We start from the raw sequence: 86940 nt of genomic DNA on the forward strand, positions 1-86940 counted from the left end.
TTAAAACAGCAAAGCTTATTTGGCTTTACGTTCTTTATTGATCAGATAGTCAACAACTTGCGTCACTTTACCATCTTCACCTTGAACCACATATTTACCATTTACCACAACAGCAGGCACCCCTGAAAGCTGGTACTGTTGTGCCAATTGATTTGATTCAGCAATTTTTGCAGTGATCGCAAAAGAACTATACATACTGTTAAATTTCGCCTCAGGCACACCGTACTGAGTAAAGAATTTAGCAAAAGCATCTTTTTGTAGAACTTGCTGATTACCTGCATGATTGGTATGGAATAAAGGCAAATGCGTACGTTTACGTACACCCAATGCTTCACTCACATAATATGCACGAGCACCTTGTTCCCATAATGGATTCATTGCTGCAGGTGTACGGATAAAGTTAACATCTTTAGGGATCTTCTTTAACCACGCTTGCATATGCGGTTCTAATGTAAAGCAGTGAGGGCATCCATACCAAAAAAACTCACGTACTTCAATTTTACCCGGAAGTGAAACTTTTCCTGGGTTTTGCACCACGGTATAATCTTTACCTGCAACAAAATCGGCAGCCATGGCATTTACAGAAAACGCCATCACCATGGCAGTCATGCCACCTAAAATAAATTTTTTCATTGACTTTATTGTCCTCGTTGTCATCTCGTATAGCTTATGCATTCACTATAAAACAAATATGGGAAAATCGTTTTCCTTCTGTGAAGTTTTTTACACGATTCATCGCTTTTTTTGGATTTATGGTTACACTAGGGTCTGTTGATATTTCATAAATAGACGAAGTGTTAACAAAGACTAGCATAACTGAACTTAATTTTTGATTAAAACAATTTACTTAGAGGTGCCCGGCATGTCGCAACTTAATGTTGATCCACAGGAAATTGCTAAATTTGAAGCACTTGCTGCTTTATGGTGGGATCAACACTCTGAGTTCAGACCTTTACATCAAATCAATCCACTGCGTTTAAACTGGGTTGATGAACATGCCAATGGTCTTACAGGCAAAAAGATTCTTGATGTGGGCTGTGGTGGCGGGATTTTGGCTGAAAGTATGGCGCGTCGTGGTGCCGATGTTTTAGGTATCGACATGGGTGCAGCACCATTGAATGTGGCTCGCTTACACGCTGAACAAGAAAATGTTCAAAATATTGAATATCGCCAGGTTCCTGTGGAACAACTCGCAGAAGAACAAGCAGGACAATACGATATTGTTACATGTATGGAAATGCTAGAACATGTTCCTGACCCAGCATCCATCATCCAAGCGTGTCAAAAGTTAGTTAAACCAAATGGTCATGTGTTTTTCTCAACAATTAACCGTAATCCTAAGTCTTATTTATTCGCAATTATTGGTGCGGAATATGTATTACGTTTATTGAAAAAAGGCACCCATGATTATCATAAATTTATTAAACCGTCTGAACTTGCAGATGACATTCGTAACTCAGGTTTAAAACTTAAAGATATGACTGGCTTACACTACAACCCACTCACAAAGCATTACTGGCTTGCGCCCAATGTTGATGTGAATTACATGGTTTATACTGTGAATGAAGGTGTTTGATGCAAGCGGTTCTTTTTGATTTAGACGGAACACTGATTGATACGGCTGCGGATTTTATCCGTATTATTCAAAATATGTGTCGAGAAGAAGGCCGCGCAGTGGTTGATGCGGATTTGATCCGCACTCAGGTTTCTGAGGGCGCACGTGCAATGGTAAAACTGGTTTATCCTGAACTTGAAGTGGATGATCCAGTCTTTTTAGCGCATCGCCAACGCTTTTTAGATCAGTATGGTGATGACATTGCTGTAGACACAGATCTGTTTGCGGGTATGTATCCACTTTTGGCAGAGTTAGAAAGCCAACAGATCCCTTGGGGTATTGTGACCAATAAACCACGTTGGTTAAGTGAATCACTATTGAACGCATTGAACCTCACACAACGTTGCGCTGTTCTGGTCTGCCCTGAAGATGTCGCTCAGACCAAACCAGATCCTGAGCCAATGTATCTGGCGGCAAAGCAAATTGAGATTGCACCTGAACAATGTATTTATGTGGGTGATCATCCGCGCGATATTGATGCAGGACGTAATGCGCAAATGTATACAATCCTCGCAGCATATGGTTATTTACCATTACAGTACAAAGATGATTTAAATGCTTGGCAAGCCGACTGTATCGTAGAGAATGTCGATGAATTACATCAAGTTATTCGAAAACTTGTGAATAATTAAAGTTCAAGAAAATCATTCAATTTACCCAACAACATGATAAATAACACTGAAACATCTTGAATATGATGTTTCAATGTTTTTATATAGAAGATAGCGCTGTTGGCACTTCGGCTCGCTTTACGAGAAGCAGTTCTTTTCCAACAGTGCAAAGTAAGACATATAAAATTTAATCATTCTAAATGATGAGAAACATTGTTTGATTGGGTAACGACATTGCGTCCAAAGCCTAAATGACATCATAACAACTATAGGAGGTCTCCCATGAAGTATTCAGAATATCAACCTCGCCCAGATTTATTGAAGGATAAAATTATCCTTATTACGGGTGCGGGAGACGGTATTGGACGTGCAGCTGCGCTCAGCTACGCCTTACACGGCGCAACAGTCGTGTTACATGGTCGCACGCTCAATAAACTTGAAGTCATTTATGATGAAATTGAATCACTTGGTGCCCCGCAACCTGCCATTCTTCCTTTGCAGCTTTCTACTGCCTCTTCACGTGACTATGAACTGCTTGTCGATACTCTAGAGCAACAATTTGGCCGCTTAGATGGTATTTTGCATAATGCCGGAATCTTAGGAGAGCGTGTTGAGTTGGCACATTATCCAGAAGAGGTTTGGGATGATGTGATGGCGGTGAATTTACGTGCACCCTTTGTGCTCACCCAAGAATTACTGCCTTTACTGGAAAAATCAGAAAATGCATCAGTCGTTTTCGCCAGCTCTGGTGTAGGACGTGAAGCACGTGCGCAATGGGGTGCTTACTCGGTTTCAAAGATTGCGATTGAAGCGGTCAGTAAAATATTTGCTAAAGAAAATACTTATCCAAATATTCGATATAATTGTATCAACCCAGGTGGGACCCGTACCGCTATGCGTGCCAAAGCTTATCCTGATGAAGATCCAAAGGTTTTACCATCACCTGAAGCCATCATGCCTGCTTATCTCTACCTCATGGGAGATGATAGCCTTGCGTTGAATGGTGAGAGTATCGACGCACAAGATTAGGGTCTGTTTCTCCGCGCTTTTCGAAGCGTGGAGAAAATCATAAGAGATACTGTCATTTAAAATATTGATCACAGAGTCAAAATAAAAATTTAATAAAAGCCCACATCAAAATCGCTTTACCCAATAAAAACTATAACTTTATTCAGTTTCTTAAATAATAACGCTTCCTCTATAGTGTTACTCAAGTTAAGCAGATCAATTTGAGGCGTTTTTTTATGAAAGATTTAAAACATAAAGTAGAGATGATTCGTTCTATCGAACAATTACAGCTTCCAAATCAGTTTATTCAGGCCTTAGATGATGCCCATCAAGCTAAAGAGATGATCAAAGCGATCAATTGTTTAAAGCAGATGAATCAGCAGTGGTATTAATCATTCAGGCTCAATTTATAGCGGGGTCATCTCTCTAAGCCTGCATACAAGTTTATTTTCATAAATATTTACATTTTTTAGTCACATATTCCGCTAAAAAAAATTTGCTGCGATGCATTACAGCTCAAAGCTTTGCAATAACCCTTTTCACTTTTACATAAATATGTTTTTATTATGTCTGTCATTTTAAATGAAAAACTGAACTTTCTTCACAGTTTCTCTGCAATTTAGCAGTACAGTAGTGAGGTCAAAATAAACATATTGAATAAGCGAGGACGATTATGAAAAAGATTTTAGCGATCATCGCCATCTCTTTATCAACGCTGTTGACGGCTCAGATCAGCAGTGCAGGTCCTCACTTTGACGATGACAATGGTTTTGATCGTGGCAAAAGTGACCGTGGAGATCGTGGACGCAATCATCGTGATCGTGGTAATGACGATGACAACATTCAAGAACAACGTCGTGAACGTGAAGAACGTGGTGTAAAACGTTTGCAACAGCACAAATGGCAAATGGGTTATGTAATGCCACAGCATTATCGTGGTAATAGTTATAAAGTTGATTATAAAGAAGAAAATCTTCCAAAACCTTCACGTAATCAACAGTGGTATAAGATTAACAATGACTATATCTTGGTCGACTCAGACAATAATAATATTGTGAATATCCGAGGGATGTAGTTTTTTAAATATTGTGGTTTCATAGGCTCAAACACCTTTTTGTTTGAGCTTTTTTTTGTCTAAATTTCAGCTTTTACAATCTGTTTTTAAAAAACGCTAGAAACCTCCATAAAATTGACAATTAGATGATATTTCTCCATTTTTTATCTTAACTTAAATTGTAATTTGAATGATCGGATAAAGCATCCGTTTTAAAAGGTCGATTCAAATGAGAAAAGTTTTAAGCGCCATCACACTATCACTCAGTGCCTTAGTTGCTACTTCAGCAATGGCTGACTGGGATCATGGTCAAAATCATCGCCCTGTTGCATCACATGAAAAATTTGAATGGCGAGAAGGTGTCATTTTACCTGATCATTATCATGACAATCGCTATTATGTGAATGATTATCGTGCATACAAAAACCTGCATCAACCGGCTAAATTTGAACGCTGGTATAAAGTAGATGGGCGTTATGTACTGGTTAATGAACGCAACCACCATATTATCCGTGTGATTCGATAATATCCAAACTACGATATTTACAGCCCAAATTCTTTTTTGGGCTTTTTTATTTGTAAAAAGAAAACCCCAATGGGTCTCTTCATCAAGTCTTCATACATTTCACAATTCACCTAAATCTTGCTCACCGTTTATCTCAAATTATTGAGTAATTTGATTAGATCAAAGGACAAAAGTTCAATTCAGGTGAATCAAATGAAAAATATCTTAACGACACTGACTTTATCGATGAGTGCGCTGATTGCAACATCTGCAATGGCTGCACCGCATGATTATCATCGCAATGATCACAACCGCTATCAACAAAGCCATTGGGATCATAAATATGACAATCGTTGGAATAACAACAACCATTATGACAACCGAGTAAATTCGAAACAGCGCTGGCGCTCAGGACAGTACTTCCCGACTCAATTCAATTCTTCGCGTTATCATGTCAATTATAAAAACTACCGTCAGTTACCTAAACCTGGAAGATATCAGCAATGGTATAAAGTAAATGGTGATTATGTGCTGGTAAATGAGCGAAATAATCGTATTATTCGTGTGATTGGTTAATGTCGATATTTTAACTTTTAAACCCAACTCAGCTTGGGTTTTTTCACATTTTGAGAATATGATTAAAATCTAATTGATTGGGCAAATAAATAAACTACATACTTTCATTTATATCTCCATAGTTTCTCTATATTTTACGATTAGATTTAATCTGAACTGGTTAATTATTGAATTAGCTAAAAAGGCAAATATCCTCAGTAAATTGTTCAAAATGAAAAGATTAGATTATGTCATTTCAATGAACAGTAATCCTTAAAATATTTGGTTTTTAACTCAATAATCCAATCTGAATCGCAACACTCATATGACCCTTTTGCACTCGTCCTCCCACGTTCGAGTGCTTTTTTTATTGATTAGGGTCTGTTGACATTTCATAAATGGCTTGCGTTGTAGAATAAAATTGAGCAGGCAAGGCAGGAAACGAAGGGAATAGCGAGACTATTTTCGAGTTTCATAACGCAGACTGAGATAATTTTAGCTACAACCTTTCAGGACTAGCGTGTTTTTTTGCCGCTACTTCGTTACCTTGCGAAACGATGTTTCTCATCATTTAGAATGACTAAATTTCGTATTTCGTGCCTCGTATCACCTAAAAAACCGCATAGTCGCAAACATAGACGAATTGTCAGCAGACCCTATTATTCTTGCACTATTTTTGTTTAGAATCGCTGTATCGCAATCATCAATACTGAGATAGGCATGCAAACCGACAGTTTAGAAACAATACAAAGCACAACGCAAGAATACGTGCATTGGTTTCGTCACTCTGCACCCTATATCAATGCCCATCGTGGTAAAACTTTTGTATTGATGTTTGGTGGTGAAGCTGTTGAACATGAAAATTTTCAGCATATTATTCATGATATTGCGCTACTGCATTCATTGGGCATACGACTCATTTTAGTCCACGGCGCTCGCCCGCAAATTACTGCCAACTTGCTTCACAATAAAATTCAAAGCCCAATCCATATCAACCGTCGTGTCACCACACGTGAATCGCTGCCTTGTGTTATGAGTGCCGTTGGTTCGATTCGTCTACAAATCGAAGCATTATTGTCTATGGGGCTAGCCAATTCACCCATGTTTGGCGCACGCATTGATGTGGTCTCAGGTAATTTTGTCACAGCAAAGCCCTATGGCATTCGTGATGGTGTCGATTTCCAACTCACTGGCGAAGTTCGCACGATTGATACTGAAGCCATTCAAGGCCATTTAGGCAATCAAAATATTGTATTACTTGGTCCTACTGGGTATTCCACCACGGGTGAAGTATTTAACTTACTTGCAGAAGAAGTTGCGACAAAAACGGCCATTCATATCAAAGCCGATAAATTAATTTTTTTAGGCAATCAACAGGGCTTAATGGATGAATATGGGCAATTGAGACGTGAAATTACCCCGCAACAACTCGATAAGCATATTGAAAAATACCAAGATTCAAATTTTGAAATCGCTTTGCATTTGCACAATGCAAAAGAAGCCTCACTAAAAGGCGTAAATCGCGTTCATCTGCTTTCCTATAGCGATGATGGTGCATTGATTAAAGAGCTCTTCACCCGTGATGGACATGGCACCATGATCACCGATGCCCATTATGAAGAAGTTCGTATGGCAAATATTGGTGATGTTGGCGGTTTGATTAATCTATTACGCCCTTTGGAAGATGAAGGTATTTTAGTCTATCGCTCACGCGAACGTTTAGAAAATGAAATCGAAAAGTTTGCCGTCATTGAGCGAGATGGAACAATTCTCGCCTGTGCAGCGCTCTACCCGATTCCATCAACAGACAATGAAGTGCAATCGGCCGAAATTGCTTGTGTAGCCGTACACCCAAGCTATCGCAAATCTAATCGTGGTAGCCAAATTTTGCATTTCCTAGAAGAAAATGCACGTCAATTGGGTATTCAACAACTGTTTGTATTAACCACGCGAACCGCACACTGGTTCTTAGAGCATGGATTTGAACTGGCCAATGTTGATGATTTACCCGAAGCCCGACAAGCGCTGTATAACTATCAACGTAATTCGATGGTCTTTAAAAAATCAATTGCTTAAAATTGATGATTTTTTTATTCTCAATCAATTATCACATTTGCTGCTAAGCTTATCGCTATAGATTCCATCAAGCAGAATATTTTCTTATTCTTGAGGGTGGAATCTATATATGGCGATTGGATAATACAAATAACATCATAATTTTCAAATTCTTATAACATTATATTTTTATAGAATATCCACTTTATATTTCTCATTTATAGCTAAGCTTAGCAGTTAATTATTTATCTGTTTTTTTCATTAGCAATCACTAAAAACTTATTTTTTTGAAAATACAAAGCCTTTTAAGCTGATGCTCATGCCTTTTTCTGACTTTATAGGAGCATCGTGACTCATGGCGAGCTTATTTCAACCTTCGTGGAAAAAAATCACCCTTATAAGTGCTAGCCTTGCCACCATCATGATGCTTACTGGATGCTCAAAACCACAAGAAACCACAACCTTAAATATCGGTTTTCAAAAATATGGGGTCTTGCCCATTATCAAAGCACGTGGCGACTTAGATAAAGCCTTAAAGGAAAAAGGGGTAAATGTGAAATGGGTTGAATTCCCTGCTGGTCCTCAACTGCTAGAAGGTTTAAATGTCGGTAGTGTCGCCTTTGGTGAATCTGGGGAAGCACCGCCTATTTTCGCCCAAGCTGCAAACTCAAATCTGGTCTATGTTGCCAATCAACCTGCTGCACCTTTGGCTGAAGCCTTAATTGTGCCGAAAGATTCAGCCATTCAATCAGTCCAAGATTTAAAAGGTAAGCGTGTAGTTTTGAATAAAGGTTCAAATGTACATTATCTTTTACTCAAAGTTTTAGAAGCAAATCATTTAAAACTTGATGATATTCAAGTGGTCTACCTACCTCCAGCTGATGCACGTGCTGCCTTTGAAAAAGGTGCTGTAGATGCTTGGGTCATTTGGGATCCGTTCTTTGCTGCTGCAGAAAAACAACTCAATGCCAAAGTCATTGCGACAGGTCAAAACTTGGTCAACAACCATCAATTCTATTTGGCTGATCGTAAGTTTGCTGAACAACATCCTGATGTTTTAAAAATTGTGGTCAATGAACTGAATACGACAACGCAGTGGGTGTCTCAACATCAAACCGATGCGGCAAAACTCTTAGAAAAACCGACAGGCTTACCACTTGATATTTTGAATACCTCAATTTCTCGTATGGGTTTTGGTGTGACTCCAATTTCTAACGATGTGGTAAAGAAACAGCAAGCTGTCGCAGATGCTTTTTATCAACAAAAACTTATTCCCAATAAAATCAACATTCAAGCAGCTGTTTTAGCGAACTAATTTCGCCAACAGCGCCGTTAAAGAGGACATCAATATGACCCAGCAAATCGCACAACAAAACACAGCATCATGGTTTAATGCAACGACTCATGCCATGACCACGATGTTGATCTGTAGCGCAATGCTGGGTTCAGCCTCTGTGTGGGCAATCGATCCAACGGTAAAAGAATTACGTATAGGCTTTCAAAAAAGTTCTATTAATTTTGCAATCGCCAAACAACAAAAGTTGTATGAGAAAGAATTCCCAAATGCCAAAATCACTTGGAATGAATTCCCTGCGGGTCCTCAAATTTTAGAAGCCCTTGCTGTAGGTTCTCTGGATGTTGGTGTCACTGGCGATACCCCACCAGTATATGCCCAAGCCGCGAATAAACCGCTGTACTACATTGCCTATGAAGCAGCCAAACCGTTGGCTTCGGCAATTTTAGTGCCTAAAGATTCAAAAATCACCAAACTGAATGAGTTGAAAGGTAAACGTATTGCGTTACAGAAAGGCTCAAGTGCGCATTATTTATTGGTACAAGCTGTCCGTAAAGCTGGTTTGCAATGGTCAGACATTCAACCGATTTGGTTAACCCCTGCTGATGCCCGTGCTGCATTTCAAAAAGGTGCTGTCGACGCTTGGGCGATTTGGGACCCATTCTTTGCTTCTGCTCAAGTCGAAGATCAGGCGCGTATCCTCGCTTCAGGGCAAGGTTTAAGTCCGAATTATACCTTCTATTTGGCATCTCCAGATTTTGTAAAGAAATATCCTCAAGCAGTTAAAGGCATTATCCAGCAAATTAATACTGCGGATAAATGGGTACAAGCCAATCGTGTCGCAACAGCGCAAGCCATCGGGCAAAGTACTGGTTTAAAACCGAAAGTTAGTCAAACTTTTATTGAACGACGCCCAAGACCTTCGGGTGCAGCACCGCTTTCAGCAAAAGTAATTGCAGATCAACAACAGCTGGCCAATCGTTTTAGCGAACTCAAAATTATTCCAAACAGCATTGATATCAAACAAGCCGTTTGGACAGCGAAATAATATTTTTCTAAGGATGAATGAAATGAAAATCTTCTGGTTTATTCCTACTCACGGTGACAGTCGTTATTTAGGTACAAGCAAAGGCGCTCGCCAAGTGGACCATGCTTATATGAAACAAATTGCTGTAGCTGTGGATAATTTGGGCTATGAAGGTGTACTCATTCCCACGGGACGTTCGTGTGAAGATCCATGGATTACTGCTGCGAGCCTGATTGATGCGACTAAAAATTTAAAATTCTTGGTTGCGTTACGTCCAGGTGTAACAACACCTGCACTCGCGGCACGTATGGCTGCAACTTTTGATCGTCTATCCAATGGACGGGTTTTGCTCAACCTCGTTACAGGTGGTGATGAGCAAGAATTGAAAGGTGATGGCGTATACGAAGACCACGCTTCACGTTATAAAACAGCAGCTGAATACACCACGATTTGGCGTGAAATTTTAAAACGTTCACATACAGGTGAATCATTTACCTTCCATGGCGAACGTTTAAGTGTAGATGATGCCAAGCTGCTTTATCCACCGATTCAAGCGCCTTACCCGCCACTCTGGTTTGGGGGCTCTTCTGAAGATGCGATTGAATTGGCTGCTGAGCAAGTTGATACCTATTTGACTTGGGGCGAACCACCTGCTGCAGTCAAAGAAAAAATTGCAGTAGTGAAAGCGAAAGCCGATGCCAAAGGTCGTCAACTTAATTATGGTATTCGTTTACATGTCATTGTTCGTGAGACCAATGAACAAGCATGGCAAGCTGCCAATGAACTGATCCAATATGTAGATGATGCGACGATCGCCGCTGCACAGAAAAAATTTAAACAAATGGATTCCGTCGGTCAGCGCCGTATGGCTGAGCTACATAATGGTGATCGTAGTAAGCTTGAAGTATCACCAAATCTTTGGGCAGGAGTTGGACTCGTTCGTGGTGGTGCAGGTACGGCTTTGGTCGGTGATCCACAGACTGTTGCAGATCGTATTCAAGAATATGCAGATTTAGGCATCAATACCTTTATTTTCTCAGGCTACCCACATTTAGAAGAATCCATTCGCTTTGCTGAACTGGTATTCCCATTACTGCCGTTGGAAACACGCAAGAAACTCACGCAACCTAATTTGACTGGACCATTTGGCGAAATCGTCGCCAATAACTACACCCCTGAAGAAAATAAAAAACCATTACAGGAGCCTGCATGAATGCCTTAATTAACAATGCTGCTCCAGCCAAAAGCACTGCCGTTTCACGTGGAACGAAACAAATTGGGCAGCGTTTGCTGCCTTGGATTGTGCCGATTTTACTTATTGTCATTTGGCAAATTGCGTCTAAAACAGGATTACTTGAAAGCCGTGTTTTACCTGCGCCGACAGCGGTAGTCTCTGCATTTTGGACACTTTTAGTCAGCGGTGAGCTTTGGCAGCACGTCAAAGTCAGTGCTGGTCGTGCGCTACTTGGCCTCTTAGTTGGTGGTGGACTTGGCTTATTTTTGGGACTACTCAATGGTTCATCAAAAGTTGCATCCAACTTATTGGATACCACCTTGCAAATGATCCGAAATATTCCAGCATTGGCGCTGATTCCATTGGTTATTTTATGGTTTGGAATTGATGAGTCTGCAAAACTCTTTTTAGTGGCTGTCGGTGTGTTTTTCCCGATCTATATCAATAGCTATCATGGGATTCGTTCAGTTGATCCTCAATTGATTGAAATGGGAAAAAGCTATGGGTTAAGCAGATGGCAATTGTATAAAGACATTATTTTACCGGGCGCAATGCCTTCAATTTTAGTGGGTTTACGCTTTTCACTGGGGTTGGTTTGGGTACTGCTGATTGTGGCAGAAACAATTTCCGCACAATCTGGAATTGGTTATATGACCATGAATGCGCGTGAATTTTTACAAACAGATATCGTGCTAGTGGGTATCTTGCTGTATGCCCTTTTAGGCAAACTTGCCGATGTATTTGCACAATTTTTAGAAAAATACCTATTGCGTTGGCACGCAGGTTATCAAAAATAGGAGTCTGATATGACCGATTTAAGTATTAGCCAATATGCCAATGACTTGGTGGCACCAACTGAGATTGTTGAAGAACAACAAGCAAAAATTGGTGCAGAAATTTCGATCGAACAACTGCATAAATATTATGGCGAAGTTAAAGTTCTTGAGGACTTAGATTTAAACATTGAAGCTGGTGAATTCGTTGCAATTGTGGGACGCAGCGGTTGTGGTAAAAGTACCCTACTGCGTTTAATTGCCGATTTAGAACAACCCAGTTATGGTGAAATCAAATTTAAATCTTTATTAAATTTCCGTGAAGGGATCATTGCAGATGATATTCGGGTGATGTTCCAAGATCCACGCTTATTGCCATGGAAAAGTATTCTAAAAAATGTGCAATTGGGTCTAGCCAAAAACCAATTTTCTAAAGCTGAGCAATTATTAGAAAAGGTTGGATTAAAGGAGAAATCTGGACTTTGGCCATCACAGCTTTCTGGTGGACAACGCCAACGAACGGCGCTTGCTCGTGCTTTGTCACATACACCACGAGTCTTATTACTGGATGAACCTTTAGGTGCTTTAGATGCATTGACGCGACTAGAAATGCAGAATTTAATTGAAAAGTTATGGTTAGAACAAGGCTTTACCACCATTCTGGTTACCCATGATGTTAGTGAAGCAGTTCAACTCGCAGATCGTATTATTCTTTTGGATAAAGGACATATTGCGCAACAGTTTCAAGTCGATTTACCACGTCCACGTCAAAAAGGTGTAGCATTTGCCGAACTTGAACAACAGGTACTCAGTGCTGTGCTTGCGACATGAACAGCAACAAAATACGCTTTTGTTGGTAACGCAAGGTATTGTCGGGCAGAATATTTTTGTCTTTACATATTAGGGTTTGCTGACAATTCGTCTATGTTTGCGACTACGTGTATTTTTTAGGCGATACTAGGCGCGAAATACGAAATTTAGTCATTCTAAATGAGTAGTTCGTAACAACGTAGCGGCAAAAAAAACACAAGTCCCCCGCTGCGCCTTGCGCTGCAAACAAAGCAGTGCTTTGTTCTTGCTCAGGGTTGTGGCTAAAATTATCTCAGTCTTCGTTATGAAACTCGAAAATAGTCTCGCTATTCTCTTCGTTTCATGCCTTGCCTGCTCAATTTTAACCTACAACGCAAACCATTTATGAAATGCCAACAAACCCCAACCTTGCGGAACCATGTTGCTGATCTTGAATAATTAAATCGAATATTTAGTCGTTTTGATCGGATAGAAAATGTTCGCTGTCACAAATATGTTTAAGTTTTCAACTGTTTCTATTGATTAAAAATGAGTTGGGTATTTTAAAGCAAGTCAGTTTTCTTAAATGAAAATTAAATCATGCTATTTAAGATTATCTAATTTTTAAATTAACTCAAAAATTAACCTTATACTAAAAAATGTCACAAAATTTAAATATTAAGTCATAACTGACAGAATTTTAAAATAAGATTTGCTCCAGTTTAGTGCAAAATTAGATAATAGGGATCTACGATCGACTTAATAATAAAACTTCATCATTATTTATCAGAAATATACCAAAATAATGCTGCTTTCTGTGCACAAATCAAACATTTTACCGTACAATTTAATAATCAGTTTTTCGATTAAAGATGCGATGGAACAAAAAAAGAGTGCTCAAAAACGCCAGCAGCTGCTCAATGCTGCACTTGACGTATTTTCTGTCTATGGTTTCAACGGCGCAAGTCTAGATGAAATCGCTCAATTAGCAGATATGCATAAATCCAATATTTTCTACTACTATGAAAATAAAGAAGCCTTATATGTTGAAGTGCTAACGACAGTTATGCAGAAATGGTTAGCACCGTTGCAGTCGCTTGAGTCAGAATTGGAACCGACAGAAGCTTTGTCACATTACATCATGACCAAAATTGAAATCTCTAGAACTCAGCCTAAAGCTTCAAAACTTTTTGCATTAGAAGTGATTCAAGGCGCACCACATATTTTACCGATCCTCAAAGGCCCGCTTAAAAAGCTCTTTAAACGCAAAGCCAAAGTGATTTTAAACTGGCAGGCGCAAGGTAAAATATCAGATCAAATCGATGCTGAATTGCTGATTATTAATATTTGGGCATTGACTCAAAATTATGCAGACTTTAGTACTCAAATCGAAATGGTGACTGGTAAAACTTTGCGTAATAAAAGTATGTGTCAACGCGCAATTGAACATACAATCCATATGACTTTATATGGTGTGCTACCGCGCAATTAATCATCCAATATACTTATTGGTTATTTTGGCAAACGGCCATAGAGTTCTATGGTCGCCAAGACTCAATTTTAAACTTTATATAATACGCAAATAAACTAAGTCTTTAATAAATAGACTGATATAGTTTTAACAACTTTTGCGCACCCAATAATAAATTATCTTCCCAATCTAAATGTGCGGTGTCATTTGCACCATCTGTAATGTATTTAATCGAAACGAAACGCACATCTAATTTTTTACAGACTTTAGCCAGTGCATAGCCTTCCATATCGACCAAGTTACAGCTCACTTTGGGTTGTCCTGTTTCAAAACTATCCCCTGTACCACAAACACCCTGCGCTAAATGTGGAAAATACGATTCTAAATGAATTTCGCCTGGAAAATGCTCATCCATTGGCGTAACGCCCACATCAAAACCGAGTGGGGAAACATCCATATCACGTTGCACAAAGGTTTTTACCTCAATCAACTCATGGGCATCAAAGAAAGAACTTCCTGCACTACCTAAATTCAGTATGGTTTTACAACCGGTTTTTTGAATAACATCGAATGCCGTATAGGCTGCATTAATCTTGCCAATCCCGCTATAGTGGACGGTGATACCTACTTGTTCAAATAGGCCTTTAGATTCATTGGGTAAAGCCATAATCAGTGCAATGTCGTCTTTCATATCGATTCAAAATTAAAATTTTCCTTATTAGAATGGAAATTCAAATCCTGATCAATCTTATTGTTAACTCAAAATTTTAAAATCATATACAAATCACTACTGTACCTATGACCTTGATTGCGCATAATGTTTTCATAGAAAAATAGAGATGAAAATAAATGAATATCCAAATCATCGTGGGCAGTATTCGAGAAGGTCGTGTTGCCATTAAAGTCGCAGAATGGTTACTTAAAGAAATCCAAAAACTCGACTTCAGTACCCTCAATGTTGAAATTGTAGATTTAAAAGAATGGGATTTACCTTTCTTTGCCGGAAAAAACTCACCCGCCTCAGGAATCTATGATCAGCCTAAACAGCAAGAATGGGCGAAAAAAGTTGCTTCTGGAGATGCGTTTATTTTCATTACCCCAGAATACAATCACGGCTATAGTCCTGTACTGAAAAATGCCATCGACTTCGTTTATAAAGAATGGCAGAGCAAACCTTCGGCTTTTGTCAGTTATGGCGGTACCAACGGTTCACGTTCAATCGATCAAATTAAACAAGTCTGTGCTTTTATTGGCATGATTGACTCTAATGCTGTCATTGAACTGCGAGATATTGGACAACGTGGTAAGAGTGAAACCTTTGAGGGAAATGAGTTTGATAATAAAGCAGTCAAGTCTGTGGTAAACAAACTCATCCAATATGCCAATGTCTAAAATCACATTGTACGCTTTAGCTTACATCACTTGCATGCATTGACGGCTAGGGAAGTTTAAGCAAATACCCTATTCTATAGTCATAGGGAACAAGAAGTTTCCCAGACATAAAACAATAATAATCGGTCTGTACATCAGGAAGTGAGGTAGAACAGGAGTTTACCTAGCGAACCAATACGAAAAAGCCCCGTCAGGATGATGGGGCTTTTTTTATAACTTGGGCTTTTTAATTTTGCCCGACGGTTAATGACTGATCACCAATACATTTACATCCGCAAGATAAAGGTGAATTATGCTGCGCAGCGGGCTTTCCCATCACCAACATATGATTATCACCAGCAACAATGCTGGCGACACATTTATGCTTGGGACAAGTCGCCTTATCGCCTACACATGCAATCGCTTTACCATCAATCAGAAAAGAAGACTGTGCAGAAATAATTTTTCCACCACCTGTCGTGGGTGACCCTAACGTGATATATGGAAGTGCCATAGTGCCTACCTGTTATTGTTTTGTTATGGAATAAAAATTTATAAAACATCGAACTCAATACGACGGTTCTTTTTACGCCCATCTTCAGTTGCATTATCAGCAACCGGTTTGGTTGAACCTAGACCAGCTGTGCTTAAACGAGTCTGTGCAATGCCTTTCGTAGTTAAGTATTGCTTCACCGCTTCAGCACGTTGCAAACTCAAATCCTGATTCTTCTGTGGATTACCTTGGCTGTCAGTATGTCCCACAATTTTAACATTTTTACCTTGGACTTTATTTAATGCAACCACCATCTCGTCTAAGATTTGTGTACCTGTTGCGGTAAGTACAGCTTTGCCAGATTCAAACTCAATAATTCGATTTTTTAGGGCATTATCAATCACAGATTGCTCAGCAGCATTCACTGAAATTTGAGAATTAAATCGATAAGGTGGCTGAACTAAGGATTGGAATAAACTGGTGGTTGGCTGAATATCAGTTTGCACACCCATTTTCCCAACCAATTCAACTTGCGTGCCTCGTACAGAGAGCTTACCTTGGCTAATCTTCTTTAAATCTGGGGTAATCACACGTGTAACCGAATCACTCCAGCCATTCGGTGCTGATACGGCTCGAATTTGGATTTTATCAACAACTTGATCATCACCATAAACCGCTTTTAATTTCGCCAAGATTGCTTGTTTGGTCATGTCATTCGGCACAGCACCTTCAACCACAATCGGCGCAGCAAACACATTGAATGAACAAAATAAGCTAGAAATAAGCGCAAATTTTTTCAATATTTTGACTTGTTTATTTTTCATATCATTATTCATCTATAAATGTTTGTCTAAAAATTTTCATGCCTTGAACCAGACTCAATTGACGTTCGCATAAAGACTGTTCAAGTGCTGCTAGACCTGCATTCTGTTCCAAATAGGCATCAATCCATAACGGTTTGACCAAAGATACCCAATGATCATTTTGCATATTTTGAGTGAAAATATTACTCAAAGCCGTGATATCTGCCCCTTGGAATCCAAATAATAAAATTGGAGACTCTTGGTGAAGAATACCAATCAAGATCTCTGTATTACTTTTTTCTAAAAAGCGTCCGATTAAGTTGACCCAAAATGCGGCAATTTCATAGCAATAATTATGATTATTAATCGGTAAAATAAGCACCTTAGATAACTTACTGGTACCGTGTTTAAGCACAGGCTGTAGTAATAAGCCCAAACCCAGCATACTTTGCGCCAATTCATACGGCGTGATCTTCATCATTTGTGCAAATGAATGCATGGTATGATTTTCAAAAAAGTCCTGCGTTTTTAATTCAGGCAAGACCTGTATTTCATGATCAATTTCACCCAGCTTATTGATCAATACTTCAGGATCACGAATGGTTCGGATGCTTCGATTTTTTTGAAATAAATCAATCAATACCGGTTTATATTTAAACGGCGCATAGAGTAAGTTTTGAAAAGGGTGGTCAACTTCTAATAACTGGCTTAAAACCATTGGAAATTGACGACCAGAACTGTCTTCACTGGTCACCATATTTGCCGCAAGAAACATTCTTTCCTTAGGGTTTGCGATAAAGAAGTCTAAAGGTGCTAATGATTCATAAGCTTGATTAAAATTTTCTTCTCGCATTGCAAGCTCTAAAGCTTCCGTAATCCATTGATCAATCACTTGAATCAATGAATATTGCCCTTTTGTTTTCAGAAAATCACCACGTGCGGGACATTTTCCATAATACAACGGTGTAGACTTTATCGTTTGCATACTTTAATCCCTCGCGTCAAATCGTTCCCTTTAATCATTGAGCTACTCCTTTTCCAGCAGCATTTGCCGCATTGCCAGCAGGCGCTACAGTTGAGCTTGCTGGTGCGGTTGTCTGAGGCTTAGGTGCAGCTGCTGCTGTCGGTGCAGTAGCACCGCCAAATGGTGAAGCCGCTGGTGAGTTTGCACTTACGGTAACAGGCGCTGCCTGTGCTGCAACAACCAATGGTGCTTTAGGACTTGTGACTCGATCAACCAGTTTTAATCCAACATAGCCACGATTAGAACCAATTGGATTTGAAGCATTACCGCTAATTAAACGGAATTGAAGTTTCACAAACAAATCACTGTTTTGTTTGCTTGCCCATGTCATTTCAAAGCTTCCATTCAATGACTTACGTTGTGCACTATCAATTAGTTTATTGATGCCGTATTCACCCGGCTCATCAAATATAGTATGGGTTTGCCCATCTAAATCGATTGCCGTAATCCGTGCTCCCGGTATTGCACCAGGATTTGGCCACATGAAGTTGACCCATTGTTGGATGCCATTTTCATAAACCAAACGCTGCCCATCAATATCAATGGTATAGGACAATAATTTATTGTTAGGGATCGGATAGAATTGGAAATTTGACTGATTGGCTGCAACTGGAGCACCACCTGCTGCTCCCGCAGAAGCACCATTAATTGGGGTGGTATATTGCTCAAAATTCATCACGAATTCAGGATTTAAACCAATACCCATGTTTTTCCAAGTCTTCGATGACAATGTATAACCACGACGAATAACAAATGGATCAAGGGTTTCTTTTACAAATTTAGAAATGCTGCCGTTATCACCAAAAATTTGACTAATTTCACTACTGGTCGCTTGAATCGTTCCAGATGAGTTAAATGGCACTTTTTGCGAAAGTGTTTGGCTAAACGGTTGGAAAGCCTGCAAGGTCCAAAGTTTATTAATTTCGTCCTGTGCTGGGGTCAACAAACTGTCAAAAGATTGCGTTAATGGACTCACCAACAATTTTTGAACCATTTGCTGATCCAACTCACCCAAACCAACCGTCAATTTTTCATCGACGACTTTTTGAGTGGTGTTGAAAACTGAACTTTGATCATTAATGGTCAGTTTCGCTAAGGCCAAAGCACTTGGACCAAAGTCACCTGCACTGCGTAGATCATTCAACTTACTTCTGACTTGCGCCATATTCTGTAAATAATCATCCAGCAGTGATTTGTTCTGTAAATCATCACGTTTACGGACCAATTGGTAGAATACTTGGAATTGTTGAGAAATCTGCCCTTGTGCTTGATTAGATGCACGTTGGATATCATCCGTTTTACCTTGACCTAAAACTTTACGCTTAAACCAAGCAATAAAGCCAGTTTGTGGTGCGGCAAGCTCAGCTTGAACGACTGGATTATCCCAACTGGTTTCTTTTGCAACACGGTCAATATAGGTACGGATTGGAGAGTTTTGTGGCTCACCCAACACATCCATGACCTTGGCTTGCTGAACAAAATCAGCACCTTTCGCATAATGGGTAGCATTAATAAACTTCTTCCATTCAGCTATATATTCTTGCTTATACAACTGGGTTAACTGTTTACGAATTTGGTCAGGGCTACCACTAAAAGTTAAATCATCGGACTGGGTACTATTCAACACCCAATCTTTGGTATCTGTTGGCTTATTCGCAGCTTCTTCAATCGCTTTATCGACATATTCATCCCATGCTTTTTGGGTAAATATACCAGGCAATGCATAACCACCGAGCATGACATTACGATTGGTTTCACCAACAATTTGTGCCACCGTCACCGCAGGGAATCGAACAGCCGCACGCATTTTAATTTCATTATAAACGCGATCACGTGCTGGCATTCCACGTACCACAGAGAGCAACACTTGACGGGTTTGATCGACCAATTGCGCATCAGACTCTAACACTGGAAACTTTTTATCATTGGCTAAAGTCATTGAGTAGCTCAATATTTTTTCAGCTTTTTGAATCATTTCGCCACGTGGCATTTGCCCACGATTGGTGTCTAACCATGAACGCCAGAAACGAGTGACTTGGTCACTCAAATGACTCGCATCCATATATTGTGGATTGCTCATCATCAAATAGGCTTTTAACGCATTGTAGGCATCTTGAGGATTGGTATCAGAAGGTTCTGATGCAATCTGTGTCGAAGATGCTTGTTTAATTTCTACATTGACATGATTTTGTTTAAGCGTCTGCTCATTGCCTTTTACCCGTTGTAAATATTGTGCAATGTTTTGCTGACTCGGCGCTAAAACAATCTGTTTCACCCCTTTTAAATATTCAGCTTTTAATTTTTCTTTTAAGTCATTGCCTTGATATAGACCAAACGAAAACTTCAACGGGCGATGCTGATCAAAATCATCTAATTGCTCTAAACGTTGTTGCAAAATCAGCAAAGCATCGATTTGGGTTGAAAGCTCTTGACCCGAAGTTTGCTCCATTTGCACAACTTTATTTAAATCGGCCTGAACATCTGCGATCAATTGTTGGTTATTACGATAAGACCATACCCATAGACCTAAAATGATGGAAACACCCAATAATGATGCAATAAACGCCAAATAACGTTTACGCTTTGTGGTCGGGTTAATATGTTGTTTAACTAAGTTTTTATCTTTGAGAATGACTTCTGAGAATAGCCCTTTTAAGAAATAGCCATGATTCTGAGAAATTGAATTTTGTGGAATACCATGTTCGCTATTGGGGATTTTAATCAGCTGAAAATCATCAACAATCTGTTCCGTCATCGGGCTTTCTATCACGCCCTCTTGTAAAGCGCTGGTAAAGTAAAAACCACGGAAGACAGGTTTAAACTGATACGGATTTTCTTCAAATAAAGTACCAATAAACGTTTTTAATACAGGTTTTAAAGTCTTAAATTCAAGAGGGAAAGTCATCACACTTGGCGAAATATTTTGCGCATGACGACGACTTAAATGGGTAGTACTGACCCCTTTTAATCCATCATATAAAATATTGTAGTGCTTCTCGAAATGTTCTACAGCATTCTGTGATGATTCAGAGTCATAAGGTAAGGTCGCGCCCCACACTTGATCAAACTCAGCAGATTCATAACATTCAAAAAATTCGGTGAATCCTGCAATCAAATCCATTTTAGAAAAGACCAAATAAACAGGTGCAAAAATTTCTAAACGTTCAGTTAAGTCTTGAATACGCGCTCTTAAACTTTTCGCCAATTTGATCGATTTTTCAGGGCTTTGACTGACCAACTCAGCCACACTAACAATCACAATTAAGCCATTGATTGGCGCTTTAGAGCGGTTCTTTTTCAGAATATTTAAAAAGCCTAACCATTCTGAATGGTCTTCAGAATACACAGAGTATCGACCAGCTGTATCCAGCAATACCCCTTCTGTTGAGAAAAACCAATCGCAGTTTCGGGTACCACTGAGTCCTGAAGACACCACTTTTTGGTGGGTCTCTTCAAAGGGAAATTTTAATCCAGAATGGTAAATTGCCGAGCTTTTCCCCGCAGCAGGGTTACCAATCACCATATACCAAGGCAACTCATAGAGTGCTGCGTTACCACTTTTATCACCCAATTTAGACTTACGAATCAATTGGATCGAATCTTTCATCTGCTGATTGATCAGATTTAATTCTTCTTTATCTTTTTGTTTTCCATATTCAGCAGTGGTGTCTTGTTGAATCGCTTCAGCCAATGCTTCACCTTGTTCTGCATGTTTACGGCGCTGGATCAACCAGTAGATGCCGTAAATCACCAATCCAAGAATGTAAGCTGCAACCATCATAAAGAAGTACTGACGCGGCACTACACTATATGAAGAAACGAGCGCCACCAGAATCGAAAGCGCAATCACCAGTTTCGGGTTTGTGATGTACTGCCATGCATAGCTTAAAATTGTTTGTATCATTTTCTCTATTTCTTTCTAAATTTATCTGTAAGTTCTATGCAAACTCAGTCCCAACAAGCACTTGGGTTTGCTGATGTTCAGCACTATAAACATAACCGTACAACTCATCTTTAAAGTGCAAACTCAACATAAAACCAAAAACTTTGGCTAAGGGTTGGGTATGGCCTAGGCTATTTTTACTATAAAGATAATGATGCGCTTCAATCGCTGTTTCGGCAAAGTTTTGTTCAAGTTTCTTTAACAGCTTGATCTCTGCTGGGTCGTCTAAGACCAAGACAAAGGGCTGTTCTTGATCAAACTGTTCTGCTTGGTCTAAATTCAACTCTTTTAATGTTTTAGATGCCTGATCAGAATTTAAAGCAATTCGAATATACTTTATTGCTTGTAAATTTTGCAATTCGACCTGAGTATTTGTCATACAACAGGTACTGATATACTCAGATGGAATATATTTTTCAGTCATCCACGTCCGATCATCTATGGTTTCTTGATCAATTTCTGAATCTACTGCAATAAACAGTGATGCCTCAGAATCCAGAAGTTGGGTTCTTTTCAGCAACTTAATCCAGTCTTTATACGCAGTTGTTTCACCCCAATAATGATATTCAGTGCCAAATTGCTGATCGAGAATGCCCAGTTCAGTAAGATAATGATGAACCAATTCTGAAGCTGAACTTTCATCCCAGCTATGGAATAAATTTTCTGGCAAAATAATATGAATATTCAAACGATTAAGTCGAGGTACTGCTTCTGCAACCTGTTGTTCTATCGGCTCATCCTCATAGTCACGATGAGGGTCAATCCAAGCAGGATGCATACGATATTCATGTGCAAGTTTCGCATCATAAAAGAGTGCTGAGTTTTTTAGGTGCTCTGCAATTTGATATAAAGTTTCAGTATTCTGTTCTAATTGCTGCTGAATTAATGCACTTATACGCTTTTGACGACTGGAAAGACTAGATGCCTCATCCTCTAACGGTTCTTCAATCTCTTGAACACGGAATGAAAGAATCGGTAAGCCATAACCATTGACCAATTGCGAATCAAGTTCAGGACTTGCCACATCTTGAAGCTGATCAAGCTGTGCTTCATTTTCGCCTAAGGCACTTAAACTTGTCGCTGAATAAACTTTCAAGTCTACCCATTCAATTTTTTCTTCAACTTTAGCTTCAGTGGTTTGTTGTTGTTCTGAATATTGTTCTGCCTCAATTCTTTGTTGTTCTTTCTTCTCTTGGCGGCTTTGATAAATCTTTTTGATCAACATTGGGCTTAGAATTAACAAAGTAATCGCTACTGGAATCACCCCAAAGAAAATCAGAAAATCTTGCCCATTTGGGTCATATTTAATATCACGCCAATAAAACACCACGATTACCGAAACCAGTAATATTGTGCTGACTAAAGTTCCTAAAATTATTTTGATCACTTATGACACTCCAATCAGTGCATAACAGGTTTCATCATTGTCACTTTGAGTTTTTGGCATCACAAAAGCACCTTGTGCCAAACCGATTTGTGTTGTTGAACTCAGTTGTAAAGGCTGGACTTCCTCTTTTGCCAAGACTAAACGTAGATCGACAAGTAAGGTGGGACTACACCAACTTTGCAGAATTTTCTTTAACTTCTTACTCAATTTTTTCTTGGGTAAAAATTCTAAATACTGTGCATGGCTCAATGGTCCAATTTGAATCTCAATTTTTCCATCAATTTGTCGGATCGTTTCTCCACAAAAAGTATTTACACCTAACAAAAAAGGCTGCTTGCCTCCCAAAGTGGTTTTCTGATCATCGCCGAGTTTAAACTTTTCGGTAATATATTCTTTGACTTCAACCTGTTGATTGAACACACAGGTCAGCATTGTCTTGAGTGCATGGGCGGTATTGTTTTGCCCCTGCATCAGCCCAGAAAATTCAGCAAAATAATCGTCTAAATCACTCTGTTGATGCTGTGTCCGAATATAACCATTTAAAGCATGCAGGATTTCTAAGTAATTATTTTCTTTTTCAACTTCATAACGTACAGGCAGGTTATAACTTAAACTGGCTTCAACAAATTGAGCTGTAAGCTTATGATTAAATAAGCCTAAAAACTTTTGAACTTCAACACGCTGTTTACGCGGTGCTTGTTTCACTTTATTGGTATAGGTATACGGCATTGCGCCTTGCATACCAGTTAAACCGACAATCAAATTGGTAAGATGAATTTTTTCATCTTGTTGTTCGAGTAATTCAATTTCATGTTTTGGGAAGTTCAAATTTAATGAACTTTCAAAAAGAAAATCGTCAGACCAATTCTTTAAAACAGCAGTATTGGGCGCATGTCTAAATAATCGTGTGGATTGGATAAATTCAAAAGCTGTAGGGGTTTTAAAAAGCTCATCAATTACAGAAGCTTCTTGCCACCAACGTTCTGTACGCATTGGTATAACTCCTGTTTTGTATTTAAATCTCGAACAAAAACGTCAACAAAACTGTTCATCTGTACTTTTAAGTTAAAGATATGACTGATCAATTCGCTGAAAATATATAAGCTATGCCCTCTAAAGACTTGGACATCTACATCCATTAAAACCTTCACCCCACGTACAAACATTGGAAAGGGTTTGGCTTCAACCAGTTTATTGGTGATTTCAAACTCAATTTTTTTAATTGCATCAATAATTAAATGATTTTCTTTAGATTTTGGTAGGTTATAAAGCTCTAATAATTCTTTAATATGGCTGACAGCATCACCTTTCATTAACGCTAAAGTATTTAATGAAAGATGCGAAATAATACGCCATTGTTCATTCTTATTTTTTTCAAATTGGAACGGTGCAGTAGGTCTTTTTAACACCAATGCACGACGAGCAACGGTACTGTCATTCAAATTCAAGACATTATTTGACTGACCCAAAGCTTCGTGCGGTAATTCACGATTGGAACATAACAATTTACAACTGACAAAATCAGACTTAATACTGTGCGGTTCTAATTGTTTAGAAATAATCGAATAGCCCGTTTCTACATATTGATTTTGTAAAACGGTTGGATTTAATGCATAAAAAAACTGAATATCATCACCGTGATAATGACTCATGGCAAAGAAAGGTAAAATCGGATAAACCACTTGATCTTGGTTGCTTTTTTCACGGATCAAATTCATTTCAACGATTGAATACACTTGATAGAACTCAGGATGATGTGCATCCGTCATCAAAGGATATTCTAAGTTTTTATGATTGATTTTTTGTGGCTCAGCTTGTTTCTCAAACAAATTGACGACTGGGCTGGTAAATAACTTAAAATTTGCCACATTCAATTCTGAATAATTGCGAATAATGGCTTGGTCATTTAAATTCAGTTTTAAATGGATCTGCACTTCAAAACTTAGATTTTCTTCTTTTAATAATTTTAAAAAATCTAAATTCAAATTTAAATAACTAAACTTTTCAGGAAAGCAGAAATATTCGATTAATAATCGGTAAGCATGATGGGTATGTTGATCAACCGGCAATAAACTTTCATTTTCATCAAAACCCATCACTTCAAACGGATTTTTTATCGCCACAACTTTATGATTGATACGAAGACTAAAACTGGTCTCTTTATGAAAGATATGATCTAGAACTTGCAAAGGAAAGTTTGAAATCGCATCCAAATAAATGGGGAGCTTTTCATTTTTCAACCAATTTTTAGCAGGGTTTAATAACTCAAATTTTAAATTTAATGTCGCATTTTGGTTTAAATGAATATGTGCGCTAGGATTGGTTTGGAAACTCAGGCTTTCCAGTTGGATCGGCAGTAATTTAACTTCAGCACTGGTATTAAACTCACATTGGACACCTTTGAAACTTCTCGATTTTAAAGTGGTCCCTTTGGGAATAATATGAACATCTGTCAATTGTTTTTGCTTGTTTAAGTCTTCAAAACTCACAACTGAACACGCCGGAAAATGGCGTAAATATTGAGGAAACATCACCTCAAATAAAGAACGTGTAAAGATGTCGTAACTATCAGCTAACTTTTTATCAATACGTGCGGCAATTAAAGAAAATGCCTGTATCAGGCGTTCAATATGTGGATCATCAATTTGTTCTTGATTTAAAGATAATCGTTGTGCAATTTTTGGGTATTTATCTGCAAAGGCACGCGACTGCTGTCCAAATTCTTGTAATTGCTTTTCATAATACGGTAAAAGTTCTTCTATCACGACATACCTACTTTATTTTAAGATCTGGCAGAAATCACATATTGCTGTGTTGTTGGCTTAAGTAAGGCATCAAAAATTACAGGTTCATAAAGTGGGTGGATATTTAAATAAGCTTGAATGCTTAGGCATAACGAACCAACATTTTGGTCATCTAACTGCATTTCTACTTTAATTTGTTTTAAGCGTGGTTCATGTGCAGCAATCGATTGTTCTATAGACTGGCAGATGGTATCTCGATCGGTTGGATTCGCTGTTGAAAGCCCAACAAAATCAATAATGCCAAATTGTACAATAGACTTTTTCACTAAAGGAAAATCATCGATTTCCAGATCTAGCTTGGCAATTCGTGTATTTAATAAATCTTCTAAATCATGAGCAACAGACTCTCTTAACTCATGAATCGAAAGCCCTTTAATATAATCATCTTCAACAATTAAACGATCAAATAGTGTAGATCGAAATCCATATGGGTATAGTTGATCTAAATTCATAATGTATATTCTAATAATATGAAACAGATAGGGACCCGAGTCCCTATCTGTTCCAACAAACAATTAAGCAGCGTAAGATGCTGTATTGTTAGAAAGAGACCATTTCTTAGTAACGGCACCTTTAGCAGAACCGTTAATATCTTGTTGATTATAAGTCCACTCAACCGCAGCATATTTAAGACCAAATGCTTCAGTTGGAACACCTTCTTCATTTACCGTAGGCGTTACACTTGAAACAAGTACATGCTTAAGTTTGATTTGAAGGTACTTAATACGTTTGTCACCATTTGCACGGTAGAAGTCAATTTGAACTTCATCAAATGTATAACCCGCAGAACAAGCTTCCCAAAGTTTTGGACTAGTTGCATCCAAATCTTTAACAAAAAGCATATCTGAGTGTTCTACACGTTCAGCAGTATGACCACCAACGCTTGAAGAAGTCGCAGATTTCGGCTGACGAATATTATGAGACCAAGAATTAACTTCTAGCCAATTTTTGTGCTCAGAATCACGTGACTCGCCATCAACCTTATACTTACCTTGGAATTGAACGTATATATCTTTCATTGGATTACCCTTATTTTTTAAAGTTATTATTTAGCCACGCTCTATTTTAATTCGAGGACTGAGGTAACTCAGTGACAAGTCGCAAAGAAACCGACAACTCATCTAGCTGGAAATGCGGTCTTAAGAAGACCACAGACTTGTAGTGCCCTGGCTCTGCAGGATTCTCTACAACTTTTACAGAAGCTTCACGCAATGGATACTGCGCTTTAGCTTCTTGTGAAGCACCATCATCAAGCAATACGTATTGTGATAGCCATTCATTTAAAAATGCTTCTACATTACCCGCTGAAGCAAAGCTTCCGACTTTATCTCGCATCATTGCTTTTAAATAATGTGCAATTCGTGAAACTGCCATGATGTATTGGATCTGGCTAGATAATGATGAGTTCGCATTTGCCGTATCACTGTCATACTTCTTCGGTTTTTGCGTAGACTGTGCACCAAAAAATGCTGCGTAATCTGTATTTTTACAATGAACAAGTGGAATAAAACCTAAGTCACTCAACTCTTTCTCACGACGGTCAGTGATCGCAATTTCAGTTGGGCACTTAAATACAACTTCACCATCATTGGTTTTGAAAGTATGTACTGGTAAGCCTTCGACCATACCACCACCTTCAACTCCGCGAATCGCAGCACACCAACCATGGAGGTCAAATGCATTGGTCAAACGAGTACCAAACGCATAAGCTGCATTCATCCACAAATATTCATCATGGTTTTGCCCTGAAACTTCTTCCACAAAGTTAAAGCCTTCAGTCGCCCAACCTTCTTTTGGATCATAAGGCAAACGGCCTAAAACGCGTGGCATTGTCAACGCAACATAACGAGCGTCGTCGCTTTCACGGAAAGAACGCCACTGTACATATTCTGCTGTTTCAAATACTTTTGAAACGTCACGAGGACGATCAATATCTGTAAATGATTCAAGGCCTAACATATTACTGCTTGCTGCCGAAATAAACGGAGCATGTGCCGCTGCTGCAACATGTGAAATCTGTTCTAACAGATACATGTCTGAAGGAGTACGGTCAAACTCAAAGTCACCGATCAATGTTGCATAAGGTGCACCACCGAATGAACCGTATTCTTCTTCATAAACTTTTTTAAACAAAGTACTTTGATCGAAATCTGTCGCACCTTGGAAATCTTTGACCAATTCTTTTTTCGTTGTGTTTAACATACGAATTTTGATCAATGGATTTGAAGGTGACTCCTGACAGAAGTAATACAAACCACGCCAAGTCGATTCAATTTTCTGAAACTGCTCATTGTGCATGATTTTACTGAGCTGCTTTGAAATCAACGCATCTATTTCAGCAATACGCTTATCAATCGATAAAGACATATTTTCTGAAACAGTGATTGTTCCTGCCATCACTTCTTTGGCCAATTCACCAATCAAGCTTTTCGCACGGTCATGCTCTTCGTCATTACGTGCAATTCGGCTACGCTCCACGATAGAATCAAGTAAACTTACTTCTTCTACGGCTGCATCTTGCACAGTATTGGTTTGTAAATTACTCATTTTCAGGACCCGCCTCAGCGCTTAATTTACGAATCTGATCAGTATTTTGTAAGACTTCATCAAGTAAATCTTCCAAACGCTCACTATTTGAAATCTTATTTCTCAAATCCGTTAAGCGTTCACGAGCTTCAACTAATTTTCTCAATGGTTCTACTTGTTGTACTACTTGTTCTGGTCTGAAATCTTCCATCGATTTAAAGGTTAAGTCGACCGACATACGCCCACCCTCTTCAGTCAGCGTATTTTCAACTTGATATGCGGCACGTGGAGACAACGACTCCATCACTTCATCAATGTTTTCTAAGTCGACATTGATGAATTTTTTATCTTTTAATTTGGTTTTTTCTAACTCAGAAGCAGCAGAAAAGTCACCTAAAACACCTACAACAAAAGGTAACTCTTTAATTTCTTTACCATCACCGACTTCAACATCATAAGTCAGTTGAACACGTGGTGGTCGGATTCGCTGTAATTTCTTCTGTACACTTTCACGTTTTGACATTTTTGTTATCCATTAATTTGGGCAATAAATTATGTTGGGAAGTTCGGTCTTGGTGCTGATGACGTAGACTTCGGTTTCGCTGGCGTCGCAGTAGGCTTTGTAGCTGGTTTTGCAGCAGGCGTTGAGCGTGTTGGTGTAGCACGGTTCTTCTGAGGGCGACTTACCTTCTGTGGACGAGCACGCTCTACAACTGGGGCACTTTCCTGATTTTTTTCAACCAAAACTGCTGCTGGCATTGCTTGTCTAACTGCGTCAGTAAAACTTTTCGCAACAGGATAGGTTTTATCCTCAGTCAAATATCTCATTTCACGTGTGCGCATTTTATTCAATGCATCAGAAGCTAAGCCAATTCCTGCAAGGAATTTGACATCCGTTAATTCATTGCTTTGGATGTTTTGCGTTTCTAAATAATTGACAATTTGGATGGCTTTATCATTTTTTCCAATTTGCTGAAACTTCTCTGCCGCTGAGACCAACAGTTTGTTTTTATTGTCTTTATTTTTCTTATCACACAATTGTGAATAGACCGCCAACAACTCAGGATTGGTTTCTCCCTCGACCATTGGGTAATCTTTTATACAGGATCTTTTTAGTTTGATTTCATCATCCGCGTAGACAAATGTAGTCGCCAATGATGCGCCAAGAACTAAAATATATGGAATAAAATTCTTCAAAATCCAACCTCAATATTTACTTGATTCAGTTATTCAATAGATTTACTTTTGATGTTTTATAAATATGTATAATTAAGCAATTTCGTTAAAGACTTAAAAATAAGACTAAAAAAACGTACCCTCGTCAAGTTAAATTTCGTATCAATATTTTAACCGTTTGATAAAAATGACTTTTTTAATTGGTTGCATAATATACATAATATCCTGTCTTCACAAAAGTTTTTTTTTATGTAAAATATTTCCAGTGATTTTTAAAAAATTATTAAATATTTGATTTCAATATACTAATTTTAATGCCAAATTTATAGGCTAGAAAATTTAGAATTTATTTGCCTAGAAATAAAGTTTTTTGAGAGAGACAGAAAATGACAGATCTAAAAGTTTTGATTAAAAAGTTATCAGCATCTTCACGTACATCTTTAGAACAATCCGCCAACTTATGTGTAAACCATCAAAATTTTGAAATCGAAATCGAACATTTTTTTGTCAAATTATTAGAACAACAATCCAATGATCTTGAACTTCTACTTAATAAATACAAAATTTCAAAAGATGCACTTTTAACGGATTTATTAGAGTGTATTTCTCAACTTCCTAAAGGAAATACCCGTACACCTATTTTTTCCAAATCAATTGTTAGACTTCTTGAACAAGCTTGGTTACTTGCTTCGGCTGAACCAGACCCAGTGATCCGAAGCGGTCATTTATTGATTGCACTTTTAACAGCATCTGATCTTTACCAAATTGCTATTCGAGCATCGAGCTTATTTGATCTGTTTCCAATCGATACGATGAAGCATAAATTTTTGGAAATTTGTGTAAACAGCGCCGAAAATATTCCAACAAATTCTCAAGAACAAGAAGCTGAACTTAAGAATCAGCCAACAGACAATTCCGCTTCGTGCAAAAAGACACCTGCATTAGATCAGTTCACCATTAATTTGACTGAAAAAGCCCAAAAAGGTGGGATTGATCCAGTCATTGGTCGTGAATATGAAATCCGTTTAATGCTTGATATCTTGATGCGTCGTCGTCAAAACAACCCTATTTTAACGGGTGAACCTGGTGTGGGAAAAACGGCTGTTGTAGAAGGTCTGGCATTAAAAATTTCACAGAACCAAGTGCCCGATGCGTTAAAAAATGTCCAATTACACTCTTTGGATATGGGCCTGTTACAAGCGGGTGCAAGTGTTAAAGGTGAGTTTGAAAACCGCTTAAAACAAGTGATTCAAGAAGTACAACAGTCTTCTCATCCAATTATTTTGTTTATTGATGAAGCTCACACCATGATTGGTGCGGGCGGCCAAGCTGGGCAAAATGATGCTGCGAACTTATTAAAACCTGCACTTGCGCGCGGTGAATTACGCACAATTGCAGCAACAACTTGGGCTGAATACAAACAATATTTTGAAAAAGATGCTGCTTTAAGTCGTCGTTTCCAAGTGGTCAAAGTAGAAGAACCGACTGAAGAAGTCGCGATCGATATGCTACGTGCCATGATTCCAGTGATGGCCAATCACTTTAATTTACGCATTGATGATGAAGCGATTATCACCGCTGTTCATTCTTCACATCGTTATATTAGTGGCCGCCAACTCCCAGATAAAGCCATTAGTGTGCTTGACACCGCTGCGGCTCGTGTTGCGCTAACCCAAAATGCTCAACCGGTCAAACTCGATCAACTTAAAGCACAACAACATAATTTAAATCTTGAATTCAATATTATTGAAAATGAACACCGTCACCAGCCAATTCATGAAGAACGTTTAGCTCAATTAACATCATCATTGGAATTGCTTGATCAAGAAATTCAGCAAACAGAACAACAATGGCAAGCTGAATTGGCACTGATTCAAAAAATCCAAGCATTAGAAACTGCTGAACAGGCTGATTCCAACAAAGATGAGATTCTCAGTACACGTACGCAGCTATCTGAGCTACAAGGTCAGCAACCACTGGTCTTTGAACGTGTAAATGCCCAAATTATTAATGAAATTATTTCAGACTGGACGGGTATTCCTGTTGGCAAAATGGTCAATGATGAAATTAAGCAAATTCTCAGTCTGGAAGAAAAACTTGAAAAACGTGTGATGGGACAAGATTATGCCCTACATCAGTTGGTTCAAGGTATTAAAACATCAAAAGCACGTTTAGAAGATCCAAATAAACCACAGGGTGTTTTCATGCTTGTCGGGCCAAGTGGTGTAGGTAAAACAGAAACTGCCTTAGCACTTGCCAATGAACTTTATGGTGGTGAGTCACATTTAATCACCATCAATATGTCTGAATACCAAGAGGCGCATACGGTTTCTTCGCTTAAAGGTGCGCCTCCAGGATATGTCGGGTATGGTCAAGGCGGTGTTTTGACTGAAGCCGTTCGACGTAATCCGTATAGTGTTGTGTTATTAGACGAGATTGAAAAAGCACACAGCGATGTTCAAGAACTGTTCTATCAAGTTTTTGACAAGGGCACACTCGAAGATGGTGAAGGTCGTGTGATTGATTTTAAAAACACCACGATATTACTGACGTCAAACACGGGCTCAAATGCCATCATGCAGGCATGCTTAAATCAACCTGTCGAAGAATGGCCAAGTGCTGAAGAGCTGACTGAACAACTCAAACCAAGCTTATACAAACAATTTAAGCCAGCATTCTTAGGCCGTATGCGAATTGTCCCTTACTTCCCATTACATGATGATCTATTAGTCAGAATTATTGAGCATAAAATAGGAAAAATTACAGCACGACTCGAAAAGCAGTATGAAACCAAAGTGACATATAGCGAAGATTTAATCGAATTAATTCTAAGTCGTTGTACTGAAGTTGATAGTGGCGCACGTAATGTTGATAACATTTTAAATGCCTCAGTGTTACCTGCTTTGGCCACTGAAATATTGGTGGCTTTGGCTGAACAAAAAATACCAAAAGTCATTCATATTGATACTAAAGATGATGAAATCATTTACCTATTAGATCCACAAGCGAAGCCAGCAAAGAAAAAGTCGAGCAAAAAATCAAAAGTTGTGGAAGCTTAAATATATACGAGTATAGAAAATGGATATAAATTTAGACGTCTTATTAGAACCTATTTCTGATGCTCATCCGTGTGGAGAAGATTTATCTTTTTCCAATGAGTTTCACGAAATCAAAAAAGCACGTACCCATGATGATCCTTTATTAGACCAAGGTGATTGGATTTCTGAGCCAAAGCAAGCCGACTGGTCATTTGTTGCAGAAAAATCAATCCAATTACTCACGCAAAAAACCAAAGATATTCGTTTATTAACCTGGCTTACAGAAGCTTGGACAAACCTCTATGGCTTTGAAGGCTTAATCAAAGGACTAGAACTGAGTCACCGTGTTTTAGAACAGTTCTGGTTAAAGATTCATCCTGAAATTGAAGATGACGACTTAGATCAACGCTTAGGCTTACTGCAAGGTTTTACCACCCAATTACCGAGCTTGGTAAAGAATGTTCCGCTCATCAACATTCAACCATTTTATTCACTTGCCCAATACGAAAAATTCTTACATTTACAGAATAATCGTCGTAAGCAAGCCGAAGATTCTGACAGTGTAGAAGCGTCCTTAGAATTAGATCAATTCAATCAAGCGCTATTCAATACCTCACGGACTTTTCAGTATCAAAATTATCAGCAATTTCAAGAAATTTTGCAGCATTGGAATATTATCAAACAAACATTAGATGCATTAATGGAGCTGGAAGCACCAAGTTTTGCGAGTATCGATTCACAGTTTGAAAATATTCAAATGAACCTGAAAAAAATCTATAAAGCAGACTCATTTGGAAACAACACCAATACAGCTGCAGTTGAAGATACCCCAGCTCAAATGACAATGCCAGTAACAGAAACAACGCATTCAGCGCCAATTCCACAAGCGCAAACATTTCAACCTCAACCACAAAGCCATTTACAAAACCGTGAACAGGCAATGCGGGTTTTACAAGAGATTGCCGATTACTTTCAAACCAATGAGCCGCATAGTCCTGTGAGTTATATGCTGCAAAAAACAATTAAATGGAGCCAAATGCCTTTACATGAATGGTTAACTCAAGTCATTAAAAATGATAATCCCCTTGATTCTATTCAAGAATTATTGGGCGTAAACCAAAATAATGAATCTTCTGAATGGTAATCATCTATGTTTAAAGCAGAAAAAGTTCTTTGGGGTGAAGGTTTATTTTTAAGACCACAACACTTCCAATTACAAGATACGTATCAAGAACAACGACTTAACCACACCATTCGTTCAACGATTCCTTATCCTTATGGAATTAAAAATCTTCGATTTGACGAAACACAACTGGGCACACATGTGCTTGCTTTAGAGCAAATCGATATGATTTGGCAGGATGGTGAAATTTACCAAGCGCCGGCCAAAGATCTGTTACCACAACCAATTTTATTGGATGAACTGAACTTGCGTGGGGAAATGTTAATCTACTTAGCATTGCCTATTTTACAACCGAATAAAAAGAACATCTCTGATGAACAGGATAAACAACCTGCTCGCTACCATTCATATTTGAATGAAACTCACGATCTTTTTACTGATGCATCCCCTGCTGAAATTACATTTCTTCGACGCCGAACTGAATTTAAACTTTTTGATGTTCAAGCAGATCCAAATCAAGATTTAGATGGTTTTTTATATCTTGCTATCGGAAAAATTCGACGTCATAGTTCAGGGAATTTTGAGATTGATTCAAAATATATTCCACCAATTTTACATATTCAGTCAAATGAAACCTTATTGGCAAATTTGAAGCGAACATTGAACGTTGTTCGTGCCAAAATTAAAATGATTCAAACCAATAACCGTGAAAATGAACAAAAGCTCATTGAATTTAGATCGGGTGATATTGTTTCATTCTGGTTGGTCAATGCACTAAATACTGCTCATGCGACCTTGAATCATCTGTTACAAAATCCGCAGATTCACCCTGAAAAACTATTTTTTGAACTTCTGCGTTTAACGGGTTCATTGCTGACATTCTCGACCGCATATGAAGTTGAACATTTACCACAATATCAACATCATAACTTGCAAGATAGCTTTAGCCAGCTTGATAAAATTTTACGCGAATTGCTCGATACGATTATTTCAAGTCGTTATATCAGTATTGCGCTAAAAGAAATTCGCCCATCTTATTGGGTCGGAAGCTTAGAAACAGATAAAATCACCAAAGAATCAAGACTTTATATCGCTGTTTCTAGTAGCATGATGCAAACCCATGAACTGATTCAAATTGTCCCACTGCGTTTCAAAGTCGGGAATACTGTCGATGTTGAACAACGTGTTGTTGCTGCACTTCCTGCAATCCCAATTCATCATTTAGTCCAAATTCCAACTGCTATCCCGGTGCGTTCTGGTGTGAATTATTTTGAAATTGAACCACATCATGAAATGTATCAACGTATGCTTGATTCTGAAACCATCTGTATTTATGTCCCTGCAGGTTTCCAAGATATCAGTATTGAATTAATTGCAGTGATGAATGGTTAAGCGAGGAGTATGTCATGAGCCAGAATAATATTGCCCCCTCACTGTTTGATGATGGACAAATCGGTGGAGGTTCTTTACCTCAACAATCCAAAATCACACAAGCAACCAATTTAGTCGACCTTCTACATGACGGATTTTATATTGTTTTCTTATTGAAAAATCAGTATGTGCCAGAAAATGCAAACGGCTTTAAAGACAAAATTTTAGACTTGTTGAATCGTTTTGAACATCAAGCAAAAAAACTGCAGTTTTCTCCTGAAGATATTCATGATGCAAAATATGCATATTGCGCTTTAATTGATGAAACCATTGTTACTCAACAAGATCCATCATTCTTTAACTTACAAAATCATTGGTTAATCAGTCCACTCCAATTAACTTTATTTGGTTCACAGCTTGCAGGTTATCGTTTCTTTGAGTTTCTCGAACTGATTCGTGCTCGTGGTAAAGAACGATTGGCTTCTCTCGAAGTTTTTCATTATTGCTTATTGCTTGGATTCCAAGGTAAGTATCGTATTGAATCAATTGAAAGTTTAAATCATCTTGTGGCACGAGTCGGTGATGAAATCGATTATTTAAAAGGCAAAAAGACGGCCTTTTCTCCTTTTGCGGCTTTACCAGATCAAATCAAAAATATTATTCATAAAGAATTACCCTTTGTTTGGATTTTAATTTTCCTGTTGTTATTTGCTGTACTGGCTTTCGCTGGCCTAAAATTCATGTTGAATAAGACGGAAAATGCTTCTATTGCGAAATTTAATAATGTGATTTCTGCACCTGCTGAACAAGCACATATCACTATTCAATTGCCTTGACAGGTTGAATTATGACACAAGAAAAACAAACATCTATTCGTATATTACAAAGTAAACCCGCTAAAAAAACATTGGGGAAATCATCTGTTTTTCTACTTGGTTTAATTGCTGGGATGGTTATCTCTGCTATTTTCTTTTTTGTTTTTATCAATATCAACCCAACAGAAAATAACAGTACCAATACGGATTCGGTTGCAACACAAGAACCTGAACTACGCGATGTGCATGCTGAAGAAACAGCAACCAATCATCACGATGAAAATGCTGGTGCATATAAGCAGCATATCAATGAAAAAGATTTCAATCAGATTTTTAAACATGAAAATAAGGTTGCTGCTCAGAAAACTCCAAATCCGAATGCCTCCCCGTTTGAACAAATGCTAAAACCAGAGGCGAAACCAGCAGTGCCACCGCCAGCTGCAACCAGACCACAGGCTGCAATAACCGCAAAACCAGTACCAAAAGCAAAAGTAGAAGCAAAAGCAGAAACTGCGGCTAAACCTACTGAAAAAGAAGCCGCACCAAAAAAAGAGGAAGCGCAAGAAGCTTCCCCTGAAGGTACAGTGAAAGTGACGATAGACCGTAAAGTCATAGAAAACAAACCATGATTTTGTTTGTTGTCATTTGTTTTATCTTTTTGGTGCTTGGTCTAACTTTTTTGATGTCTTATGAAATTAGACATAAAACTTTAGACTACCTTAAAGCGCTTTTACCGCAAGGTAAGAGAAAGCTGGCTTCTGCAAAGCACTTTGCAGAACAAATGAATCAAGCAGCCTCAGCCAATCAAACCCAAACCCATTGGCATTTACAGCAATGGTGGATTTTGATTGCGGGTTTCTTTTTACTTTCCAGCATTCTTGTTTTTGCATTTACACGACCAATTGATCCGACAAAGGTTGAAGCAGAATATTTAAGAAAAACTGACCCTCAAATTTATGCGCTATTAAATGGTGAGGTTTTAACCCCTCCTCCAGCAGTGGATGAAAGCTTAATTGATGCTGCGATTGTTCAAGCACAGATATTGGAAAGAGAAAATCCTGTTCCAAATCATCAATTCCCAAGTGTAAATCCATCAGCTATAGATAATGAAGGGATTGGAGATCAACGTAGCAGCTTCGATACAGCAATGGTTGACCGCAAATGGGACAAAATGCATCCAAGTTATAAGCAGCGTTTACTCATGGTCTTTAAAATCATGAAAGAGCGCCATGGTTATGAAATGGTGCTTTTAGAAGGTTATCGTAGTCCAGAGCGTCAAACTCGTTTATCTGGCAATACAGCCACGACTTTAGCCAAAGCCTATCAAAGTTATCATCAATTTGGTTTAGCAGCCGATGTTGCCTTTAAACGAGATGGTAAAGTTGTTATTTCTGAACGAGATCCTTGGGCGTGGAAAGGTTATCAATTGTATGGGGTTGTTGCTGAATCTGTAGGTTTAACGTGGGGTGGACGTTGGACACGCATTCACGACTATGGTCATACTGAGTTCCGTATGCCAGGACTGCGTAAAAACCGTGAATCTGCTGAACGCTTGATTGCTGAAGCACAAGGCAAAGGACTTATGGCAAATAATATTGATGTAAATTAATAGCCATGTTGTCTGTGTAGGAAAATGCTTACAGCAATCACAGCGATTGTCATCTATACGATCAAAGCACAGTCTTATATTCTATAGTTATAGGGAACAGGAAGTTTCCCAGACATAAAACAACAATAAAGCGTCTGAGCATCAGGAACGTGAGATTCGACAGGAGTCAGATCTAACACACCAATACAAAGAAAACCCCATCAGGATGATGGGGTTTTCTTTTTATATCTATAGAATATCTGATTCACATCATATTGTTTGAGAATCTATAAACCATTTAAATACGTAATAATCTGTTGATTTTCAGCCATTTCTGCAAGCTCTAATGCGGTAAATTGACTTTTATAGTCTTTGTCTGCGCCTTTAGAAATCAATAATTTAACAATATCTAAATGATCATTCTCCGCCGCAGCTTGTAGCGCACTATAGCCCTCATCATCAGTTTGATTGACATCAACACCTTGTGATAATAGTTGTTCGACCTGTTCAAACTCCCCTAAAGATGCAGCATACACCAGTTCAGGAAGATGTAATTCTTCATCATGATCAGGAAGCGGTGAGAATGAGTTAAGTTTCATAAGAAATACCAAATTTTTGTTCAATTATTATTTAGCTAAAAATTTTAAAGGTCAACAGTTCATTATTCAATGAAGTCAGTGATCAATTAGCTTAATATAACGAGATCTGTTTCATTTCGCTAATCAACACCGCACATAAAAAAGCACCCCGTTCTCGCTAGAGACCGGGGTGTTTTAGATTTAAAAGCTGGCGATGACTTACTCTCACATGGGTAACCCCACACTACCATCAGCGCTAAGAGGTTTCACTTCTGAGTTCGGGAAGGGATCAGGTGGTTCACTCTTGCTATTGTCGCCAGCAAACTGTTATGGACTTGTTCGGGTCTTATTTAAATGCCTTACTTCGTACCAAATGAGTTTAACAGAACATTTGAGTTGAATAGTTTAACTAGCTTTACAACTAAATCAAGTATGTTTGATCTTTTATGAATCAAATGATGCTTCATATACAACTGCTTGGGTGTTGTATAGTCAAGCCTCACGAGCAATTAGTATTGGTCAGCTTCATGCGTCACCGCACTTCCACATCCAACCTATCAACGTCGTAGTCTTCAACGGCTCTTTAGAGGACATAAAGTCCTAGGGAAATCTTATCTTGAGGTAGGCTTCCCGCTTAGATGCTTTCAGCGGTTATCCCTTCCGAACATAGCTACCCGGCGATGCGACTGGCGTCACAACCGGTACACCAGAGGTTCGTCCACTCTGGTCCTCTCGTACTAGGAGCAGATCCTCTCAAATTTCCAACGCCCACGGTAGATAGGGACCGAACTGTCTCACGACGTTCTAAACCCAGCTCGCGTACCTCTTTAAATGGCGAACAGCCATACCCTTGGGACCTGCTTCAGCCCCAGGATGAGATGAGCCGACATCGAGGTGCCAAACACCGCCGTCGATATGAACTCTTGGGCGGTATCAGCCTGTTATCCCCAGAGTACCTTTTATCCGTTGAGCGATGGCCCTTCCATACAGAACCACCGGATCACTAAGACCTACTTTCGTACCTGCTCGACTTGTGGGTCTCGCAGTTAAGCGCGCTTTTGCCTTTATACTCTACGCGTGATTTCCGACCACGCTGAGCGCACCTTCGTACTCCTCCGTTACTCTTTAGGAGGAGACCGCCCCAGTCAAACTACCCACCAGACATGGTCCTCGTCCCGGATAACGGGACAGAGTTAGAACCTCAATATTACCAGGGTGGTATTTCAAGGATGGCTCCATAGCAACTGGCGTCACTACTTCAAAGCCTCCCACCTATCCTACACAAGTAAGATCAAAGTTCAATGTCAAGCTGCAGTAAAGGTTCACGGGGTCTTTCCGTCTAGCCGCGGGTACACCGCATCTTCACGGCGATTTCGATTTCACTGAGCCTCTGCTGGAGACAGCGCCCCCATCATTATGCCATTCGTGCAGGTCGGAACTTACCCGACAAGGAATTTCGCTACCTTAGGACCGTTATAGTTACGGCCGCCGTTTACTGGGGCTTCGATCAAGAGCTTCGCTTACGCTAACCCCATCAATTAACCTTCCAGCACCGGGCAGGCATCACACCCTATACGTCCACTTTCGTGTTTGCAGAGTGCTATGTTTTTAATAAACAGTTGCAGGGGCCTGGTTTCTGTGGCTGCCAATAGCTCAAGGAGCAAGTCCTATCACCGTCAGCAGCGTACCTTCTCCCGAAGTTACGGTACCATTTTGCCTAGTTCCTTCAGCAGAGTTCTCTCAAGCGCTTTGGTCTACTCGACCTGACCACCTGTGTCGGTTTAGGGTACGATTCCTGTGTAACTGAAGCTTAGAGACTTTTCCTGGAAGCATAGTATCAGCCACTTCGCTAGTAAACTAGCTTGCTATCAGCTCTCAGCATAGAGCACCCCGGATTTGCCTAAGATGCATGCCTACTGCCTTTCACCTGGACAACCAACGCCAGGCTGACTTAACTTTCTCCGTCCTCTCATCGCATTACACAGAAGTATTGGAATATTAACCAATTTCCCATCGACTACGCCTCTCGGCCTCGCCTTAGGGGTCGACTCACCCAGCCCCGATTAACGTTGGACTGGAACCCTTGGTCTTTCAGCGAACGGGTTTTTCACCCGTTTTGTCGTTACTCACGTCAGCATTCGCACTTCTGATACCTCCAGCATACTTCTCAATACACCTTCATCGGCTTACAGAACGCTCCCCTACCACGTATACATAGTATACATCCGCAGCTTCGGCATATAGTTTTAGCCCCGTTACATCTTCCGCGCAGGCCGACTCGACTAGTGAGCTATTACGCTTTCTTTAAAGGGTGGCTGCTTCTAAGCCAACCTCCTAGCTGTCTATGCCTTCCCACATCGTTTCCCACTTAACTATAATTTGGGGGCCTTAGCTGGCGGTCTGGATTGTTTTCCTCTTGACTACGGACGTTAGCACCCGCAGTCTGTCTCCCGGATAGTACTCATAGGTATTCGGAGTTTGCATCGGTTTGGTAAGTCGGGATGACCCCCTAGCCGAAACAGTGCTCTACCCCCTATGGTATTCGTCCGAGGCGCTACCTAAATAGCTTTCGGGGAGAACCAGCTATCACCGAGTTTGATTAGCCTTTCACCCCTATCCACAAGTCATCCCCTGGCTTTTCAACGACAGTGGGTTCGGTCCTCCAGTTAGTGTTACCCAACCTTCAACCTGCTCATGGATAGATCACCCGGTTTCGGGTCTATACCCAGCAACTAAACGCCCTATTAAGACTCGATTTCTCTACGGCTCCCCTATGCGGTTAACCTTGCTACTGAATATAAGTCGCTGACCCATTATACAAAAGGTACGCAGTCACCAAACAAGTTGGCTCCCACTGCTTGTATGCATGCGGTTTCAGGATCTATTTCACTCCCCTCACAGGGGTTCTTTTCGCCTTTCCCTCACGGTACTGGTTCACTATCGGTCAGTCAGGAGTATTTAGCCTTGGAGGATGGTCCCCCCATATTCAGACAAGGTTTCACGTGCCTCGCCCTACTCGTCATCATTATATGTGCCCTTTCGTGTACGGGACTATCACCCTCTACGGTAGCACTTCCCAGAGCTTTCCGCTAAAACACATATAACTTAATGGGCTGATCCCCGTTCGCTCGCCGCTACTGAGGGAATCTCAATTGATTTCTTTTCCTAAGGGTACTGAGATGTTTCACTTCCCCTCGTTCGCCTCGCATGACTATGTATTCATCATGCGATACCTACCTTATGGTAAGTGGGTTTCCCCATTCAGAAATCTCCGGATCACAGGATATTTGCCGCCTCCCCGAAGCTTATCGCAGGCTATTACGTCTTTCATCGCCTCTGACTGCCAAGGCATCCACCACATGCACTTAATTACTTGACTATACAACCCCAAACAGTCGTTAATCCCTACAAGGAGGATCAACAATGTGAACTTAATCACTTCTATTTGTTGCCTGTGAACTTAATCACCATACAGCTTCAATTTAATTCATATACCAAAACGCTTGATTCAGTTTTATCGCTAGTGCTCATTTCACTCAACATTAACAATTACTTGCTAACATCAACTAAAACGAGTTTAAACAATTATTTCAACTCAAATATATTCTGTTAATGATTCACTACCGCCTCGTCAGCGAGTAGTTAACTGTGATAAATCACAGAACTTAATAAGCTATCGGCTTACTAAGTTCTGTAATCACTTAGTCTTTATATAGTGGTGGAGACTAACGGAGTCGAACCGTTGACCTCCTGCGTGCAAAGCAGGCGCTCTACCAACTAAGCTAAGTCCCCAGCTTAAGATCTTAATATATCTGCTCTTCTGTGTTCAGTAGACTTGGTGGGTCTGACAAGACTTGAACTTGTGACCCCACGCTTATCAAGCGTGTGCTCTAACCAACTGAGCTACAGACCCTCAGATACATCAATGAAGAACAACTTGTTGTGGATTCTTACCAATCGTCAATCTTTCGTTAAGGAGGTGATCCAGCCGCAGGTTCCCCTACGGCTACCTTGTTACGACTTCACCCCAGTCATCGGCCACACCGTGGTAAGCGTCCTCCTTACGGTTAGACTACCTACTTCTGGTGCAACAAACTCCCATGGTGTGACGGGCGGTGTGTACAAGGCCCGGGAACGTATTCACCGCGGCATTCTGATCCGCGATTACTAGCGATTCCGACTTCATGGAGTCGAGTTGCAGACTCCAATCCGGACTACGATCGGCTTTTTGAGATTAGCATCCTATCGCTAGGTAGCAACCCTTTGTACCGACCATTGTAGCACGTGTGTAGCCCTGGTCGTAAGGGCCATGATGACTTGACGTCGTCCCCGCCTTCCTCCAGTTTGTCACTGGCAGTATCCTTAAAGTTCCCACCCGAAGTGCTGGCAAATAAGGAAAAGGGTTGCGCTCGTTGCGGGACTTAACCCAACATCTCACGACACGAGCTGACGACAGCCATGCAGCACCTGTATGTAAGTTCCCGAAGGCACCAATCCATCTCTGGAAAGTTCTTACTATGTCAAGACCAGGTAAGGTTCTTCGCGTTGCATCGAATTAAACCACATGCTCCACCGCTTGTGCGGGCCCCCGTCAATTCATTTGAGTTTTAGTCTTGCGACCGTACTCCCCAGGCGGTCTACTTATCGCGTTAGCTGCGCCACTAAAGCCTCAAAGGCCCCAACGGCTAGTAGACATCGTTTACGGCATGGACTACCAGGGTATCTAATCCTGTTTGCTCCCCATGCTTTCGTACCTCAGCGTCAGTATTAGGCCAGATGGCTGCCTTCGCCATCGGTATTCCTCCAGATCTCTACGCATTTCACCGCTACACCTGGAATTCTACCATCCTCTCCCATACTCTAGCTTCCCAGTATCGAATGCAATTCCCAAGTTAAGCTCGGGGATTTCACATCCGACTTAAAAAGCCGCCTACGCACGCTTTACGCCCAGTAAATCCGATTAACGCTCGCACCCTCTGTATTACCGCGGCTGCTGGCACAGAGTTAGCCGGTGCTTATTCTGCGAGTAACGTCCACTCATCCTAGGTATTAACTAGAAGAGCCTCCTCCTCGCTTAAAGTGCTTTACAACCATAAGGCCTTCTTCACACACGCGGCATGGCTGGATCAGGGTTCCCCCCATTGTCCAATATTCCCCACTGCTGCCTCCCGTAGGAGTCTGGGCCGTGTCTCAGTCCCAGTGTGGCGGATCATCCTCTCAGACCCGCTACAGATCGTCGCCTTGGTAGGCCTTTACCCCACCAACTAGCTAATCCGACTTAGGCTCATCTATTAACGCAAGGTCACAAGTGATCCCCTGCTTTCCCCCGTAGGGCGTATGCGGTATTAGCATCCCTTTCGAGATGTTGTCCCCCATTAATAGGCAGATTCCTAAGTATTACTCACCCGTCCGCCGCTAGGTCAGTTACCGAAGCAACCTTCCCCGCTCGACTTGCATGTGTTAAGCCTGCCGCCAGCGTTCAATCTGAGCCATGATCAAACTCTTCAGTTAAAAATCATTAGTGACTTAAGGTCACAATTCTGGCTCATCAATGTACTGACAAATTCTCTCAAATAAACTTCGAGTAATTTAAACCAATCAATCAATGATAATATTTCGATCAATCAATCAGTAAAAATCCACACAAGTTGTTCTTCATATTCTCTTAATGATCTTCTCAATGCTTCGTCAGCATCAAGCTAGGTCGGCTATACTACTCTCTATCTCTAAAAAGTCAATCAATAATGTTAATTATTTTTTCTAACAAACCCAACCCTAACCTCATCTTAAAATCTCAATTCGAAATCTTAACAACTTAATCAAGTGCCTGATTTATCAGAAGTTTTATTTAACATCACCGCCGATGGATGTGCATTCTACAGCATTCCATAACCAACACAACCCCTTTTTTTAAACTTTTTTATCGGATGTGCGTTTTTTCCTCAAAATCAGCATTTTTTTATGCTTTTTATCTATTTTTTAAGCATTTTTCATTATTTTTTTCATATTAAAGTTATTTTTATGCCTTGTTTTCCACTCTCGAATCACAAAATCTAAGCATTATTCAACTGAATTAGGATTCAAAAAGAAAAACCGCATCAATTTGATGCGGTAAATCCTATACTTTGTGCACTTTTATATTTTGCAGTCATTTCATCTGTTAAATGCTGCAGAATAGAACCCACATTTTCAAAAGGATGAAAACAGGACTGTCGTACAATCACCGCAAAGTCTCCAGCACTTAAACGATCTAAAGATTGCAGTTTTACTTTTATATCGGCTTCATGAACAACAAGTTTGAGTTGTGTACAGACATTTTCCAATAAAGCCAAACGCTGTGCATAATTTAAAAAATCAAAATGCATTTTAAAATCGAAACGGCGTAACGCAGCTTGATCAAGTTCATCAAAGCGATTGGTTGTCGCCACCACGATGCCATTAAAGCTTTCCATTTGAACCAAAAACTCATTTACCTGCGAAACTTCCCAAGAGCGGGTTGCTTGGCGGCGATCTTGTAATAAACCATCTACTTCATCCAACAATAAAATTGCCTGTAAGTCTTCGGCTTCATGAAACGCTTTAGCAAGGTTCTGTTCTGTTTCACCAACCCAAGCAGAAATTAAGTCTGAACCACGCTTAATCAGTAAAGGTCGATTGATGGTTTCAGATAACCATCGTGCAAATGCAGTTTTACCTGTTCCTGATGCACCGTATAAACATAAACGGCCAAAACCATGTTGCTGGATACCTGATGCGATCTCCGCAAGATTCGCCTTACAATTGATATAGTTCAGATCATAGAACTTGGGCAAAGCATTACTATCTTGCAATTTAATGCCTTGATGACCCTGTGCTTTTAAGGTATTGGACACCAATTTGGTCATGCTTTCCTGTATCACTAAATGCGCATTGTGCATTTGAGCCGCTTTGGCAACACGATAACTACGGCGTAAAATTGCTGGAGATAATTGCTCAACATTGGCCAAGGCTTCCTGATACAAAGGATTAAGTTCTTGACCACAATGTTGTTCGATAAAGCTTCTGCGTTGCTTTTTAGGTGGCACTTTAATTTCAAGCACCATATCAAAACGGCGTATAAACGCAGGATCGAGCTGATCAGAATTAGACACCCAAATCGTTGGTGTACGATTTTGCTCTAAAATACGATTGACCCAAGCCTTACGACTTTGCGCAGTGCTTTTCATCCCCACGCCATTTTCGGTGTCATTAAACACATCCTCAACTTCATCAAACATCAATAAAGCAGATTGACTGTCGAAAATGCACTGCGCTGCACGATACGCACATAAACGCCCTGTGGCTGAAATTGCATCACCATCTTCATCTTCACAGGAGATTTCAAAAAGTTGCACCGCCATTTCATCTGCAAGGGTCTTACACAGTTGTGTCTTTCCTGTGCCTGAACTGCCATAAAGGAAGATATTTACCCCCTGTTGCTTACTCATTTTGACTTGCTTTAAGTAAGCTAGGAGTAAAGTCAATTCAGTGTGTAAATGAGGATAATCCTCTAAGGTTAATTCAGCAGGCTGACTTTTATTAATGGTTCCAACAAACAGATCCATCACATCATTGGTTTTCACCAATAACTTATCGGCCAATTGGTTTGACACCAGATTCAATTTCCCACGTAAATAATTACGATAGTGTTGTTGAACACTGATTAAGCCACTGCGATGTAAACGCCCTTGTACAGACAAAGCCTGCCGAATTGCTTCATAAGGTAAATCTAAAACCACAGCCAAAGCACGTATGGTTTTAGACGCAGTCAATTCACCGATGGTATCCGCAATATCATCTAAAAGTTGTTCACTGTTTAACATCACAATAAAGCCTAAAATCGTGCTTTCAACAGCATTTAAATCCAGTAATTGCTGTATTAACTTTAGGTTATATTGCAATTCAGCATTGAACTGAAAATTATCTAATAAATTTTGCTGTTGGCTATTTTTATGCAAATGGTTGAGTTCCTGATAAGCAGCTTGCTCATCGAACTTATCTGCAAGTAATGCTTCAGAAAAACCTAACTTTTTTGCAATCCATTGATGACTAAAGCAATGATCAGAAATAAATTCTTTTGCACCGCCTAACTCGACCAAAAATCGAAAAGCCCAAAGTTTTACAATCGGAGAAATTTCAGCAAAATCCGCTACGTCAATCTGATGCATATTTTGTGCAAAAGGTTGATTAATATATTCGTTCATATATTCACTTTTTTCTTTTCATGACTAAGGCTAAACTTTTTTCAATTTGCATTTTCTGCAAGCAAAGTCATCCCTCAGAACATGTATATTCTTTAAAATAAGGTTTATTTTCGTTTAATTTAAACGATTAAAAATGTATAGGGTCTATTTAAAGCCCAAAATGAGAAATACGTTAAACAACATGATTTTTCTCCCGAATATTGAATTTAACAGCTGATTCAAATCACATTTTAAGCACCCAGCTTAAAACGATGGGTTCAATCAAGATATTATGGTTATCCTGCAACCAGTCAGTGGTTGTAAACAATCTTGTCAAAAAGGCAACGTTACAAGATCAAATTGAGGCAAGTGAAAAGAAAATTAGCTTTGTCATTGTGATTATTTAAGCCATCGTGGCTAAATTTTGGCCCATTTTAAAGTTAAGCATGGATTTTTGCAATTATTTATTCATCACCAACATAGAATTTTGTCAGTTTTCATCAATGAACCAACGAAAAAATCCCGCCGAAGCGGGATTTTGATTGTCTGTTTCAGTTTATTTTGCTTTATCGATAAATAGCTGGGTACTGTATTCAGCCGTTGCTAATTTATTAATTTTCTTTTGACCTGTCTGACCAGCCAAACCTTGGGCATATTTGAGGAAAGCCTCAGCATAGTCTAAGCCAACATTCACACGGCGCTCACCAGTAATGGTTTTCAAGGTGGTATAGTAGTCACCACCATTGGCAAGAAAATCAATCGTGATCGCTTTGTAAGTCTTATTGAGATCAAGATTTTCATATTGCCCAGATGCATTACGTACTTGTATTTGGTTAAGACGCTGGCCTTTGTCTTTGGTAAAGTCAACATTCCAACGCATACCACCGGTATATGGGTAACTACCCGTATTATTCTGGGTAATCACACCATCTATTGCATCCTCTAAGGTGGCTTTAACTTCAGCACCCGTCAGATCTAAACGCAACAATGTATTCTTGAACGGTAAGACATTATAAATTTTACCAACTGTCACATCCCCTAAAGCAACATCTTCACGGACACCACCACCATTTTGGAATGAGATATCAGCGCCAAAGAAGGTCTTTCCTTGTTGTAAAAACGCTTCAGCAATAATTTGTTGAATATCTCCACCATGTTGATCGACATGGGTATTCTTATTACAGATATCGCCGAGTGTTGAACGATTTACATCACGTTGTGTACCAGGAACTCGACGTGAACAGAGATTATCTGTGGCTTGACCTACGATTTCCTGAGCAAATTTTTTCTTTTGTTCCTGATACGGTTTTAAAACATCCAAGGTCTTTTGTAGTGGTGCTACAACAGTAAATGGAACCTGATCTGTTTTAAATTGCGTCAGTATTGCTTGTTTTTCTGTTTCGGTGACTGCTTTTGCGTCTTTGGCGGTACGGGTAAAGTTATTGCCAATAAGTACATGTGGTGTCCCACTACAGCTTTCGACATTCCCGTTCTTGTCAAACTTCACATTTAAATCACCCACGATATAACTGTATTGCCAAGCTTGCGCAACGCAGACCAATTGACCATCTTTGTTTCTCAGCTGTGTTGGATAAGCACCTTCTGGTGTCATGCCATATTTTTTAAGACTGTCAGGGCCCAATAATGTATGTGAATCACCCCCAATAATCACATCAACATCGGTAAGTGATTTTGCCAACTGTTGGTCTAAGTCGTATCCCACATGGGTTTGAAGAATAATATTTTTAATGCCTTGCGCTTTATATTGATTAATTTCTTTTTGCGCTGTTTCAATTTCATCTGCAAACAATGTATCAGCATTCGGTTGCGAAGAGTTTTTGGTTTTCTTGGCAACCGTTAAACCAATGATTGCAAATTTCACCCCCTCTTTTTCAAACACTTGTGACTTCAAAATACGGTTGGTTTTATACAGTGGTGATGATGCACCAAAACTGACATTGGCCGTTAAAATTTGGGTTTTGTCTTTACAAGAACTTTGATCCAAGAAACCAATAAATTTCTTTAATCCATCATCTTTAGAATCAAACTCATGGTTACCCGGCGTAAATGTATCAAAACAAACGGTGTTCATTGCATCTGCGTCTGCTTTCCCATCCGTTAAGTTATAGTACAAATCGCCAGTGATCGCGTCACCTGCATGTATTTTTAAAGCATTTTTCTTTTCTACTGCAAGTTGGTTAATTAAGCTGGCAACACGTGCAAATCCACCACTTGCAACACTAAACTCTTCATCCCCTGTCCCCACATTGCTTTTAAATTTAATGCTTTCTTCATCTAAATGTGAATGATGGTCATTAATATGCAAGATATTCAGTTCTAAAGCTTTTGCCTCTACTGGTTTTTCAGTATTTGAATGATCATTATCATCATTACAAGCAACCAACAGCGTAGACAGTACACTCAGCAAAATGATTTGCTTTTTATTATTAATCAACATGATATTTCCAACAAGCAATAAATATTTATGGCCTAGTATGTTGATCATTTGTTTAATTTTGATGAATAATTAAACATTATTGCTCAGTAACAAGGTTTCATCAGAGCTTGAATATTCAAATTGTTTTGTGAACACCGACAAACACAGCATACCGATACTTTGAACAACAGCTCATTTTATGATTTTTTCTTTAATGTATTTTTTAAATATTGAAGTTTCAAAAAGTTGTATTCAACTTCAGTTGTTTCAAAAATAAAAAACCAATCAAATTTGATTGGTTTTTATAACAAGTTAAACCTTAATCTGCTTGATAAAAAGGTTTATCACCCATCAAAGTGGCTCGATTCATAACACGGTGCTGAGGACGGTAATCATCAACAGCATAGTGGAAAGTACAACGATTATCCCAAAATGCCACATCATTGGCCTGCCACGACCAACGCACTACAAACTCTGGTTTCTGAATATGTTCAAACAACATTTTCAAAACAGCATCGCTTTCTTTAGCTTCGAGTTCATTGATTCGTGTGGTAAACCCTTCACTCACAAATAAAGCTTTACGACCTGTGACAGGATGAGTGCGAATCACAGGGTGGCTAATCGGAGGATGTTTTTTCTTAGCCTGTTCTAGCTTTTCTAATTCGGCAGGATCACCACTAAAACGATCTACTGGAAATGAACGTGCAATATCATGTGTTGCAGTTAAACCAGATAACATCGCTTGCATCGGCTTGGATAATGCTTCAAACGCCGCTGTTCCACTTGACCAAAGTGTATCTCCACCCCATGCAGGGACTTTTTTTGCACTTAAAATTGCGCCCATTGCTGGTGCTTCAAGAAAAGTCACATCGGTATGCCACAATGCATTATCCCGTAAATCATTTAATTCCGTATCTAAAACCATGATTTCGGGTTGTTCTGGAATATTTGGGTAAATTGGGTGGATGTGTAACTGACCAAATTGACGTGCCAAAGCCGCATGTTGCTGTGCAGTCATCGGCTGATTTCTAAAAAAGATCACCTGATGTTTCAATAAAGCTGCTTCAATCAAAGCCTTTTGTTCAGGTGTTAAAGGCTGACTGAAATTCACACCTTCAATCAGCGCACCAATCGTTGGATTTAATGGGGTAACTTTAAAAATATTTGAAACAACAGCGTTCATTTCTTCCTCGATCATCTCACGATATATTAAAATGTTAAAACTAAATATGGCGATATGCTATCGAACAGTGTAGCGAAAATAACTTACTGAGATTGCTTATCCCAAGGGACTAATTTTCTTTGCAAACGACGCAAACCAATTTCCAGAATAAAGGCAATCACAGCGATAATTAAAATCCCGACAATCACCACATCTGTGGCCAAAAGCTGTGAAGATGATTGCACCATAAAACCCAAACCTTCAGAAGCGCCAACCAACTCCGCTGCCACCAAAGTCGACCATCCCACCCCAAGACCAATACGGATACCAGTTAAAATGCTCGGTAAAGAGCTTGGTAAAACCACATGTTTAATAATTTGCATTGGGCTTGCACCCAAAGACTGTGCAGCACGAATTTTGGCTTGGTCGACTGAGCGGACACCAGTTGCTGTTGCAATAACAATCGGTGCAAAAATTGCCAGATAAATCAGTAGCACCTTGGACAATTCACCAATACCACACCAAATTACAATCAAGGGTAAATACGCCAGTGGTGGAATCGGACGATAAAACTCAATGATGGGATCTAAAATACCCCGCACAATTTTATTGCGACCAATCGCAATCCCCACTGGAATCGCAGTGATAACCGCAGCAATCAACGCCGTGCCAATACGACCCAAACTTGCGCCAATATGACTCCACAAGCTAATACTCATATAGCCATTGCTGAACAAATCATTGAAACGCTGCAACACGGCGGTTGGTGATGGTAAGAATAAAGCATCAATCCAGCCTAAAGTAGTGACCAGCCACCAAATTGCAATCAAAGTAATGATCGTGATACTACTGATCAAAGTAATATTGACTTCACGTGGAACCTTCACCGCCACAGTCTGAGATTCAACTGTACGAGGGATCAATTTAGGGTCTAATTGTGCTGTCATTACTCCACCTTTTCCACTTGAGCTTGGTCGCTCTGAGCAACATGGTATTGATCCTGATTATTTTGAATGAATACACAACTCAACACATGCTCTCGCATTTCAATAAACTTGGGATCTGATTTAATACTTCGTGCTGGCTCGCCATTGGCATAGCGTTTAGCAAAATCCAACTCCAGCTTTTCCACAATTCGCCCAGGATTTGGTGCAAGAATAATCAGATCTGTTGCCAGAAAAACAGCTTCTTCAATGTCATGGGTAATTAAGAAAGTAGGTTTGGACGTGCTCTTCCAAACATCTAATAATAAGCACTGCATTTGTTCACGAATAAACGCATCCAAAGCACCAAAAGGCTCATCCATCAATAATATTTTAGGGTCAGAAGCCAAAGCACGTGCTAAACCGACCCGTTGACGCTGCCCGCCTGAAAGTTCCCAGATATGGCGTTGCCCAAAGCCTTCTAAATTCACCAATTTAAGTAATGCTTGTGCACGGTTTTGACGTGTTTTTTTATCAACCCCTGCAAGCTCTAAACCAAAAGCAATATTGTCTTCTACATTTTGCCAAGGCAATAAAACATCATCTTGGAACACCACACCACGGTCTCGGCTAGGTGCAATGATTGCTTCACCATCCAGTTTTAAAGTGCCTGCTTGTGGCTGAGTAAATCCAGCAATCAAATTTAATAAGGTTGTTTTACCACTGCCTGAAGCACCTAATGCAACCATCAGTTGCTCAGAGCCCAGCTGAAATGACACATCTTTCAGTACCGGTTGTTCAGCACCCGGATACTGTGCTTGTACATGTTCTACAGTCAATACAGCCATGATGAATACTTCCGATCTCTATTTCGATGTTTGAATAAAACGCGTGTTAATAAACTGTTGATAATTTGGAGAAACCTTTCTCACCAGACCTTGTGCTTTTAAAAAGTTCACTGAGTTGACAATATTTTGTGTAGTCCGCCCACCAAGGTATTGAGTGCTTAATTGCGCCTGACGATCTGGATAGGCGGCACCAGCAAGAAGCGCTGGCACATCTTGAGCATCTACGCCGGTAATTTTGGCAATTTTTTGCACTTCAGCTGAATTGGCCGTCCAACGACTTTTATTCTGGTTATAAGATTGGTAATAGTTCAGTGTCACTGTAGAAAACTTTGTTAAGACCTCAGGATGCTTCTGTGCAAAATCTTTACGTGCCACCCAAACTTCAAATGTAGGCGAACCCCATTGCCCAACCTGCCCTGCATCCGTCATAACCTTGCCAGTTTTCTTAATATTGGCAAGTGCAGGTGACCAGACAAAAGCTGCATCTATATCGCCTCTGCGCCATGCTGCATTAATTTCAGCTGGTTTTAGGTTCAACAACCGTATTTGATTGGTTTTAATATTCCAATGCTGCAAAGCCCCCAATAAACTGTAATGGGAAGTCGAAGCAAATGGGGTGGCCACCTTTTTCCCAATCAAGTCCTGAGGACTATTAATTCCTGAGCCATTTCTCACTACTAAGGCTTCCGCACTTTTCAGATCAGTAGAAATTAAAAACACCTCTATGGGTAAATTATTGGCAACAGCTGCCCCTAACGGACTTGAACCAATCAGTGCGATATCTACAGAACCAGAAGCCAATGCAGTTAAAACCTCTGCACCACTATTAAATAAGCGCCAATCCAGTTTTTTCCCAATCACTTTGTCATACACACCATCAGCCTGTGCAACTTTGGCAGGTTCTATGTTGGTTTGATAACCAATAACGATAGGGCGAGCATTTGCCAAACCACTATAGCTATATAAGCTTATAGCTGAGCAAAGCAGAATCAGTTGCTGAAATTTCATGATTAATGTATGGACTAGAATAAATAAAAAGAGATGGGAATCAGGTTCATGGTACGGTTTTTTTGTATATTATTAAAAATACGTTTTTTAGATTTACTTATACGTTTTATTGATTAACAAAACTTGAAATCTATTTTATTTTTCTAGATCGGTCAAAATTAACAAGATTTTAATGGAGCCACTAAACCCACACCAATAATCAAAACAATATCACAATAATATCTTATTAAGATAAACAAATCACATTAATTAAGCTATTCAATGGTTTATTCATCGGAAATAGAGTAAAAACTCTATTTTTATTCAAATAAAATTACTATATTTAGTATAAATAAAACGCGTTTTAAGTATAAGGATATAACATGAAAAAGGAATTTCTTGCCCTTACTACAATCGTATTATTAGGAATATCAAGCACCTCTCAAGCAAAACAAGAAATTTGTGTTTTTGATTTATTAGGGAAAGCTGGTGAATCCTATAAAATGATGGAAGAGTGGGCACTCGCTGCAAAAACATGGCATACCGATGTCCAGCTGATTGCTTACCAAAATGAAGAGCTTGCTGATAAAGATTTTAAAAATGGTAAATGTGATGCTGCCTATATCACCACAATGCGTGCACGCCAATACAATAAATTCGCAGGATCAATTGACGCGTTGGGGGGTGTTCCAACCAATGCCATTGCGCTCAAGGCGATTACCTTTGTCTTGGATAAGCGTAATGTAAAACGCTTAAAAACCACGATAGACAATGAAGAAATAGAAATTGGTGGAATCGGTCAAATCGGCCCTGCCTATATCTTTGTAAATGATCGAGCCATCAATACCATTGAAAAAGGTAAAGGCAAGAAATTCGCAGTATTGGCGTATGACAAAGCGCAAATTGCAATGGTTGAACGTGTCGGGGCAATTCCTGTTCCGTCCGATATTTCCAATTTTATTAAGAAGTTTAATACCGGTGAAGTACCGATGGTGGGTGCACCAGCCTATGCCTTTAAACCCTTAGAAATGGAAAAAGGGCTTGGCTCTAAAGGTGCATTAATTAATTTCCCAGTGCTCAATGTCACTGCTGATCTGGTGTTTAGATCTCAGAAATTCCCAGCTACTTTTGGCAATGACTCTAGAACCTGGTTTATTAAGCAGCTTCCGCGTCAATTCAGTATGGTCAAACGTTTAGAAGAAGGCATTCCAGCCAAATATCGTTTGAATTTAAGTAAAGCCGATACTGAAAAATATCAAAAACTGTTAAGAGATGGGCGTATGGATTTAACCCGTCAAGGTATTTACGATCCAACCATGATGTCAGTGCTTAAACGGGCGCGTTGTACTGTAGATCGAACCAACTTTGAATGTTCATTGGCGGGTGAATAAGGTCTCATCAAAATTTCTGCTGTCAAAGCTTACGTATAAATCACGTGAGCTTTAAACTAGATACGGCGCAATTGCTTAGCTTGGTTTTTTGCGCCGATTGCTGTGACACATCTCGCAACGTCCCTGACTACACCTTAACCCTGCGTGATAAGGCCGAATCTCGCTTGCAAAGAAACTCTCGAAGAAGTATCTGATAGTCTGGATGTGCAGCTTCTCGCACTGATGCACGTTCAGCCAGCATCGTGCGCCAAGCTTTTGTCTTGGGTAGATCATCAAAAAAGTGAAAATCACCGAGGCGATCAAATACATCGAAGTAGCGAAATACTGGACCAAATACAGCATCCACTAGGCTGAAGTGTTCTCCAGCAAACCAAGGCCCGTTGACGAGTTCCGCCTCAACCTGCACCAGTTGTGCACGAATCAACTCGGCTTGCACATCCAGTGCCGTATCATTTTTGGCATTGTAGAAGGCGCCAATGCTGTTGAGCATTGATGAACCAAACGCCATCCATGCGCGATGCTGGGCACGGATCAAGGCATCGTTGGGATGTAAACGTGGTGTCAATGTATCTTCTAAATATTCGCAGATCACGGCCGACTCGAAAATCCGCACATCATCGACCAACAGTACGGGTGTCTTACCCAAAGGTGAGCACGCCTTGAACCAGTCTGGCTTGTTTGCCAAATCTACATCACGACGTTCGAAACAGACTCCTTTCTCCTTGAGCACAATCACAGCACGTTGCACATATGGGCACAGCACATGGCTGACCAAGATAAGATGGGGGCTCATTGTGTGTTCCTCCATTCAACATTACTCAGTAAGAAACAATCACTGCACCACAACACGACTATCCACTTAATACTTAAGTGGATATGTAGCAATGCACTACTATAGAGAGCGCAAGAAGTTGTATTTGCCATAAAAACGTCCAATTTACCAATGCATAGCTTTCATCATATGATTGCAATATCACAATAAAAATAGGCAAATAAGAAAGCAATGATTGCAAAATCGCAATACAAACTAGAAGCTCGTGATCTAGAAATCATTCTGGCTTTGGTACGAACGGCTAATCTTGCGAAAGCTGGTGAACGATTAAACGTCGATGCTTCAACGATTTTTCGTGCAATTCGTCGTATCGAACGTGGCTTAGGGCATCCGTTATTTGAACGTTCACGGGCAGGATATTTACCATCTGAACAAGCACAAGTACTGGCCGAACATGCCGAGCAAGTGGAAACACAGTTAGAGCAAGCCCGTTCCGCCATACAGCTCACACCAGAGCAGGTATCCGGTACAGTGCGCATCGCCACCACGGATACCCTCCTACATGGTTTGCTTGCGCCCGCACTACACAAACTCGCGAATATTCATCCCTTGTTGGAGTATGAAGAGATCTGATCGCTTTGACCGACACCCTCGATGAATGCCAGACTGAATTGTGGCTTCTCACACATCCCGAGTCAAAGCATCTACTGCGAGTGTCCACAGTATTTCGGCATCTGAGCAAGACATTGAATCTATAATGCATAGACGTTTCCGACGATATTCGTCTGTTTATTCTGCTCAATGTTGGCGCAGCTAAAAATGGCTTTATTTTATCAACCAAGAACTTATTGTTTGGATTCTAATTTATTTGTCATCGTGCTTAAATTATTGATAAAAAATCAGGCAATGGAGGCATCCATAAATTGCCTGATTTTTTATTTTAAAATTTACTGAGCTGAAGGTTGTTCAACTAAACTTGGGTCATTGGTTGCTTGAGCAGGTTGTGATTGCTGAATCGTTGCATCGCCCTCAACAGCAGTACCTTGTTGAGTCGGATCTACAGTCGCAGTTTGTGCTGATTGCTGTTGATCTGCAGAACCCATTGGTGCTGATTGGGTTGTTTCAGGTGCTTGGGTTGTTTCACTTGATGTACACGCCGTACTCATGACCGCAACACCCGCCAATAGCATAAAAATAAGACCTGATTTTTTCATCATAAATTCCTTTATCACTCTATCAAAAAACGGCAACACAGGACTGCGTTGCCGTGCTGACTATGATTGCTATTTTTTCTGCAAACTTCGTTGAAGCTTGGTTAGACTTTTAAGGTGTTGCCGTATAAGTTATGCAAAGTTTATTAAATCAATGATTTAGATTGACCGATTTTCTTTTTCATTATACTTGTTTCATTTCGCTGGGTTTTTTGATGGGATTCAATGTGATTAGGCAAAAGTCAGCCTGATAAAAGATATACTTTTACCATAAAAGTTTCGCATTACTTACATTGTTAATGGCTTTTAACAAGACAAAAAAAAGCTTACCCAAGAAGATTGGATAAGCTATGAAAACGTTGTTCAAACTAAAAAAAGAAACTACAGCCATAGAATCTATGAAGCATGATAATTAAATTATTGCTTTTTCGCAAAGCCTTATTTTCAATAAGTTTAATCGGTTTTACATATGAATTAAGTATTTTAATCTATTCATTCAATTTTAATTTTTGAATTTACTCATCATTTTTGAGCAATAACCGCATCAATTCCCCATAAATTTAAATTTTTAATCTAAAAAAATAATCATTGATTTGATGATTATTCCAACAAAAATATCTTTAAATTTTGGGATTTCTCTCTTAGATCAGCTTTTTTCACTGAATTTCATTAAATAATGTCTAAAACTGCTTGAATTTTAGCGGCTCGCCCACATTTCTTATTCATTAATGAATTAAACGATCATGGCAGTTCAAAAATGAACACAGTGCAAAACTGCTGCCGATAAGGACTGTACATGTTTAAGAACCCATTTAAACGGAGTAAATCAATGGCAACTGAGCAGAATCAAGAAGCCCAAGATATTCAAAACGAGCAAGCCGAACAGCAAACTCAGGCTGAAAATGAACAGGTTGAAGTTACCGTTGAAGCTTTACAGGCTCAAATCAGTCATCTTGAAGAGAGCTTAAAACTCGAAAAAGCACGTACTGCAAATGCAGTTTATGAAGCACAAAAAAGTGTAGAACGTATTCAACGTGATGCTGAAAAGCATAAAGACATCGTGTTAGAAAAGTTTGCGAAAGAATTATTAAATTCTGTCGACAACCTTGAGCGTGCGATTCTCGCAGGTGGTGATGAAGAAACACCTGTACTCGAAGGCGTAAAACTGACCTTGAAATCACTTCTCACCACTTTAGAAAAATTCGGTGTTGTTGAAGCAGACACAACCAATGGTTTTAACGCGGACTTACATCAAGCTGTCGGGATCGACCCAAATGCACAAGCTAACCAAATTGGCACAGTTTTGCAAAAAGGCTACACCTTAAATGGTCGACTACTTCGCCCTGCAATGGTGATGGTTGGTCAATAAGCGTAATAAATAGGAGCTTTTTAAAAATATTTTCATGAATTTTCACAAATCATGACTTGAAAATTTTTGAATGGCTCTCATATCGGATAACAAGAAAATCCCTTTTAACTCCCCTTTGCAAAAAGAGGAAACCAGGGATTCAAAAGAATTTAGAGGAATTTGATTTATGGCTAAAATTATTGGTATTGACTTAGGTACAACGAATTCATGTGTTGCTGTACTTGAAGGCGATAAAGTTAAAGTGATTGAAAATGCTGAAGGTACACGTACAACACCTTCTATCGTTGCATATAAAGATGGCGAAATTCTTGTGGGTCAATCTGCTAAACGTCAAGCAGTGACTAACCCTAAGAATACATTATTCGCAATCAAGCGTTTAATTGGTCGTAAGTATCAAGACCAAGCAGTACAAAAAGATATCGGTATTGCACCATTCAAAATCATCAAAGCTGATAATGGTGATGCTTGGGTTGAAGTAAACGACAAAAAACTTGCACCGCAACAGATCTCTGCAGAAATTTTGAAAAAAATGAAAAAAACTGCGGAAGATTATTTAGGTGAAACAGTAACAGAAGCTGTTATTACTGTTCCTGCTTACTTCAATGATGCGCAACGTCAAGCAACAAAAGATGCTGGTCGTATTGCTGGTCTAGAAGTTAAACGTATCATTAACGAACCAACTGCTGCTGCACTTGCGTTCGGTATGGACAAAAAAGAAGGCGACCGTAAAGTTGCTGTATATGACTTAGGTGGTGGTACATTTGATGTATCAATCATTGAAATCGCTGACCTAGATGGCGACCAACAAATCGAAGTATTGTCAACCAATGGTGATACATTCCTTGGTGGTGAAGACTTCGATAATGCATTGATCGACTATTTGGTTGAAGAGTTCAAGAAAGAGCAAAACTTCAACTTGAAACAAGATCCACTTGCATTACAACGTTTAAAAGAAGCAGCTGAAAAAGCTAAAATTGAGCTTTCTTCATCTAATTCGACTGAAATCAACTTGCCATACATCACTGCGGATGCAACTGGTCCTAAACACTTAGTGATGAATGTAACACGTGCTAAACTAGAAGGTTTAGTTGCTGATTTAGTTGCGCGTACAATTGAGCCTTGCCGTATAGCACTTAAAGATGCAGGTCTTTCGACTTCTGACATCTCTGACGTGATCTTGGTTGGTGGTCAATCACGTATGCCAATGGTTCAACAGAAAGTACAAGAGTTCTTCGGTAAAGAACCTCGTAAAGATGTGAACCCGGATGAAGCTGTTGCAATTGGTGCGGCAATTCAAGGTGCAGTATTGTCTGGTGACAAAACTGACGTACTTTTACTTGACGTAACACCATTAACACTTGGTATCGAAACCATGGGTGGCGTATTAACTGCAATTATTGAGAAAAACACCACGATTCCTGCGAAGAAATCTCAAGTGTTCTCTACAGCAGCAGATAACCAACCAGCGGTAGATATTTCAGTTTACCAAGGTGAGCGTAAAATGGCTCAACAAAACAAATTGTTGGGTAACTTCCAATTAGGCGACATTCCACCTGCGCCACGTGGTGTGCCACAAATTGAAGTATCGTTCGACATCAATGCTGATGGTATCTTAAAAGTATCAGCAAAAGACAAGAGCACTGGTAAAGAACAATCGATCCAGATCAAAGCAAACTCTGGTTTGTCTGATGCTGAAATCGAAGCAATGATCAAAGATGCTGAAGCAAATGCTGAAGAAGATCGTAAGTTTGAAGAGCTTGCAAAAGCACGTAACGAAGCTGATGCTTTAGTTGCTTCTGCAAACAAAGCTGTGAAAGATCTTGGCGAACAAGTTACTGCTGATGAAAAAACTGCAATTGAAGCAGCAGTTTCTGAGTTAGAAGTGACTGCAAAAGAAAATGATGTTGATGCGATTAAAGCAAAAACTGAAGCTTTACAAAACATCATTATGCCGATCACTCAACGTGCTTATGAAGCAGCTCAAGGTCAAGGCGGCGCTGAAGGCTTCGATCCTAACCAATTCGGTGGTGATGCAGGTCAACAACAGCAAAAAGCTGATGATGGCGTTGTAGATGCTGAATTCACTGAAGTTAAAGATGACAAAAAATAATTTGTCACTTTAATCTTAGAAAACCGCTCAAGAGATTGAGCGGTTTTTTTATATGATCTATTTTTATCCGTAAAGCGATGGAGTCACTTTTGTTTATCTCTGATATCTCTAAAAAAACTGGACTCTCTATCCATACCCTGCGTTATTATGAACAAATAGGCTTACTGAAAAATATCCATCGTAATCAATCTGGGCGACGTGTATATACCAAACTTGATCTGGAATGGCTTGAATGGGTAAAACGCTTAAAATCAACAGGCATGCCTTTAGAAAAAATGCAAGATTTTGCCCAATTTCGACTACAAGGAGTAGCAAACCTTAAAACAAAGACAAGATCTTCTTATTGCCCATTCCGTTCAATTAAAACAAGAAATTCAAAGACTCAAGCAAGAACAAAGTATTGTTGACTATAAAATTGAAGCATATGCACAAAAAATGCTTGAACTAGAGTGAACTCGAGCAGTTAATATTTTTGACTCACGATTTGAGTTAGGAGTAGACAATGTTAAGTTCAGGTTTTTACATCACTGCAGAATTAAAAATTAAAGATAAAGACAGAATCTTAGAAACCCGTGAAGCCTTACAAACATTATGTAAGCTCACTCTTCAACAAGAACCGGGATGTAGCTTATTTCAACTGCATCAATGCCAACAAGAGCCGACGCGTTTACTACTTTGGGAGCGCTTCGACTCGGAACAGGCTTACCATGCTCATTTTAAACAGCCCTATACACAACATTATCTTTCCAAAGATTTAACCGACGTGGTGCAACATTTCGTCAGTGATATTGTGCTATAAAAAAGCTCGAAAAATCACTCCAGTCATCGAGTGGTTTTTCTTATTGATCAATTGCCAATCTTCACTAAATCTTTTATCTTAATTATCACAATAATAATGAGTCAAATGATGAAAAACTCTCCTGCTGTATCCAATACTGTGTATTACAGCTTGATCATAGCGCAATTTATATTGCCTATCATTGCAGCAGTCATCGATATATACAGTACTGAACCCGAGTTAGAACTTCTGGATAAAACACTTTACCAAGACCCGCAAGCTTGGGAATTGGGAGTTATGTCGATTGCAGGTTTAATCATCCTCATCATCACTTTTGGTTTATGTTTAAAAAAAGAATGGGCACGAAAGGCTTATCTCTATACATTTTCCCCCATATTTCTGATTTATTTTATGCCCTTTATGCACTGGATTTACATGACCAGTTATGCAGCGATTTTTAACGATCTGGCCTTTGTTTGTTCTGGAATTTTATTGATGATTTTAGTGACGCCATCACTATATCGACCTATTTTTGAACACGATTAATCATGTATAAAACGCTTGCCATCAGCATTGGCTTATATCTCTTTTTAGAAATTCTATGTCATGGTTTTGCAATTTTTGCAGGGAAAATCGTGAGTAAAGCGGATAAACAAAAGCTCAATCATCCTTTGCACCTTGAATTTACACGGCAAACTTTTTATCGCACTATGTTACTGGTCAGCATTGTATTGATGAGCCATTTTTATACTGAAATTGCCTATTTTGAACAGAATGCTTGGATTCGTTTGACATTGAGTATCAGCATTATTTTACTCATTCTATTTATACTCTGGTGGCTAAATGCTTTTATTCTGCGCCAAGTGGTTTTAAAGCAACAACAACAATCTGTCACTCCGGTATTTAAACAGAAAATCAGCTATATCATGTTGCATCCCTTACAATTCAAAGCTTTATATATCAGCCCTGACTATTTAAAAAGATCTGTTTGGATGAATCGATTACTCAGTGTTTTTGCTTTTATTCTCTTATTTATTGATATCCAAGTCCTGTTTAACGCTTAAATAAACTGATTAAGTGAATGAACCTTCCATCGCGATGCCCAAACTCAGCGTTCCATTCATATTGCTGCTTTCCACCTAAAGCTGACTGCTAAAAACGTCATCAATTGAAATCAATATTTGTATTGATCACGCAAGCTTTACTTGCTTAAGCATTTGCGATTCTTATATTTTCAGATAAATTATCCACAACAACAATTATTTTTAAATCAATCATGCGTTTTTGGATTCTACTCTGTGTAATTGCCTTTACTGCTTATTTTGCGATACAGCGCATGATGTATCCGCAATTGAATCATAATTCTGCCATTGATCGTATCACGCATCCTTTAGATACTCGCTTACGTTATCGTATTGGCGAGGTAGATCCACGTTTTCATGTCAGTAAACAGCAAGTACAAAATTTGGCACAACAAGCCACAGATATTTGGCATCAAGGGACCATGAAAAGTCTCTTTGTTTATGATGATCATGCCAAACTGACGATTAACTTAATTTATGACGAACGCCAAGCGGAATCTAGCGCCAGAAACCAAGAGTTGCGTATTTTGCAAAATACCCAACAATATACACAAAGTGAAAAGCAAAAAATTCAGCAACTTCACGCTGAATTAGATCGTACCAATGATGAGCTTGATCTGCAAAAAACCAATTATCAACATAAAGTTGACCAGTATAATCAGCTGGTCAATACCCTTAATCAATCCCATCAAAATTTAGATGCCTCAGCAAGATTGCAGTTAGATCAGCAGAAAAATCAACTGATCATCGAGCAGAACCAACTCAAACAGCAGTTAGATATTTATAATCAAAAAGTCTATGAGTTAAATCGTCAAGTTGAACAACTCAACGCTGTCAATCAACAATACAATCAATCTGTGGATCACTTTAATAGTCGTTTCCAACCGCGCCAATTTGATAAAGGCGTATTCGATGGTAAAACCATTAATATCTATGAATTTACATCGGACGAAGATTTACGTGTCACGATTGCACATGAGCTTGGGCATGCTTTGGGCTTAGCGCACAATAATGATCCTAAAGCACTCATGTATCCAATGATGAAAGAACAAGATTTGAAAAATTTTAGATTAACCACAGCAGATTTAGCCATGCTAAACTCAAGACAACGATAAGCAAAATTTAGCGATGATTATCAATTTTAAATCCATAATTTATTTATGTATTTAAATCAGTTTTATGCAAAATCATGTTATTGTGAATCCCTGAAGCAATAAATTGAGGAGATGACTGTGAGCTATTATCATATTATTTTAGAAGTAAATGATCATATCAGCACGATTGAGCAAACTCGTGATATTGAAATTTTTGATATTACTGAACTTCAACCTTATCTCCATTCGATTCTGCTGCCTTATTTCAACGAACAGATCATTGAACTAGAAGACGACAATGTCGAGTTTAAAGATGTTCTACACCTTGAAATTAAACAGACCTTATTGCCAATTCAACATTTAATTGAAGAAGAACAAAAACAGTTACCTAGTGATACCGATGTAACCATTACAGCCTATGAAATCTTTAATGATCGTGATCATACGCAGGATGTTACCGCTGTGATTTTAGATGTCTTAGAAGCAGTCAAAATTGACCCTTTCGCAATTGAATAATCCACATAAAAAAAGGTCTGCTTATGCAGACCTTATTAAGTGAGATCAAATATTTATTGCATCATATTCTTTGCCGCTTCATTTCTAAAAGCTTTTAAAATCTGTTGCCCTGCTCGCCCTGTTGGGCTTAATCCTAACTTCACTTGCTCTTGCTGAATAGCCTGACGCGTTTTATCACCAATCAAGCCATCTGCATCGCCAATCGCATAGCCTTTTTTCAATAAATAATTTTGAATTTCTCGGCGTTCTGTACGAGATGTTCCTGCATCGTCAGTTGGCCATGCAGTTTGAAAACTGCCCTTGCCTTGTAAACGATCAGACAAATGTGCAATTGCCAGTGCATAACTTTCCGCAGCATTGTACGAATAAATTGCATCAAAATTTTTAAACACCAAGAATGCTGGACCATTTGCACCCGCAGGCATCATTAAACCAGCCTGAGCGCCTTCCGATAAATTGCCTTGAATGATTGGAGTACCGTCAACACGAGTAAAACCACGATTTACCCAAGTGCTCAACGATTTTTTATTACGACGACTTTCCCCACCTACAGAGGCGCCAGCTGGAATTTTTACTTCAAAGCCCCACGGCATTCCCGTTTGCCAGCCACGTTTTTTCAAAAAGTTTGCTGTTGATGCCAAAGCATCCGAAGTACTTGAAACCAAGTCACGTCGACCATCACCATCAAAATCTACAGCCAATTCTTCATACGTTGAAGGCATAAATTGAGTATGACCAAATGCCCCTGCCCATGAACCTTTTAACTGTTCTTCGCGTAAATCACCTCGTTGTAAAATACGCATTGTGGCAAAGAATTCACCTCGGAAATAACCTTGTCGACGCCCTTCACAACTTAAAGTTCCCAACGCTTGTAATAAAGGATATTTTCCTGAAATGTCACCAAAATTACTTTCCACGCCCCAAACAGCAACAACCGTTTCTGCTGGAACGCCGTAAGCTGCTGAGACACGGTTTAAAACTTCACGATGCTGAGCCAGCATTTGACGGCCTTTCTCTACCCGCTCTTCATCGACCAAACCTGAAAGATAATCCCAAATCGGTGTTGAAAACTCAGGTTGATAATCCAGTTTGCTGATGACCGAATAATCAGGCGTTAGATTTTGCGTATAACGATCAAAGGTTGTGCCACTAACACCTGAACTGATTGCTTGCGAACGTAAATTTGCAATACAGCTTTGAAAATTAGAATTGGGTGTATAGCTTGTATTCGGTGTTGTTGTGATAGGTGAGCTAGATACAGCCTGACCGTTAATGATTAATTCAGCATTGGCATGCGATGCTGCCAACAAAACAGATCCACAAATCAAAGTTAAATGACGCATAATATCCACAAAATGGTTTTAAATTTAAATTATGTGAATACCATAGCAGTCTGTGAATAAAATGACAGATGTAAAAACGTAAATTTTGAATTCATTTTTTGATTTTAAATTCACAATCCACAGTTCACTGTTTTGAATTTAAATATAGTTATCCACACCCCAGCAAACTTATCATTTTTTAAATTCAAAACTTTCACACAAATTTGAATTCAAAAAACATCATTATTTTAGCAACCTTAGCTTTAAATTTAAAATTCCACTCAATCCCATAAAAACTCGCTTAAGTGTTTATTTTTATCCACAATTTGGATTTTGGATTGATGAATCAAAACTTATCCACAGTCGTTGTTTTCACTTCGAGCAAGCAAAAGTTTAAATTTAAAGTTTTAAATTCAAAAAACACCTTCAAGTTAATTTAAATTCAAAGTGGATAACTTTTTGGGTTTTGCTGTTAATACTTTTGAATTCAAATGTTCTAAACCCTTTAAATTTGAACTTTGAATTTAAAAATAGATGCTTGTTTTTCTGTTTATTGAAGCTGTTTTTATCATCATTCTTGTTTTTATAGCCCCAGAAAATGATCCATTTTTGGGTCATTGCTTAGCGATAAAATAGGGGGAGCGTCATGATACAGAACAGCAGAGTAGAAAAAAGCGGGCAAGAGTTTGACCGCTTTTTTTACATACAAAATCAAGCTTAAATGTTCATATCTTCGCTTAATGACAATGGATTCGGTAAAATCTTCGCCAATTGACGACATAAAGTCGTTAATTCAGCAGCATCATTTGGCATCAGGGTGATATGACCAATTTTACGACCTTCACGTTCTGTTTTATTATAAAGGTGTAAATGTGCACCTTTTAACGCTAAAACATCTTCGGATTTAGGATGTTGCCCGATGATATTTACCATCATTGTTGGTCGAACCACTTCGGTTGAACCCAGTGGTAAACCTGCCACAGCGCGAATGTGATTTTCAAATTGCGAACATACTGCGCCTTCAATTGACCAATGCCCAGAGTTATGCACACGTGGTGCCATCTCATTGGCATATAAGCCTTTTTCAGTCACAAACAATTCAAGTGTTAACACACCAACATAGTTCAAATGGTTTAACAATCGGGTGATGTATTCCTGCGCAACGGGCTGTAAATCAGCACTGTTTGGAGCAGGAACTATTGAATGCGAGAGAATACCATTGTGATGATGATTTTCAGCCAAAGGCCAAGTTTTTACATCACCATCAATACCACGCACCGCAATAATTGACACTTCACGAGAAAAAATCACAAAACTTTCAGCGATTAATGATCCTGCTGGCCCCAACTCAGCCCATGCCTGATCAATTTGATCGACTGAACGCAGTACAAATTGACCTTTACCATCATAACCACCTGTCGCAGTTTTAAGTACGATTGGTAAGCCTAATTCACTCACTGCAAGCTTAAGTGTCTCCAATGAATCGACTGCTTTATACGGCGCAACAGGAATTTCCAGCTCATCAAATAAAGCTTTTTCAGAAAGACGATGTTGTGCGATTGCTAAAGCTTGGCGTGGCGGATACAGATCTTTTTGCTTGGTTAATACATCAACATCAATCAATGGCGTATTTTCAAATTCCAGACTAAAAACATCTGCACTGGCAATAAAATCTTGTAACCCATTTTCAGCTTTAGTGCTAAAAACGTGTCCCAATATTGCAGATGGACAATCCGCATCAGCTTCAAAAAATGTGCATTGGATATTTAATGGGAGCGCAGCTTGCGCCATCATACGGCCGAGTTGACCACCACCAAAGATACCGATGGTTTTATTCATAACCTGTGTCCCGTTTTTAAGCTTGACCCGGAATATTTTTACTTGCCACTTTATCGGTTTGAGCGGCACGGAAATCTGCAACATTTTTTGCGATTTCAGGGCGAGTTAAACCTAAAATTTGAGCGGCCATGATTGCGGCATTGGTTGCACCCGCAGGGCCAATTGCCAATGTGCCAACTGCAATACCTGCAGGCATTTGTACAATAGACAACAATGAATCAACGCCATTTAAAATTGAAGATTTCACAGGAACACCCAGCACAGGCAAATCTGTTTTTGCTGCGCACATTCCTGGTAAATGTGCTGCACCACCAGCACCAGCAATAATCACCTGAATACCACGTTCACGTGCTGTTTCAGCATATTCAAATAAGCGGTCTGGCGTACGATGCGCAGAAACAACTTCGGCTTCAAAAGGAACACCAAGCTGTTTCAGCATATTGGCAGTGTTTTCGAGAGTTGCCCAGTCTGATTGAGAACCCATAATAATTCCAACGAGAGGAGCGTCTTGTACAGCGGCCGCATTCATTGCATATATTCCATAAACGAATGTAAGGAAGTTTAAATACTGGTGATCAGTGTTTAAATGAATATCAAGAAGCTCGCTATTATAGACTGATTTTTCATCTCACGAAAATTTAACAGACGTAGGAAGTCAATTTTTTTTAAAGCAGCAGCCTAAAAGCCGTTTGACTTGAGAATAAATATGGTCTCGACCCCGTAAATAACAGAAAAATTGCTAAAGATTGGGACATGAGATGAATATGCTGTCTGAGTAAAATCCTTGTTAATTCACATCATCACAGCTCATCTACTGGCTTCTAAACACAAAAAACACGCAGCCCATTAAACATAAACCCGCCCATAAATAATCTAATTTAAATGGTTGTTTAAACAAGAAAATCATAAATGGAACAAACACCAACAGTGTGACCACTTCTTGGGTGATTTTCATTTGCCCCAACGACCAACCATGTTGCGCCAATAGACGTGTTGCGGGAATCATAAAGCTGTATTCAAGTAAGGCAATGATCCAACCAAACAAGATCGCTTGCCACAGAGGTGCATCATGTAAGAATTTTAAATGCCCATACCAAGCCAAGGTCATAAAACAGTTGGAGATAATTAGTAATAAAAGGGGGAGGGACATGCTATACAACCTAAATTTTGGTGATATTTTAACAAATACGGTGTAAAATTATTCGTATCCTGACAATTACAATCCAAAACGACTATTTTTAAAAAACCATATGAAAAATTTATTAAATACCATATTCAATTTATTAAAAAAGTTTTTTTCAAAATCAAATTCTGAAAATCCAAGTTCTATTGCTGAATTACCAGAAATTAACCTCGCATTTGCAGATTTAGCCAATATGTTAACGATGGAGAAACAAAATCCTATCCCGAATATTGAATTCTTTGATCATTTAAATATGGATTATTCAATAGAAAGTATTAAACATATTGATGAATATTTACTTTCAATTGGTAATTATAATCTTGAATTAGATAATAAAATTATCCCAGTTGTGGTTAGAACAGCTGCTTATGTTGGAGAATCTATTCGTAAAAATGATCATATGAAAAAATGGTACTGGATTGATTTTGAAACGGCAAAACAAAAAGACCCCCATTTTTTTAATGATATTGAAGACTCACTTGAATTTGCAGCTATTTTAACAGATGGAAATAGCCAAGCTTTTCCTTTGAATAAAGTTATTAAATTTTTGCAAAATGGCAAAGAAGATAGCCTATATTTCTTTGCTATGACAATGTTGAGTTTTGATGAACCTAATGCTAACGATCATGTTTAATTCTAATTGATTTTATCCTTACAAGAAAAACTATCTTTTCGCCTTAACCCTTGCTATCGTTGCTTTCAAATCAAATGAAACGGCTACACCACAACAACAAAGTGATGTGTCTATAAAAGCACTGGAGTTAACACGAATGCATCTGCATATTTTGGGTATTTGCGGCACCTTTATGGGTTCATTGGCGCTATTGGCGCGTGATTTAGGACATAAGGTCACCGGTTCAGATGCGAACGTTTATCCACCGATGTCGACCCAACTCGAAAATGCTGGCATTACCTTAATGCAAGGCTATGACCGTAGTCATTTACAACCACATCCAGATCTTGTCATTGTAGGCAATGCAATGAAGCGTGGTATAGATGCAGTGGAATATATGCTCAATGAAGGTTTAGCATATATTTCAGGTCCACAATTCCTTGCTGACCATGTCTTACAAGGCAAACATGTGCTTGGTGTTGCAGGTACCCATGGTAAAACCACCACAACAACAATGCTGGCTTGGGTACTGGATCAAGCGGGTTTAAATCCTGGCTTTTTAATTGGTGGTGTACCTTTAGGCTTTAGTGAAAGCGCACGTTTAGGTGGTGGAAAATATTTCTGTGTAGAAGCAGATGAATATGACTCTGCTTTTTTTGATAAACGTTCTAAGTTCGTACATTACCATCCAAAAACTGCGATTTTAAATAATCTTGAATTTGACCATGCCGATATTTTTGATGATTTAGCAGCGATTCAAAAACAATTCCATCATTTGGTCCGTACCATTCCAAGTGAAGGTCGTATCATTGCCCCAATTAGCGAAACCAATATTGATGAAGTGTTGCAAATGGGTTGTTGGACACCTGTCGTAAGGACTTCACTTGACGCCAATAACAGTGCTGAAGTTTATGCTGAACAGCTTTCTACGGATGGTTCACATTTTAAAGTGCTTCAACACGGCGTAGTAAAAGGTGAAGTGAAGTGGAATATGACAGGGCAACACAGTGTTGCCAATGCTTTGGCAACCATTGCAGCAGCTGAACATGTCGGCGTTTCAATTGAAACAGCATGTGAAGCCTTATCGAATTTTGGTGGGGTGAAACGCCGAATGGAATTACTTGATACGGTGAATGGTATTGAGATATATGATGACTTTGCCCATCACCCAACTGCGATTGATACAACGCTTGAAGGTGCACGTAAACGTTTAGGCGAACGTAAGCTTTGGGCGATTATTGAACCACGTTCAAACACCATGCGTATGGGCAGTCATAAAGATGGCTTGGCACATTCTGCACGTCTTGCAGATGAAGTGATGTGGTATCAACCTGAAGGTCTGGACTGGGATTTACAGCCTGTCATTGACGCTGCAACCAATAAAGCCGTTGTGGCTCGTACACTGGATGACATTATCAGTACCGTTGTTACACAAGCAGGTGAGGGCGATGCTGTGGTGATTATGTCCAATGGTGGTTTTAGTGGATTACATCAAAAATTGATTGCAGCATTAAAAGCAAAATAAGTCGAAATAAAGTGTAGAAAACCCACAAAATTTTGTGGGTTTTTTTATTGATTTACTGAGGGTGTACTTTCAATAAGTTTAAAATCCTTAAGCTTGACCCAACCTTCAACCAGATCATCTTCTATATTTTGATTTGGATCATTAAATATCACATAAACCCAGTGTTGTTTTTTTCTGTCTTTATAGATTGAATAAGCCGTGACATTATCATTTTGAAGCACAAAAGTATCATTCATCTTACAGATGTTTTTGGGCGCTGAATAAAAATAAATACGATGTTTAGATTTGCCTAACAACTCCCAACGTGGCTGTATTTCTTGCTCTTTTTTATAGGTTTGTAAATTTAATTCAAAACAACTCATTGCTAAACTGAACGATGAACTGCTCAATAACAATACAGTGATTATCATTTTTTTAAACATGTTTAATCTTCTAACCGAATCTGAATCTGAACGGCCCAATGAACATTGGGCACACAATAAAGCTAAGCTTTCACATCAACAAAACTTTTATCACGTCTAAACATGACTTCGACATAGGAACAAGTGGGTACAATTTTAAGCTGCTTTTCACGCGCAAATTCAACCAAAGTATCCAACAACTGACGCGCAATTCCTTGACCACGCAAGGAGTCATCTACCCAAGTATGGTTCGCAATGATCTGATGTGCACCATGCCATAAATAACTGATCTCAGCAATTCGCTTACCTTGTTCATTATCAAAGTAAAATTCGCCTTTTTGTTGATTATCTACATGTTGGAATTGCATATATTCTTTCTCATGGATGTTCTATAACACAATTCCACTGTAGCAAAGCAAACTTAAGATTTCAAAACATCATGAATCGATTGATCTTTATCAAATACTGATTTTGAAAAAGGGCAGAGTGGAATAATTTTCACATTCTTTGAGCGAGCCATCTCTACAACTTGATCTAATAATTTTCGACCTACACTTTGACCACGCAATTCATCTTCTACAACTGTATGGTCAATAATCAACATATTTTCACCCGCCCATGTGTATGCCATTTCAGCCAAATGGTGACCTTCTTCACCAATATAAAATTCACCTTTTTTACCATCATCTTTATGTCTGATTTCTAACATTTTATTTACTCTTATATACGTTTAAATTTATAGGCCTATTCAAAATGCCATAACTATATTTGAATTATTGTTAAATTTTGTCTGACAGTTTTATTTTTGATACAACAAACTTAGCTTAACTTTATCCACAATTCAGCCTAAAATTTAACGCTAACCTCTTTTAATATTGACCATGTCTGCCTTATCTCCCCAAACACCAGCACCTCAACCTGCCCCCAGTGAATCCCAGCAATGGATCAGTGTGATTAGCCTTGCTTTCGCAGCATTTATTTTCAATACCACAGAATTCGTTCCTGTTGCTTTACTAAGCGACATTGGAAAAAGCTTTGCGATGCCTGCAACTGATGTTGGCATCATGATTACTCTATATGCATGGGTTGTTGCACCCATTTCATTGCCGATCATGTTATTGACCAAAAATATTGAACGGCGCTTTTTACTGATCATCTTATTTATGGTTTTTGTGGCCAGTCATGCATTATCTTATTTTGCATGGAGTTTCGATGTACTCCTGATCAGTCGAATTGGTATCGCATTTTCTCATGCTTTATTTTGGTCAATCACTGCATCACTGGCAGTGCGAGTCGCACCCAAAGGTACGGAGTTCCAAGCTTTGGGGCTATTGGCCACAGGTACAGCATTGGCAATGGTTTTAGGTATTCCATTTGGACGAATGATTGGTGAATCTTATGGTTGGCGTAATACTTTTGCTTTGATTGCAATTGGTGCGGCTATAGTTTGCGTCATCTTAGCTAAAACATTACCACGCTTACCAAGCGTCAATTCAGGTTCTCTGAGTAGTTTAAAGGTATTTTTAAAACGCCCAAGCCTGATGATTGTTTTTGCTCTGACCATTATTGTGATTACCGCACAATTTACCGCATACAGTTATATCGAACCTTTTGCTCTGAATGTTGCGCATTTTAGCTCGACACAGACCACAACCTTATTGTTAATCTATGGCGCAGCGGGTTTCTTTGGCTCTTATTTATTTGGTAAATTTGCCAAAAAATATCCAAAACTTCCGATACCGTTAAGTAGTGCTGTACTGGCTGTTTCGATGTTATTGTTGACTTCACTGAGTACTGATTTTACCAGTTTTAGTCTACTAAGTTTATTTTGGGGCATGGCGATTATTTGCTTTAGCTTAGCTCAACAAGCCAAAACCTTGGCTTTAGCTTCTGATGCCACTGATGTCGCGATGGCAATTTATTCAGGACTTTACAATGTAGGTATTGGTGGTGGCGCTTTGCTCGGTGGCCTAGTAACCACCAGTTATGGGCTCAACCATATCGGCATCGTTGGCGGTATAATCGCCGTTATCGGAACTCTGTTAGCTTTAGTGCTTGTACAACGTAAAGATTTTATTCAAAAAAATAGGGGCTGTTGACAATTCGTCTACGTTTGCGACTACGTGTGTTTTTTAGGCGATACTAGGCGCGAAATACGAAATTTAGTCATTCTAAATAATGAGAAACATCGTTTCGCAAGGTAACACGTAGCGGCAAAAAACACACTAGTCCCCCGCTGCGCCTTGCGCTGCAAACAAAGCAGTGCTTTGTTCTTGCTCAGGGTTGTGGTTAAAATTATCTCAGCCTTCGTTATGAAACTCGAAAATAGACCCACTATTCTCTTCGTTTAATGCCTTGCCTGCTCAATTTTAACCTACAACGCAAGCCATTTATGAAATGCCAACAGACCCTAAATATCTTTTTACAAGTTTTAAAGTGACATGCACTATTAAAAACTTTAACTTAATTAAAGTACTTTGATAAAACTAGCTTGGCTTTAAGGTCAAAAAAGACATCTTGTGAAAGTGTATGTGGGTATCAAGGAGAAATTTGATGGCATTGACCACCTCACCCAAGAAGAAGCTGGGCATCTCAGACAGGCCCCGAGTGTTGACGCAATCCGAGATCGCATCACTACGGCAAGACATGAAGCAGTCAGTCGCGTGGGTGCAAGCCGAACTGCGCCGCCGACGCGAAAATCGCAATTAATCCAGTACGGAAGTAAAGTCCAATATAGGTAATAACTGCAATGCAACCCATCATTTTATTTAAATTATTCACCACCACACTGCATCGGCAGTGCGGACGTATACATTAAAATAAAATGTAGAAACCAACCCTGCCAATGAGCGGGGTTATTTTTTGCTCCGTGATTTGGTCAATATTTACGGAGAAACTCATGTCTGAGTATCACAATAAACAAGCCTTACTCGTTATTGATCTACAAAATGGCCTATTTCATGCACAGCATCCTCCATTTCAAGCTGATCAATTGTTGAAAAACGTCAATCAGCTCATTGAATATGCGCGTGTTAAACACATTCCGATTTTTGCGATACGTCATGTTGGTTTAGCTGGCACAGGACTCGCACCAAATAGTCCAATGACTCAACTCATTGCTGAATTAAATATTGATCCCAATACAGATTACATCTTAGAAAAAACACGGCCAAATTGCTTTTTCCAAACAGATTTAGCACAACAATTAGAATATTTAAATGTTGAAGAAGTGATCATCTGTGGTTTAAAAACTGAATTTTGTATCGATAGCACAAGCCGTGCGGCAAAAGACTTAAATTATAAAGTGACATTAATTTCAGATGCGCACAGCACAATCGATTCAAAGATTCTCAATGCTGACCGTATTATTCAGCATCATAATTCAACGCTCAATCAAGCTTTTGTTGCGCTAAAAACCAGCGCTGAATTTTGTACATAAAATAAACTACATAAAAATACATTCAAAATTTGCACATTTTTAATAAATATGCGATTCTCACTAGATATTAAGAAATGAAAGATTTCTTACACAGTATATTGAACAAGGGGAGTAGCCTCCTTTAATCAGAATATCGTCATTACGCTTTGAAAAAAGCCGGTATCTGAGCATTTGAGATTGATGTACATAACTCAAATGTAGGCAAGACCTTGATCATGTTGACACAGATGTTTAATCATCTGGCAACAGGTCAAGGTTTTTTTATGCCTGATTGCCAGATTTGGAGAGTTTTATGGAAACTATTGGCAATCCATGGCTGTATCTAGCGTTCTTCGCTATTGTTATTGTCATGCTACTGATCGACTTTTTAGGCTTTAAACAAAAAGAAGGGCAAGAAGTCAAAATTAAAACTGCCGCCTACTGGAGCATTGCATGGGTCAGTGTTGCAGCGTTATTTGGTGGTGGTTTATGGCTGTATTTACAACAAACTGCGGGTGTTTCAATTGCCAATAGCAAAGTCATGGAATACTTTGCAGGTTATCTACTTGAAAAATCATTAGCGATCGACAATGTCTTTGTCTGGTTGATGATCTTTGCTGCATTTGCAATTCCACAAGGCTTACAACGTAAAATTCTACTCTATGGTGTATTAGGCGCAATTATTTTACGTACCATCTTTATTTTTATTGGCGCCTGGTTCGTTCAAGAATTCTCTTCGGTGCTTTATCTCTTTGGTGCTTTCCTGGTTTATACAGGCTATAAATTCCTTAAAGGGCAGGATGAAGAAGAAACCAATATCGAAGATATGGCTATTCTAAAGTGGTTGCGTAAACACATGCGAATCACCCCAAAATTAGAAGGTGCTCAATTCTTTGTTCGTCAAAATGGTGTGTTGTGGGCAACCCCGTTATTCCTTGTCTTAATTTTAGTTGAAGCTTCAGATGTAATTTTCGCGGTCGATTCTATTCCAGCGATTTTTGCGGTGACCAGTGATCCATTTATTGTATTAACTGCGAATTTAATGGCGATCTTAGGTCTACGTGCAATGTTCTTCTTATTGTCGGGTGCCGCGTCTAAAATGCATTACTTGCCTTATGGCCTAGGCATCATCTTAGTCTTCATTGGCTTTAAAATGTTAATGCTGGATGTCTTCCATATGCCGATTTGGATTTCGTTAGGTTTTATTGTGATTGTCTTGGCAATTACCGCTTGGCTCTCTATTCGCCATAGCAAAAAACACCATGAAACAACCTTATAAACACTAGATCAAGCCTTCCAATTGGAAGGCTTTTTTTATGATCAACAATAATACTCAACGATTTAAATTGTATAGACAGTATTGAAATGAAATCTTTATCCATCAGCATAATCATCTGTTGTAATAGCCATCTGTTGTCTTGGAGTATGATCTTCACTATGGTTTGATTGATTTAAATCCTAATCCTCTAATCATCCACAACAAGCAGCTTTTCCCATCTGGTTAAAAACTGTTTAGCCTGAATCCGTGCTAAAAAAACCGAATAACTGACCAAACGCTTATTCCATCTCAATTTTAATTCAAACAAATCATTTAGCCCAAACGGCGCAATAATTTCGATATCATCATTTTCAAGTAAACGTACTGCAATTGCGGTTGCCGTTTCAACCCATACAGATAAAGCATCGAATAAAGATTGGTATTGAGAGATAGAACATCCATCATCTGTTTTATACCACAAATGCACATAGGCTTGATTGACCACATCCCATTCATTATTAGGAAATTTTTGCTTTAACAATTCAGTAAAACATTGCTCTTTAAGGCCTTGCTGATCATTTAAATCATAGAAAATCACATCGATTTCAATCTGATCGAATCCATAAGACTGATGATGTAAAATAGACCATACCAAGTTACGAATTACACCTGCACTCAAATATGCATGTGCATGAATATCTCGCAAATACTGTAATCGAAGCATCAATTCAGGACATGAATAGATAAGCTGTTTTAACTGTCGGTTATAATCCATTGTTGTTTTATTTCACCATTTTCCAAGACTGTAGTGATTGTTGCTATCAAGATAAACTTACAATATAGAATATGCCTTTAGCCGCTAATTTTAGTTATATTTCGATAAAAACGTCACTGTGCTAAAACAATAAAAAATAACGTTATTCAATTTTTTAGAATGCTTTCGCGCAAAACTGCATACAGCACCTGATACAAATTTCAGGTACAATCAATCGAAAAAAGGATAAATTGCAGGTTCTACATGTCTTGTGTTGTACAGAAAACAGCGGTTCGTGGGCGTTTTCTTGATATTAAAAATACCGTTTCTCAAGCAGCTCAAATATTAGATCAAGTTCGTTATATCGAAGATGGTTTACTGATCACAGAGCAAGGCAAAATCACATGGTTTGGCCCTTGGGAAGATGCACAGTCTCACCTGACAGATGATATTCAAATTGATCACTACCCAGAACAACTGATTGTGCCTGGTTTTATTGACACCCATATTCATTTTCCACAAACAGAAATGGTGGGTGCATATGGTGAACAACTTTTAGAATGGTTAAATACCTATACTTTTCCAACAGAAATTCAGTTTGCAGATAAAAACTATGCCGACAAAATCGCACAGTTTTTTGTCCAAGAATTACTTAAAAATGGCACCACGACAGCACTGGTTTTTTGTACGGTACATCCCCAATCAGTCGATGCCTTATTTGAAGCGGCAGAACAGCATCAGATGCGTTTAATCGCAGGTAAAGTCATGATGGATCGTCATGCACCTGAAGCACTGACAGATACTGCTGAAAGCGCATATATTGACTCTAAAGCACTGATTGAAAAATGGCATGATAAAGGTCGTAACCTATATGCCATTACTCCGCGTTTTGCTCCAACCTCTACACCTGAGCAATTGGCAAAAGCAGGGCAGTTAAAAGCCGAGTATCCAACGGTATATGTACATACCCATCTCAGTGAAAATAAAAATGAAATTGCATGGGTCAAAGACTTATTCCCAGAGCAGAAAGGTTATCTGGATGTCTATCACCACTATGGTTTAACAGGGGAGCGTTCTGTTTTCGCACATTGTGTTCATTTAGAAGAGCATGAGTGGGATTGCATGCATGCAACTGATTCAGCGATTGCATTTTGCCCGACATCAAACTTATTTTTGGGAAGTGGTTTATTCCCATTAAAAAAATCCTGGGAAAAACAGGTGAAAGTCGGTTTAGGAACAGATATTGGTGCAGGAACAGCCTTTTGCCAATTAGAAACCCTCAATGAAGCCTACAAAGTGCAACAACTGCAAGGTGATAAACTTTCAGCAATGGAATCGCTTTACCATGCAACGCTTGGTGGAGCGAAAGCGCTGCATTTGGATGCGCAATTGGGCAACTTCAATATCGGTAAAGAAGCCGATTTTGTTGTACTAAATTTAAAAGCAACGGCGCTACAACAACTGCGTCAGGAACGTGCTAAAAACATAGAAGATGCATTATTTGCCTTATTTACCATGGGGGATGATCGCAATATTCAAGCCACCTATATTTATGGACAAAAAGCCTATGAACAAAACGGAACAAAAACCGCGTAAATCGAAGAAAAAACTGATTTTGATTGGTACAGTTTTTGTGATCTGTGCATTCGTTTTAAAACGTGATGCACATTGATCATTTCGGCTTAAATTAGGACATTTACATTTTCAAATGTCAAAAAAGATGCATCTTGATCTGATATGTTTTAAAATTATGTCATCTTTTAGGGTGTTGCTAGTCAACACCTTTTTTAATTTTAGAATTTGATGTTTAGGTTTTTAGGTATTTCCCATGACTATTGAAATGAAAGTGATGATTTCTGCTGAAGAAATTCATGCAAAAGTTCAGGAACTTGGTAAAAAAATTGATGCACATTATGCCAATAGCGATAAAGAGCTTGTCTTAATTGGTTTATTGCGTGGTTCAGTGATTTTTATGGCTGATTTATGTCGTGCAATCAGCAAGACCCATGAACTCGATTTTATGACCGTTTCAAGCTATGGTGGCAGTACAACATCTTCTCGTGATGTCAGAATCCTTAAAGATTTAGACGGCGAAATTCGCGGTAAGGATATCTTAGTCGTGGAAGATATTATTGACTCTGGCAATACCTTAAGCAAAGTATTGGAAATTTTAAGTACACGTCATCCCAACTCGATCGAGCTGTGTACTTTAGTCAGCAAACCGTCTCGCCGTGAAATCGATTTAGATGTGAAATTCCTAGGCTTTGAAGTTGAAGATAAATTCATTGTGGGCTATGGCTTAGACTACGATCAAAAATACCGTCATATTCCATTTATTGGAGAAATTGGTCTTTAAGTGAGACCTCACCACATCATTTTAACTAAAATGAGTTAAGCGACTTCGGTCGCTTTTTTTATTTTTTTAGCTTTCATAGTGAACAAAAATGCAACAACTTGTAGCAAATAAGCGCTTTTACTTCATTAGAGAATATTTGATTATTAAACTAATTCGATGCAGTAACTCACGACAAAATAAAGAAAAAGGAGAAAGATTATGATGTCACTGATTAGTGCAATTGTGATTGGTTTTATTGCTGGTTTAATTGCACGTGCAATTCACCCAGGTGATGACAAAGCTGGCTTCATTGTAACAACAGCACTCGGTATTGTAGGTTCATTGGTTGCAACCTATGGTGGTCAATTACTTGGCCTATATCCAAAAGGTGCATCAGCTGGATTTATTGCCTCAGTCATTGGTGCAATAGTGGTACTCTTTATCTATAACATGATTGCCAAACGTACTTAAATTTTCTCCTCAATATAAAAAGCACCCTCGATGGGTGCTTTTTTACGCTGTCAGCATTCTAAACGCTGTTTATAATCCAAAATTTTTCCATATTTTCTCAATTTCTTCGGCAGGGTAGGCACCCATCACCTTATAACCATTTGAGAAAATAATTGCTGGTGTTCCATGCAAACCTAATTTTTTACCCAATTCCAAATTACGTTCGATTGGCGTTGCACAATTTGCTGGTGCAGTTGGTTTGATCCCATTTTGAATCAAATTTTTCCATGCATATTCTTTATTTGCAGAACACCATACTTGCTTAGATGGCAAAATCGATTGTGCTTTGATGGAATAGATAAATGTATAAATTGTCACATCATTGAGCTTGGCTAAATTCCCTTCAAGCGTCTTGCAATATGGGCAATTTGGGTCAGAAAAGATTGCAAGCTGACGCTTTCCATTCCCCCTGACTGTTTTTACCGCATCATTCAAAGGTAATGCTTTAAAATCTATCGTATTTCCTTTAACTGCTAAATCTTTGGTTAAATTATGCTGATCTTTCAAACGAATCATTGAACCAATAAATAAATGCTGGGCATCCTCATTGACATAAACAATTTGACTATCCAAGGTCCCACTATATAAACCCTGCATTTCTGTTGTTTGCAGATTATTAATTTTTACATTGGGATACTGCTGTGCTAATTTTGCTTTCACAGTCTCAACACTGGCAAAACCAGCTGTACAAAAAGCCAGACTTAAGCTCAATGCGATAAATTGCTTTAACATAAATCGGTAAAATCAAAATAAATATTGAGATGCATTAAAGCATAATTCATCAACTGACTTGTTTAAAAACTGTGATTGATCCTTATTTCTATTTGCAATGGTTCTCTACCGATCACAGTACCTTGAACTGTTAAAAAGCTGTACTTTATTCTTGCTCAGGTTTCACGTGAAACCCAACTAAACATCGCGATTTTGTTGATTTCAACAGAAATATGCACCAATTGTTGATGAATAGATAAAGCCTGACGTACCTGATCTGCATTTAAATTTTTATCATTGGATTCAAGCGCCAAAATCACTGAAAATTTGCCTTTAGCCACTTTCCACACATGAATATCGGTTATTTGGGCTTCAACATTTAGACGCTCAATCACTTCACGTACGTCTTCAACTATAGGATGATCCATTTCCGCATCTAACAATGTTTGGGCCGTTTCTTTGATTAAACCATATGACCAACGCCCGACTAAAATGGCCCCAACAATCCCCAATACAGCATCTAAAAAATCCCACCCCAAATACTTTGCAGCAAAAAGAGCAATAATCGCCAAGACAGAGGTCAGTGCATCTGCAACCACATGTAAAAACGCAGCTTTTTGATTTAAATCATGTCCATGATGGTCATTATGCGTATGTGAATGATGGTGATGGTGATGGTGATGGTGATGGTCAGCATGATCGTGTAATAACCATGTACAAACCAAATTGACCAGTAAACCTAAAATAGCAATCAAAATCGCTTCATTATAATGAATCTGTACAGGATGGAATAAACGCACTAGCGACTGGACGGCCATAAATAAGGCCACCACCATTAATAGAATTGCACTGCTATAGCCAGCAAGAATTTCAATTTTCCATGTGCCAAAACTAAAACGAGAATCCTGCGCATAATAACGAGCAGCTCGATAAGCAGCATAAGCCAAACCTAATGCCAGCATATGCGAACTCATATGCCAACCATCTGCGAGTAAGGCCATAGAATTAAAAATCCAGCCTCCCGCAATCTCAAAAATCATCATTAATCCGGTCAAAATAGTCGCCCATAAGATTTTCTTTTGTGCTAAAGGATTACCTTGATCAAATTGATGGCTATGCTTTCGCTGAATGGTTTTGAATTGCATGAGGCATGATCCCATATACTCTCCCCGAGTATATAATTTCAATTTAAAATATACTATAAGGGAGTATATAAAATAGCGGATTAATTTATGAGTCATTTACATCAAGATAAAAAAGTCCTCAATCGTGTGAAACGACTAAAAGGACAAATTCATGCGATTGAAGAAGCTTTGAATGATCAAAGCAGCTCATGTATCAGCGTTTTACAGCAAGTTGCGGCAATTAAAGGTGCCGTGAATGGCTTAATGAATGAATTGATTGAGCAGCATTTAACTGAGCATGTGATTAAAGACGCTCAAGCCGTGGATGAAGCTGAATTACAAGAATTTTTAAAGCTGCTAAAACGCTACTCATAACTCAATTCACAGTCATCTATGCTTGAATGTTCAAGTTTCCATTGACCCTTTACTGATTAAGTTTTAATCTTTCCATACTCAATTCCTTCCATGCCGAACTTTGTATTGAACAGGTTTGGCATTTTTATCTGCAAAACATTTGCATTTGAAGTCCTATATTTATGAATCAACAATCATGGCGTTCATTTTTAATGATCAGCCTAGCCTTATGTATTGGTACGATTGGTACAGCGCTTGCTAGCCCCTTATATCCAATTTATCAACAACTTTGGCAATTACTCCCAAGCCAGATCACCTATATTTTCGTGGCCTATATGTTTGGTTGCTTAACCACATTATTATTTTTAGGACGTAGCAGTAATAGTTTTGGTTTTATTCGTACCTTACAAATCGGGCTATTGTTTGCTGTGGTTGGCTTAACACTGTCGGTGTTTGCATCAACCACCTATTTGCTTGGATTTGGGCGCTTTATCATTGGTATTGCCTCTGGATTGATCAGCACCTCCGCAATGTTAGGTTTAATTTATACCATTCCTGACTCACATAAGCAGAATGCCGCACAGTTAAGTTCAATTATTACCGTGATTGGCTTTGGACTGGGCCCGTTTATTGGTGGTGCAATCGCACAATTTTCTGATCGCCCACTTGTCACACCTTATTTACCCGTAATTGTTGCAGCAATCATCAGTTTGCTGAGTTTATTTACGATTAAAACCATGAGATTTGAAAGGCAGCCATTTTCTATTGCACCCCACTTACAACTGCCAGAAGCTCAATTTAAAAAACTGTTTTATATCGCCAGTTTTACCGCATTCTGTGCTTTTGGCTCATTTAGTTTATTTGCCTCATTGGCACCCTCCTTTATTCGAGATGTGATTCCTTGGCATGGACCATTGGTCAGTGGTACAACCATTGCCAGTATCTTAATGGTTTCTGCGATCGTCCAATTTATCGCAAAGTCTTTTGATATGCATAAAGCATTGAATACTGGCTTAGTCTTATTGATTTCCAGCTATATTATTTTATCGATCTGTATGACCATGCATTGGAGTTTCTTATTCTTTTTGAGTGTGGTTTTGGTTGGAATGGGGCATGGTTTAACGTTACTGAGTGCTTTTGCATTGATTCACCACATGACCAATGTTGAAAATCGGGCAGCTGTGGTTTCCACTTATTTGTTTATTGCCTATTTTGGCACCATTGTGCCGATCATTAGCGCAGGCTTTTTATCTGATCATTTCGGTTTAATGGTTGGTGTTTTAGGCTTTTGTGCAGGAATTGGTATCTTATGTATTTATTTATTGATCAGTCATTTAAAAATTAAAGCTTGATCAAACATCTAGGCGCTGTGCGCCTAGATGTTGGTTAAAAAGCAATTATTGAATAATCTCAATTTTAACCACTTCTATATCTGTGGGTTTATAACGATGGGTATCGACTTCCCCCACAACTTTAACTTTGGTACCTGGTTTTAACTTTTTTAAATCGATAAGATCGTCATCCACTTCGATCCCAATAGTGCCCGTGCTGTCTTTTAGCTCATAATGTTCATGTTTTATTTGACGAATAATTGTCCCCGTCAAGGTGACAGCTGTTTCATCATTGGCACGTATTGCTTGTCCAATGGTGATCTTGTTTTTGGCAGCTTCTTGAATAATCACATGATCATCTTTACCCGCCCAAACATTTGACGTCATCACTAAAACAGCAATCGCAAGCAATAAAGGAGTTTTTTTCATAAAAAGAAGCCTTTGTTGAATATGTAATTGATCTTACAGTAAACAATTCTAAGATTGATGTAAATTCAGCTTACAAAAGCACAACTTTTCATCAAAAAAAGCGGACTAATGTCCGCTTTTAAGCTGTTAGAGTAAAGGATTATTTTCCAATACAGAACGAGCCAAAAATTACCCCTAACAGATCATCTGCACTAAAATCGCCTGTGATCTCAGCTAAGGCATTCTGTGCTAAACGTAACGATTCAGCGACCAGTTCACCCGCATGATAGACCTCAAGTTGCTCATGTGCTTCTGCAAGATAGTGCTGAGTGCGCTTCATTGCGTCTAAATGGCGTGTACGTGCAATAAAGGTATCTTCTTCAGGATGGAAGCCAGCATGCGCTGTAATCGCATCTATAAGCGCTTGTACGCCCATTTCCTGTTTGGCCGACACACTAATATGGCGAAAACCTTGAAAATCGCTTAATTCGGGTGACTGCGCAGTTAAATCACATTTGTTACCAATCAACATCAAGCGTTTAGTTTCTAAATGATCTTCAAAATAGCGCTGAGCCAATGCTAAAGGATTTTCACCTTGGCTGAGGTCATAAACCAAAAGTAATAAATCCGCTTGCTCAATTTCTTTGATTGCTCGGCGAATGCCTTCTTTTTCGACCACATCACCTGTCTCACGTAAGCCCGCAGTATCGGTCAGTGTGATGGGTAAGCCATTTAAAGTAATTTTCTCATGCAGTACATCACGCGTCGTTCCTGCGATATCCGTAACAATGGCACGGTCATTTCCCGCCAAGGCATTCAATAACGAAGATTTACCCGCATTTGGCTTACCTGCGATCACCACTTGCAGACCTTCACGTAATAATTGCCCCTGACGCGCAGAGTGTTGTACAGCAGAGACTGAAGCCTGCACATCTTCAAGCAGATGAAGAATTTTTCCATCTGCCAAAAAGTCGATTTCCTCTTCAGGAAAATCAATCGCCGCTTCAACATGCAAACGTAAATGAATCAGTTTTTCCAACACGGTATTCACTTTATTGGAAAATGCACCTTGCAAAGAACGTACTGCAGAACGCGCAGCGGCTTGTGAAGTCGCATCAATTAAATCTGCAATCGCTTCAGCTTGAACCAAGTCCATTTTGCCATTTTCAAAGGCTCGCATGGAAAACTCGCCTGCTTTGGCGGCAATAGCACCCAGCTCGAACAATCGTGCAAGAAGTGCATTTTGAATTACAGGACCACCATGTCCCTGCAATTCCACCACATCTTCACCAGTAAACGAGTTTGGATTTGGAAAGCAAATTGCTAGGCCCTCATCCATCACCTCACCTTTTTCATCAAAAAACTGACGAAAACCAGCAAAGCGCGCTTGGGGAAGCGCTTTTTGAGTTAAAGCTTGTGCAATCGCATAAGCTTTAGGACCAGATAGACGAATCACACCTACACCACCACGTCCAGGTGGAGTCGCAATTGCTGCAATTGTGGTTTGGCTTACAGGGTTGCTCATCTAAATTACTCAAACTTTGACAATAAAAAAATCCGCCTAAGATTACCATCTTAAGCGGATTTTTTCAGCTATTGCTTAATCTATGAAGATTAAACTACTTCGCTTGCGACTTTGGCTTTAGCAACATTTTTGTTGATAAACCATTGTTGCAGAATCGTGATCGAGTTGTTCACAATCCAGTATAAAACCAAGCCAGAAGGGAAGAACAGCATAAATACTGTAAACATGATCGGCATGATTTTGAAGACTTTAGCTTGCATTGGATCAGTAGGTTGTGGGTTCAACATTTGTTGAACAAACATCGTTACACCCATGATCAACGGCAAAATAAACCAAGGATCCATTGCAGATAAATCTTGAATCCAAAGCATCCATGGCGCATGACGAAGCTCTACAGATTCCATCAATACCCAATACAATGCTAAGAAGATTGGCATTTGCAACAACAATGGTAAACAACCCGCAAGTGGATTGACTTGCTCACGTTTGTAAAGCGCCATCATTTCTTGTGAGAAACGCATGCGGTCTTCACCAAACTCTTCTTTCATGCGTTGCATTTCAGGTGCAATCACACGCATTTTCGCCATAGAACGATAGCTCTTAGACGACAATGGCCAAAGAATAAGCTTAACCAATACAGTCAATAAGATAATTGACCAGCCCCAGTTACCTACAAGATTATGGAAGAACTGTAAGCCAGCAAATAATAATTTTGCAATTGGCCATAACCAACCATAGTCTACAGTTTGGTTTAAACCAACAGCCAAGTCTTTTAATTCAGATTGAATTTTTGGACCAGAGTAGAACGTTGCATCAATGCTCATTGCTTTTCCAGCTGGAACATTGATGGTTGGAGAAGTAAATCCGATGATATTCATACCATCTGCAGATTTACGAGATTCCAATTTTGCTGTGTATTCTTGACCGCCAAAATGACCAGGCATCCAAGCACTTACAAAATAATGCTGAACAATCGCAACCCATCCGCCTTTTGCTTCAGTGTTGAGTTTTTCATCGGTAAAATTTGCAAATTTTAGCTTGTTATAATGCTCATCAGGTGTACCCCAAGCGCCACCCAAATATGTTCCAAGTGTAAAAATCCCTTGAGAGGTTTTTCCTGGATCATCTGAGTTATCACGCTTAATTTGACCAAACATTTGTCCTTGCCAATTTTGCGCACTACGGTTGACAACCTGATAGCTCACATCGATTGGATATTGACCTTGTTTAAAGGTAAATGTTTTGATGATTTCAACGCCATCTGCTGTTTTAAATACCATTGGTACAGCTAAAACTTGCGATGTCTTGCCATCTTTGTCTTTGGCTGCTTTGGCATCTGCAATAGTATAAGCAGTTTTTTCAAACGCATAGTTTGGACGATCTGGCTTACTGTCCGGACCATTCAATCCAATTAACCCAGATTGCGCAACATAGGTACGTTTTGCATCACTTTCAAGCATAACAAAAGGCTGATCACTGTCTTTGCTCTTGTCATGATTCAGTAATTCAATACGAACAATATCACCACCTTTAGGACTAATCCAAAGATGATAAAGGTCAGTTTGTACTGAAATCAATTGTTGATTTGCTGTGGCTGGTGCAGCTGTATTCTGTTGTGCAGCAGCTATATTTGCTTGTGGAACATCGCTAGTGGCCGCAGTTGCTTGACCTTTTGGCAGATCGGCAGACACATCATGCGCTACAACAGCCTGCGGTGTCGCAGCCTTCGATGTATTGTCATGACCATAGTCTTTTTGCCAAGCCAAAATGAGCAAATATGCGGTGACTAACATGGCCCCAAGGATTGCAAACCTGGCCCATTGTTGCATATCTATTACCCCAAGTGGTTAGAGTGATTTTGGTTCAATAAACGTTCACGCAAGGGTACAGGAACATGAAGCGTTTGAGAATCTATTTGCTGAAATGAAATAAAACGAATTGTTTTTTTTGGCACAGGATCATAACCATACCCACCCCAAGGATGACAACGACACACGCGTTTGGTCGCTAACCAGCTACCTTTTAATGCGCCGTGCGTATGGATCGCTTCTAACGAATATTGAGAACAAGTCGGAATATAACGACAACGAGGTCCAATGAGAGGACTAATCGCAATTTGATAGAAACGAATCAACCAATGCAATAAACGAATCATTGGTATCCTCTATTTTTGAGGGGAAGATTGAGCTATTTTATGGTGCTTTTTAACAATGCGCTGCAATTTCAACCAAGCAAATTGTAATTGCTGAAAAAGCTCAGCATTTGGAACTGCTTCTATACCAACTTTAGGCATCACCACAATATCCAATAAATCTATATTTTGCTGGTTTAAGCGAAAACTTTCACGCGTTAAACGTTTTATTCGATTTCTTTCATGCGCACGGCGCACTTTCTTCTTTGCAACAACAATACCCAAACGGCTTTTAGGCTGTTCGGTGACTTTTGCTAAGAATATAAAATGGGGTTGATGCACTTTAAAAAGCGCACCATCAAATACATCTTTGTAATCAGCAGCGCAGTGGATTCTCACCTCTGGACTGAAACTATAAAGAGACATAACACCCAAGTCGTCTATCAACTGTCTAAAAAATTAAACAGTTAAACTATGACGGCCTTTTGCACGACGGCGAGCTAATACTTGACGACCAGCCTTAGTAGCCATACGAGCACGGAAACCATGAACACGCTTGCGCTTTAATTCAGATGGTTGGAATGTACGTTTCATATCGAAACTCCAAAATTGATCTTTTCTAAAGGTTCGCGATTGTATTGCGCATTCTTTATTCTGTCAATAAATATACACATTTCTTTTATATAGACGCTTTATTTTTACCCAGACAACAACTTTATATAGATTAAATTGAATAAATTATTAAAAATATATATTCACAGCATAACTTATTATTTTATAATGCAAATAAGAGTTACACACAGATATATCCTCAAAGTTATCCATAGGCTGATTCACAATTTAAATTTAATTTCTCAATTTTAAATTTAAAAATCGTGTTGTTTTGAATTTAAATTCATAACTTAAGCTTTATCCACAGAAATCCTGATCCTTATAAATAAATTCAAATTTAAAATTTATATTTATTATTATTAGGGAGCATTTTTTCTGTGGAAAACCGCTTTTTTAAGATAAATAATAATAACTTACCCTGTGAGTATCCATGTTTCTATTAATTTGATGGATTGTGGATAACTTTCTGTGATAATTTATCCACAGCTTGTGGAAAACCTTATCCACAACTGCTTTGAATTTGAATTTATTTACAGAAGGTTGCTTTTTTGAGCGAATTAGATTGAATTAACCATGACAGATGTGGATAACTTGGTTAGAATGGCGACCCCATCACCTACAGGGTAGGGGTAAATAGTCTTTTTTGAATTTAAAATTGAATGAAGGGGTTTCAC

At 39.1% G+C, this 86940-nt stretch carries 80 protein-coding genes, 2 tRNA genes and 3 rRNA genes; 41 read left to right on the plus strand and 44 right to left on the minus strand.

The genetic code is table 11. The features are described 5' to 3' along the window. Positions 1-15 precede the first annotated feature (15 nt). Positions 16-633, minus strand: a complete 618-nt coding sequence (locus tag AC07U8_RS20835) for a thiol:disulfide interchange protein DsbA/DsbL (RefSeq protein WP_494738547.1) — start codon at positions 631-633, stop codon at positions 16-18. A gap of 229 nt (positions 634-862) precedes the next feature. Here AC07U8_RS20835 and ubiG point away from each other — a divergent pair, with 229 nt between their 5' ends. The 14 genes from ubiG to AC07U8_RS20905 all read left to right on the plus strand — a co-directional run bounded on the left by ubiG (position 863) and on the right by AC07U8_RS20905 (position 14012). Then, positions 863-1576, plus strand: coding sequence for a bifunctional 2-polyprenyl-6-hydroxyphenol methylase/3-demethylubiquinol 3-O-methyltransferase UbiG (gene ubiG / locus AC07U8_RS20840; RefSeq protein WP_004723533.1), 714 nt, complete (start codon positions 863-865; stop codon positions 1574-1576). Beyond that, a complete protein-coding gene (locus AC07U8_RS20845) occupies positions 1573-2247 on the plus strand; it encodes an HAD family hydrolase (RefSeq protein WP_419280523.1) in 675 nt (224 codons plus the stop codon). Before ubiG ends, AC07U8_RS20845 begins: the two co-directional genes overlap by 4 nt. 261 nt (positions 2248-2508) lie before the next feature. Next, positions 2509-3255 (plus strand): YciK family oxidoreductase, encoded by a 747-nt coding sequence (locus AC07U8_RS20850; RefSeq protein WP_004723535.1) that lies wholly within the window; start codon positions 2509-2511, stop codon positions 3253-3255. Positions 3256-3470: 215 nt separating this feature from the next. Next, positions 3471-3626 carry a hypothetical protein gene (locus tag AC07U8_RS20855; RefSeq protein ID WP_167468963.1) on the plus strand — a complete coding sequence of 52 codons (156 nt, stop codon included), beginning with the start codon at positions 3471-3473 and terminating at the stop codon, positions 3624-3626. Between the two features lie 281 nt (positions 3627-3907). Beyond that, positions 3908-4309, plus strand: a complete 402-nt coding sequence (locus tag AC07U8_RS20860) for an RcnB family protein (RefSeq protein ID WP_034614751.1) — start codon at positions 3908-3910, stop codon at positions 4307-4309. Between the two features lie 208 nt (positions 4310-4517). Continuing rightward, the gene (locus AC07U8_RS20865; RefSeq protein WP_494738548.1) at positions 4518-4814 is read left to right on the plus strand and encodes an RcnB family protein; all 297 of its coding nucleotides are present in this window, start codon (positions 4518-4520) and stop codon (positions 4812-4814) included. A 192-nt stretch (positions 4815-5006) separates the two neighbouring features. Continuing rightward, on the plus strand, positions 5007-5369 hold the full coding sequence (locus AC07U8_RS20870; protein WP_494738549.1) for an RcnB family protein: 363 nt from the start codon (positions 5007-5009) through the stop codon (positions 5367-5369). A 699-nt stretch (positions 5370-6068) separates the two neighbouring features. After that, entirely contained in the window at positions 6069-7424 is a 1356-nt protein-coding gene (gene argA / locus AC07U8_RS20875) for an amino-acid N-acetyltransferase (protein WP_034618293.1), read from the plus strand. Between the two features lie 334 nt (positions 7425-7758). Beyond that, positions 7759-8718 (plus strand): sulfonate ABC transporter substrate-binding protein, encoded by a 960-nt coding sequence (locus AC07U8_RS20880; protein ID WP_105714170.1) that lies wholly within the window; start codon positions 7759-7761, stop codon positions 8716-8718. Between the two features lie 94 nt (positions 8719-8812). Next, entirely contained in the window at positions 8813-9745 is a 933-nt protein-coding gene (locus tag AC07U8_RS20885; RefSeq protein ID WP_085942780.1) for a sulfonate ABC transporter substrate-binding protein, read from the plus strand. Between the two features lie 22 nt (positions 9746-9767). Continuing rightward, entirely contained in the window at positions 9768-10937 is a 1170-nt protein-coding gene (ssuD, locus tag AC07U8_RS20890; RefSeq protein WP_004723543.1) for an FMNH2-dependent alkanesulfonate monooxygenase, read from the plus strand. Continuing rightward, positions 10934-11755, plus strand: coding sequence for an aliphatic sulfonate ABC transporter permease SsuC (gene ssuC, locus AC07U8_RS20895; RefSeq protein WP_494738550.1), 822 nt, complete (start codon positions 10934-10936; stop codon positions 11753-11755). Before ssuD ends, ssuC begins: the two co-directional genes overlap by 4 nt. Before the next feature lie 9 nt (positions 11756-11764). After that, positions 11765-12562, plus strand: a complete 798-nt coding sequence (locus AC07U8_RS20900; protein ID WP_105714168.1) for an ATP-binding cassette domain-containing protein — start codon at positions 11765-11767, stop codon at positions 12560-12562. A gap of 835 nt (positions 12563-13397) precedes the next feature. Next, a complete protein-coding gene (locus AC07U8_RS20905) occupies positions 13398-14012 on the plus strand; it encodes a TetR/AcrR family transcriptional regulator (protein ID WP_016539535.1) in 615 nt (204 codons plus the stop codon). A gap of 103 nt (positions 14013-14115) precedes the next feature. Here AC07U8_RS20905 and AC07U8_RS20910 read toward each other — a convergent pair whose 3' ends face one another. Continuing rightward, positions 14116-14682: a 5'-methylthioadenosine/S-adenosylhomocysteine nucleosidase family protein gene (locus AC07U8_RS20910; protein ID WP_494738551.1), complete on the minus strand. Its 567-nt coding sequence runs from the start codon at positions 14680-14682 to the stop codon at positions 14116-14118. A 158-nt stretch (positions 14683-14840) separates the two neighbouring features. Between AC07U8_RS20910 and AC07U8_RS20915 the strand changes: the two genes are divergently transcribed. Continuing rightward, a complete protein-coding gene (locus tag AC07U8_RS20915; protein ID WP_004723548.1) occupies positions 14841-15383 on the plus strand; it encodes an NADPH-dependent FMN reductase in 543 nt (180 codons plus the stop codon). A 226-nt stretch (positions 15384-15609) separates the two neighbouring features. On the opposite strand, the gene AC07U8_RS20920 is transcribed toward AC07U8_RS20915, so the two are convergent. From AC07U8_RS20920 to AC07U8_RS20975, 12 genes are all read right to left on the minus strand, one after another. Beyond that, positions 15610-15876, minus strand: coding sequence for a PAAR domain-containing protein (locus AC07U8_RS20920; protein ID WP_004723549.1), 267 nt, complete (start codon positions 15874-15876; stop codon positions 15610-15612). 38 nt (positions 15877-15914) lie between these two features. Continuing rightward, entirely contained in the window at positions 15915-16565 is a 651-nt protein-coding gene (locus AC07U8_RS20925) for an OmpA family protein (RefSeq protein ID WP_494738617.1), read from the minus strand. Positions 16566-16683: 118 nt separating this feature from the next. Then, entirely contained in the window at positions 16684-17643 is a 960-nt protein-coding gene (gene tagF, locus AC07U8_RS20930; RefSeq protein ID WP_004823596.1) for a type VI secretion system-associated protein TagF, read from the minus strand. 34 nt (positions 17644-17677) lie between these two features. Further along, positions 17678-21586 carry a type VI secretion system membrane subunit TssM gene (gene tssM / locus AC07U8_RS20935; RefSeq protein WP_494738552.1) on the minus strand — a complete coding sequence of 1303 codons (3909 nt, stop codon included), beginning with the start codon at positions 21584-21586 and terminating at the stop codon, positions 17678-17680. Between the two features lie 34 nt (positions 21587-21620). Further along, positions 21621-23012 carry a hypothetical protein gene (locus AC07U8_RS20940; protein ID WP_004723553.1) on the minus strand — a complete coding sequence of 464 codons (1392 nt, stop codon included), beginning with the start codon at positions 23010-23012 and terminating at the stop codon, positions 21621-21623. Then, positions 23013-24005, minus strand: a complete 993-nt coding sequence (gene tssG / locus AC07U8_RS20945; protein ID WP_419306632.1) for a type VI secretion system baseplate subunit TssG — start codon at positions 24003-24005, stop codon at positions 23013-23015. It abuts the gene before it with no gap. Then, a complete protein-coding gene (gene tssF, locus AC07U8_RS20950) occupies positions 23969-25777 on the minus strand; it encodes a type VI secretion system baseplate subunit TssF (protein ID WP_004823592.1) in 1809 nt (602 codons plus the stop codon). Before tssF ends, tssG begins: the two co-directional genes overlap by 37 nt. Before the next feature lie 17 nt (positions 25778-25794). After that, positions 25795-26268, minus strand: coding sequence for a type VI secretion system baseplate subunit TssE (gene tssE / locus AC07U8_RS20955; protein ID WP_004723556.1), 474 nt, complete (start codon positions 26266-26268; stop codon positions 25795-25797). Positions 26269-26331: 63 nt separating this feature from the next. Continuing rightward, on the minus strand, positions 26332-26835 hold the full coding sequence (locus tag AC07U8_RS20960) for an Hcp family type VI secretion system effector (RefSeq protein ID WP_004723558.1): 504 nt from the start codon (positions 26833-26835) through the stop codon (positions 26332-26334). Positions 26836-26881: 46 nt separating this feature from the next. Continuing rightward, entirely contained in the window at positions 26882-28363 is a 1482-nt protein-coding gene (gene tssC / locus AC07U8_RS20965; protein WP_004823591.1) for a type VI secretion system contractile sheath large subunit, read from the minus strand. Then, positions 28356-28865, minus strand: coding sequence for a type VI secretion system contractile sheath small subunit (tssB, locus tag AC07U8_RS20970; protein ID WP_004723560.1), 510 nt, complete (start codon positions 28863-28865; stop codon positions 28356-28358). The genes tssC and tssB overlap by 8 nt, the downstream gene beginning before the upstream one ends. A 29-nt stretch (positions 28866-28894) precedes the next feature. Then, positions 28895-29539: a hypothetical protein gene (locus AC07U8_RS20975; RefSeq protein ID WP_004723561.1), complete on the minus strand. Its 645-nt coding sequence runs from the start codon at positions 29537-29539 to the stop codon at positions 28895-28897. A gap of 365 nt (positions 29540-29904) precedes the next feature. Here AC07U8_RS20975 and tssH point away from each other — a divergent pair, with 365 nt between their 5' ends. Genes tssH through AC07U8_RS21005 form a run of 6 tightly spaced genes read left to right on the plus strand, consistent with a single transcriptional unit; the run spans position 29905 to position 37474 of the window. Beyond that, positions 29905-32577, plus strand: a complete 2673-nt coding sequence (tssH, locus tag AC07U8_RS20980; protein ID WP_494738553.1) for a type VI secretion system ATPase TssH — start codon at positions 29905-29907, stop codon at positions 32575-32577. 19 nt (positions 32578-32596) lie between these two features. After that, entirely contained in the window at positions 32597-33700 is a 1104-nt protein-coding gene (gene tssA / locus AC07U8_RS20985) for a type VI secretion system protein TssA (RefSeq protein WP_004723563.1), read from the plus strand. A gap of 6 nt (positions 33701-33706) precedes the next feature. Then, positions 33707-35071 carry a type VI secretion system baseplate subunit TssK gene (gene tssK / locus AC07U8_RS20990; RefSeq protein ID WP_004823587.1) on the plus strand — a complete coding sequence of 455 codons (1365 nt, stop codon included), beginning with the start codon at positions 33707-33709 and terminating at the stop codon, positions 35069-35071. A gap of 14 nt (positions 35072-35085) precedes the next feature. Continuing rightward, positions 35086-35886 (plus strand): type IVB secretion system protein IcmH/DotU, encoded by an 801-nt coding sequence (gene icmH / locus AC07U8_RS20995; protein ID WP_004723567.1) that lies wholly within the window; start codon positions 35086-35088, stop codon positions 35884-35886. Between the two features lie 11 nt (positions 35887-35897). Continuing rightward, positions 35898-36494 (plus strand): hypothetical protein, encoded by a 597-nt coding sequence (locus AC07U8_RS21000; RefSeq protein ID WP_494738554.1) that lies wholly within the window; start codon positions 35898-35900, stop codon positions 36492-36494. Next, a complete protein-coding gene (locus AC07U8_RS21005) occupies positions 36491-37474 on the plus strand; it encodes a M15 family metallopeptidase (protein ID WP_004823585.1) in 984 nt (327 codons plus the stop codon). The genes AC07U8_RS21000 and AC07U8_RS21005 overlap by 4 nt, the downstream gene beginning before the upstream one ends. Before the next feature lie 266 nt (positions 37475-37740). On the opposite strand, the gene AC07U8_RS21010 is transcribed toward AC07U8_RS21005, so the two are convergent. The 12 genes from AC07U8_RS21010 to tauA form a co-directional block, all read right to left on the minus strand. Beyond that, the gene (locus AC07U8_RS21010; protein WP_494738555.1) at positions 37741-38052 is read right to left on the minus strand and encodes an ankyrin repeat domain-containing protein; all 312 of its coding nucleotides are present in this window, start codon (positions 38050-38052) and stop codon (positions 37741-37743) included. 185 nt (positions 38053-38237) lie between these two features. Beyond that, positions 38238-38352 (minus strand): 5S ribosomal RNA (rrf, locus tag AC07U8_RS21015). 167 nt (positions 38353-38519) lie between these two features. After that, a 23S ribosomal RNA gene (locus tag AC07U8_RS21020) occupies positions 38520-41410 on the minus strand. 337 nt (positions 41411-41747) lie between these two features. Further along, positions 41748-41823 (minus strand) — tRNA-Ala (locus AC07U8_RS21025). 44 nt (positions 41824-41867) lie between these two features. Continuing rightward, positions 41868-41944: transfer RNA gene (locus tag AC07U8_RS21030), tRNA-Ile, on the minus strand. A gap of 59 nt (positions 41945-42003) precedes the next feature. Beyond that, positions 42004-43542 (minus strand): 16S ribosomal RNA (locus AC07U8_RS21035). The 16S, 23S and 5S rRNA genes sit together here with 2 tRNA genes alongside, the layout of an rRNA operon. A gap of 587 nt (positions 43543-44129) precedes the next feature. Then, positions 44130-46253: an AAA family ATPase gene (locus AC07U8_RS21040; RefSeq protein ID WP_270386141.1), complete on the minus strand. Its 2124-nt coding sequence runs from the start codon at positions 46251-46253 to the stop codon at positions 44130-44132. Between the two features lie 535 nt (positions 46254-46788). Further along, the gene (locus AC07U8_RS21045) at positions 46789-48690 is read right to left on the minus strand and encodes a 5'-nucleotidase C-terminal domain-containing protein (protein ID WP_096735439.1); all 1902 of its coding nucleotides are present in this window, start codon (positions 48688-48690) and stop codon (positions 46789-46791) included. Positions 48691-48988: 298 nt separating this feature from the next. Continuing rightward, positions 48989-49852 (minus strand): taurine dioxygenase, encoded by an 864-nt coding sequence (tauD, locus tag AC07U8_RS21050; protein WP_494738556.1) that lies wholly within the window; start codon positions 49850-49852, stop codon positions 48989-48991. An 83-nt stretch (positions 49853-49935) separates the two neighbouring features. After that, complete coding sequence (tauC, locus tag AC07U8_RS21055) at positions 49936-50778, minus strand: taurine ABC transporter permease TauC (protein ID WP_004818127.1); 843 nt, start codon at positions 50776-50778, stop codon at positions 49936-49938. Further along, positions 50778-51602: a taurine ABC transporter ATP-binding subunit gene (gene tauB, locus AC07U8_RS21060; RefSeq protein ID WP_209828950.1), complete on the minus strand. Its 825-nt coding sequence runs from the start codon at positions 51600-51602 to the stop codon at positions 50778-50780. The genes tauC and tauB overlap by 1 nt, the downstream gene beginning before the upstream one ends. Positions 51603-51620: 18 nt before the next feature. Continuing rightward, positions 51621-52610: a taurine ABC transporter substrate-binding protein gene (tauA, locus tag AC07U8_RS21065; RefSeq protein ID WP_270386140.1), complete on the minus strand. Its 990-nt coding sequence runs from the start codon at positions 52608-52610 to the stop codon at positions 51621-51623. A 362-nt stretch (positions 52611-52972) separates the two neighbouring features. Here tauA and AC07U8_RS21070 point away from each other — a divergent pair, with 362 nt between their 5' ends. Further along, positions 52973-53980: a putative solute-binding protein gene (locus AC07U8_RS21070; protein ID WP_209828952.1), complete on the plus strand. Its 1008-nt coding sequence runs from the start codon at positions 52973-52975 to the stop codon at positions 53978-53980. 127 nt (positions 53981-54107) lie between these two features. Here AC07U8_RS21070 and AC07U8_RS21075 read toward each other — a convergent pair whose 3' ends face one another. Continuing rightward, positions 54108-54773: a glutathione S-transferase family protein gene (locus tag AC07U8_RS21075; RefSeq protein ID WP_270386139.1), complete on the minus strand. Its 666-nt coding sequence runs from the start codon at positions 54771-54773 to the stop codon at positions 54108-54110. A 267-nt stretch (positions 54774-55040) separates the two neighbouring features. Here AC07U8_RS21075 and AC07U8_RS21080 point away from each other — a divergent pair, with 267 nt between their 5' ends. Continuing rightward, entirely contained in the window at positions 55041-55385 is a 345-nt protein-coding gene (locus AC07U8_RS21080; RefSeq protein ID WP_494738557.1) for a LysR family transcriptional regulator, read from the plus strand. A 314-nt stretch (positions 55386-55699) separates the two neighbouring features. Here the strand turns inward: AC07U8_RS21080 and AC07U8_RS21085 are convergent, their stop codons facing one another. After that, entirely contained in the window at positions 55700-55966 is a 267-nt protein-coding gene (locus AC07U8_RS21085; protein WP_004818138.1) for a hypothetical protein, read from the minus strand. Positions 55967-56792: 826 nt separating this feature from the next. Here AC07U8_RS21085 and grpE point away from each other — a divergent pair. From grpE to AC07U8_RS21125, 8 genes are all read left to right on the plus strand, one after another. Further along, complete coding sequence (gene grpE, locus AC07U8_RS21090) at positions 56793-57332, plus strand: nucleotide exchange factor GrpE (RefSeq protein ID WP_004719014.1); 540 nt, start codon at positions 56793-56795, stop codon at positions 57330-57332. Between the two features lie 166 nt (positions 57333-57498). Then, positions 57499-59442 (plus strand): molecular chaperone DnaK, encoded by a 1944-nt coding sequence (dnaK, locus tag AC07U8_RS21095; RefSeq protein ID WP_004719012.1) that lies wholly within the window; start codon positions 57499-57501, stop codon positions 59440-59442. A gap of 89 nt (positions 59443-59531) precedes the next feature. Beyond that, the gene (locus AC07U8_RS21100) at positions 59532-59849 is read left to right on the plus strand and encodes a MerR family transcriptional regulator (protein ID WP_494738558.1); all 318 of its coding nucleotides are present in this window, start codon (positions 59532-59534) and stop codon (positions 59847-59849) included. 95 nt (positions 59850-59944) lie between these two features. Next, complete coding sequence (locus tag AC07U8_RS21105) at positions 59945-60241, plus strand: putative quinol monooxygenase (RefSeq protein ID WP_494738559.1); 297 nt, start codon at positions 59945-59947, stop codon at positions 60239-60241. Between the two features lie 108 nt (positions 60242-60349). Continuing rightward, positions 60350-60766, plus strand: a complete 417-nt coding sequence (locus AC07U8_RS21110; RefSeq protein WP_494738560.1) for a hypothetical protein — start codon at positions 60350-60352, stop codon at positions 60764-60766. Positions 60767-60768: 2 nt separating this feature from the next. Then, positions 60769-61284 (plus strand): hypothetical protein, encoded by a 516-nt coding sequence (locus AC07U8_RS21115; protein ID WP_494738561.1) that lies wholly within the window; start codon positions 60769-60771, stop codon positions 61282-61284. A 212-nt stretch (positions 61285-61496) separates the two neighbouring features. After that, positions 61497-62417, plus strand: a complete 921-nt coding sequence (locus AC07U8_RS21120) for a matrixin family metalloprotease (protein WP_270386137.1) — start codon at positions 61497-61499, stop codon at positions 62415-62417. Positions 62418-62528: 111 nt separating this feature from the next. Beyond that, a complete protein-coding gene (locus tag AC07U8_RS21125; protein WP_154130490.1) occupies positions 62529-62912 on the plus strand; it encodes a hypothetical protein in 384 nt (127 codons plus the stop codon). Positions 62913-62965: 53 nt separating this feature from the next. Here AC07U8_RS21125 and AC07U8_RS21130 read toward each other — a convergent pair whose 3' ends face one another. From AC07U8_RS21130 to AC07U8_RS21145, 4 genes are all read right to left on the minus strand, one after another. Next, entirely contained in the window at positions 62966-64255 is a 1290-nt protein-coding gene (locus AC07U8_RS21130) for a lytic murein transglycosylase (RefSeq protein ID WP_244014508.1), read from the minus strand. 696 nt (positions 64256-64951) lie between these two features. Beyond that, on the minus strand, positions 64952-66073 hold the full coding sequence (locus AC07U8_RS21135; RefSeq protein WP_494738562.1) for a 5-(carboxyamino)imidazole ribonucleotide synthase: 1122 nt from the start codon (positions 66071-66073) through the stop codon (positions 64952-64954). A 16-nt stretch (positions 66074-66089) separates the two neighbouring features. Continuing rightward, positions 66090-66602, minus strand: a complete 513-nt coding sequence (gene purE / locus AC07U8_RS21140; protein ID WP_004718991.1) for a 5-(carboxyamino)imidazole ribonucleotide mutase — start codon at positions 66600-66602, stop codon at positions 66090-66092. Positions 66603-66884: 282 nt separating this feature from the next. Further along, positions 66885-67223, minus strand: a complete 339-nt coding sequence (locus AC07U8_RS21145; RefSeq protein WP_004818150.1) for a DMT family protein — start codon at positions 67221-67223, stop codon at positions 66885-66887. 100 nt (positions 67224-67323) lie between these two features. Here AC07U8_RS21145 and AC07U8_RS21150 point away from each other — a divergent pair, with 100 nt between their 5' ends. Continuing rightward, positions 67324-67890, plus strand: a complete 567-nt coding sequence (locus AC07U8_RS21150; protein ID WP_004818151.1) for a hypothetical protein — start codon at positions 67324-67326, stop codon at positions 67888-67890. A 136-nt stretch (positions 67891-68026) separates the two neighbouring features. Next, complete coding sequence (gene mpl, locus AC07U8_RS21155; RefSeq protein ID WP_494738563.1) at positions 68027-69394, plus strand: UDP-N-acetylmuramate:L-alanyl-gamma-D-glutamyl-meso-diaminopimelate ligase; 1368 nt, start codon at positions 68027-68029, stop codon at positions 69392-69394. A 44-nt stretch (positions 69395-69438) separates the two neighbouring features. On the opposite strand, the gene AC07U8_RS21160 is transcribed toward mpl, so the two are convergent. From AC07U8_RS21160 to AC07U8_RS21170, 3 genes are all read right to left on the minus strand, one after another. Next, positions 69439-69816, minus strand: a complete 378-nt coding sequence (locus AC07U8_RS21160) for a hypothetical protein (RefSeq protein WP_004818156.1) — start codon at positions 69814-69816, stop codon at positions 69439-69441. Between the two features lie 62 nt (positions 69817-69878). Next, positions 69879-70163, minus strand: coding sequence for a GNAT family N-acetyltransferase (locus AC07U8_RS21165; RefSeq protein WP_262087422.1), 285 nt, complete (start codon positions 70161-70163; stop codon positions 69879-69881). Positions 70164-70216: 53 nt separating this feature from the next. Then, on the minus strand, positions 70217-70504 hold the full coding sequence (locus tag AC07U8_RS21170) for a GNAT family N-acetyltransferase (RefSeq protein WP_004718974.1): 288 nt from the start codon (positions 70502-70504) through the stop codon (positions 70217-70219). Positions 70505-70676: 172 nt separating this feature from the next. On the opposite strand from AC07U8_RS21170, the gene AC07U8_RS21175 reads away from it, so the two are divergent. The 3 genes from AC07U8_RS21175 to AC07U8_RS21185 all read left to right on the plus strand — a co-directional run bounded on the left by AC07U8_RS21175 (position 70677) and on the right by AC07U8_RS21185 (position 74492). After that, positions 70677-71894 carry a sugar transporter gene (locus AC07U8_RS21175; protein ID WP_494738564.1) on the plus strand — a complete coding sequence of 406 codons (1218 nt, stop codon included), beginning with the start codon at positions 70677-70679 and terminating at the stop codon, positions 71892-71894. 800 nt (positions 71895-72694) lie between these two features. Further along, positions 72695-73234: a cysteine hydrolase family protein gene (locus AC07U8_RS21180; RefSeq protein ID WP_494738565.1), complete on the plus strand. Its 540-nt coding sequence runs from the start codon at positions 72695-72697 to the stop codon at positions 73232-73234. 292 nt (positions 73235-73526) lie between these two features. Continuing rightward, positions 73527-74492 carry a TerC family protein gene (locus AC07U8_RS21185; protein WP_494738566.1) on the plus strand — a complete coding sequence of 322 codons (966 nt, stop codon included), beginning with the start codon at positions 73527-73529 and terminating at the stop codon, positions 74490-74492. 187 nt (positions 74493-74679) lie between these two features. Here AC07U8_RS21185 and AC07U8_RS21190 read toward each other — a convergent pair whose 3' ends face one another. Beyond that, the gene (locus AC07U8_RS21190; RefSeq protein WP_494738567.1) at positions 74680-75246 is read right to left on the minus strand and encodes a nucleotidyltransferase family protein; all 567 of its coding nucleotides are present in this window, start codon (positions 75244-75246) and stop codon (positions 74680-74682) included. A 243-nt stretch (positions 75247-75489) separates the two neighbouring features. Here AC07U8_RS21190 and guaD point away from each other — a divergent pair, with 243 nt between their 5' ends. From guaD to AC07U8_RS21205, 3 genes are all read left to right on the plus strand, one after another. Further along, positions 75490-76821 (plus strand): guanine deaminase, encoded by a 1332-nt coding sequence (guaD, locus tag AC07U8_RS21195; RefSeq protein ID WP_494738568.1) that lies wholly within the window; start codon positions 75490-75492, stop codon positions 76819-76821. Positions 76822-77053: 232 nt separating this feature from the next. After that, positions 77054-77581 carry a hypoxanthine phosphoribosyltransferase gene (gene hpt, locus AC07U8_RS21200; RefSeq protein WP_004718958.1) on the plus strand — a complete coding sequence of 176 codons (528 nt, stop codon included), beginning with the start codon at positions 77054-77056 and terminating at the stop codon, positions 77579-77581. Positions 77582-77779: 198 nt separating this feature from the next. Next, a complete protein-coding gene (locus tag AC07U8_RS21205; RefSeq protein ID WP_004718955.1) occupies positions 77780-78031 on the plus strand; it encodes a GlsB/YeaQ/YmgE family stress response membrane protein in 252 nt (83 codons plus the stop codon). 69 nt (positions 78032-78100) lie between these two features. On the opposite strand, the gene AC07U8_RS21210 is transcribed toward AC07U8_RS21205, so the two are convergent. Together AC07U8_RS21210 and dmeF are read right to left on the minus strand one after the other, a co-directional pair. After that, positions 78101-78802 (minus strand): DsbC family protein, encoded by a 702-nt coding sequence (locus AC07U8_RS21210; protein ID WP_154130477.1) that lies wholly within the window; start codon positions 78800-78802, stop codon positions 78101-78103. Between the two features lie 155 nt (positions 78803-78957). Next, on the minus strand, positions 78958-79926 hold the full coding sequence (gene dmeF / locus AC07U8_RS21215; RefSeq protein WP_494738569.1) for a CDF family Co(II)/Ni(II) efflux transporter DmeF: 969 nt from the start codon (positions 79924-79926) through the stop codon (positions 78958-78960). A gap of 87 nt (positions 79927-80013) precedes the next feature. On the opposite strand from dmeF, the gene AC07U8_RS21220 reads away from it, so the two are divergent. After that, positions 80014-80280, plus strand: coding sequence for a metal/formaldehyde-sensitive transcriptional repressor (locus AC07U8_RS21220; protein WP_034613324.1), 267 nt, complete (start codon positions 80014-80016; stop codon positions 80278-80280). Between the two features lie 161 nt (positions 80281-80441). Further along, a complete protein-coding gene (locus tag AC07U8_RS21225; RefSeq protein ID WP_270386132.1) occupies positions 80442-81611 on the plus strand; it encodes an MFS transporter in 1170 nt (389 codons plus the stop codon). A gap of 45 nt (positions 81612-81656) precedes the next feature. Here AC07U8_RS21225 and AC07U8_RS21230 read toward each other — a convergent pair whose 3' ends face one another. From AC07U8_RS21230 to rpmH, 6 genes are all read right to left on the minus strand, one after another. Further along, entirely contained in the window at positions 81657-82019 is a 363-nt protein-coding gene (locus AC07U8_RS21230) for a NirD/YgiW/YdeI family stress tolerance protein (protein ID WP_270386131.1), read from the minus strand. 139 nt (positions 82020-82158) lie between these two features. Then, positions 82159-83523, minus strand: a complete 1365-nt coding sequence (gene mnmE / locus AC07U8_RS21235; protein WP_034613331.1) for a tRNA uridine-5-carboxymethylaminomethyl(34) synthesis GTPase MnmE — start codon at positions 83521-83523, stop codon at positions 82159-82161. Between the two features lie 89 nt (positions 83524-83612). After that, positions 83613-85352: a membrane protein insertase YidC gene (gene yidC / locus AC07U8_RS21240; protein ID WP_004718941.1), complete on the minus strand. Its 1740-nt coding sequence runs from the start codon at positions 85350-85352 to the stop codon at positions 83613-83615. A 5-nt stretch (positions 85353-85357) separates the two neighbouring features. Next, on the minus strand, positions 85358-85678 hold the full coding sequence (yidD, locus tag AC07U8_RS21245; protein WP_004718939.1) for a membrane protein insertion efficiency factor YidD: 321 nt from the start codon (positions 85676-85678) through the stop codon (positions 85358-85360). 9 nt (positions 85679-85687) lie between these two features. Next, positions 85688-86080, minus strand: a complete 393-nt coding sequence (gene rnpA / locus AC07U8_RS21250) for a ribonuclease P protein component (RefSeq protein ID WP_004718937.1) — start codon at positions 86078-86080, stop codon at positions 85688-85690. A gap of 33 nt (positions 86081-86113) precedes the next feature. Next, entirely contained in the window at positions 86114-86248 is a 135-nt protein-coding gene (gene rpmH, locus AC07U8_RS21255; RefSeq protein ID WP_000831329.1) for a 50S ribosomal protein L34, read from the minus strand. Positions 86249-86940: the final 692 nt, after the last annotated feature.

It is taken from the genome of Acinetobacter sp. GW821-FHT01E09, assembly GCF_059422385.1.

Bases quoted from the DNA above. Each gene is read 5' to 3' on its own strand.
- AC07U8_RS21130 (WP_244014508.1), bottom strand. From the start codon at position 64,255: ATGCGTCATTTAACTTTGATTTGTGGATCTGTTTTGTTGGCAGCATCG.
- AC07U8_RS20865 (WP_494738548.1), top strand. From the start codon at position 4,518: ATGAGAAAAGTTTTAAGCGCCATCACACTATCACTCAGTGCCTTAGTT.
- ubiG (WP_004723533.1), top strand. From the start codon at position 863: ATGTCGCAACTTAATGTTGATCCACAGGAAATTGCTAAATTTGAAGCA.
- tssM (WP_494738552.1), bottom strand. From the start codon at position 21,586: ATGATACAAACAATTTTAAGCTATGCATGGCAGTACATCACAAACCCG.
- AC07U8_RS21210 (WP_154130477.1), bottom strand. From the start codon at position 78,802: ATGTTAAAGCAATTTATCGCATTGAGCTTAAGTCTGGCTTTTTGTACA.
- AC07U8_RS20920 (WP_004723549.1), bottom strand. From the start codon at position 15,876: ATGGCACTTCCATATATCACGTTAGGGTCACCCACGACAGGTGGTGGA.
- argA (WP_034618293.1), top strand. From the start codon at position 6,069: ATGCAAACCGACAGTTTAGAAACAATACAAAGCACAACGCAAGAATAC.
- AC07U8_RS21135 (WP_494738562.1), bottom strand. From the start codon at position 66,073: ATGAATAAAACCATCGGTATCTTTGGTGGTGGTCAACTCGGCCGTATG.
- AC07U8_RS20855 (WP_167468963.1), top strand. From the start codon at position 3,471: ATGAAAGATTTAAAACATAAAGTAGAGATGATTCGTTCTATCGAACAA.
- AC07U8_RS21000 (WP_494738554.1), top strand. From the start codon at position 35,898: ATGACACAAGAAAAACAAACATCTATTCGTATATTACAAAGTAAACCC.
- tssB (WP_004723560.1), bottom strand. From the start codon at position 28,865: ATGTCAAAACGTGAAAGTGTACAGAAGAAATTACAGCGAATCCGACCA.
- AC07U8_RS21110 (WP_494738560.1), top strand. From the start codon at position 60,350: ATGAAAAACTCTCCTGCTGTATCCAATACTGTGTATTACAGCTTGATC.
- AC07U8_RS21145 (WP_004818150.1), bottom strand. From the start codon at position 67,223: ATGTCCCTCCCCCTTTTATTACTAATTATCTCCAACTGTTTTATGACC.
- tssC (WP_004823591.1), bottom strand. From the start codon at position 28,363: ATGAGTAATTTACAAACCAATACTGTGCAAGATGCAGCCGTAGAAGAA.
- AC07U8_RS20960 (WP_004723558.1), bottom strand. From the start codon at position 26,835: ATGAAAGATATATACGTTCAATTCCAAGGTAAGTATAAGGTTGATGGC.
- AC07U8_RS21125 (WP_154130490.1), top strand. From the start codon at position 62,529: ATGACTGTGAGCTATTATCATATTATTTTAGAAGTAAATGATCATATC.
- tssA (WP_004723563.1), top strand. From the start codon at position 32,597: ATGGATATAAATTTAGACGTCTTATTAGAACCTATTTCTGATGCTCAT.
- AC07U8_RS21225 (WP_270386132.1), top strand. From the start codon at position 80,442: ATGAATCAACAATCATGGCGTTCATTTTTAATGATCAGCCTAGCCTTA.
- AC07U8_RS21185 (WP_494738566.1), top strand. From the start codon at position 73,527: ATGGAAACTATTGGCAATCCATGGCTGTATCTAGCGTTCTTCGCTATT.
- AC07U8_RS20860 (WP_034614751.1), top strand. From the start codon at position 3,908: ATGAAAAAGATTTTAGCGATCATCGCCATCTCTTTATCAACGCTGTTG.
- tauC (WP_004818127.1), bottom strand. From the start codon at position 50,778: ATGACAGCACAATTAGACCCTAAATTGATCCCTCGTACAGTTGAATCT.
- tagF (WP_004823596.1), bottom strand. From the start codon at position 17,643: ATGCAAACGATAAAGTCTACACCGTTGTATTATGGAAAATGTCCCGCA.
- AC07U8_RS21040 (WP_270386141.1), bottom strand. From the start codon at position 46,253: ATGAACGAATATATTAATCAACCTTTTGCACAAAATATGCATCAGATT.
- AC07U8_RS20900 (WP_105714168.1), top strand. From the start codon at position 11,765: ATGACCGATTTAAGTATTAGCCAATATGCCAATGACTTGGTGGCACCA.
- tauB (WP_209828950.1), bottom strand. From the start codon at position 51,602: ATGGCTGTATTGACTGTAGAACATGTACAAGCACAGTATCCGGGTGCT.
- AC07U8_RS21085 (WP_004818138.1), bottom strand. From the start codon at position 55,966: ATGAAAAAATCAGGTCTTATTTTTATGCTATTGGCGGGTGTTGCGGTC.
- AC07U8_RS21205 (WP_004718955.1), top strand. From the start codon at position 77,780: ATGATGTCACTGATTAGTGCAATTGTGATTGGTTTTATTGCTGGTTTA.
- ssuD (WP_004723543.1), top strand. From the start codon at position 9,768: ATGAAAATCTTCTGGTTTATTCCTACTCACGGTGACAGTCGTTATTTA.
- AC07U8_RS21175 (WP_494738564.1), top strand. From the start codon at position 70,677: ATGTCTGCCTTATCTCCCCAAACACCAGCACCTCAACCTGCCCCCAGT.
- AC07U8_RS21045 (WP_096735439.1), bottom strand. From the start codon at position 48,690: ATGTTGATTAATAATAAAAAGCAAATCATTTTGCTGAGTGTACTGTCT.
- AC07U8_RS21230 (WP_270386131.1), bottom strand. From the start codon at position 82,019: ATGAAAAAAACTCCTTTATTGCTTGCGATTGCTGTTTTAGTGATGACG.
- icmH (WP_004723567.1), top strand. From the start codon at position 35,086: ATGAGCCAGAATAATATTGCCCCCTCACTGTTTGATGATGGACAAATC.
- AC07U8_RS21160 (WP_004818156.1), bottom strand. From the start codon at position 69,816: ATGTTTAAAAAAATGATAATCACTGTATTGTTATTGAGCAGTTCATCG.
- grpE (WP_004719014.1), top strand. From the start codon at position 56,793: ATGGCAACTGAGCAGAATCAAGAAGCCCAAGATATTCAAAACGAGCAA.
- AC07U8_RS20885 (WP_085942780.1), top strand. From the start codon at position 8,813: ATGACCACGATGTTGATCTGTAGCGCAATGCTGGGTTCAGCCTCTGTG.
- AC07U8_RS20925 (WP_494738617.1), bottom strand. From the start codon at position 16,565: ATGACCAAACAAGCAATCTTGGCGAAATTAAAAGCGGTTTATGGTGAT.
- mpl (WP_494738563.1), top strand. From the start codon at position 68,027: ATGCATCTGCATATTTTGGGTATTTGCGGCACCTTTATGGGTTCATTG.
- AC07U8_RS21150 (WP_004818151.1), top strand. From the start codon at position 67,324: ATGAAAAATTTATTAAATACCATATTCAATTTATTAAAAAAGTTTTTT.
- AC07U8_RS21170 (WP_004718974.1), bottom strand. From the start codon at position 70,504: ATGTTAGAAATCAGACATAAAGATGATGGTAAAAAAGGTGAATTTTAT.
- dmeF (WP_494738569.1), bottom strand. From the start codon at position 79,926: ATGCAATTCAAAACCATTCAGCGAAAGCATAGCCATCAATTTGATCAA.
- AC07U8_RS21105 (WP_494738559.1), top strand. From the start codon at position 59,945: ATGTTAAGTTCAGGTTTTTACATCACTGCAGAATTAAAAATTAAAGAT.
- AC07U8_RS21075 (WP_270386139.1), bottom strand. From the start codon at position 54,773: ATGAGCCCCCATCTTATCTTGGTCAGCCATGTGCTGTGCCCATATGTG.
- tssE (WP_004723556.1), bottom strand. From the start codon at position 26,268: ATGAATTTAGATCAACTATACCCATATGGATTTCGATCTACACTATTT.
- tauA (WP_270386140.1), bottom strand. From the start codon at position 52,610: ATGAAATTTCAGCAACTGATTCTGCTTTGCTCAGCTATAAGCTTATAT.
- AC07U8_RS21220 (WP_034613324.1), top strand. From the start codon at position 80,014: ATGAGTCATTTACATCAAGATAAAAAAGTCCTCAATCGTGTGAAACGA.
- rpmH (WP_000831329.1), bottom strand. From the start codon at position 86,248: ATGAAACGTACATTCCAACCATCTGAATTAAAGCGCAAGCGTGTTCAT.
- AC07U8_RS20835 (WP_494738547.1), bottom strand. From the start codon at position 633: ATGAAAAAATTTATTTTAGGTGGCATGACTGCCATGGTGATGGCGTTT.
- dnaK (WP_004719012.1), top strand. From the start codon at position 57,499: ATGGCTAAAATTATTGGTATTGACTTAGGTACAACGAATTCATGTGTT.
- AC07U8_RS21005 (WP_004823585.1), top strand. From the start codon at position 36,491: ATGATTTTGTTTGTTGTCATTTGTTTTATCTTTTTGGTGCTTGGTCTA.
- yidC (WP_004718941.1), bottom strand. From the start codon at position 85,352: ATGCAACAATGGGCCAGGTTTGCAATCCTTGGGGCCATGTTAGTCACC.
- purE (WP_004718991.1), bottom strand. From the start codon at position 66,602: ATGAATGCGGCCGCTGTACAAGACGCTCCTCTCGTTGGAATTATTATG.
- AC07U8_RS20905 (WP_016539535.1), top strand. From the start codon at position 13,398: ATGGAACAAAAAAAGAGTGCTCAAAAACGCCAGCAGCTGCTCAATGCT.
- AC07U8_RS21120 (WP_270386137.1), top strand. From the start codon at position 61,497: ATGCGTTTTTGGATTCTACTCTGTGTAATTGCCTTTACTGCTTATTTT.
- AC07U8_RS21190 (WP_494738567.1), bottom strand. From the start codon at position 75,246: ATGGATTATAACCGACAGTTAAAACAGCTTATCTATTCATGTCCTGAA.
- hpt (WP_004718958.1), top strand. From the start codon at position 77,054: ATGACTATTGAAATGAAAGTGATGATTTCTGCTGAAGAAATTCATGCA.
- AC07U8_RS20915 (WP_004723548.1), top strand. From the start codon at position 14,841: ATGAATATCCAAATCATCGTGGGCAGTATTCGAGAAGGTCGTGTTGCC.
- AC07U8_RS21165 (WP_262087422.1), bottom strand. From the start codon at position 70,163: ATGCAATTCCAACATGTAGATAATCAACAAAAAGGCGAATTTTACTTT.
- AC07U8_RS21115 (WP_494738561.1), top strand. From the start codon at position 60,769: ATGTATAAAACGCTTGCCATCAGCATTGGCTTATATCTCTTTTTAGAA.
- guaD (WP_494738568.1), top strand. From the start codon at position 75,490: ATGTCTTGTGTTGTACAGAAAACAGCGGTTCGTGGGCGTTTTCTTGAT.
- tauD (WP_494738556.1), bottom strand. From the start codon at position 49,852: ATGAACGCTGTTGTTTCAAATATTTTTAAAGTTACCCCATTAAATCCA.
- AC07U8_RS20870 (WP_494738549.1), top strand. From the start codon at position 5,007: ATGAAAAATATCTTAACGACACTGACTTTATCGATGAGTGCGCTGATT.
- mnmE (WP_034613331.1), bottom strand. From the start codon at position 83,523: ATGAGCAACCCTGTAAGCCAAACCACAATTGCAGCAATTGCGACTCCA.
- yidD (WP_004718939.1), bottom strand. From the start codon at position 85,678: ATGATTCGTTTATTGCATTGGTTGATTCGTTTCTATCAAATTGCGATT.
- AC07U8_RS20910 (WP_494738551.1), bottom strand. From the start codon at position 14,682: ATGAAAGACGACATTGCACTGATTATGGCTTTACCCAATGAATCTAAA.
- tssG (WP_419306632.1), bottom strand. From the start codon at position 24,005: ATGCGTACAGAACGTTGGTGGCAAGAAGCTTCTGTAATTGATGAGCTT.
- tssH (WP_494738553.1), top strand. From the start codon at position 29,905: ATGACAGATCTAAAAGTTTTGATTAAAAAGTTATCAGCATCTTCACGT.
- AC07U8_RS21070 (WP_209828952.1), top strand. From the start codon at position 52,973: ATGAAAAAGGAATTTCTTGCCCTTACTACAATCGTATTATTAGGAATA.
- AC07U8_RS20880 (WP_105714170.1), top strand. From the start codon at position 7,759: ATGGCGAGCTTATTTCAACCTTCGTGGAAAAAAATCACCCTTATAAGT.
- ssuC (WP_494738550.1), top strand. From the start codon at position 10,934: ATGAATGCCTTAATTAACAATGCTGCTCCAGCCAAAAGCACTGCCGTT.
- AC07U8_RS21180 (WP_494738565.1), top strand. From the start codon at position 72,695: ATGTCTGAGTATCACAATAAACAAGCCTTACTCGTTATTGATCTACAA.
- AC07U8_RS21010 (WP_494738555.1), bottom strand. From the start codon at position 38,052: ATGAAACTTAACTCATTCTCACCGCTTCCTGATCATGATGAAGAATTA.
- rnpA (WP_004718937.1), bottom strand. From the start codon at position 86,080: ATGTCTCTTTATAGTTTCAGTCCAGAGGTGAGAATCCACTGCGCTGCT.
- AC07U8_RS20850 (WP_004723535.1), top strand. From the start codon at position 2,509: ATGAAGTATTCAGAATATCAACCTCGCCCAGATTTATTGAAGGATAAA.
- tssK (WP_004823587.1), top strand. From the start codon at position 33,707: ATGTTTAAAGCAGAAAAAGTTCTTTGGGGTGAAGGTTTATTTTTAAGA.